At 45.6% G+C, this 115,343-nt stretch carries 103 protein-coding genes and 2 tRNA genes (2 of these 105 running past the window's edge); 55 read left to right on the top strand and 50 right to left on the bottom strand.

The genetic code is table 11. The annotated features are described in order from the left end of the window. Positions 1-91: the 5' portion of a protein translocase subunit SecDF gene (gene secDF / locus AAHN97_RS04880; protein ID WP_343306436.1), read on the bottom strand. The gene continues 3,074 nt to the left of window position 1, outside the view; only the first 91 of its 3,165 coding nucleotides appear in the window; the start codon lies at positions 89-91; the stop codon falls past the left edge of the window. Between the two features lie 226 nt (positions 92-317). Here secDF and AAHN97_RS04875 point away from each other — a divergent pair, with 226 nt between their 5' ends. The 3 genes from AAHN97_RS04875 to AAHN97_RS04865 all read left to right on the top strand — a co-directional run bounded on the left by AAHN97_RS04875 (position 318) and on the right by AAHN97_RS04865 (position 3,536). Further along, entirely contained in the window at positions 318-1,502 is a 1,185-nt protein-coding gene (locus tag AAHN97_RS04875) for a serine hydrolase (protein WP_343306435.1), read from the top strand. Between the two features lie 49 nt (positions 1,503-1,551). Then, on the top strand, positions 1,552-2,223 hold the full coding sequence (locus AAHN97_RS04870; RefSeq protein WP_343306434.1) for a DUF4397 domain-containing protein: 672 nt from the start codon (positions 1,552-1,554) through the stop codon (positions 2,221-2,223). Between the two features lie 122 nt (positions 2,224-2,345). Beyond that, positions 2,346-3,536 (top strand): pyridoxal phosphate-dependent aminotransferase, encoded by a 1,191-nt coding sequence (locus AAHN97_RS04865; RefSeq protein ID WP_343306433.1) that lies wholly within the window; start codon positions 2,346-2,348, stop codon positions 3,534-3,536. A 35-nt stretch (positions 3,537-3,571) separates the two neighbouring features. Here AAHN97_RS04865 and coaE read toward each other — a convergent pair whose 3' ends face one another. The 4 genes from coaE to nusB all read right to left on the bottom strand — a co-directional run bounded on the left by coaE (position 3,572) and on the right by nusB (position 5,990). Then, the gene (gene coaE / locus AAHN97_RS04860) at positions 3,572-4,156 is read right to left on the bottom strand and encodes a dephospho-CoA kinase (protein WP_343306432.1); all 585 of its coding nucleotides are present in this window, start codon (positions 4,154-4,156) and stop codon (positions 3,572-3,574) included. A 70-nt stretch (positions 4,157-4,226) separates the two neighbouring features. After that, positions 4,227-4,580: a preprotein translocase subunit YajC gene (gene yajC, locus AAHN97_RS04855; protein WP_343306431.1), complete on the bottom strand. Its 354-nt coding sequence runs from the start codon at positions 4,578-4,580 to the stop codon at positions 4,227-4,229. 36 nt (positions 4,581-4,616) lie between these two features. Continuing rightward, positions 4,617-5,057 (bottom strand): DUF1573 domain-containing protein, encoded by a 441-nt coding sequence (locus AAHN97_RS04850; RefSeq protein WP_343306430.1) that lies wholly within the window; start codon positions 5,055-5,057, stop codon positions 4,617-4,619. Between the two features lie 3 nt (positions 5,058-5,060). Further along, positions 5,061-5,990 (bottom strand): transcription antitermination factor NusB, encoded by a 930-nt coding sequence (gene nusB, locus AAHN97_RS04845; protein ID WP_343306429.1) that lies wholly within the window; start codon positions 5,988-5,990, stop codon positions 5,061-5,063. A 280-nt stretch (positions 5,991-6,270) separates the two neighbouring features. On the opposite strand from nusB, the gene AAHN97_RS04840 reads away from it, so the two are divergent. From AAHN97_RS04840 to AAHN97_RS04815, 6 genes are all read left to right on the top strand, one after another. Next, positions 6,271-6,552 carry a co-chaperone GroES gene (locus tag AAHN97_RS04840; protein ID WP_153659605.1) on the top strand — a complete coding sequence of 94 codons (282 nt, stop codon included), beginning with the start codon at positions 6,271-6,273 and terminating at the stop codon, positions 6,550-6,552. Positions 6,553-6,610: 58 nt separating this feature from the next. Beyond that, positions 6,611-8,245 (top strand): chaperonin GroEL, encoded by a 1,635-nt coding sequence (groL, locus tag AAHN97_RS04835; RefSeq protein WP_343306428.1) that lies wholly within the window; start codon positions 6,611-6,613, stop codon positions 8,243-8,245. A 127-nt stretch (positions 8,246-8,372) separates the two neighbouring features. Beyond that, complete coding sequence (locus AAHN97_RS04830) at positions 8,373-8,888, top strand: FKBP-type peptidyl-prolyl cis-trans isomerase (protein ID WP_343306427.1); 516 nt, start codon at positions 8,373-8,375, stop codon at positions 8,886-8,888. 28 nt (positions 8,889-8,916) lie between these two features. Further along, positions 8,917-9,414, top strand: a complete 498-nt coding sequence (locus AAHN97_RS04825; protein ID WP_343306426.1) for an FKBP-type peptidyl-prolyl cis-trans isomerase — start codon at positions 8,917-8,919, stop codon at positions 9,412-9,414. A gap of 96 nt (positions 9,415-9,510) precedes the next feature. Continuing rightward, on the top strand, positions 9,511-10,941 hold the full coding sequence (locus tag AAHN97_RS04820; protein ID WP_343306425.1) for an L-serine ammonia-lyase: 1,431 nt from the start codon (positions 9,511-9,513) through the stop codon (positions 10,939-10,941). A 115-nt stretch (positions 10,942-11,056) separates the two neighbouring features. Further along, complete coding sequence (locus AAHN97_RS04815) at positions 11,057-11,590, top strand: hypothetical protein (protein ID WP_343306424.1); 534 nt, start codon at positions 11,057-11,059, stop codon at positions 11,588-11,590. A gap of 22 nt (positions 11,591-11,612) precedes the next feature. Here AAHN97_RS04815 and AAHN97_RS04810 read toward each other — a convergent pair whose 3' ends face one another. Further along, the gene (locus AAHN97_RS04810) at positions 11,613-12,512 is read right to left on the bottom strand and encodes a M23 family metallopeptidase (RefSeq protein WP_343306423.1); all 900 of its coding nucleotides are present in this window, start codon (positions 12,510-12,512) and stop codon (positions 11,613-11,615) included. Positions 12,513-12,567: 55 nt separating this feature from the next. Here AAHN97_RS04810 and AAHN97_RS04805 point away from each other — a divergent pair, with 55 nt between their 5' ends. Both AAHN97_RS04805 and AAHN97_RS04800 read left to right on the top strand, forming a co-directional pair. Next, a complete protein-coding gene (locus AAHN97_RS04805; RefSeq protein WP_343306422.1) occupies positions 12,568-14,121 on the top strand; it encodes an acyl-CoA mutase large subunit family protein in 1,554 nt (517 codons plus the stop codon). Between the two features lie 38 nt (positions 14,122-14,159). Further along, complete coding sequence (locus AAHN97_RS04800) at positions 14,160-15,065, top strand: class I SAM-dependent methyltransferase (RefSeq protein ID WP_343306421.1); 906 nt, start codon at positions 14,160-14,162, stop codon at positions 15,063-15,065. A gap of 48 nt (positions 15,066-15,113) precedes the next feature. Here AAHN97_RS04800 and AAHN97_RS04795 read toward each other — a convergent pair whose 3' ends face one another. The 3 genes from AAHN97_RS04795 to AAHN97_RS04785 all read right to left on the bottom strand — a co-directional run bounded on the left by AAHN97_RS04795 (position 15,114) and on the right by AAHN97_RS04785 (position 19,121). Further along, positions 15,114-16,007, bottom strand: a complete 894-nt coding sequence (locus AAHN97_RS04795; protein ID WP_343306420.1) for a ThuA domain-containing protein — start codon at positions 16,005-16,007, stop codon at positions 15,114-15,116. A 2-nt stretch (positions 16,008-16,009) separates the two neighbouring features. After that, positions 16,010-18,208, bottom strand: coding sequence for a S46 family peptidase (locus AAHN97_RS04790; protein ID WP_343306419.1), 2,199 nt, complete (start codon positions 18,206-18,208; stop codon positions 16,010-16,012). An 82-nt stretch (positions 18,209-18,290) separates the two neighbouring features. Then, positions 18,291-19,121 (bottom strand): M57 family metalloprotease, encoded by an 831-nt coding sequence (locus AAHN97_RS04785; protein WP_343306418.1) that lies wholly within the window; start codon positions 19,119-19,121, stop codon positions 18,291-18,293. Between the two features lie 297 nt (positions 19,122-19,418). On the opposite strand from AAHN97_RS04785, the gene AAHN97_RS04780 reads away from it, so the two are divergent. Further along, entirely contained in the window at positions 19,419-22,085 is a 2,667-nt protein-coding gene (locus tag AAHN97_RS04780; RefSeq protein ID WP_343306417.1) for a S8 family peptidase, read from the top strand. A gap of 51 nt (positions 22,086-22,136) precedes the next feature. On the opposite strand, the gene lpdA is transcribed toward AAHN97_RS04780, so the two are convergent. From lpdA to AAHN97_RS04750, 6 genes are all read right to left on the bottom strand, one after another. Then, positions 22,137-23,543 (bottom strand): dihydrolipoyl dehydrogenase, encoded by a 1,407-nt coding sequence (gene lpdA, locus AAHN97_RS04775; protein ID WP_343306416.1) that lies wholly within the window; start codon positions 23,541-23,543, stop codon positions 22,137-22,139. Positions 23,544-23,701: 158 nt separating this feature from the next. Continuing rightward, on the bottom strand, positions 23,702-24,385 hold the full coding sequence (locus AAHN97_RS04770) for a LolA family protein (protein WP_343306415.1): 684 nt from the start codon (positions 24,383-24,385) through the stop codon (positions 23,702-23,704). 95 nt (positions 24,386-24,480) lie between these two features. Further along, a complete protein-coding gene (locus AAHN97_RS04765) occupies positions 24,481-27,060 on the bottom strand; it encodes an FtsK/SpoIIIE family DNA translocase (RefSeq protein ID WP_343306414.1) in 2,580 nt (859 codons plus the stop codon). 19 nt (positions 27,061-27,079) lie between these two features. After that, a complete protein-coding gene (locus tag AAHN97_RS04760) occupies positions 27,080-27,466 on the bottom strand; it encodes a DUF423 domain-containing protein (RefSeq protein WP_343306413.1) in 387 nt (128 codons plus the stop codon). Continuing rightward, positions 27,459-27,965 carry a shikimate kinase gene (locus tag AAHN97_RS04755; RefSeq protein WP_343306412.1) on the bottom strand — a complete coding sequence of 169 codons (507 nt, stop codon included), beginning with the start codon at positions 27,963-27,965 and terminating at the stop codon, positions 27,459-27,461. The genes AAHN97_RS04760 and AAHN97_RS04755 overlap by 8 nt, the downstream gene beginning before the upstream one ends. A 53-nt stretch (positions 27,966-28,018) precedes the next feature. Continuing rightward, a complete protein-coding gene (locus AAHN97_RS04750; RefSeq protein WP_343306411.1) occupies positions 28,019-28,648 on the bottom strand; it encodes a 4'-phosphopantetheinyl transferase family protein in 630 nt (209 codons plus the stop codon). Between the two features lie 72 nt (positions 28,649-28,720). Between AAHN97_RS04750 and dcd the strand changes: the two genes are divergently transcribed. From dcd to AAHN97_RS04695, 11 genes are all read left to right on the top strand, one after another. After that, the gene (gene dcd, locus AAHN97_RS04745) at positions 28,721-29,257 is read left to right on the top strand and encodes a dCTP deaminase (RefSeq protein WP_343306410.1); all 537 of its coding nucleotides are present in this window, start codon (positions 28,721-28,723) and stop codon (positions 29,255-29,257) included. 109 nt (positions 29,258-29,366) lie between these two features. After that, entirely contained in the window at positions 29,367-29,780 is a 414-nt protein-coding gene (locus AAHN97_RS04740) for a Dabb family protein (RefSeq protein ID WP_343306409.1), read from the top strand. Positions 29,781-29,782: 2 nt separating this feature from the next. Continuing rightward, positions 29,783-30,271 carry a DinB family protein gene (locus tag AAHN97_RS04735; protein WP_343306408.1) on the top strand — a complete coding sequence of 163 codons (489 nt, stop codon included), beginning with the start codon at positions 29,783-29,785 and terminating at the stop codon, positions 30,269-30,271. Continuing rightward, positions 30,268-31,077, top strand: a complete 810-nt coding sequence (locus AAHN97_RS04730; RefSeq protein ID WP_343306407.1) for an alpha/beta hydrolase — start codon at positions 30,268-30,270, stop codon at positions 31,075-31,077. Before AAHN97_RS04735 ends, AAHN97_RS04730 begins: the two co-directional genes overlap by 4 nt. A gap of 127 nt (positions 31,078-31,204) precedes the next feature. Further along, positions 31,205-31,645, top strand: coding sequence for a (2Fe-2S)-binding protein (locus AAHN97_RS04725; RefSeq protein ID WP_343306406.1), 441 nt, complete (start codon positions 31,205-31,207; stop codon positions 31,643-31,645). Positions 31,646-31,648: 3 nt separating this feature from the next. Next, positions 31,649-33,727 (top strand): xanthine dehydrogenase family protein molybdopterin-binding subunit, encoded by a 2,079-nt coding sequence (locus AAHN97_RS04720; protein WP_343306405.1) that lies wholly within the window; start codon positions 31,649-31,651, stop codon positions 33,725-33,727. A gap of 3 nt (positions 33,728-33,730) precedes the next feature. Continuing rightward, positions 33,731-34,186: a (2Fe-2S)-binding protein gene (locus AAHN97_RS04715; protein ID WP_343306404.1), complete on the top strand. Its 456-nt coding sequence runs from the start codon at positions 33,731-33,733 to the stop codon at positions 34,184-34,186. Positions 34,187-34,196: 10 nt separating this feature from the next. Then, on the top strand, positions 34,197-36,320 hold the full coding sequence (locus AAHN97_RS04710) for a xanthine dehydrogenase family protein molybdopterin-binding subunit (RefSeq protein ID WP_343306403.1): 2,124 nt from the start codon (positions 34,197-34,199) through the stop codon (positions 36,318-36,320). Beyond that, positions 36,317-37,447: a cysteine desulfurase family protein gene (locus AAHN97_RS04705; protein WP_343306402.1), complete on the top strand. Its 1,131-nt coding sequence runs from the start codon at positions 36,317-36,319 to the stop codon at positions 37,445-37,447. The genes AAHN97_RS04710 and AAHN97_RS04705 overlap by 4 nt, the downstream gene beginning before the upstream one ends. Continuing rightward, the gene (locus AAHN97_RS04700; protein ID WP_343306401.1) at positions 37,434-38,576 is read left to right on the top strand and encodes an XdhC family protein; all 1,143 of its coding nucleotides are present in this window, start codon (positions 37,434-37,436) and stop codon (positions 38,574-38,576) included. The genes AAHN97_RS04705 and AAHN97_RS04700 overlap by 14 nt, the downstream gene beginning before the upstream one ends. Before the next feature lie 4 nt (positions 38,577-38,580). Next, positions 38,581-39,195 carry a nucleotidyltransferase family protein gene (locus AAHN97_RS04695; protein WP_343306400.1) on the top strand — a complete coding sequence of 205 codons (615 nt, stop codon included), beginning with the start codon at positions 38,581-38,583 and terminating at the stop codon, positions 39,193-39,195. Here AAHN97_RS04695 and AAHN97_RS04690 read toward each other — a convergent pair. The 3 genes from AAHN97_RS04690 to AAHN97_RS04680 all read right to left on the bottom strand — a co-directional run bounded on the left by AAHN97_RS04690 (position 39,173) and on the right by AAHN97_RS04680 (position 42,859). Then, positions 39,173-40,438: a serine hydrolase domain-containing protein gene (locus AAHN97_RS04690; protein ID WP_343306399.1), complete on the bottom strand. Its 1,266-nt coding sequence runs from the start codon at positions 40,436-40,438 to the stop codon at positions 39,173-39,175. The two genes, AAHN97_RS04695 and AAHN97_RS04690, sit on opposite strands and share 23 nt — an antisense overlap. Positions 40,439-40,945: 507 nt before the next feature. After that, positions 40,946-42,175 carry a TlpA disulfide reductase family protein gene (locus tag AAHN97_RS04685; RefSeq protein WP_343306398.1) on the bottom strand — a complete coding sequence of 410 codons (1,230 nt, stop codon included), beginning with the start codon at positions 42,173-42,175 and terminating at the stop codon, positions 40,946-40,948. A 12-nt stretch (positions 42,176-42,187) separates the two neighbouring features. Then, on the bottom strand, positions 42,188-42,859 hold the full coding sequence (locus tag AAHN97_RS04680) for a YggS family pyridoxal phosphate-dependent enzyme (protein WP_343306397.1): 672 nt from the start codon (positions 42,857-42,859) through the stop codon (positions 42,188-42,190). A gap of 194 nt (positions 42,860-43,053) precedes the next feature. Between AAHN97_RS04680 and AAHN97_RS04675 the strand changes: the two genes are divergently transcribed. After that, on the top strand, positions 43,054-44,193 hold the full coding sequence (locus AAHN97_RS04675; protein ID WP_343306396.1) for an acyl-CoA dehydrogenase: 1,140 nt from the start codon (positions 43,054-43,056) through the stop codon (positions 44,191-44,193). Positions 44,194-44,224: 31 nt separating this feature from the next. After that, positions 44,225-45,172, top strand: a complete 948-nt coding sequence (locus AAHN97_RS04670; protein ID WP_343306395.1) for an arginase — start codon at positions 44,225-44,227, stop codon at positions 45,170-45,172. Here the strand turns inward: AAHN97_RS04670 and AAHN97_RS04665 are convergent. Continuing rightward, positions 45,169-46,239 (bottom strand): DUF3810 domain-containing protein, encoded by a 1,071-nt coding sequence (locus tag AAHN97_RS04665; RefSeq protein ID WP_343308265.1) that lies wholly within the window; start codon positions 46,237-46,239, stop codon positions 45,169-45,171. The two genes, AAHN97_RS04670 and AAHN97_RS04665, sit on opposite strands and share 4 nt — an antisense overlap. Before the next feature lie 16 nt (positions 46,240-46,255). Between AAHN97_RS04665 and AAHN97_RS04660 the strand changes: the two genes are divergently transcribed. Continuing rightward, on the top strand, positions 46,256-47,134 hold the full coding sequence (locus tag AAHN97_RS04660) for a fructosamine kinase family protein (RefSeq protein WP_343306394.1): 879 nt from the start codon (positions 46,256-46,258) through the stop codon (positions 47,132-47,134). A gap of 2 nt (positions 47,135-47,136) precedes the next feature. Here AAHN97_RS04660 and AAHN97_RS04655 read toward each other — a convergent pair whose 3' ends face one another. Next, complete coding sequence (locus AAHN97_RS04655; protein WP_343306393.1) at positions 47,137-49,602, bottom strand: PAS domain S-box protein; 2,466 nt, start codon at positions 49,600-49,602, stop codon at positions 47,137-47,139. Positions 49,603-49,796: 194 nt separating this feature from the next. Here AAHN97_RS04655 and AAHN97_RS04650 point away from each other — a divergent pair, with 194 nt between their 5' ends. From AAHN97_RS04650 to plsX, 3 genes are read left to right on the top strand one after another with little or no spacing between them, the layout of a single operon-like run. After that, positions 49,797-50,333: a YceD family protein gene (locus AAHN97_RS04650; RefSeq protein WP_343306392.1), complete on the top strand. Its 537-nt coding sequence runs from the start codon at positions 49,797-49,799 to the stop codon at positions 50,331-50,333. Positions 50,334-50,365: 32 nt separating this feature from the next. Next, positions 50,366-50,560 (top strand): 50S ribosomal protein L32, encoded by a 195-nt coding sequence (rpmF, locus tag AAHN97_RS04645; protein WP_074239520.1) that lies wholly within the window; start codon positions 50,366-50,368, stop codon positions 50,558-50,560. A gap of 48 nt (positions 50,561-50,608) precedes the next feature. After that, on the top strand, positions 50,609-51,565 hold the full coding sequence (gene plsX / locus AAHN97_RS04640) for a phosphate acyltransferase PlsX (protein WP_343306391.1): 957 nt from the start codon (positions 50,609-50,611) through the stop codon (positions 51,563-51,565). A 170-nt stretch (positions 51,566-51,735) separates the two neighbouring features. Here plsX and AAHN97_RS04635 read toward each other — a convergent pair whose 3' ends face one another. Together AAHN97_RS04635 and mazG are read right to left on the bottom strand one after the other, a co-directional pair. After that, the gene (locus AAHN97_RS04635; RefSeq protein ID WP_343306390.1) at positions 51,736-55,491 is read right to left on the bottom strand and encodes a sensor histidine kinase; all 3,756 of its coding nucleotides are present in this window, start codon (positions 55,489-55,491) and stop codon (positions 51,736-51,738) included. Positions 55,492-55,495: 4 nt separating this feature from the next. Then, positions 55,496-56,260 (bottom strand): nucleoside triphosphate pyrophosphohydrolase, encoded by a 765-nt coding sequence (gene mazG, locus AAHN97_RS04630; RefSeq protein WP_343306389.1) that lies wholly within the window; start codon positions 56,258-56,260, stop codon positions 55,496-55,498. Between the two features lie 167 nt (positions 56,261-56,427). On the opposite strand from mazG, the gene AAHN97_RS04625 reads away from it, so the two are divergent. Next, entirely contained in the window at positions 56,428-58,692 is a 2,265-nt protein-coding gene (locus AAHN97_RS04625; protein WP_343306388.1) for a Tex family protein, read from the top strand. An 85-nt stretch (positions 58,693-58,777) separates the two neighbouring features. Here AAHN97_RS04625 and AAHN97_RS04620 read toward each other — a convergent pair whose 3' ends face one another. Genes AAHN97_RS04620 through AAHN97_RS04605 form a run of 4 tightly spaced genes read right to left on the bottom strand, consistent with a single transcriptional unit; the run spans position 58,778 to position 61,716 of the window. Further along, positions 58,778-59,299, bottom strand: coding sequence for a hypothetical protein (locus AAHN97_RS04620; RefSeq protein WP_343306387.1), 522 nt, complete (start codon positions 59,297-59,299; stop codon positions 58,778-58,780). Beyond that, positions 59,283-59,912, bottom strand: coding sequence for a carbonic anhydrase (locus tag AAHN97_RS04615; RefSeq protein ID WP_343306386.1), 630 nt, complete (start codon positions 59,910-59,912; stop codon positions 59,283-59,285). Before AAHN97_RS04615 ends, AAHN97_RS04620 begins: the two co-directional genes overlap by 17 nt. A 12-nt stretch (positions 59,913-59,924) precedes the next feature. Beyond that, positions 59,925-60,698, bottom strand: a complete 774-nt coding sequence (locus AAHN97_RS04610; protein ID WP_343306385.1) for an enoyl-CoA hydratase-related protein — start codon at positions 60,696-60,698, stop codon at positions 59,925-59,927. A 1-nt stretch (position 60,699) separates the two neighbouring features. Next, positions 60,700-61,716: a DUF3667 domain-containing protein gene (locus tag AAHN97_RS04605; RefSeq protein WP_343306384.1), complete on the bottom strand. Its 1,017-nt coding sequence runs from the start codon at positions 61,714-61,716 to the stop codon at positions 60,700-60,702. Between the two features lie 112 nt (positions 61,717-61,828). Between AAHN97_RS04605 and AAHN97_RS04600 the strand changes: the two genes are divergently transcribed. The 3 genes from AAHN97_RS04600 (at position 61,829) to AAHN97_RS04590 (ending at position 62,986) form a co-directional block, all read left to right on the top strand. Then, positions 61,829-62,668 carry an RHS repeat domain-containing protein gene (locus tag AAHN97_RS04600; RefSeq protein WP_343306383.1) on the top strand — a complete coding sequence of 280 codons (840 nt, stop codon included), beginning with the start codon at positions 61,829-61,831 and terminating at the stop codon, positions 62,666-62,668. Between the two features lie 73 nt (positions 62,669-62,741). Continuing rightward, positions 62,742-62,817, top strand: a tRNA-Gly gene (locus tag AAHN97_RS04595). Positions 62,818-62,900: 83 nt separating this feature from the next. Beyond that, positions 62,901-62,986, top strand: a tRNA-Leu gene (locus tag AAHN97_RS04590). 121 nt (positions 62,987-63,107) lie between these two features. Here AAHN97_RS04590 and AAHN97_RS04585 read toward each other — a convergent pair. Continuing rightward, the gene (locus AAHN97_RS04585) at positions 63,108-64,100 is read right to left on the bottom strand and encodes a GlxA family transcriptional regulator (protein ID WP_343306382.1); all 993 of its coding nucleotides are present in this window, start codon (positions 64,098-64,100) and stop codon (positions 63,108-63,110) included. A gap of 139 nt (positions 64,101-64,239) precedes the next feature. Here AAHN97_RS04585 and AAHN97_RS04580 point away from each other — a divergent pair, with 139 nt between their 5' ends. The 3 genes from AAHN97_RS04580 to AAHN97_RS04570 are packed head-to-tail and all read left to right on the top strand — an operon-like array spanning position 64,240 to position 65,778. Next, positions 64,240-64,857: an SRPBCC domain-containing protein gene (locus AAHN97_RS04580; protein WP_343306381.1), complete on the top strand. Its 618-nt coding sequence runs from the start codon at positions 64,240-64,242 to the stop codon at positions 64,855-64,857. Positions 64,858-64,873: 16 nt separating this feature from the next. Further along, the gene (locus tag AAHN97_RS04575) at positions 64,874-65,320 is read left to right on the top strand and encodes an SRPBCC family protein (RefSeq protein ID WP_343306380.1); all 447 of its coding nucleotides are present in this window, start codon (positions 64,874-64,876) and stop codon (positions 65,318-65,320) included. Positions 65,321-65,334: 14 nt separating this feature from the next. After that, positions 65,335-65,778 (top strand): SRPBCC domain-containing protein, encoded by a 444-nt coding sequence (locus tag AAHN97_RS04570; protein ID WP_343306379.1) that lies wholly within the window; start codon positions 65,335-65,337, stop codon positions 65,776-65,778. Between the two features lie 102 nt (positions 65,779-65,880). Here the strand turns inward: AAHN97_RS04570 and AAHN97_RS04565 are convergent, their stop codons facing one another. Continuing rightward, positions 65,881-66,786, bottom strand: a complete 906-nt coding sequence (locus tag AAHN97_RS04565; protein WP_343306378.1) for a winged helix-turn-helix domain-containing protein — start codon at positions 66,784-66,786, stop codon at positions 65,881-65,883. Positions 66,787-66,940: 154 nt separating this feature from the next. Between AAHN97_RS04565 and AAHN97_RS04560 the strand changes: the two genes are divergently transcribed. The 3 genes from AAHN97_RS04560 (at position 66,941) to AAHN97_RS04550 (ending at position 70,134) form a co-directional block, all read left to right on the top strand. Beyond that, the gene (locus AAHN97_RS04560; protein WP_343306377.1) at positions 66,941-68,566 is read left to right on the top strand and encodes a two-component regulator propeller domain-containing protein; all 1,626 of its coding nucleotides are present in this window, start codon (positions 66,941-66,943) and stop codon (positions 68,564-68,566) included. Between the two features lie 50 nt (positions 68,567-68,616). Next, the gene (locus AAHN97_RS04555; protein WP_343306376.1) at positions 68,617-68,871 is read left to right on the top strand and encodes a hypothetical protein; all 255 of its coding nucleotides are present in this window, start codon (positions 68,617-68,619) and stop codon (positions 68,869-68,871) included. Positions 68,872-69,204: 333 nt separating this feature from the next. Further along, the gene (locus AAHN97_RS04550; RefSeq protein WP_343306375.1) at positions 69,205-70,134 is read left to right on the top strand and encodes a hypothetical protein; all 930 of its coding nucleotides are present in this window, start codon (positions 69,205-69,207) and stop codon (positions 70,132-70,134) included. A gap of 137 nt (positions 70,135-70,271) precedes the next feature. Here AAHN97_RS04550 and AAHN97_RS04545 read toward each other — a convergent pair whose 3' ends face one another. From AAHN97_RS04545 to AAHN97_RS04490, 12 genes are all read right to left on the bottom strand, one after another. Further along, on the bottom strand, positions 70,272-71,018 hold the full coding sequence (locus AAHN97_RS04545) for a hypothetical protein (protein WP_343306374.1): 747 nt from the start codon (positions 71,016-71,018) through the stop codon (positions 70,272-70,274). A 14-nt stretch (positions 71,019-71,032) separates the two neighbouring features. Continuing rightward, positions 71,033-71,806 (bottom strand): hypothetical protein, encoded by a 774-nt coding sequence (locus AAHN97_RS04540; protein WP_343306373.1) that lies wholly within the window; start codon positions 71,804-71,806, stop codon positions 71,033-71,035. A 19-nt stretch (positions 71,807-71,825) separates the two neighbouring features. Then, positions 71,826-75,266, bottom strand: a complete 3,441-nt coding sequence (locus tag AAHN97_RS04535; protein WP_343306372.1) for a TonB-dependent receptor — start codon at positions 75,264-75,266, stop codon at positions 71,826-71,828. A gap of 99 nt (positions 75,267-75,365) precedes the next feature. After that, positions 75,366-76,319: a FecR family protein gene (locus AAHN97_RS04530; RefSeq protein ID WP_343306371.1), complete on the bottom strand. Its 954-nt coding sequence runs from the start codon at positions 76,317-76,319 to the stop codon at positions 75,366-75,368. Between the two features lie 94 nt (positions 76,320-76,413). After that, the gene (locus tag AAHN97_RS04525) at positions 76,414-76,992 is read right to left on the bottom strand and encodes an RNA polymerase sigma factor (protein WP_343306370.1); all 579 of its coding nucleotides are present in this window, start codon (positions 76,990-76,992) and stop codon (positions 76,414-76,416) included. A gap of 163 nt (positions 76,993-77,155) precedes the next feature. Then, the gene (locus tag AAHN97_RS04520; RefSeq protein ID WP_343306369.1) at positions 77,156-77,713 is read right to left on the bottom strand and encodes a dihydrofolate reductase family protein; all 558 of its coding nucleotides are present in this window, start codon (positions 77,711-77,713) and stop codon (positions 77,156-77,158) included. Positions 77,714-77,793: 80 nt separating this feature from the next. Then, entirely contained in the window at positions 77,794-78,789 is a 996-nt protein-coding gene (locus tag AAHN97_RS04515; protein ID WP_343306368.1) for a CPBP family intramembrane glutamic endopeptidase, read from the bottom strand. Then, the gene (locus tag AAHN97_RS04510; RefSeq protein ID WP_343306367.1) at positions 78,755-79,864 is read right to left on the bottom strand and encodes an acyltransferase family protein; all 1,110 of its coding nucleotides are present in this window, start codon (positions 79,862-79,864) and stop codon (positions 78,755-78,757) included. Before AAHN97_RS04510 ends, AAHN97_RS04515 begins: the two co-directional genes overlap by 35 nt. An 8-nt stretch (positions 79,865-79,872) precedes the next feature. After that, a complete protein-coding gene (locus AAHN97_RS04505) occupies positions 79,873-80,304 on the bottom strand; it encodes a hypothetical protein (RefSeq protein WP_343306366.1) in 432 nt (143 codons plus the stop codon). Between the two features lie 35 nt (positions 80,305-80,339). Beyond that, the gene (locus AAHN97_RS04500; RefSeq protein WP_343306365.1) at positions 80,340-81,473 is read right to left on the bottom strand and encodes a glycoside hydrolase family 130 protein; all 1,134 of its coding nucleotides are present in this window, start codon (positions 81,471-81,473) and stop codon (positions 80,340-80,342) included. Positions 81,474-81,478: 5 nt separating this feature from the next. Continuing rightward, complete coding sequence (locus AAHN97_RS04495) at positions 81,479-81,934, bottom strand: MaoC family dehydratase (protein WP_343306364.1); 456 nt, start codon at positions 81,932-81,934, stop codon at positions 81,479-81,481. A 192-nt stretch (positions 81,935-82,126) separates the two neighbouring features. Beyond that, positions 82,127-83,041: an alpha/beta hydrolase gene (locus AAHN97_RS04490; protein WP_343306363.1), complete on the bottom strand. Its 915-nt coding sequence runs from the start codon at positions 83,039-83,041 to the stop codon at positions 82,127-82,129. 101 nt (positions 83,042-83,142) lie between these two features. On the opposite strand from AAHN97_RS04490, the gene AAHN97_RS04485 reads away from it, so the two are divergent. The 4 genes from AAHN97_RS04485 to AAHN97_RS04470 all read left to right on the top strand — a co-directional run bounded on the left by AAHN97_RS04485 (position 83,143) and on the right by AAHN97_RS04470 (position 86,761). After that, the gene (locus AAHN97_RS04485) at positions 83,143-84,984 is read left to right on the top strand and encodes a tetratricopeptide repeat-containing sensor histidine kinase (protein ID WP_343306362.1); all 1,842 of its coding nucleotides are present in this window, start codon (positions 83,143-83,145) and stop codon (positions 84,982-84,984) included. After that, positions 84,974-85,615, top strand: coding sequence for a response regulator transcription factor (locus AAHN97_RS04480; RefSeq protein WP_343306361.1), 642 nt, complete (start codon positions 84,974-84,976; stop codon positions 85,613-85,615). The genes AAHN97_RS04485 and AAHN97_RS04480 overlap by 11 nt, the downstream gene beginning before the upstream one ends. Positions 85,616-85,709: 94 nt before the next feature. Then, the gene (locus tag AAHN97_RS04475) at positions 85,710-86,135 is read left to right on the top strand and encodes a hypothetical protein (protein WP_343306360.1); all 426 of its coding nucleotides are present in this window, start codon (positions 85,710-85,712) and stop codon (positions 86,133-86,135) included. Positions 86,136-86,146: 11 nt separating this feature from the next. Continuing rightward, positions 86,147-86,761, top strand: coding sequence for an SIMPL domain-containing protein (locus AAHN97_RS04470; RefSeq protein WP_343306359.1), 615 nt, complete (start codon positions 86,147-86,149; stop codon positions 86,759-86,761). Positions 86,762-86,963: 202 nt separating this feature from the next. Here AAHN97_RS04470 and AAHN97_RS04465 read toward each other — a convergent pair whose 3' ends face one another. The 4 genes from AAHN97_RS04465 to AAHN97_RS04450 all read right to left on the bottom strand — a co-directional run bounded on the left by AAHN97_RS04465 (position 86,964) and on the right by AAHN97_RS04450 (position 92,004). After that, entirely contained in the window at positions 86,964-88,154 is a 1,191-nt protein-coding gene (locus tag AAHN97_RS04465; protein WP_343306358.1) for a TlpA family protein disulfide reductase, read from the bottom strand. A 123-nt stretch (positions 88,155-88,277) separates the two neighbouring features. After that, the gene (locus AAHN97_RS04460) at positions 88,278-89,036 is read right to left on the bottom strand and encodes a phytanoyl-CoA dioxygenase family protein (RefSeq protein WP_343306357.1); all 759 of its coding nucleotides are present in this window, start codon (positions 89,034-89,036) and stop codon (positions 88,278-88,280) included. Positions 89,037-89,128: 92 nt separating this feature from the next. Beyond that, positions 89,129-89,965 carry a helix-turn-helix domain-containing protein gene (locus AAHN97_RS04455; RefSeq protein WP_343306356.1) on the bottom strand — a complete coding sequence of 279 codons (837 nt, stop codon included), beginning with the start codon at positions 89,963-89,965 and terminating at the stop codon, positions 89,129-89,131. Between the two features lie 2 nt (positions 89,966-89,967). Next, on the bottom strand, positions 89,968-92,004 hold the full coding sequence (locus AAHN97_RS04450) for a hypothetical protein (protein WP_343306355.1): 2,037 nt from the start codon (positions 92,002-92,004) through the stop codon (positions 89,968-89,970). A gap of 193 nt (positions 92,005-92,197) precedes the next feature. Here AAHN97_RS04450 and AAHN97_RS04445 point away from each other — a divergent pair, with 193 nt between their 5' ends. Continuing rightward, positions 92,198-93,274 (top strand): glycoside hydrolase family 26 protein, encoded by a 1,077-nt coding sequence (locus AAHN97_RS04445; RefSeq protein ID WP_343306354.1) that lies wholly within the window; start codon positions 92,198-92,200, stop codon positions 93,272-93,274. 21 nt (positions 93,275-93,295) lie between these two features. Here the strand turns inward: AAHN97_RS04445 and AAHN97_RS04440 are convergent, their stop codons facing one another. Continuing rightward, a complete protein-coding gene (locus AAHN97_RS04440) occupies positions 93,296-94,120 on the bottom strand; it encodes a sugar phosphate isomerase/epimerase family protein (RefSeq protein WP_343306353.1) in 825 nt (274 codons plus the stop codon). A gap of 267 nt (positions 94,121-94,387) precedes the next feature. On the opposite strand from AAHN97_RS04440, the gene AAHN97_RS04435 reads away from it, so the two are divergent. From AAHN97_RS04435 to AAHN97_RS04410, 6 genes are all read left to right on the top strand, one after another. Continuing rightward, positions 94,388-97,678: a SusC/RagA family TonB-linked outer membrane protein gene (locus AAHN97_RS04435; protein WP_343306352.1), complete on the top strand. Its 3,291-nt coding sequence runs from the start codon at positions 94,388-94,390 to the stop codon at positions 97,676-97,678. A 12-nt stretch (positions 97,679-97,690) separates the two neighbouring features. Further along, positions 97,691-99,484, top strand: a complete 1,794-nt coding sequence (locus AAHN97_RS04430; protein ID WP_343306351.1) for a RagB/SusD family nutrient uptake outer membrane protein — start codon at positions 97,691-97,693, stop codon at positions 99,482-99,484. An 11-nt stretch (positions 99,485-99,495) separates the two neighbouring features. After that, positions 99,496-100,956 (top strand): glycoside hydrolase family 28 protein, encoded by a 1,461-nt coding sequence (locus AAHN97_RS04425; RefSeq protein ID WP_343306350.1) that lies wholly within the window; start codon positions 99,496-99,498, stop codon positions 100,954-100,956. Between the two features lie 182 nt (positions 100,957-101,138). After that, positions 101,139-101,975, top strand: coding sequence for a helix-turn-helix domain-containing protein (locus AAHN97_RS04420; protein WP_343306349.1), 837 nt, complete (start codon positions 101,139-101,141; stop codon positions 101,973-101,975). A gap of 62 nt (positions 101,976-102,037) precedes the next feature. Further along, positions 102,038-102,436 carry a DUF6223 family protein gene (locus AAHN97_RS04415; protein ID WP_343306348.1) on the top strand — a complete coding sequence of 133 codons (399 nt, stop codon included), beginning with the start codon at positions 102,038-102,040 and terminating at the stop codon, positions 102,434-102,436. A gap of 16 nt (positions 102,437-102,452) precedes the next feature. Beyond that, positions 102,453-102,845: a VOC family protein gene (locus tag AAHN97_RS04410; protein ID WP_343306347.1), complete on the top strand. Its 393-nt coding sequence runs from the start codon at positions 102,453-102,455 to the stop codon at positions 102,843-102,845. 10 nt (positions 102,846-102,855) lie between these two features. Here the strand turns inward: AAHN97_RS04410 and AAHN97_RS04405 are convergent, their stop codons facing one another. Together AAHN97_RS04405 and AAHN97_RS04400 are read right to left on the bottom strand one after the other, a co-directional pair. After that, on the bottom strand, positions 102,856-105,321 hold the full coding sequence (locus AAHN97_RS04405) for a TonB-dependent receptor domain-containing protein (protein ID WP_343306346.1): 2,466 nt from the start codon (positions 105,319-105,321) through the stop codon (positions 102,856-102,858). A gap of 80 nt (positions 105,322-105,401) precedes the next feature. Then, positions 105,402-106,211, bottom strand: coding sequence for an AraC family transcriptional regulator (locus tag AAHN97_RS04400; RefSeq protein WP_343306345.1), 810 nt, complete (start codon positions 106,209-106,211; stop codon positions 105,402-105,404). 76 nt (positions 106,212-106,287) lie between these two features. Between AAHN97_RS04400 and AAHN97_RS04395 the strand changes: the two genes are divergently transcribed. After that, positions 106,288-107,655: a sulfatase-like hydrolase/transferase gene (locus AAHN97_RS04395; protein ID WP_343306344.1), complete on the top strand. Its 1,368-nt coding sequence runs from the start codon at positions 106,288-106,290 to the stop codon at positions 107,653-107,655. A 29-nt stretch (positions 107,656-107,684) separates the two neighbouring features. Here the strand turns inward: AAHN97_RS04395 and xth are convergent, their stop codons facing one another. The 3 genes from xth to AAHN97_RS04380 are packed head-to-tail and all read right to left on the bottom strand — an operon-like array spanning position 107,685 to position 112,649. Next, the gene (gene xth / locus AAHN97_RS04390) at positions 107,685-108,458 is read right to left on the bottom strand and encodes an exodeoxyribonuclease III (RefSeq protein ID WP_343306343.1); all 774 of its coding nucleotides are present in this window, start codon (positions 108,456-108,458) and stop codon (positions 107,685-107,687) included. Between the two features lie 11 nt (positions 108,459-108,469). Then, positions 108,470-112,189: a chemotaxis protein CheB gene (locus tag AAHN97_RS04385; protein WP_343306342.1), complete on the bottom strand. Its 3,720-nt coding sequence runs from the start codon at positions 112,187-112,189 to the stop codon at positions 108,470-108,472. Beyond that, positions 112,170-112,649: a response regulator gene (locus AAHN97_RS04380; RefSeq protein ID WP_343306341.1), complete on the bottom strand. Its 480-nt coding sequence runs from the start codon at positions 112,647-112,649 to the stop codon at positions 112,170-112,172. The genes AAHN97_RS04385 and AAHN97_RS04380 overlap by 20 nt, the downstream gene beginning before the upstream one ends. 391 nt (positions 112,650-113,040) lie before the next feature. Here AAHN97_RS04380 and AAHN97_RS04375 point away from each other — a divergent pair, with 391 nt between their 5' ends. The 4 genes from AAHN97_RS04375 to AAHN97_RS04360 form a co-directional block, all read left to right on the top strand. Continuing rightward, a complete protein-coding gene (locus AAHN97_RS04375; RefSeq protein ID WP_343306340.1) occupies positions 113,041-113,514 on the top strand; it encodes a hypothetical protein in 474 nt (157 codons plus the stop codon). A gap of 88 nt (positions 113,515-113,602) precedes the next feature. Next, positions 113,603-114,181: a Crp/Fnr family transcriptional regulator gene (locus AAHN97_RS04370; RefSeq protein ID WP_343306339.1), complete on the top strand. Its 579-nt coding sequence runs from the start codon at positions 113,603-113,605 to the stop codon at positions 114,179-114,181. A gap of 72 nt (positions 114,182-114,253) precedes the next feature. Further along, positions 114,254-114,784, top strand: a complete 531-nt coding sequence (locus AAHN97_RS04365; protein WP_343306338.1) for a hypothetical protein — start codon at positions 114,254-114,256, stop codon at positions 114,782-114,784. Positions 114,785-115,014: 230 nt separating this feature from the next. Further along, positions 115,015-115,343, top strand: partial view of an alpha/beta hydrolase gene (locus AAHN97_RS04360; protein WP_343306337.1) — the start only. The gene runs 658 nt beyond the window's last position; only the first 329 of its 987 coding nucleotides appear in the window; its start codon is at positions 115,015-115,017; the stop codon falls past the right edge of the window.

Genomic DNA, 115,343 nt, shown 5'->3' with positions numbered 1-115,343 from the left:
AGTTCCGTACCACGAACGTGAAGGACAATTGATACAAAGAGATAAGGATCAGTGCGACAGCAAAAAATCTAACCAGTCCTTTTAGTTGCATTTTGTTTCGGATTATTAATATAAATTTTTCAAGAGTTGCAAAGATAGAATTTAAATTGATATATTAAAGCCCGGTTCAAAACTGTTAGCAATCCACTATCCGATTGGTTTTGAGCTAGATTTTGGCCTAAAAATTTCCTTCTATGATGCAACGCATTTTTACGGCAGGTGCAATATTGGTTTTTTTTACGAACTGCCAAACATCCCGGACAATTAATTCTGCCGCCATGCACAATTTAACATCAGCTTACCTGGATACCCTGCTGCAAGCCCGCAGTGCCAGGCTGGGCCCTGTTATGAACAACCCGGAGGAATACCGGCTACAGATAATTTATACGCAGATCAACCGTAAAGCCGGCAACCAGCCTGTGTTTACGGACTATTACTACCATGTTCGGCCAGACCAGTACTTCTACCCTGCCTCTACCGTTAAAATGCCCGCAGCCTTTCTGGCACTGGAAAAACTGAACCGCCTGAAAGTGGATAAATACACCCCCATGTATACAGATAGCCTGGCAGGCATCACTACGGCTGTTACGGAAGACACTTCTTCAGAGAACGCACAACCCTCTGTGGCTCATTATATTAAGAAGATATTCCTGGTGAGCGATAATGATGCTTTTAACCGGCTCTACGAGTTTATCGGGCAGGAAGAATTCAACCGGGCCCTCTGGGAAAAGGGCTATCCTGCCTCCCAGATCCGCCACCGGCTTGATATTGCCCTCCCCCAGGAAGCCAACCGCCATTCCAATGCCATCCGGTTTGAAAAGGACGGGCAGGTGCTGTACCGGCAAACAGACCAGGTCAGCAACCTTGCTTTTGCCCCCCGGCAGGATTCCGTGGGCAAGGCCCATTATAAAGGATCCACCCTGGTGAATGCCCCTTTCGACTTCTCCGTCAAGAACCGCCTGCTGCTGGCAGACCTCCATAATATGCTCAAAAGTGTAATTTTTCCGGAAAGTGTAACTTCTACGCAAGCTTTTCGTTTAACAGAGGACGACTACCGTTTTTTATACCGGTATATGTCGCAGTTGCCAACGGAAACACGCCACCCGGCTTATGATACAGCCGAATTCCATCATAACTACGTAAAATACCTGATGGGAGGCGCAAACGGAAACGTACAATTGCCCGCAGGCCTGCGGATTTTTAATAAACCGGGCTGGGCGTATGGCTTTTTGACAGACGTAGCATATTTTGTGGACTTTGACCATGGCGTGGAATTTCTCCTTTCCGCCACCATCTATGCCAATAAGGATGGCGTAATAGGAGATGATAAATATGACTTCGAAACAACGGGAAAACCATTCCTGAAAGCACTGGGTGAGATCATTTATGAGGAAGAATTAAAAAGGATCAAAAAATACAAACCAGATCTGAAGCGTTATAAAATAAACTACAATGGCATTTAACAACCGTAAAATAAATAGTAATCAACAAAAATTTGAGAGCATGGTAACAATGAAAAACCGATTCGTAGCACTGTTGGCAATGGTTGCAGTGATCACAGGCCTGTCTTCCTGTTTAAAGAATAATGTGACGCCGGAAGCACCCAGCACCGTAATTGCCTTCATCCAGGGATCGCCCGCTTTCGGTATGGACATCTTTTTCAATACCAAAAAAGCGAACACCACTCCTTTTGCATTTGGCGCCTGGGCCGCAGATAAATTTGCTCCCGGCAATATCAAGATCGATTTCACCAAAACAGGTTCAGACAGTTTGCTGACCAGTGTAACCGCCAACTTCGATACGCTGCAATATCATACTATCCTGCTCTGGGGTACTTCTCCGGTAGAATCATATAATATTAACGAAGACTTTTCCGATATCTCCCGCGATAAAGCAAACGTACGTTTCTTCAACTTCGTGGACGATGCCAACCCGGTTGATTTCTTCATCAATACCACCAAGGTTTCTTCCGGCCGCCAATACAGGGACTTCCTGGGCAATACAGACTTCCAGACTGTAGATCCTGCTACCGTAACCATTGTGGTGAAAGACCAGGCAGGTACAGAACTGGCTACTTTGCCTGACGTAACACTGTCTCCCTACAATGCTTACAGCATCTCTTTCATGGGTATAAAAGGACAAACCGGCGATAAAAAACCGGTGATCAAGATACTGCGTCAGTAGTTCCTGTTCTTACAACACAAATAATATTTAAAACGTCCCGGGCTAAACCCCGGGACGTTTCTTTTTATGCTCATCTTTTTGCAGTAGGTTTGCGGCGGTCAACCTAAAAAAAATAATTCAACATGCAATTAGCAGAAAGATTATCACGCATCTCCGTACCGCAAACCATCAGAATGGCTAAACTTAGCCGTGAACTGAAAGCACAGGGAATTGACATCGTAGATCTCAGCATCGGCGAACCGGATTTTGACACCCCTGTACATATACGCGAAGCTGCCAAAAAAGCAATTGACGAAGGATATACACACTATACGCCCGTGGCAGGTTATGCAGACCTCAAGCAGGCAGTTGCCTATAAACTGAAAAGAGATAATGGTCTTGATTACAGCCCGGAACAGATCGTTGTATCTACCGGTGCCAAACAAAGCATTGCCAACAGCGTACTCAGCCTGGTAAATCCGGGAGAGGAAGTGATCATCCCCACCCCTTACTGGGTCACTTATTCAGAACTGGTGAAACTCTGCCAGGGTGTGGTAAAATTTGTGCCCTGCCCTATTGAGCAGGATTACAAGATCACGCCGCAGCAGCTGGAAGCAGCTATTACCCCTAATACAAAGCTGTTCATGTTCTCTTCCCCCTGTAATCCTACAGGTTCTGTTTATTCAAGGAAAGAACTGGAAGGCCTGGCAGCAGTGTTCGAAAAACACCCGCAGATCTTCATCATTTCAGATGAGATCTATGAATATATCAATTATGTAGGTGAGCATGTAAGCATTGCCAGCTTTGGCAGCTTAAAAGAACGCACCATCATCATCAACGGCCTCAGTAAAGGATTTGCCATGACCGGCTGGCGCCTTGGCTACCTGGCAGCACCACTGGAAATTGCCAAAGCTGCAGACATGGTGCAAAGCCAGTTCACTTCCGCCACCAGCTCCATCACCCAACGTGCTGCTATCACTGCATTACGCGGAGAGCTGGACACTGCAAAAGAAATGGTAGCTGCCTTCCGCGAACGCAGGGCTTTTATCTTTAAAGCACTCAGGGATATCCCCGGGCTGGTTGTAAATGAGCCGGATGGCGCATTTTACATGTTCCCCAACGTGAGCAGTTTCTTCGGCAGATCTTATGAAGGCGAGCAGATCAATAATGCAGACGATCTGTGTATGTACCTCCTGCACAAAGCCAATGTAACAGTGGTATCGGGCCGCGCATTTGAGCAGCCGGAATGTATACGTATTTCTTACGCTACAGGTATGGACCGGATACAGGAAGGAATGAAACGGATGAAAGAGTGGCTGGGTAAGCTGAAATAATTTATGCAGGCCATGCAGGCGGGAAGTATGTTCACTCAGCCCTGCTGAAATAACTTATGCAAGGCCAGCACCTGCGGGATCACCATCTGTTGCTCATCATTATACACCACATGATCGGATAACTTCATTTTAATGCGGTCATCGATCTGCTTATGTATTCTGGCCAGCACCTCATTGCGGCTCACGCCGTCCCTTTTCATCACACGCAGGATGCGCAGGGATTCTGGTGCATAAACGCCAATCACTTTATCTACATGATGGAAAGATTCTGATTCAAACATCAGCGCCGCCTCTTTGATCACGTAAGGAGATTTCTGTTTACGTGCCCAGGCCTCAGAGTCCCGGATCGTGGCGGGGTGCACAATGGAATTGAGTTTTTCCAGTTGTGACTTATCATTGAACACAATATTGGCAATGTATTTCCGGTTAAGGCTGCCATCCGGCAGATAAGATTCCACACCAAAATGTGCCTTGATCTCCTCAATGAGCTGCAGATCTTTTACCATGATCTCCTTTGCAGCATCATCCGCCGAGTAAACGGGTATGCCGAGTAATGAGAAGATCCTGGCCACTGTACTTTTTCCTGATCCTATTCCGCCGGTAATGCCAATGATTTGCATAGTAGGGCCAAAATAAATAAAAAAAGGGAAAGAAGTTTACTTCTCTCCCTTTAAATGCCTTAAGGACAATTTACTTTGTTTCAGCAGCTTTATTCACTGCAGTAGTATATTCCATACTTACAGCGGAGCGTTCAACCGTCAGGAAAGTACCCGGGCTAACTTCTATCTGCAGTGTATTGGTTTCGCTGTTGATCTTTTTCACTTTGCCGTGAATACCTGCGATGGTAACAATTTTATCACCTTCTTTCAGGTTGTCGATGAATTGCTTTTGCAATTTGGCTTTCTTGGTCTGAGGGCGGATCATGAACAACCACATTACCAGGATCATACCACCAAAGAAGAGCAGAGAGCCCATTCCGCCAAAGCCACCGCTAGAACCACCAGCTGGTGGCGTCATTAAGAAAACATTTAATAAGTTGTACATCGTATGTTGTTTGTTGATTTGAAGCTGTTAAAGGTACTATTTCTTCTTTACGATCATGCATTGAATCCTTGGCCCGTTCATCATGGGAGGATTGGTATTGGCCTGGATATAGAGCTCCTTTTCCGTATGCCCTTCCGGCCTTCCCTTACTGTCGAACTTCACCTTCATGTACCCGCTTTCCCCTGGTTTAATGGGTTCTTTGGGCCATTCCGGCACGGTGCAGCCGCAACTGGCTTCCGCACTGTTGATCAGCAGGTCTTTTTCCCCGGTGTTGGTGAATTTGAATGAGTATTCCACCACTTCTCCTTCTGTTACATTCCCAAAATCGTGGACTTGCTTTTCAAAGGTAATTACGGGGTAATGGCCACCCGCAGTAGCAGTATCCAATACATGGCTCTTTTCTGACTTTGTGCCCTGGTTGTTACAGGCCGTAACGGCCAGCATGGCAGCAAAAAGAGTAAATAAAAGCGCTTTCATCCTTTATTTTTTATTACGGTCAGTTTTCTGGATCAGATTTTCCTGTACCAGGTCTTTCAGTATATTATCCAGTATTCCGTTCACAAACTGGCCGCTTTGCGGTGTGCTGTAAGCTTTAGCCAGGTCTATGTACTCGTTGATGGTTACTTTGGTAGGGATGGTGGGGAAGTAGAGGAATTCGCAGACTCCCATTTCCATCAGGAGCATATCCACGGCGGCAATACGTTCCGGGTCCCAGTTCTGTAATTTAGGTTTGATCAGCTCCAGCGTATATGCCTTCTTATCCAGTACGGTCAGCAGCAACTCCTTGGCATATTCCAGTTTTTCGCGGCTGATCAGTTGCAGGAAATTGAATAACTGTGGTTTGGAGAAGAAGTTCCCGACCAGGATGGTCATCATTTCTTCGTCATCGCCCCAGTGAATAAAGCTGTCTTCCATATGCTGGCGGAAGGCTTCACTCTTTTCGAGGATCTCTTTATAGATATACTCGATGATCTGTTTCTCCTTCACTTTATCCCTGCCGGGCTCTGCGATATAGGCTTTGTAGATGTCTGACTCCACCAGCTGGTTGTACAGCTTGCGGATCAGTTCCTGGTCCTCCAGCCTGCGCAGCTTCCAGCCGTCCAGGTTCACCTGGAACCCTTTATCTCCCAGTACCTGGAAAACAAAGTCATTCCCCGCTATTTTAGTGTTCACGGCCAGATCCTCTGCGCTGGGCAGGTGTTTGGAAGCCCTGGCCTGAGCATCCGTTTCCGCGTATTGTGCTATACGGGCCACGGAAAACAGCAAATACGTGAATATCTGGCTGGTCTGATCTAACTTTTCATTCAGCAAACTTGTTGCAGTGCCCGGTTTTACGGTTCCCTGCTCCATGGTGTCCATGGCATACAATGTTTGCATAACTTTTACCCGGATGTTTCTTCTACTGATCATACGTACGCTTAGGAAAATGGCCGCAAAGCTACTGTTTTACAGGGACTTTTTAAAATATTGTTCCGGGGAGCCGGCAGCCGCTTTCCGGGAAACAGGCTTGGGCACTGCCATCCGCCTTCCGGCTGACAGGTAAAAATGAAAAAATGGCATATCTTGACAGTCCCCCGGGAATATGTATCTTCGCATCCTGAAAATTTGACCCGAATACGCGGTTGGCATAATCTTCGTGCGGGTAGGTTCCACTAATTTTTCAACTCATCTCTTTAAAAATAGAATAACAATGGCTAAAAAATTAACTATTAAACCTCTGGCAGACAGGGTGATTGTAAAACCCGCAGCAGCAGAAGAAAAAACCTCTGGTGGCATCATCATCCCCGATACCGCTAAAGAAAAACCTCAGCGTGGAACTGTAGTAGCAGCTGGTCCCGGTAAAAAAGATGAGCCTGTTACTGTTAAAGTTGGCGATACTGTCCTCTACGGTAAATATTCCGGCCAGGAAATTCCATTTGAAGGAGAAGAATACCTGATCATGCGTGAATCTGATATTCTGGCTATTATCTAAGCCTTAATCTCATTACCATTTTTCCACAAAAACAACGTCCAAGAAAACAAATACTCATATGGCAAAGCAAATATTCTTTAATACAGACGCCCGCAACAAAATGAAGAAGGGCGTAGATACCCTGGCAGATGCGGTGAAGGTGACCCTCGGTCCTAAAGGCCGTAACGTGGTGATCGAAAAGAAATTCGGTGCACCCGGCGTTACTAAAGACGGTGTAACTGTAGCAAAAGAAATCGAACTGGAAGATCCTATCGAGAACATGGGTGCTCAGATGGTGAAAGAAGTAGCTTCCAAAACTGCTGACCTCGCCGGTGACGGTACAACCACTGCAACTGTTCTGGCTCAGGCTATCATCGGCGAAGGGCTGAAGAACGTAGCAGCAGGCGCTAACCCAATGGATCTGAAACGCGGTATCGACAAAGCTGTAAAAGCGATCGTTGAAAACCTGAAGAAACAATCAGAAAAAGTTGGTAACGACAATAAAAAGATCGAACAGGTAGCTTCCATCTCCGCTAATAACGATGCTGAGATCGGTAAACTGATCGCTCAGGCTATGAACAAAGTAACCAAAGACGGCGTTATCACCGTTGAAGAAGCGAAAGGCACTGAAACTACTGTAGAAGTAGTAGAAGGTATGCAATTCGATCGTGGTTACCTCTCCCCTTACTTCATCACTAACAGTGAGAAGATGCAGGCTGAACTGCAAAATCCTTACATCCTGATCTACGATAAGAAGATCAGCACCATGAAGGACATCCTCCACATCCTGGAAAAAGTAGCACAACAAGGCGCTCCCCTCGTGATCATCTCTGAAGATCTGGAAGGTGAAGCACTGGCTACCCTGGTAGTAAACAAACTGCGCGGTACCCTGAAAGTAGCTGCTGTGAAAGCTCCTGGCTTTGGCGACAGAAGGAAGGAAATGCTGCAGGATATCGCTACCCTCACTGCAGGTATCGTTATCAGCGAAGAACAAGGTTACAAACTGGAAAATGCAGACCTCACTTACCTGGGCCGCGCGGAATCCGTAACTATCGATAAAGACAACACAACCGTAGTAGGTGGTAAAGGCAAAAAAGCTGATATCCAGGCACGTATCGGTCAGATCAGGTCTCAGATCGAAGCAACTACTTCTGATTACGACCGTGAGAAACTGCAGGAGCGCCTCGCTAAACTGAGCGGTGGTGTGGCTGTACTGTACGTAGGTGCTGCTACTGAAGTGGAAATGAAAGAGAAGAAAGACCGTGTGGACGATGCTTTACACGCTACCCGCGCTGCCGTTGAAGAAGGTATCGTTGCTGGTGGTGGTGTTGCTTTCATCCGCGCTATCGAATCTCTCGAAAAACTGAAAGGTACTAACGAAGACGAACAAACCGGTATCCAGATCGTTCGCCGCGCTATTGAAGAGCCGCTGCGCCAGATCACTGCTAACGCAGGTATCGAAGGTTCTATCATCGTTCAGAAAGTAAAAGAAGGTAAAGGTGACTTTGGCTTCAATGCCCGTACAGAAGTATTTGAAAAATTACTGGCTGCCGGTGTAATTGACCCAACCAAAGTAACCCGCATCGCACTGGAAAACGCTGCATCCATCGCTGGTATGCTGCTGACCACTGAATGTGTGATCGCTGACAAACCAGAACCTAAGTCTGCTGCTCCGGCTCATAGCCATGGTGGTGGAATGGGTATGGACTACTAAGATTGTTCAGATCAACAACATACATCCCGCCCTGGTCTTTCCCGGGCGGGATTTTTTTATAATGTAACTTTCTGTCTGTTTAGCCCGTTTAACTATTGTATTTTTGACAAATATTTGGAGAACAGGCATGATAAATAAACAATCCTTTCACTTACACCTCCTGCTGGCCTGCTGCCTGGCCGTGCTGCTTGGTTCCTGTGCTAAAAGTCAGGACCTGTCTGCAGATGCAGTCTTTATGGACCTTCAGAAGGAAACGGAATTCATCCAGTTCCGCCTTAAGGTAAAGAACCAGGATTCCGGTGTTTTATACCACCCCAGCGGTATGGGTTACAAGATCATAGCACCGGGGAATGGCAGAGATACCATCAAAGCCGGCAGCATTCCATCTATTGTATATACCAGGTCACTCTTTGGGTATGATAAAGTAATTGAATCTTCCCAGAACCTCCCCACCTCATTCGATAACCGCCCTTTAAAGGATCACATTATCGGATGGCAGATAGGGCTCACACTCATCACCAAAGGAGGCAGGATCATTCTGTATATTCCTTCCTCACTTGCTTTTGGGCGAGTGGGCGTTCCACCCAATATCCCCCCTAATGCCATCCTTGAATGTGATATCACCCTGGTGGACTTTAAATAACCTGTAACTTATCATTTTAAATAGACGTATGAAGAGACACTATTTTTGGCTCCTGAGCCTGTTAGCGATCACTGCTTTTGCGGCATGTAACAAAAAAGATAACGATCCGCCATTTGACCCTGTTAAACAGGCAGCAACTGATGAAAAGCTGATCACCGACTTCATTGCCAACAATAATATCACCGGCACTGTAAAGGACGACACCACCGCTTTGCATTACAAGATCCTGGAACGCGGCACCACTCCCGGCGATACCATTGAGCTGAACGAAAGAATGAACATTACCTACGAAGGAAAATTACTGAACGGCACCACATTTGACTCCGGCACTAAAACCACATTGAACGATTACCGTTTACGGGAACTGATAGAAGGTTGGAAGATAGGGCTGCGGAAGATCTCCAAAGGAGACAAGATCCAGTTATTTGTACCTTCTGCCATGGGCTACAAGAACTTCCCTACCGGAAGCATTCCTGCTAATTCCGTACTGGTCTTTACCGTAACATTGCACGACTTCTACTTTTAAAGGAGAATTATCATCATACTATCATAAATAGATCCCGCCCCGCAACGGCGGGATTTATTTTTTCTACCTTAACTTTGAATACTAAACCTGATAGTTTTGCCACACGAGTGCATATCCGTATTTGATATTTTTAAGATCGGCGTAGGACCTTCCAGCTCACACACCTTAGGCCCATGGCGTGCAGCCATGCGCTTCATCGATGATCTGCAAGCCGCAGGCAAACTGCCACAGGTAAAACACCTGGCCGTGTTACTCTATGGCTCACTGGCCAAAACAGGCCATGGGCACGGAACAGATATCGCCGTGCAGTTAGGGCTTTGCGGAGATGACCCCGTTACTTTTGACGTGAACCAGATCGAATCTAAAATAGATGGCATCCGCCGCCACCGCAAACTACAACTGGCAGGCAGGTACGAAATAGACTTTGATCCCCTGAACGATATTGAATTTCTCTACGATGAATCCCTTCCCTTCCACCCTAATGCACTCACTTTCCTTGTAACATTGGAGAACGGAGATCAGACAGCAGCTACCTTTTATTCCATAGGTGGCGGTTTTGTGGTAAAAGAAGGAGAAGAAAAAGGAGCCGGTAACGGAGGCGTGGAATTGCCCTTCCCTATTGATACAGCCCGTCAGCTGCTGCAATTCTGCATCAAAACAGGTTTCTCCATTTCAGAAATAGTGATGGAAAACGAACAGGCATGGCGCAGCGAAGCGGAAACAAAAGCAGGTGTACTCAAAATATGGCAGGTAATGCAGGAATGTACTTACCGGGGCTGCCATACCACCGGAGAATTACCCGGAGGTCTGAAAGTGGGCAGAAGGGCTGCCGCACTGAATAAGAAATTACTGCAGGGCAGAACGTATACAGACTATAACTCCTGGATAGAGGCCATCCGCGCTGGCGGCAATCATTTCTCCTATACGCTGGACTGGGTAAGCTGTTTTGCCCTGGCCGTGAACGAAGAAAATGCTTCCTTTGGCAGAGTGGTTACCGCTCCCACCAATGGCGCGGCAGGAGTGATCCCCGCTGTATTACAATACTACATTGCTTTCTGTGATGGATTACATCCTGAAAAGATCATCCAGTTCATGCTCACCGCTTCTGAAGTAGGCAGCATCTTTAAAAAGCGCGCTACCATTTCAGCAGCCATGGGAGGCTGCCAGGCAGAAATAGGCGTATCTTCTGCCATGGCTGCCGCAGCCCTCACAGAATGTTTGGGTGGTTCTCAAAGGCAGGTACTGATGGCCGCTGAAATAGCCATGGAACACCATCTTGGCCTTACCTGCGACCCAATTGGCGGCCTGGTACAGATCCCCTGTATTGAAAGGAACACCATGGGCGCCATCAAAGCCATCACGGCTTCCCAGCTGGCCCTGCAAAGCAACCCTGAACTGGCCAAAGTATCCCTGGATGCAGTGGTCAAAACCATGTGGGATACCGCGCTGGACATGAATTCCAAGTACAAAGAAACCTCCGATGGCGGCCTGGCCGTTAATATCCCGCTCAGTTTACCGGAGTGCTGACATAGCCAATAAATCATTGTATAATAGCGTTTCGTACCTGACGGAACGCTATTTTAATTAATAGTTACAAATAATAAATAACTATTATATTTGTAACTATAAAATCTATTCATTTATGCCTACTACCCAGGAATTGCTGTTTATATTTATCATTGCCGGCGCCGTGGTATTGGTGATCTGGACGCTGAAGGACCTGAAAAAGCCCGGAAAGTCAGACAGCAAACCCAAGTCATCCAGCCCCTCCTCCAATGACCAGCAGTCTGTAATACTGCCTTTACAATTACAGGCATATGAAAGGATCGTATTGTTCGTGGAGCGCATTTCCCCCCAAAGCCTGATCAGCCGCATCAATCAGCCTGGTTTTTCCGTGCTGGACATGCAGATAGGGATGGTATCAAGCATTAAGTCTGAATATGATCACAATGTATCCCAGCAGATCTATGTAACGGCAGCAGCCTGGGAAGCGGTTAAAACGGTAAAAGAACAGACTATTTCCATCATTAACCAGGTGGCACTGAAACTGCCGCCGGATGCAAATGCCATTGAGCTGAACAAACAGTTGCTGGAGTTGTTCATGGCACAGAAAGAATCTCCTGCGGAGATTGCAGCGGAGATCATCAATGCGGAAGCTAAAAAGTTAATGCAATAATAAAAGGGGCTCAAAAGGCCCCTTATAAATTCTTCTCCCTGATCACCTCATTGAGCAGGTATCCTTTTCCGTTAAAGTGAATATAAAGCGGTGTGGAAGCATACCAGGCCCTTTGTTGTTTTGCATGTACCTGGATGTGCAGGTGTGGCTCCGTACTGAATCCTGAATTTCCTACCCTTCCCAGCGGTTGCCCCGTAACCACTGTATCTCCTTCTTCCACAAACACACCATCTTTTTTCAGATGCCCCATAAACACATAAAAGGAATCTGTTTCTATCAGCACCATATTCGTATTCCTTGGCCCTCTTTGCATATTGGGCGGAATGTTATCCGGATTGCCGCCATAGGCACGGATCACTTTTCCTGAACAGGGGCTGTAGATGGTATCTCCGTAAATAGCATAGTCCTCCAGATTTTTTGAAAAGATGTAATTACCCCGTGTGCCATTCTTGTTGAGTTTAATAATATCCATGGCATAGATGGCGCCACGCAAACTAAAATGGAAGATATTGGTCGGTAATCCCTTTCCGCCCTGTAAAACAAAGTAACGCCCCTTTTTAAGCGGAAAGTCGAGCTCAACCGTTTGCGGTGTGCCTGTTGTGCCGGTAAAGTATAAAATGCTGGCAGTGCCCAGTAGTATGGTGAAAACGGCTTTATACCACACAGCGCCTGCGCGGAACTTTACCTCCCGTTTCCATAAGAACAGCAGGGCCAGTACCAGGTAAGTGATCCCAAAAGCAAACTTGCAATAAATGCTCAGGAATACCCAGGTACCGAAGAGGTAAATGAACAACGCCATGGAAACAGACAGTGCCGCTGTAAAAACAGCGTCCTTTAAAGGTTGCCGGGTAGCCCTGTAAAAAAGGAAAATACTCAGCATTGCCAATCCTACGGTAAAAGCCAATAACGAATAAGTGATCATAGCCAGAGCAACAAATTTTATCGCAATTTATCGTTTTTAAAGTAACATTGTAAATATGGAAAAGAAGATCAGTACCGATTCAGGCATAGTTATTCAGCCACTCTATACCAATCCCGTACCGATGGAGGAAATGCCCGGCAGTTTTCCTTTTACAAGAGGCATCCACGCTTCCATGTACCGGGATAAACTCTGGACCATGCGGCAATATGCTGGCTTCAGCACTGCGGAAGAATCCAATAAACGTTACCATTACCTGCTCAGCCAGGGTGTAATGGGCCTTAGCGTAGCTTTTGACCTGCCTACCCAGATAGGATATGATTCTGACCATGCCATGGCAGAAGGAGAAGTAGGAAAGGTAGGCGTGGCCATTGATTCCATTGAAGATATGGAAATACTGTTCTCCGGGATAGACCTGGAAAAAGTATCCACCTCCATGACCATCAACGCTACAGGTTATATCCTGCTTGCCTTTTATATCGCACTCGCCAAAAAACAGGGGGCCGATCTGAAACAGATCTCCGGTACTATTCAGAATGATATATTGAAGGAATATGCTGCACGCGGCACCTTCATTTATCCGCCGCAGCCATCTATGCGGCTGATCACAGACATCTTTGATTATTGCAGCCGCGAAGTACCTAAATGGAATACCATTTCCATCAGCGGTTACCACATCCGGGAAGCAGGTGCCAATGCTGTACAGGAACTGGCTTTCACCTTATCCAACGGAAAAGCCTACCTGAAAGCCGCATTGGAAAAAGGGCTGAACATCAACGTGTTTGCAAAACGTTTGAGTTTCTTTTTCAATGCCCATAATCATCTCTTTGAAGAAGTGGCAAAATTCCGTGCCGCAAGGAATATGTGGGCACATATCACAAAAGAACTGGGCGCCACTGATCCTAAAGCACAGATGCTCCGTTTCCACACACAAACAGGTGGCAGTACTTTAACAGCGCAGCAACCACATAATAATATCGTAAGGGTAGCTGTACAAACCCTTGCTGCCACATTAGGCGGCACACAATCCCTCCATACCAACGGATACGATGAAGCCATTTCTTTACCTACAGAAGCTGCTGCCCGCATTGCATTGCGTACGCAACAGATCATAGGATATGAAAGTGGCATTGCTGATACGGTTGACCCGCTTGCCGGTTCTTTTTATGTGGAAAGCCTTACCAAAGAAGTGGAAACAAAAGCATGGCAGCTCATAGAAAAGATCGATGCAATGGGCGGTTCCGTAAGTGCCATTGAACAGGGATTTATCCAGGATGAAATTGCCCGCAGCGCTTATCAATACCAGAAAGAAATTGAGAATGGTGAAAAGGTGATCGTAGGAGTAAATAAATTTGTAGTGCAGGAAGAACCGGATGGAGATGTATTCCGTGTTGATGACAGCATCCGCAAGGTGCAGTCAGAAAAACTGGCTTCCCTGCGCGCCCGGAGAGATAACGAAAAAGCGCATGCCCTTCTCGCAGCGCTGGAAGCACGCGCGCTCACTACAGAAAACCTGATGCCACTGGTGGTGGAAGCCGTGGAAAATTTCTGTACCCTGGGAGAAATTGCAGATTCTCTGCGTAAAGTATGGGGAGAGTACAGGGGGATATAATTTGATTATCTTGCAGCAGCTTTAGCTTAACCATTACCATGAGTCTAATTCATTACCAACAGTGTCCTATTTGCGGATCGGAAAAGATCAGCAACAAAATAACAGCCAGGGACTATACCGTATCTAAGAAAAGTTTCGAGATCTGGGAATGTGCCGTATGCACAGGCCGCTTCACCCAGGACGTTCCTGATATCCACAACATTGGTCAATACTACCAGTCATCTGAATATATTTCCCATTCTGAAACGCGCGAAGGCTTGATCAACCGCCTCTATCATAGTGTACGTAAGATCACCATGCGCTCCAAACAGAACTGGGTAAAATCCGCATCCGGCGTAAAGCAGGGCAGCCTGCTGGATATCGGCAGCGGTACCGGCGCTTTCCTCCATTATATGAAACAGCTGGGCTGGGAAGTAACAGGACTGGAACCGGATGCAGGCGCCAGGAAAAATGCAAAAGAGATCTACAATGTGGAATCCGGCTCCGTGGAAGAACTCTTCACCTTAGCACCTGCCCAGTTTGATTGCATTACCATGTGGCATGTACTGGAACATGTACACAACCTGCATGGTTATATTGAACAGATCCGTAAACTCCTAAAACCAGGCGGTGCTTTACTCATCGCCGTACCTAACTATAAATCTACCGATGCCCGCATCTATGGGCAGGATTGGGCTGCATATGATGTACCCAGGCACCTTTATCACTTCTCTCCGCAGTCCATGGATATGTTGTTACACGAGCATAAGATCCGCATTGATCAAAAACATCCGATGGTGTTTGATGCTTTTTATGTGAGCCTGCTGAGTGAAAAAAATAAACATGGCGGGAGTGGTATGATCAAAGGAGGATGGAACGGATTACGTTCTTACTGGAAAGCCTGGAGGCACGTGGAAAAGTGCAGTTCTATTGTGTATGAATGTAAAGCGGAAGAAGAAAAATAAAATTATTAAAACAGGCCGGTAATAAGTTCTATTACCGGCCTTGTGATTTTAATGCAAAGCAGGATAATCTTCTTTATCTCTCAGGCTGATCTCATCCGCCGTGGGAAAATTCGCCGGTACCGGATAACTTACTTTACCTGTAGCCAGCCATTCCGTTACCCGGATCATGGTTGTCTGAAAACCAATGCAGCGATAACTCAGGGGATAGGTCTCCCCTTTCCAGAGATGGCCCATGCTTGAACTGTATACATGCCCCTTTCCATATTTCACGATCCATTCAACCGGCCACATTTTATGTGTTGCAGAACTATCGTAAGCAAAGGATAACACCGTCAGGTTTTCAGCAGGTCCGCGGGGATAGTTATACACTTCCGTAGAAGCCGTTTTCCACTGAGCAGGATAACCTTTATTGACCGGATGCAGGTTCAGGATCTGCACAACTGCGTTGAACCTGCTGCCATGCCCCGTTCCCTCTCCTGCTCCGGGAGGTATCCGTACAATATGTTTATTACTGTCAACCTGGATAGCATAACCTGTAGTTCTGGAACGCCAGCCGATACCGATCATCTTATTGTATTCTTCCCAATGCGGGAAGGCATTATTACCTGAATGTAATACATATAGGGAACCGCCTTTCCGCACATAGTCTTCCAGCTCCTGCTCTACTTTCCGTGGCCAGCGTATGGCCAGGTTGAAAATATTGTTCGTATTCTGGATCACCACGGCATATTGCTTAAAGGCAGGTGGCTGCCATGTGCTATCATCCGGAGGGATCGTAAAAATAGCTACTTTAAAGCGCCCGCTTTCCTCCAGTATCCGTTTTGTGAGCTCGCTGGTTTGCTTCCAGTCGTGATTACTAAACCCATCTATGATCAGCACAGGGATAGGTTCCTTCTTTTGGAAGGAAAACATTACAAAGAAAATACAGGCCAGGTATTGCATGCTTAAGAGGCTTTTTTCAAGGGTACACTTCCCTTCTTCGGATGCACCAGTTTCAATTCTTCAATAAGATGTTTAGCACCTGCAAATTTATCCACGATGAATAATACATACCGGATATCCACCATAATGTTCCGGCAGATGGTGGCATCATAGTTAATATCGCTCATGGTACCTTCCCAGGTACGATCGAAATTAAGACCGATGAGATTGCCATATGCATCCAATGCAGGACTGCCGGAATTACCGCCGGTAGTATGATTGGAGGCAATAAAACATACCGGCATTTTACCGTTTGCTCCGTATTGCCCGTAATCTTTCTTTGCGTATAAGTCCCGCAGTTTTTCCGGTACATCAAATTCATAATCACCGGGTTTGTATTTCTCCATCACGCCATCCAGTGTGGTGGCAATATCATAGGTCACAGCATCGCGGGGATCATATCCGTTCACTTTTCCGTAAGTGATACGGAGTGTGCTATTGGCATCCGGGTAAAAACGTTTGTCTTTCAGCACCTCCATCTGTGCCTGCATGTATTGGCGTTGCAAACGGTTTATTTCAGGCTGCAGGGCATCATAAGGTTTGTTGATGAAATCGATATATCCATTCCTTAAACCTATCAGCAGGCGGGTAGCAGGATCTTTCCACACCTCTTCGGAAACATTCTTGAAAGGTTTATTCAGGAAGGTTTCCAGCTTATTATAAGCGGTTAAGGCGGATTGATCATATATTTTGTTGGCCGTGGTCCTCCCGTCTTTGTTTGTTTCCATCCATATCTGGTAGGCTTCTCCTCCTATTTTATTGGAAGGCACTTCCTTGAAATAGATATCCAGCAATGCTACCGCCACTTCACGGTCCACATTATTATTATAGTTCTGGTATTGCGGTTTTACTTTATCCAGGAATTGCTGCCGGAGTTGTGCATAGTTCTCTTCGCCTTTCAGCCTGGTTTCCTGTAACAGGGAGATCACGCCATTGGCGAAACCCAGCAGCTCAGTACTACGCAACAGTTCCGTGTAGTAATCACGTGCGATAGTAGCAGGTGCTCCTTCTTTATAGAGATTATTGAGGGAATCCAGCAATCCGCCATAGGTTGCGCGGAAAGCAGGATTGGCCTGCACCAGTTGCTGAAAGCGGGCTTCCTGTTGCAGTTTACGTTGAATGCCACCAGTCTGGCGTACACCCTGCATCTCTCCTATCCATTTTTTCCAGGCATTGGCTGTGCTGGCATATTTTGCGGCGTATTGAATTTTGATCTGTTCATCCTTCCGCATAAAACCATCTATCACTTTCAATGCTGCATCGCGCATTTGTACGCGTGCAGGGTCCTGACCTTCCACCGTGAGCTTCATGGCTTCTGAGGGCAGGTATTCATTTGTACGGCCGGGGAAACCAAATACCATGGTGAAATCGTTGGAAGCAATACCGTCCAGCGAAATAGGCAGGAAGTGTTTGGGTTTCAGGGGTACATTATCTTTTGCATATGCTGCGGGCAGATTGTCTTTACCGGCATAGATCCTGAAGATCGAGAAATCTCCTGTATGGCGTGGCCACACCCAGTTATCCGTATCCGCGCCGAACTTACCGATGGAAGAAGGCGGTGCACCTACCAGGCGTACATCTTTATAGGTTTCTGTTACAAAAAGGAAATATTGGTTGCCATCAAAGAAAGGTTTGATCACCAGGTCCTGGTAACTTTCCTTTTTTGCATTTGTGCGGATGGTGTTGAGGTTTTTGTCTATCGCAGATTGTCTTTCCCTTTCGCTCAGTTTTCCGGTTACGCCCTGCAAAGCCTGCTGCGTAATATCTTCTATCCTTACAATAAAAGTAGCGGTTAACCCGGGATTAGGCAGTTCTTCCTGTTTATTACGTGCCCAGAAACCATTGTCCAGGTAATTATTCTGCAGGGTAGTATGTTTTTGGATGGCATCATAACCACAGTGGTGGTTAGTTAAAAGGAGGCCCTGGGAAGAAATGATCTCACCGGTACAAAAACCACCGAAACTTACGATGGCATCTTTCAGGCTGCCTTTGTTCAGGCTGTATATATCAGCTGCGCTGATCTTCATGCCCATTCCCTTCATCTCCTTTTCATTCAGCCTGTTAAGCAGTTGGGGTAACCACATACCTTCCGTGGCATGTGCAGAAAGATGTGTAAAGAACAATACCGGTAACAACAGGTACTTCCCTATAAGTTGCCTCATATGATTGTGTTTGGTGAATCAAAGCGGCAATTTAGGGAAAAAAGAGGATGTAAGGCCCAACACCTTACATCCCTTTCTTTCATTAATAGAGGTAATTCAGCGCCACCTTGTCGTTTGTGTTGAAGGTACGGTTGCCGCCATTGGAGCAGGCCAGCATCCAGGAGCCTGCATCAGGGCCGGTTGGTGTTCCGGGAATGTGTACAGCCCCAATGCTGCCGGCACCTTCATTACCGGCACCACTGCTGCCGCAGCTATAAGCGCGGTTCATGTAGTCTGTATGGCGGAAGCCGATACAATGCCCCAGTTCATGCTGGATCACCGAACCAACATAATCCACATTTGGATTAGCGCCATAAGCCTGCGGGTGCGTGTTCATGCTAATACTGTTGTAGGGGTTTCCTCCACTGGTGGGAAAACCTGCGTACCCCAGTGTAATAAATCCTCCACTGGGACCTTCATAAAATCCCCTGATAGTAATGTTAGCGCTGCCGCTGGTAACGCGTTGGAAAGTGAGGGATAATCCCAATGCATTGTAACGCGAAATAGCCAGATCAGTACCCTGGATAAAGGCATTACCCAGGTTCACTACTTTAATTTTGATCACGCGGGGCAGATTCCTCACCAGGTTATTGGTGCGGTACTGTTCAACTTCTGCAATGCGCAGGTTAGGTGTGGACGTTTCAGCAGCGAGGGTTTCCGCATCCAGGAAGATGTCTCCTTCAATAAGATAACCGCCGTTGTAATTGCGTACATTCTCTGTACTGAAACCTCTTGATTTGATAAGGTCCTGCACCTGCTGGGGAATTTCAGATGGTGGGGGTTCTGCTTTGGTGGCTTCTTTCTGACAAGAAGAAATAACGATACCTGTCATCATGAACAGGCATAACAGGATAGATCTTGTTTGCTTTTTCATAGCACTCAGATTTTGGGTTTTGGTTTGTGAATAAAAAATGCTCATGCCGTGCTGTAGGTAAGCACAGAAAAAAAAGATTTACCAGATGGCAAAAAAAAAATAACTGGCGCTGATTAAGCGTCTACGGGTTAATGCATATGTTTAGATTTTGAATTCTGTTTGCCCTTGACGATGTTTAGATATGCTGCTCTCTGTCTGATGATTTTGGAAACGGTCTTTCTATTTTCAATAATACTATTTTTTTTACTGATAAAAAAAATTTGATAGCTTTAGTTCATGTATTGCCGTAGACCCTATTTGTGTTTTTTATTAACCCTCTGCATATGGGCTGCCATCGCTCCGTCTGCCACCATCGCTCAATCCCGGCGGTTTGTTATTCCTTCTGAAGATACCTCTTACCAACGCGGAGCCAGTTCATTTTATGTTGTAAAATTTTCTGCATTTCCCGGCGAAGCACTTTTGCATCGATTGCAATTAATTCGTTCTATCAATGCACTGGAGCATATTGTAAAACAACTGCCTGCAGATACTACGGTTAAAGTATGGCGGGCTAACAATAACTGGAAAGCATCTGATGCTTTGTTAAATAAACTGGAAACCCTGCGTGAAAAAGATAGTATCTCGTTAATTGTGCAACCTTATACATCTGTTACAATAGCGAAGAAAGACTGGGAAACATTCATCGCGCAACCCTCTGTCAGATATGCAGACATTCCGCGTTCGCCCAGAACGGAGATCATGATCAATACGGCCAATGCAACATTAAACACCATCGCTACCCTGCAGCAACGCATACCTGCTTTACAGGGAGAAGGCATGCGGCTATCGCTTAAAGAAACATTATACGATACACTGGATATAGATCTGTTGCAACGTTACGTGCCCACTTCCTTAGCCGCCACTGCTACAGCCCCACATGCAACGATCATGGCCACACTCATTGCCGGTGCAGGGAATTCTGCCCCTTCAGGCACAGGTGTTGCAAAGAAAGCGCATATCGCCTCTTCGGATTTCAAAAATCTCTTCCCGGATGCAGTCTCTTATTTTTCACAATACAATATCTCGCTGCAGAATCATTCCTATGGTGTGGGCATTGAAAATAACTATGGCCTGGAAGCAGCAGCCTATGATGAACAGATCTACGATACTGATACCTTACTGCATGTTTTCTCTTCCGGCAACATTGGTGTACAAACATCCAACGCAGGGCTTTACAATGGCATAGCAGGTTTTGCGAACCTCTCCGGCACTTTCAAACAGGCCAAAAACCTTTTGGTAACAGGTGGTACGGATGGAGATAACAATGTACCGGCCGCCAGTTCCAAAGGGCCTGCTTTTGATGGAAGGGTGAAACCAGAACTGGTAGCTTATGGAGAAGATGGAACGTCTGGTGCTGCAGCACTTGTTTCCGGCGTTAGTCTTTTGTTGCAGGAACAGTACAAACATACTTTCCAACACATGCCGCCTGCATCATTATTAAAAGCCATACTGATCAACAGTGCCGATGATATTGACCACCCCGGCGTGGATCATAACAGCGGATTCGGCGCGCTGAATGCCTGGCAGGCCGTAAACACCATCACACAACAAAGATTTACAGCAGCCCGGGTTACTAACGGCACAGAATACACGCAAACACTGAATATATCCGAAGCAACGCATGCCCTGAAGGTCACCATGTGTTATACAGACCCTCCTGCCGCTGTGAATAGCGCGCGGGCTTTGATCAATGATCTGGACCTCTGGGTAACAGATGCTGCAGGAAACCGTTATGAACCCTGGATACTGAGTACAGCCCCTCACCTGGATTCCCTGCGTAAAAATGCACGTACAGGAAGGGATAGTTTGAACAATGTGGAACAGGTATCTGTACCTTTACCCGCTGCCGGTATTTACACGATCCATGTTAAAGGATACAATATCACAACCGCCACCCAAAAATTCCACCTCGCCTGGCAACTGACACCACTGTTATCCTTCGATTGGGAGCCGCCTGTATCAGAACGGCTCCAATGGAAAACAAACATCACCGGAAAAGGAAATATCTCTTATAGCCTGAACAACGGTATCAGCTGGCAACCAGTAGCAACAGATGCTATTGTGGAAAGCGGGCGTTTCAACTGGGTAGCGCCTGACATCTTCGGTACCGTTTTATTTAAAATGGAAACGACCTCACAAACATTCATCAGTGATCCCTTCCTGCTTGCTCCTCCCCTTACTTTACAGGCGGGTTTCGATTGCACGGATTCTGCGCTTATATACTGGAATAAGATTCCCGGCGCAGCTACTTACAGGGTATATGCATTGAACGGGCCGTATATGACCTTATATCGCGAAACAAGCGATACTTTGATAGTGCTCTCCAAAGCTGCTATCAGTGCCCATCATTTTGCAGTAAGTGCCGTGAATGGAACAGAAGGTCCCCGTAGTGCCGCCATAGATTATACCAGGCAGGCCCTGCAATGTTACATCCTTTCATTTACGGCAGACCTTACGGATGACAAACGCGTACAGTTACAATTGCAATTGGGTAGTACCTACAAACTTAAGCGCATCACCTGGGAAAGGGGAAATGATGGCATCGCTGAAAGTATCATCACCAACAGCAAAAGCTATACACAAATAGATGCATCCCCCATACAAGGCATTGTGTATTACCGGGCAAAACTGGAAACCACAGATGGCCGGCTGATGTATTCTGATGTGGTGCCGGTGCAGGTGCTGACAAACAGCAGGTACCTGTTATTCCCTAACCCTGCAACGAATGCAGTGAATATACTCAGTCGTGACCTGGGGCAGCGAACGCTCAGCATTATTGATCTTAATGGCCGGATAGTGAAACAAACGGTACTGGTGAACTTATTGCAGGATGTTCCGCTGAGGGAGCTTTCCGCAGGGAATTACTGGTGTGTGATCCATGAGGCAGGAAAGAAAGTGTTCAGTGCAAAGTTCATTAAGCTATAACAAAAAGGGCGCTCCATGCAGAGCGCCCTTTTTTATTCCAATAATATTCAATTACAGGTGAATTGCTTCGCCATAAGCCACTTCAATGGCATCCTTCACAGATTCGCTCATGGTTGGGTGCGGGTGAATACTATTCAGTACTTCCTGCCAGGTAGTTTCCAGCGTACGTGCTGTTACAGTTTGTTCGATCGCTTCTGTTACGTTAGCGCCAATCATATGTGTACCCAACCATTCGCCGTATTTAGCATCAAAGATCACTTTTACGAAACCTTCTGTTGCGCCTGCGCCTACTGCTTTACCTGAAGCCGTGAATGGGAACTTACCCACTTTCACTTCATAACCGGCTTCTTTAGCCTGTTTTTCAGTGTAACCTACAGATGCGATCTCAGGTGCACAGAAAGTACAACCCGGTACGTTATTGTAATTGATCGGAGTAGGTTTATGTGCGTATTTCTTTTCGTTGTAAGCGATGGCTTCCACGCAAACGATACCTTCTTTGGAGGCAACGTGTGCAAGTGCCTGGCCGGGAACCATGTCTCCAAATGCATAAATGCCCGGAACATTGGTTTGGTAGTAAGCATCCACCACTACTTTGCCTTTATCTGTTTTTACGCCTAAAGCTTCCAGGCCAAGGTTTTCAATATTAGCGGTGATACCGATAGCACTCAGTACTACATCTGCTTCCAGGAAAACTTCGCCGGTGGCGGTCTTTACTTTCGCTTTCACGCCATCGCCTTTCTTTTCCACTGCTTCTACGCTAGCGTTGGTCATGATCTCAATACCTTTCTTCTTGTAGATCTTTTCCAGTTCTTTGGAGATATCTTCATCTTCTACCGGTACAATACGCGGCATGAACTCAACGATGGTCACTTTTGTGCCCAGGGAATGATAGAAGTAAGCAAATTCAACGCCGATAGCGCCTGAACCTACTACGATCATGCTCTTGGGTTGTTTTGGCAGGTTCATGGCTTCACGGTATCCGATAACGGTTTTACCATCGATCTTCAGGTTCGGCAGTTCGCGGGAACGTGCGCCGGTTGCCAGCAGCACATGTTTTGCTTCATGTACAGCTACTTTTCCGTCTTTATCAGTCACTTCTACCTGGCCTTTTGCTTTCAGTTTGCCATTGCCCATGAGCACGTCAATCTTGTTCTTCTTCATGAGGAACTGAACGCCTTTGCTCATTTTATCAGCTGCACCGCGGCTGCGTTTGATCACCGCGCCAAAATCTACTGAAGAATCTCCCACAGTGATACCGTAATCCTTGGAATGCTGGATATACTCTGCTACCTGTGCGGACTTCAACAATGCCTTAGTAGGGATACAACCCCAGTTTAAACAGATCCCGCCTAAACTCTCTCTCTCTACCACGGCTGTTTTCAATCCCAGTTGAGATGCCCGGATAGCTGCCACGTATCCACCGGGGCCACTACCAATTACGATTACGTCGTATGCCATATTGCTAGATTTTTATAATAAAACTTGGCAAATGTAGCAAAAAAAAGTAAAGTTTAGATAGTTCATACAGATACATGACAGTTGCCGGAGATAGCTGTCTGCAAATGAAAACGGCTCCCCTAGCGGGAGCCGTTCTTCTATCGGGAAAAGTATTGATACTATCGGAGGTCTACTACTTCCACGCCAGGGTACTTTTTGGCATCGAAAGTGAACAGATCATCGCTCACTGCGCCATTGGGCTGGAAGCTGCTGATCTCGTAGGTGTATTTATTGCCATTTTTCTCAAATACCTTCATACGGGCCAGGGTAGAGTTCTTTTTATCTACATCCACCAGCACTTTAAAGAAGGTTTTAGACTTATCTGTAGGTGTGAGTTCAATATTCTGCAACACCTTGCCTTTCTCTGTGCTTTCGCCGGTGAGGCGGTACAGGAAATCCTTATCGTAGAAATTGGTGAAGATCTTGGCAGGCGTCATACTGGTATTGCTTTGATCCACATTGTTAATGGTCACTTCATTCACATCTTTGGCATACGTCCAGGAGGTTTTATTGTCGCTGATGATCTCCTGTTCTCCCATGATCACTTTATATTTAGGCCCTTTTACGTATACAGCACCCTTCTTGGAGTCTGTTACGCTGTTATTGGCACCTTCTACTTTCAGGATAAAATTGGCGATAACTGATTTCAGCGATTTGAATTTCTTGCTCACATTATCCAGTACTGCTTTAGCCTTTGGATCATTCTGACCCAGGGAGCCTACAGGAGTTTTGGTTTGCGCCATGGTGCTGAATGCCATTCCGAACATGACCATGCCCATCAATACCGTTTTCTTCTTCATCATAATTTTTAAGTGTTACAGTTATAGGCTATTAAGACAAATGTTGTGCCGCATCGTTTAACGGCTGCTGTTAAAGAAATGCAAAACTCGTTATTTTATCACATACTGCCGAGGATCTCCTCCAGATCGGCCTCCGTTTTAACATTCACCTCACGCGCTTTACTTCCCAGGTTAGGCCCTACGATCCCTGCTGCTTCCAGCTGGTCCATCAGCCTTCCGGCACGGTTGTAGCCCAGTTTCATCCTTCTTTGCAGCAATGAAGTGGATCCCTGCTGGTTCTGAACAATCACACGGGCAGCCTCATCAAACAGCGGATCGCGGTCTGCCAGGCTGAAATCCTTCCCTTCCATTTCCTTTTCATCCACATATTCCGGCAACATGAAAGCTTCCGGATATCCTCTCTGCTCCCCGATAAATTCCACTACGCGTTCTACTTCCGGTGTATCCACAAAAGCACACTGCAGGCGCACCAGCTCTCCGTTGAAAGAGATCAGCATGTCCCCCTGCCCTATCAGCTGTTCGGAACCGCCAATATCGAGGATGGTACGGGAGTCTATCTTAGACGACACTTTAAAGGCAATCCGTGCGGGGAAGTTGGCTTTAATTGTACCGGTAATGATATTAACAGAAGGACGCTGCGTGGCAATGATCAGGTGAATACCAATGGCCCGTGCCAGCTGTGCCAGCCGCGCAATGGGCATTTCCACTTCTTTACCGGCCGTCATGATCAGGTCCGCAAATTCATCTATCACCAATACAATGAATGGCAGGAAACGGTGCCCCTTTAATGGGTTCAGGCGGCGTTCCGTGAACTTCTTGTTGTATTCGCGGATATTACGGGTGCCTGCTTCTTTCAGCAGATCGTAGCGCAGGTCCATTTCAATACACAGGGCATTGAGGGTATGCACCACTTTCTTAGTGTCTGTGATAATGGCATCCTCTTCTCCCGGCAGTTTGGCCAGGAAGTGTTTTTCAATGAGCTTGTACAGCGAGAGTTCCACTTTCTTGGGATCTATCAACACAAACTTCAGTTGGGAAGGATGTTTCTTGAACAACAGTGATACAAGTAGGGTATTAATACCTACAGATTTACCCTGACCGGTAGCTCCCGCCATCAAAAGGTGGGGCATCTTGGCCAGGTCCGCTATAAAGTTCTCGTTATCGATCTTTTTACCAATAGCAATGGGAAGGTCCATCTGGCTATGCAGGAATTTATCGGAGGCCAGCATGTTTCGCAGGGAAACGATGGTTTTTTTCACATTCGGCACCTCAATACCGATAGTACCTCTTCCCGGAATAGGCGCAATGATCCGGATACCCAATGCAGAGAGACTGAGTGCAATATCATCCTCCAGGTTTTTGATCCGGGAGATCCGCACACCTGCAGCAGGTACTATTTCGTAAAGCGTAACGGTAGGCCCAACGGTAGCACTGATCTTCTGGATGGAAATATCGTAGTTCTTGAGGGTATCGATGATCTGGTTCTTGTTCAGCTCCAGTTCGGAAGCATCCTGTACGATCTTATCAGAGCCGTGGTTATCCAGCAGGTCCAGCGTGGGATATTTATAATCCCGGAGGTCCAGCGTAGGTTCATAAGGATCAGCCAGCACAGGCTCTCTTACAGGTTCCAGCTCTTCAATCGTTTCTTCATCAGGATCCTCAAAAACAGGTTTTATCTCAAAGGCAACTTCTGCCGTGTCGTTCTTTTTACGGGCGGGTGGTGGTGTAACAGGTAATTCTTCCTGTATAAAGATCTTTGCTTCCTGCTCCGGTACTTCCGGTACTACGGCAGCAGGAGGTTCAGGTACAACAACCGGCGGTGGCATATAAGCAGCATTCGGATCTTCTTTTTCTATCAATTGCAATTCCTGCTCAAACTCTTCTTCTTCCTCCACCGGCACCAGTGTTACCAGGCTTTCGCCTCCTTTATAGGTATTCTTCTTCTTTTCTTCAACGGCCTTTACGGGCAGCAGTTCTTCCTCTTCCTCCGGTTCCCCGAATCCTGCAAAAGCTTCTTTTACAGGTTTAGGTTTGCGTTCCGGCCATTTGAAATCCACATTGAACTTCCAGATCACCCAGCTCAGACCCGCCAGTACCAGTAATAATCCGGCCCCGGTTTTACCCAGGAACCCGCTGGTCCATTTATTCAGGCTATCTCCCAAAGCACCTCCCCAGGGGAAAGCGGCGTTGCCGGATAGGAAAGCCATGGTCATACTGATGAACAGCAATCCGAACAGGATATATTTTACATTGCGCCAGATGCGGAAAACGCGGCGGCCTACAATGAAATTGATACCAATAATGAAAAAGAAATAACAGAACAGGTAAGAGGCAATACCAAAACCTTTGAAAAAGAACCAATGGGAGGTAAAAGCGCCTAAACGGCCCAGGAGGTTATCCACCTCTATCTCATGCATGAAAAGCACCTGGGAGGAGTAACGAAAAACCTTATCCTGGTCTTCTTCCCAGGTAAATAAATAAGAAGTGAACGCAATAAAGCAATAGAGGGCTAACAAAAGAAATACAGCGCCAAGCACTTTATGGGTGCGCTCGTCCTTCACCAGTTCCTTCACTTTTACTTCCGGCTCCTTATCGGGCTTCAGTACATCAGGATTTGGTGGCTGCTCTTTCTTCTTTTTAGGTTCTTTCTTTTCTGATTTCAGTGTGTTTCCTGCCATAATCGAAATCAAAATTAACTTATTTCCTGAGCACGCCCAATAACAATGCTACCCATCCGGCAATAAAAAACAGGCCGCCTAAAGGGGTGATGGCTCCAATACCTCTGAGCCCTACTGTTTCCGTTGCTTTCAGCAGGGTCAGTGCATACAGGGAACCGCTGAAAAGCAGGATGCCTGTCAGGAAGAACCTGCCGGCCCAAACAAGTTGGGGGGAGGGAATATGTGCATATAAAATACCCACAGCCAGGAGGGCAAACACATGATAAAATTGGTAGGTTACACCGGTTTGGAAAGTGCTCACGGTTTCCATGGGAACAAGTTCCTTCAGCTTATGTGCGCCAAATGCGCCCAGTATCACTGCAAGGCCTCCTAACAGTGCTGCCCAAACGAGAAATGATTTATGCATTGTTGATCAGTTTATCAAATGTCTCCAAAGTTATTTCATCTTCACTGATGATAATCTGACTTTGCTCATAAAAGGGCTGGCGTTCTGCTAACTTCTTTTCGGTGAAAGACGTCAGCTCTTCCGTTCCAAGGTCCTGTATAAGTGGGCGTTTGTATTGTTTCCTTTGCAGGCGCTCCACCATTACTTCAAGAGAAGGGTTCAGCCAGATAGTAGTGCCGGCCTCATTCATAAAGTCCATGGTGTCTGAAAAACAGGGTGTACCGCCACCGCAGGAGATCAGAAAGGCATCATTGTCTGCGGCCAGTTCCCGCAATACTTTGCCTTCCACTTTGCGGAAGTAGTCTTCGCCTTTTTGATTAAAGATGTCGGCAACAGACATACCTTCCCTTTCTACGATCACTTCATCCAGGTCGAAATACGGCAGGTTCCAGTGTATGGCCAATTGTTTGCCCCAATAGGATTTTCCGGCTCCCATGAAACCCAATAGAAATAGTTTCAAAGCTGATAGTTTTACGGCGCAGAAAGTAAAAAATCTTTTTTACTTCTGCACGATTACTTTTTATTCTCTCCTGACACCCAGGCCAGGCAAAGGTCTTTATCCATCAAATACTGAAGGTCCAGCGTGGCGATCCGGTCTCCTTTCAGGAAATCACAGGTAATGAATCCTGTTTGTCCGAAAGCAAAAACCTGGAGTTGCATATTGGCCCTGAAATCCAGCCCGCCCATTCCATACCATTTATATACCGCTTCCTTGGCAGACCAGCAAACGGTTTGATGGGCCAGTTTGTTTTCGGAAGATAAAAATTCAGCTTCTCTCGGCGCCAGGAATTTATGGGCAACCCGCGCTACCTTGGGTTGTACTTTTTCTATGTCAATGCCCACATGTTCCCTCCTGCTCACGATGGCGGCTGCAAAATCTTCACAATGGGAAATGGAAAAATGGTAAGGATTACCCGGGATATAGGGCTTTCTACTGTCCATGATCCTGATCTCATTTACGGGCAGGTCCGGGAAAAGTTCCACTAAAAGATACCTCCCGGCAAAGTGCTGCAGGCGTTTGTGCGGGTGATGCACTTCGGGCTCAATGGTTACCGCTGTTCTGAAGAATGCTTCTTCTTCACCAATTTTCCACACTCCCAGCTTCGTATCCTGATCTATTTGTATCGTTCGTATTAATGGCATAAATTCGCCGCATTAAATGCGAATTTAATGGGAAATACCCAACTGGCCTAACCTACTAAACAAATCACATTCATGATCTTGTCTGACAAAAGGATTTTAGAGGAAATTGAAAAGGGCACTATCGTGATCAGCCCTTATGATCGCAAATTCCTGGGTACCAACTCCTACGATGTACATCTGGGAAAGTACCTGGCCACTTATAAGGACAGGGTATTGGATGCCCGCAGGCACAATGAGATCGTACATTTCGAGATCCCGGAAGAAGGTTTTATCCTTCAGCCGAATACGCTCTACCTGGGTGTTACACTTGAATACACGGAAACGCATGCACACGTTCCTTTCCTGGAAGGTAAGTCCAGCACGGGCCGCCTGGGTATCGACATCCATGCCACCGCCGGAAAAGGAGATGTTGGTTTTTGCAACACCTGGACGCTGGAGATCTCCTGCGCACAGCCCGTACGCATTTATGCAGGGATGCCTATCGGGCAGTTGATCTACTTTGCAGTAGAAGGAGATGTGGAAACGTTGTATAATAAGAAAGGAGATGCAAAATACAACGGGCGGACTATACGGCCGGTGGAAAGCATGATGTGGAAGAACGTATTTTAATACTGATATTCAACTGATTATACTGAGAGGCCCGGAATTCCGGGCCTTTTTTGTGCCATTATAATTTCTAACATTTATACACTACTTTCATCCCATTAACAAAACCAATATGAGCACGTCCAAGTCTAACAGAAGAAAATTCCTGGGCACTGCCGCTGCCCTCGCCGCCGGTACTGCCGCAGTAGCCATGCCTTTGTCCAATCAGCCACCGAAATACCCTGTTGTTCACCATGTATTCTTCTGGCTGAAGAACCCGGATTCCAAAGAAGACCGCGCCAAACTGATAGCAGGGGTAAAATCTTTATCCAAAATACCTACTGTAAAGGAACTGCGCGTAGGTGTAGTGGCCAGCACAGAAAAAAGAGAAGTGGTAGATAACAGCTGGGCTGTTTCCGAACTGATGTTCTTTGCAGACCTCGCAGGTCAGGAAGCTTACCAGACCCATCCCATCCACCTGGAATTCATTAAGAATTGCAGCCCTCTCTGGGATAAAGTGATTGTATACGATGCAGTAGAAGCATAATTATGGCTACCGAATACTGGATGAGCGGGCCGGTAGAAAACATACCGGCATTATTGCAGCCTGTTGCACATGCATTGTTACAGGCCAACAGGGAAGTCAATACCATGATGCAGGGATTCCCGGAAGAAAAACTATGGGAAGCCCCTCAGGGTGTTGCCTCTCCCGGATTCCACCTGCAACACATGAGCGGTGTGATAGACAGATTGTTCACCTATGCCCGCGCAGCATTGCTGAGCCAGGAACAATATGATCAGTTAGCGGAAGAAGGGAAACCGGTGGCTACATCAACCGCTTTGCTCCAACGTTTTGATGAACAGGTGAAAAAAGCCCTGCTCCAGTTATCTCAGACGGATCCCAATACACTTACCGACTTCCGCGGTGTTGGCAGGAAACAACTGCCCTCTACCGTGATGGGTTTATTATTCCACGCTGCAGAACATACCATGCGCCACACCGGCCAGCTATTAGTTACTGTTAATGTCTTAAAATGAAAAAACTCCTCGTTATAGTTTTCCTGCTGGCCTGCGGCGTTGCGCAGGCGGCGAAAGTAGATACTGTTGATACTTACAGCAACGCCATGAAAAAAAATATCAAAGCCGTAGTGATCAGGCCGGATAATTATGCAGATAAAGCAGAATGGCCGGTTGTGTATCTTCTGCACGGCCATGGTGGCAGCTACAACAACTGGGTAAAGAATGTGAAATACGTACAGGAGGCAGCAGACCAGTTGCAGATGATGATCGTTTGTCCGGATGGCGGCGTGAGCAGCTGGTACTGGGATAGCCCGGAAGATGCTTCCTGGAAATATGAAACCTATGTGGCCGGAGAACTGGTGAAATGGGTAGATGCAAATTACAAAACAAGGAAAGACGCAAAAGGCAGAGGCATCACCGGCCTGAGCATGGGTGGCCATGGAGCACTTTACCTTGCTTTTAAACACCAGGATATTTTTGGCACTGCCGGCAGCATGAGTGGTGGCGTGGATATCCGCCCTTATCCCAACAACTGGAACATGGCCAAACGTTTGGGCACCCAGGCGGAACAACCGGAACGCTGGGAAAAATATACCGTGATCAATATGCTGCATCTCCTCAGCCCCAACTCACTGGCCCTGATCATTGATTGCGGAACAGAGGATTTCTTCTATAAAGTGAACGAGAACCTGCACAAGGAACTGCTGTACCGCGGTATTCCGCACGATTATCAAACCAGGCCCGGCGCGCATAACTGGGATTATTGGAACAATGCCGTGCAGTACCAGTTGCTGTTCATGCATAACTTCTTTGATCGTAAATAAAACGTACTTATAAAAAAAGGGGCCGTCTCAGGGAAAGAGACGGCTTTTTATATTCCTGACCGCTGATCATTAAAGGTTGCGGAAGTATTCCATTATTGTTATATTTGAAACAGGTCAATATGCGTCTATGAAAATCAATGTCAATTCCACTGATTACACACTTGACGTACCAGATAACACCACTCTACTAGATGCTTTACGAATCCATTTAAACCTAACGGGCAGCAAATACGGCTGCGGCGAAGGGGCATGTGGTGCCTGTAAAGTATTGGTAGATGGCCGTGCGATGCCTGCGTGCATCACACCTGTTGCGAGTGTACAGAACAAAGCCATCCTTACGATAGAAGGATTGGAAAAGGATGGAAAACTGCATCCCATGCAACAGGCCTTCCTGGATGCGGATGCATTTCAGTGTGCCTATTGTTCTTCGGGTATGATCATGGCCGCCATTGCATTGAAGATGAAAAATCCGAAACCCAGCCGGCAGGAGATCATAGACGCCATGCAGGGTAATATCTGCAGGTGCTGTGTGTACCCGCGCATTATTAATGCCATCAGCAAAGCCTAACCCATGGATCATCAAAACATCGCTTCACCTGCACATACTGTCACCCGGCGGAATTTCTTTAAACTGCTGGGCGGAGGCGTGGCCATTATCCTCACCTGGTCCGACCTGTTTGCATCAAAAGAAGCAGCCATTGCGGATGAAAACAGCATTGCCGCCTGGATCCATATACAGGAAAACGGAAAGATCGCCGTATTTACCGGAAAGGTAGAAGTAGGGCAAAATATCCGTACCTCACTGACACAGGTAGTAGCAGAAGAACTCTCCGTACCGGTGGATGCCATTGAAATGACCATGGGAGATACTTTACTGACACCTTATGACCGCGGCACATATGGCAGCCTCACTACGCCCACCATGGCTCCCAAACTGCGTAAAGCAGCTGCTTCGCTCAGAGAAGCGCTGGCAGATATGGCAGCAGCAGAATGGAAAACGGATAAACAATCCGTGAAAGTGAAAGATGGCAAAGCAGTGCATACCAGCTCCGGCAAAACACTGAGTTATGCAGCGCTGGCCAAAGGCAAAAAACTGGAACTTCCCCTCAATGATAAAGCAGCCCTGACACCTGCGGAACAATGGACGGTAGCAGGAACTGCGGTGCCCAAGATCGATGGGAAATTATTCGTTTCCGGCAAACACAAATATGTATCTGACATGGCAGTGCCGGGCATGGTGTACGGAAAGATCCTGAGAGCACCCTCCTACGGCGCAACGCTGGTTTCCGCAGATGTGGAAAAAGCACGTATATCCCCTGCCGTTACCATAGTAAAAGAAAAGGATTATGTAGGGGTGGTCGCTCCTGATCCGCAAACCGCCGCCAATGCATTGGCCAGGATAGATGCACATTGGAATACCACACCGCAACCTTCCAAAGCCAACATCTTCGCTTACCTGAAAGAGAACGCCAGGGACAAAGGAAACACCAAAGAAGAAGTGGAAAAAGCATTCGCGGCTTCCAACATCAATATTAAGCAGCATTTTGAAATACAATACATCGCGCATGTTCCCCTGGAACCGCGTGCAGCCATCGCCATCTGGGAAGGTGAAAAACTTACTGTATGGACGGGTACACAACGCCCTTTTGGGGTACAGGAAGAACTGGCGGCTGAATTCTCCATCTCCAAAGAAAAGATCCGTGTGATCATGCCGGATACCGGGTCTGCCTATGGTGGAAAACACAGCGGAGAAGCAGCTGTTGAAGCTGCAAAGCTGGCTAAGGTAACCGGTAAACCGGTTAAAGTAGTATGGACGCGTGAAGAAGAATTCAAGTGGGCGTACTTAAGACCAGGCGGCCTCATTGAAGCAGCAGCAAGTGTAAATAAAGAAGGGCTCATCACCTCCTGGGAATTTCATAATTATAATTCCGGCAACGCAGGAATTGATACACCATACGATACCGCTAACGAACAGATTCAATTCCATCCCTCCAAAACACCTTTAAAACAAGGCTCCTACCGCGGCCTGGCAGCCACGGCAAATGTGTTTGCCATTGAAAGCATCATGGATGACCTTGCCCGGAAATTAAAACGCGATCCGCTGGATTTCAGGTTAAGTAATTTGAAGGATGAACGGCTAAAAAATGTATTGCAAACCGCCGCTACAAAGTTTGGCTGGAAAAAAGAAAAGAAAGCCGGTCATGGTTACGGCATCGCATGCGGGTTTGTAAAGAATTCCTACATCGCCACCTGTGTGGAAGTAGCACATGATACCTCTTCAGAAGAGCTCAAAGTATTACGCATAGTAGCAGCTTATGATTGTGGTACGATCGTGAATCCCATGCACCTGGAAAACCAGGTGATGGGCTGTATCCTGCAAGGCCTTGGAGGTGCGCTGTTTGAGGAGATCGACTTTGAGGACGGAAAGATCTTAAACCCTTCCCTCTCCAGCTACCGTGTTCCCCGGTTTACGGACATTCCACCATTAGACATCGTACTGATCAACAGGAAAGATATACCATCGGCCGGCGCCGGTGAAACACCCATTGTTGGTATTGCCCCGGCTATACGCAATGCCATCCTGGATGCAACGGGTATCAAATTGTATAACCTGCCTTTGATTCCACAAGGGCTCAAGACCAATTCATAAATTATGGCAACATTCAATTTAACGATCAACGGAAAAAAACACACAGTGGATGTTAGTCCCCAAATGCCTTTGCTATGGGTATTGCGGGATGTGATTGGCCTCACCGGAACAAAGTTTGGTTGCGGTATAGCACAATGCGGCGCCTGCACAGTACATATCGGAAACGCAGCCGTAAGGTCCTGCGTATATCCTGTAAGCAGTGTAGGTACGGAAAAGGTCATCACCATTGAAGGACTATCTGCAAACGGCGATCATCCTGTACAAAAAGCATGGGAAGAAATAGATGTTCCGCAATGCGGATATTGCCAGAGCGGGCAGATCATGGCAGCTGCAGCATTACTGAAAAGCAACCCTCATCCAACAGATGAAGAGATCAATGAGGCCATGACGAATATCTGCCGTTGTGCAACGTATACCCGTATCAAAAAAGCCATCAAACAGGTGGGCGCAAAAGTTTAAAAACTGACACATGAAAGAACTGGATAATAAATTAAGCAGAAGGAATTTCATCCGCATCAGTGCATTAACGGGCGGAGGGTTGATCCTAGGGTTCAGCACCCTTGCTGCTGATGCTCCGGGACAGGAACAATCCTTTGACCTCAATGCTTTCATCAAGATCGATACACAGGGCCGCATCACACTCATGAGCCCCAATCCGGAAATAGGTCAGGGTGTTAAAACATCCCTGCCTATGCTCATCGCAGAAGAGCTGGATGTGGACTGGAAAAATATACAGGTGCAACAAGCCGGACTGGATACCACAAAATACAAGCGGCAGGTTGCCGGAGGTAGCGGATCTGTTCGTGCAAGCTGGGAATCTTTCAGGCAAACAGGCGCCACTGCAAGGCAAATGCTGATCAATGCAGCAGCTGCAGCATGGACGGTGCCGGCAGAGGAATGTACTACTGAGAATGGCAGTGTACTGCACAAAGGAAGCAACAAAAAAATGAGCTATGGTGAACTGGCAGAAAAAGCCGGCAAACTGGAAGTTCCCAAAGATGTAAAAGTAAAACCAAAAGAAACCTATAAGCTGCTCGGGCAGCGCATCAGGAATGTGGACAATCACGCCATCGTTACCGGCAAATACAAATACGGTATTGATACCAAACGGGAAGGCATGTTATATGCCACCATTATCAGGCCACCTGCATTTGGTATGTCGCTGGTGTCTTTTGATGATGCAGAAGCAAAGAAAGCACCGGGAGTAAAACAGGTACTCCGTTTTGAAAACAAGATCGCCATACTGGGCCGCTCTACCTGGGAAGTGATGCAGGGCGCTAAAAAAGTGAAAGCGCAATGGAAAGAAGATGGCCCGCTGGAAAGCACGGATGATTATGTTAAAAATCTGCATGCCCTGCTGGCTAAAGATCCGCAGGATAAACCCAGGAGAAAGGATGGAGATATAACCGCCGCTTTTTCCAATGCAGCCAAAGTAATAGAAGTAGCATTTGATGCGCCGTTCCTGGCCCACAATACCATGGAGCCCATGAACTTCTTCGCACATGTGAAAGCAGACAGCGCTGAATTGTATGGTCCCATACAAACACCGGAACGAGCAAGACAACGGGTAGCCGAAATGCTGAAACTGCCGGAAGATAAAGTATCTGTGATGATGACGCGTATGGGTGGTGGTTTCGGAAGAAGGCTGATGACGGATTTTGTAGAAGAGGCGGCCGTTGTATCCAAACTCGCCGGCAATCTTCCGGTGAATGTGATCTGGTCAAGAGAACATGATATGGGTGGTGGTTATTACCGCCCCATGTACAGCTATAAATACAGGGCGGCAGTTGACAAAGATAACAAGCTGGTGGCCTGGCATCACTATTCTGCAGGAGTGGGCGGTGCTGCGAGCCCGGATAGTTTCCCGGCGGGAGCAGTAGCGAATTTACAGGTGGATACGCATGTATATAAATCGCCTGTTACAACAGCTCCCTGGAGAGGACCAACCCATAATTTCATTGCCTTCTCTGAACAATCTTTCCTGGATGAGATTGCGCATAAAATAGGTAAAGACCCGGTAACACTCCGCCTGGAACTTTTGGAACAGGCAAAGAGCAGCCCTACAGGCAGAGTGAATTATGAGCCGGACCGTTTTGCGGCGGTTATCAAAAAAGCTGCTGAGATAGGCGGATGGGGGAAATCCAAAGGAGCCAATACCTTCCTTGGTTTTGCCGCGCATTTCTCTTTTGAGAGTTATGTAGCGCAGGTGGCAGAAGTAGAAAAACAGGCAGACGGCAAGGTGAAACTGAAGAAGGTGTATTGCGTGGTGGATTGCGGAACAGTGGTGAATTTAAGTGGTGCGGAAACACAGGTGGAAGGCAGTATCATTGATGGTATAGGCCACTCCATGTTCGCAGAGATCACACTTACAAAAGGTAAACCGGACCAGACCAATTTCTCTGCTTACCGGATGATCCGCTTAAGCGAAATCCCTGAAATAGAAATTCATTTTATAAAAAGCAATGTAGCACCAACAGGACTTGGCGAACCCGCCTTACCCCCTGCCGGCGCGGCATTGGCAAATGCCGTTTTTGCGGCAACAGGTGTAAGGCTCACCAGCCAGCCCTTTATTAAAAGTGATCTGTTCGCATGATAACAGCGCCGTTATATTTTGATTATTGCGCTACCACCCCCTGCGATCCGCGGGTGGTGGAAGAAATGTTGCCTTACTTCACCCAACACTATGGAAACACTGCCAGCAGGGACCATGGTTTTGGCTGGCTGGCCAAAGAGGCAACAGAACAGGCCAGGGAACAGGTAGCACATTTAATTCAGGCCAATCCTAAACAGATTGTTTTCACCTCTGGCGCAACAGAAGCCATCAACTTAGCGCTGAAAGGGCTCGCGGAAGCAAACGCTTCCAAAGGCCAACATATCATTACAGCTAAAACAGAACATACCGCTGTACTGGATACCTGCGCTTACCTGGAAGAAAAGGGATTTTCAGTTACTTATCTGCACACAGATCAACAAGGCATGATCTCCCTGGATGAACTGGAACAATCCATCCGGAAAGAAACGATTTGCATTGCATTGATGTACGCCAACAACGAAACCGGCGTGATCCATCCTGTTAAAGCAATAGGTGCTATCGCCAGGAAGTATGGTGTATGTTTTATGTGTGATGCAACACAGGCGGTCGGCAAGATACCGGTAAACGTAGAAGACATTGATCTGATGCCTTTTTCCGCGCACAAGTTATATGGGCCGAAGGGCGTAGGCGCTTTGTATGTACGGAACAATAAAACCATCCTGCAGCAATTACATGGCGGCGCACATGAAAGAGGCAATCGCAGCGGCACCCTGAATACACCCGGTATTGTGGGCTTTGGGAAAGCGGCTGAGATCTGTAGCATGGAGAGTTCAACACTGAGAGATAAAATGGAACATGAACTGCTGGAGTTATTACCCGGTTCATTCGTAAATGGGGGCAACAACAGATTGCCCCATGTCAGCAATATCCTGTTCCCCGGCATAGATAGTGAGCAATTACTGCTTACCGTGTCCAAACACCTGGCCCTTAGCCGCGGAAGCGCCTGCAGCGGGATTGTACAACAACCTTCACATGTACTGCTGGCCATGGGCCTAACGCGGGAGAATGCACGCAATTCTATCCGTATCAGCCTGGGCCGTTTTACCAAAGAAGAAGAGGTGAATTTTGCAGTGGGCCTGTTAACGGAAACTGTGCGGAAATTACAATTAGTATATGAAAGAGATTAAGCAGATCATACATGCATATGAGCTGGCCTGTAAAAAGCAGCAAAAGGCTGCACTGGCCACAGTGGTGCACGTTGCAGGTTCTTCCTACAGAGCACCTGGCGCGCGGATGCTGATCACGGAAGATGGTATGCTTACCGGTGCTATCAGCGGAGGATGCCTGGAAGGAGATGCCCTGCGGAAAGCATTAATGGTAATGATGCAGGGAAAACCCCTGCTCACCACTTATGATACTTCTGATGAAGAAGATGCAGTAATAGGTATAGGGCTGGGTTGTAACGGAATCATCCAGGTGCTCATAGAACCTATCATACCGGAAGACGTTACAAATCCCATCGTGCTGTTGCAGCATATCGTACAAAAAAGACAAGCAGTTGTGCTGGTTACTTTTTTTTCCCTTCAGAACAAATGGAGTGAACAACAAGGCACACGGTTACTGCTAAAAGCGGATAAAAACTTTCTCCGCTCCAATGCTCTGTTACCCTCAGCCATAAAGGATGCTGAAAATATACTGGAACAGAAAGAATCCATTTTCATAGAGTATCCTAATGATGGTCAACCCATCTCTGCATTCTATGAATACCTCCCTCCTCCTGTTTCTATTATAGTAGCAGGTGCCGGCAATGATGTATTCCCTTTGGTACAGATCGGTGAAGTATTAGGATGGGATATCACTTTGGTGGATGGGCGCCCCGCTTATGCCAATACCCAACGTTTCCCCGCCTGCCGGCTGATTGTTGCTGATCCGGAAAGTGCATTCCGGGAACTGGTGATAGATGATCAGACAGCCGTGGTGCTGATGACCCATAACTACAATTACGATAAAGCTCTGCTGAAAGCCCTGATAGCTATGCCTGTAAATTACATCGGCATGCTGGGCCCGAGGAAAAAACTCAGCAGGATGCTCACGGAGTATGAAGAAGAAGGAACAAAGGTCACCGAAGAACAACTATCCCGTGTTTACAGCCCTGTAGGGCTGGATATCGGCGCTGAAACAGCAGAAGAGATCGCACTGGCGGTTCTCACTGAAATAAAGGCGGTGTTTGCCGGCAGATCAGGTGTTTACCTGCGCAGCTTCACAGGCAAAATGCATGAAAGGAAAACAGAGATCATCTCTTCTAACACCAATTAAGTTTATGCGAAACCTTCGTTATTATGGCATTGGTATCGTTATCCTCGCTGCCGGCAGATCCATCAGGTTAGGTACACCTAAACAGCTGCTCATGTATAAAGGAGATACACTGCTGAACAATGCCATTAAAACGGCCTGCGAAATAAATGAGGATTCAACGGTAGTGGTATTGGCGGCCGGCAGGCAGGCAAAACTCCTGGAAAAAGACATCAACGTACGCACTCAATATAACTTTCAATATAAAGATGGGATAGCATCCAGCATCCGCTGCGGTGTTAAATATTTGAAATACGACAGGCGGCCGATCCAGTATATCATGCTCATGACCTGCGATCAGCCACATGTAGATGCAGCACATCTGTCTGCTTTAATAGCCAAACAGGAAGAAACAGGCGCTAAGATCGTGGCCAGCTTATATGAAGGCAGAAAAGGTATTCCGGCCTTATTTCACCGAAAGCTCTTCCCTGAACTGTTATCCCTCACGGGCGATACCGGCGCAAAACACATCATTGAAAAATACGATGCTGATACTGCCGTGGTCCCTTTCCCGCTGGGCGCCATCGATATTGATACGGAAGAGGCGTACCAGGCATTAATTACTGCAACGCCTGGTAAGTAAGCACCCGGAACTTCCGCACAAAATCTCCATAATATGCATAAGGAGATACATTCGTAAACACCAGTAAGATCAGCTTCTCTGTTGGATCAATGGTATGCTCCGAACAATAGGCACCACCCCAGGTCAATGAACCCGGAGATGCCTGATCACCATATCTTGTACTGTCTGTAATGATCTGGAATCCAAGGCCGAACTTATCATTCCTGTCCCATACATGGCTTCCGCCTATCTGGTTACGCCCCATCATATCTACCGTTTTACGGGAAAGCAATCTTACATTGTTGAACGTACCGCCATTCAGAATGAATTGGCAAACTTTTGCGTAGTCAGTTGCAGTACTTACCAGCCCCGCGCCTCCCAGGTGCAGCGTTTGTTTACCGGCAATGGGGAATGTTCTGTTAGAGATATTGGAATGAAGTGTCAGCGGGCTTTCCAGTTTTTGTTTGGAATAAAGCTCCACCAGGCGACTGGCTTTTGAAGCCGGCAGGTAGAAATAAGTATCGTTCATGCCCAGGGGCTTAAAAATCCTTTCCATGAAGAAGTCACTCAGGCTTTTTCCAGATACTACTTCCACGATCCTTCCTGCAACATCTGTATTGTAACCATAGGTGAACTGTGTACCGGGATCATGCACTAAGGGACGTTGTGCTACCTTCTTCACCAGTTCTTCTGTTGTAACGGCATCCAGTGAGCTGAGGCCCAACATCGTTCTGCCATTTAACAGGCTGTCCATCGGATGTTCATAAGGTATCCCGGCTGAATGAGAAAGCAGGTGCCGGATAGTGGGCATTGGCCTGGGCCAGCGGGTTTCTGCCTTACCCGTTTCTTTGTCATACTTCACCAACACTTTTGTATCCCTGAATTCCGGCAGGTATTTGTAAATAGGATCATCCAGCAGCAAACGTCCTTCTTCATACAACATCAGCACAGCAATGGTAGTGATCAGCTTTGTCTGCGAGGCGATCCGGAAGATGTCCGTTGTGTGTGCCGGCGTATGTTTTTCCAGGTTACTGAAACCATACGCTTTATTATGCACGATCTGGCCATTGCGGGCAATGAAAGTAACGGCATTGGGTGCAAGCCCCTCTTTGATAATGGCATTGAAAAAACTGTCTATACGGGCCAGCCTTTCTGCGCTGAAACCGGCGGCCGCTGCATTGGCTGCCTGCTTGAACTGTTGCTGCTGTGCAAAAGCAGATGATACGATGCAAAGGAACAGGAATAACGTGGAGAACTTTTTCATATCAGAAAAGTACTAAAAAAGATGTAATTTTAATAAAGAAGCCCGGAGCTGCAATCTCCAGGCTTCGAACCTTAGTGAAAAAGATCAAAAAGGTTCTTCATCTTTGTAAGCAAGCTTACAATCTTTGTGAGGCCATCCAGGATTTTTTTAAACCTGGATGGCTTTTCGTTGAGAGGTTTTTTCATCTTAAAAAATGAACTGTTTTACCAGCCCAAAAACGTACATGTCTATCCTCCTGATCAAATATAACGAAAGGATCAGAACCACAAAAAAAAGCACTGACTGCCTTATTATCATATTGAGAGACAGCATATCATATTCCCAGCATACAGGCCATGGAACTACGTTTACGATTCTTTGAATAAATTATTCCAAATGAAAAAATCTTCAATACAAGCAATGAATACTTACCAAAAAAAGCAATGAATATTCTCATCGCCCTTAATGAATAAAAAAAGGAGAAACAAGGTCAGCCCTGTTTCTCCTTTTTGTTTATCAACAAGAATATTACTTCAATAGCTCATCCATCAGCGCGTTAAACTCCTTCTTATATTCCTCATAATGTTCTCCTGTACCCGGTCCGTTAAACCCGGTATGCACTTCTTTCACCTTGCCGCTTTTGTCTATATAGATCGTAGTAGGGAAACCCTTGATGCCTGTCAGCTGTGGCAGTGTTTTCTCCGCTTTCTGCGGATCAGCAGGCGTAACGCCTGTCAACAATACAGGATAGGTCACATCAAAACGTTTGGCAAAACCGGCCGCTGCCTTCCTTGACTTTTCAAAATCAGTAGTGCGCTCATAGCAAAGCATGATGATCGCTACTCCACGATCTTTATTCTGCTTATACCAATCACTCAGGTAAGCCGTTTCATCCATGCAGTTAGGGCACCAGGATCCGGAGAGCTGCACAATCACTGCTTTATTTTTGAATTGCTCATCTTTGATAGATACCTTCTTCCCGTTCAGATCCGGAAAACTGAAATCCAGTACTGCCCCTGCTTCTTTTACAGTGGCCAGCGTGGTGGCATCCTGCAGTTTAGCGCTGCTGTCTTTGCGCGCAGAGAATGTTTCTTTATTAGTGATACCCTGGTAAAACACACCATTGCTGATCGTAGAATCATTTGTAATGAGCGCATTGAACTGGTAGGCATGAGAACCATCAAAGGTGGAAAGTTTGAGGGAATCGCCATCTACCACACCCTGCAGGTAACGGTAATCGCCAGTGGTGGTGAGAAAGGTACCATGTACAACACTTCCGTTCTGGGTAAACTCACCAATGGCAAAACTGCTGTCCTTCCCGTTGGGGGAACTGAAGTAAGTAGGCCAGCGGCCGCTGATATTGAATTTGGGAGCTTGTGTACTGGCAAACCTTTCTGAGATACCCGGTTTTGCTTTAAAGGTAATGCTGGCATCCTTATTTGCCAGATGGCGGATCCATAATCCCTGCAAACTGCCGTCTGCCTGCAGTGCTGCACGGAATTCATTATCAAAGAAAGGCATGCGGATGAAAACAGAATCTCCTTCCTGCCGCACATCATCCACCAGCATACGTTCGCCTGCATTGATGATATGAATGGTCTTCTTTCCTGCACTATCCAGCAGATCGAAATTAAATACAATGTCTCCGCCGTCTTCCCGCAACAAATGAGCCTGCCAGGCACCTGTGGCCAGTTGGGCTTTTTGTTGCGTACCACACGCAGCCAATGCCGCGAAGGTTATGAACAATAATCTTTTCATCCTGAAATATATTTAAGCATAGTTTCTTGCACCAAAAAGTAAACTGCCGATCCTTACGAGCGTACTGCCTTCTGCAAGGGCCAGTTTATAGTCTCCGCTCATGCCGGTGGACAGTTCTTTAAAATCATCTGTACCAGGGAAGTACTTTTCCTTCAGCCTGGCCTGCAGCGCAGCGAGTCCTTTAAACTCCCGGCTGATCTGTGCCTCATCATCCGTATTACTGGCCATACCCATTAAACCGGCTATCCGCACATTCTGCAAACCTGCTGCCTGCGCAAGCAGTTCATCCAGCTCTGTTTCGTTCAACCCGAACTTTGTTTCTTCCTGCGCAATAAATACCTGCAACAGGCAATCGATCACCCGGTTGTTCTTAGCAGCCTGTTTATTGATCTCCTGTAATAACTTCAGGCTGTCCACCCCATGGATCATACTTACAAAGGGCGCAATATATTTGACCTTATTGCTTTGCAGATGCCCGATAAAGTGCCATTGAATGTCTTCCGGCAATTGGGTTTGCTTATCCGCCAGCTCCTGCACATAGTTCTCTCCGAAGATCCGCTGGCCGGCTTCATATAATGCAAGGATATCCGATACAGGTTTGATTTTTGATACGGCTACCAGGCGGGCATTAAAGGATCTTAACTCATTAATTACCTGCTGATAGGCTGCTATATTCACTGCCATATTCCTACAAAAATAATAGACTTTTACCAATCTGAGCAAAAGGTTATTGTGAAAAGCCTAAATTAAGCGGCTACATTCCTGCAAAATATTCAACAATACCCTATAATTGCTTGATTCCATAAAATTCTATGAGCCGATTTTTTTACATCCTCATTTTAAAATAGGTTTGTAAACACCACTAAAACAATTTACGTATGCATTTTCAGTTAACGGAAGAGCACCTGATGATTCAAAAAGCAGCCAGAGATTTTGCAGTGAATGAATTGCTGCCGGGTGTTATAGAGCGGGATGAGTTACAAAAGTTTCCGGCCGAACAGGTTAAAAAAATGGGAGAATTAGGTTTCCTCGGAATGATGGTTGACCCTAAATACGGCGGTGCCGGCCTGGATACCATTTCCTATGTATTAGCTATGGAGGAGATCTCCAAAATAGACGCCTCTGCATCTGTAGTGATGAGCGTAAACAATTCCCTGGTATGCTGGGGTCTTGAAACATATGGTACGGAAGAACAAAAACAAAAATACCTGGTGCCCCTGGCCAGTGGTCAGATAATCGGCGCCTTCCTGTTAAGTGAGCCGGAAGCCGGTTCTGACGCTACTTCCCAAAGAACGATCGGGGAAGATAAAGGGGACCATTACCTCGTGAACGGTACCAAAAACTGGATCACCAACGGCAATTCTGCCAGCGTATACCTGGTGATGGTACAAACCCATCCTGAACTGGGCAGCAAAGGCATCAACACCCTTATCATAGAAAAGAATTCTCCTGGTGTTACCATCGGCGCCAAAGAAAATAAACTGGGCATCCGTGGCAGTGATACGCACAGTATCATGTTCCAGGATGTGAAAGTGCCGAAAGAGAACCGCATCGGCGATGATGGCTTTGGGTTCAAATTTGCCATGAAAACCTTAGGCGGCGGCCGTATAGGTATTGCTTCCCAGGCTTTGGGCATTGCCAGCGGTGCTTATGAACTGGCCCTTAAATACTCTAAAACCCGGAAGGCTTTCGGTAAAGAGATCAGCCAGCACCAGGCCATCCAGTTCAAACTGGCAGACATGGCCACAAGGGTGGAAGCAGCCCGTTTATTGTGCCTGCGCGCAGCATGGGAAAAAGACAATAAAATGGATTATACCCTCAGCGGCTCCATGGCAAAAGTATTTGCTTCAGAAACCGCCATGTGGGTAGCTACAGAAGCAGTGCAGGTGCACGGCGGTTACGGTTATGTAAAAGAATACCACGTAGAGCGCCTTATGCGCGATGCAAAGATCACACAGATATATGAAGGCACATCCGAAGTACAGCGGATCGTGATCAGCCGAAGCATCCTGGGGTAACAGGGATGCCGGCCTTACACCAAAATAATTTATGAAAAACATTAAGATCATTGAGGTTAAATCCGAAATAGGCGCAGGAACAAGAGGCGCCAGTTTGGGGGTGGATGCTATCAAAATAGCTGCGTTGGACTTTATGAGCAGTTTCTTCGTTCATTTCCCTACCGAAGAGATCGAAACAGAAAATAAACTCCTGTTTGAACCTATTGAATCCCCTTTTGCCAAACGTATCAAAGGCACCTATACTTTATACGAAAGGATCAGCAAAAGCGTAAGTGAGGCCATTAAAGCCAACTGGTTCCCTGTGATCCTCTCCGGAGACCACAGTACCGCGGGCGCTACCATTGCAGGCCTCAAAATGGCAAGGCCCAAAGCTAAACTGGGCGTGATCTGGATTGACGCACATGCAGATCTTCACACGCCTTACACCACACCTTCCGGCAATATGCATGGCATGCCGCTGGCGGCTTCCATTGCAGAGGATAATGAAGAACATAAGGTACACGAGCTGGATGAAAACACCGCCAGGATGTGGAACCAGTTGAAGAATATAGGGAAGATAGCCCCCAAGGTACTTCCCGAAGACATTGTTTTCATTTCCCTGCGGGATTATGAAAAGGAAGAGGAATATCTTATTAAGAAATACGGCATGAAGGTGATCACTACAAACGAAGTACGCCGCAAAGGGGCAGAGAATGTTGCCCGCTCTGTATTCCGTTACTTAAGTGATTGCGAGCACATTTATATCTCTTTTGATGTGGACAGTCTGGATGCTTCTATTTCCCGTGGTACCGGAACACCTGTAAGCAATGGCCTGCGGGAACGGGAAGCGGAAGACCTTATTTCCAAATTCATGCAGCACCGCAAGATCTGCTGTTTTGAGATAACGGAAGTGAACCCTACGCTGGACAAGGAAAACCTGATGGCAGAGATTGCTTTCAACATCCTTCAAAGGAGCGTGAATGTGCTGATGATGAACTAGATCCGGTAGTAAGCCATCAGCCATCCCACCACTTCACTATAACTCCTGATCCCTTTTGCCTGTTGGTTTGCCTTCAGGTACTGATCATATAATACAGCGGAATAATCGTCAATTGGCCCTTCGTACTCGCGGTAGAAGAGGATCATTTTACGTACATCCTCCCTTACACCGGGAGATGTTTTGTCCCACATAAGCCTTGCCAGGTAACCATTCCTGCGCCCCAACTGCCGTACACTGTACAGCAGCATTTCAAAATTGGCAGCATAACGGAAACGGCTATCGGTAGTTCTGCTGGCAGCTAAGTAGCCAATGAAATTAGCATCCTCTTCCGGCGCATATCCCAACTGATGTGCGATCTCATGGCAGGTAGTGAAGGGCTGCAGGAAAGCAGGTACCGAAGTATTTACCTGTGCCTCATTGGTAAAGGGGTTCAGGTAACCTGTAACGCCAACGTAATTAAGATATTTGCCGTATAAAGAAGATTTAACGGAAGGATAATTATAACGAAGTCCCGGCCATATCTTCGACAACTGGCGGTAACTATCCGCAGCTGTTTTAAAAGTGGCCTTAGCACTGGTATCCGGCGAAAGTGCATCCAGCACTGCTTTATCATGGTTGGTGAGCTTCACCAGCGTATCTGTGAGCAGGTAAAGATCCGCAGTGGTGTAGCGCTTCACTTCAAAACCAAGGTCCGCTGCGAGGGAATTGCGGCGGTAATGCCCACCCCAGAATAAAAGGAAAATAAAATACAGCCATAGTATAGACCTCAACCCTTTTAAAACCCTGTACAATAAGTCCTTCCACTGGCCACGGATAAGGCTCCACAGCGTTCTTAACAAAAAAATTATCCCAACTATTATCCAGACGATGTATATTACATCGCCTATACTAAAGGGCACGAAGCCAAGAACTTTTCTAAGAAGTGTACTAATGAAAACGTACCACCTATGGAAATAAAGCGCTGACAGCCACCCTTCTGCTGCGAGAACCCAGTTTAATACAAGGATAGCTACAATGCTTACGGCGATTGAAATTAATTGTCTTTTAACCAGGTCGTTCGTTTCCATTTTAACTTGAAGGAACATGATAGATGAAATTATTAAACGGGAATTAGCCAGCGCCCTGTCCCACAAATTATCTGTGAAAATACAGATAAATCAGGCAGAGAGAGTACATGGCGGAGATATAAATGAAACATATCGTTTAATGACCAATGAGGGAGACTGGTTCCTGAAATTGAATGATGCCAGGCGTTTTCCGGATATGTTCCTCCGTGAGCACGATGGCCTTGAAGAGCTTCGCCAGGCAAATGTGATTGCCGTTCCCAAACCTGTAGCACATGGCATAGCCGGTAACCGCGCCTTCCTGGTTACCCAGTTCCTTGAAAAGGGAACAGCAGCTCCTGATTTCTGGGAGAGCTTCGCAGCCGCAGTGGCCCGTATGCATCAAACCACCCAAAGTTATTTCGGACTCAGCGGTTCCAACTATATCGGTTCCATTAAACAATACAACACGCCTTATGTGAGCTGGCCGGTTTTCTATGCGTTCAACCGCCTGATGCCCCTGGCAAAAATGGCATACGACAAACACCGGATGGATAAAACCATGCTCGGTCAGCTGGAAGCTATCTGCAAACGGCTGCCTGAACTCTTTCCTGAAGAGCCCCCTGCCCTTTTGCATGGTGACCTGTGGAGTGGAAATTTTCTGGTAGGTACGGATGGAAAAGCCTGCATATTTGATCCCGCTGTTTACTTCGGTCATCGGGAAATGGAACTGGCCATGACGAGGTTGTTTGGCGGATTTGATACCCGCTTCTATTATACCTATCAGGCCATCCGCCCGCTTGCACCGGGATGGCAGAAAAGGATCGGTTTATGCCAGTTATACCCTTTAATGGTACACCTGAACCTCTTCGGCGGAAATTACTACAATGATGTAAAGGAAGTGCTGAACGGCATCTGATCTTATCTTTCCTGCATTTTCACAAACTCATACATTTTCTGTAATTCCTGTTCAATGATCGGGAACAGCCCTTTCAGTTCATCTGTGATCTCCCGCAGCATAACAGGGATCGTTTCCAGTGAAACAGCTTTGTTGAGGTAATTCTCCAGCGTTTCCATTTTAGTGGTGATCCATGTAAGGCCCACCATGGAAAAGTTAGGTTTGATCTTGTGTACCTGGAACTTGAGTCCGTCCCAATCTTTATTATCTGCCAGGGCTTGCAGTTTGCCCACTTCTTCCTTGTTCGTCATCACAAAGATCTCGAACAGGTCGATGGCGTATCCGATGTTACTTTCGTATAGGGTATTAAGGTAGCGAACATCCAGACTGGGGTGGAATTCGTAACCGCTTAAATTTTGCACTTCCATAATGATTTCGGTTTCATCCTCATTTAGATATTTATTGAGCACCTGGAGTAACTGGTCAGGTGTGTATGGCTTTGTTAGTATGTCTGTGATCCCGATATTCCTTGCCAGCGCAATTGTGCTGGGCATAGCTGCTGCTGTGGTGGCTATTACCGGCGTTGCTACGTTGGGCCTGGTTTCATCTTCCCGTATCTTTTTGGCCAGTTCAAAACCGTCCATTCCCGGGATCCGGATATCCATCAGTACCAGGTCGTATTGCCTGGATTCCAGGAAGTACAGCGCATCAGGGCCATTGGTGGCCAGCTGATAATTGATCCTGTATTTCTCCAGCAGGCTGAGTATATATTTAAGGTTCATGGCGTTATCTTCTACCACCAGTACCTTTGCATTGCCAAAGTCGATCTTCGAATACTTATTTTCCAGCTCCCCGTCTGCCACATGTACGGAACGTTTGCGCGTATCCATAAAGGGCAGGTTAAAACTGAAAGATGTTTTGTACACAGGGCCTTCCTCCACACTGATCTGCCCGCCCTGTAATTCCACCAGCTGTTTAGCGATGGCCAGGCCAAGACCTGTGCCGCCGTAACGCTCCCTGATATCTTTTTCTGCTTGTTTATAGTTGTGGAAGATCAGTTCCAGTTTATCTTTCTGAATGCCGATCCCCGTATCGCAGATCATGAATTTGATCCAGAGTGCATTTCCCTGGATATCATCCAGGGATACTTTAATGGCAATTTCGCCTTCTTTTGTGAATTTCTCTGCATTTCCCAGTAAATTCATCAAAATCTGGTTCAGGATCATATCATCCCCTATCAGCAGGGTATCGATCCGTTTATCGAAGTCCACCGTCACTTTCACCGGTCTTTGACCCAATTTCAGCTGGAAGGTGTTCTTCATGCTTTGGATCAGTTCCTTCAGGTCAAACTCCCGGGCATTTATTTCCTGTTTGCCCGCTTCGATCTTCGAAATATCCAGGATATCCGTGATCAGGCCATGCAGGATGCCGGAAGAGTGCTTTAATATTTTGATGTATTCCTTCTGTTCTTCGCTTAATGTTGTTTCATCCAGCAGGTGGGCCATACCAATGATGGCATTCAGGGGCGTACGGATCTCATGGCTCATATTGGCCAGGAACTCCTTCTGGGTACGCTGGGCTTCTTCGGCAGCCTGTTTAGCGGCCTCCAGCTCCATTTGCAGGATCTTCTGGGGGGTAATATCCATATGGATGCCTACCCCGCCTACCGCATTCCCGTCCCGGTCGTAAATATTGCCGGAGCTGGCCAGCACCCATTTACGGGAACCGTCTTTCAGCACAATCTCCATATCATAGAGCAGGGCTACCTTTTTCTCTACCCGGTACCGGCGGAGATTGCGGGCATATTCCCTGTTTTCCTCCGGAACAAAGATATCCGTGATGTTACGGCCTATCAGTTCGTCCTCCGTATAACCGGAAAGGCGGCAGAAGCTTTCATATACTTTAACAATAACGCCATCCAGATCAGTTTCACAGAGGGCGGCATTGAGATTATCCAGGATCACCCGGTATTTTTCGTCTGTACGGATCAGTTCCTCCTGCCACTGGCGGTGGCGGGTAACATCCACGATCTGCCAGATGCTGCCGGCAAAACGGCCGTTGTCAAATACAGGTATATAGCTGATTTCACGGATGTGACCAGTTTTGAAAACGAGTTCCCAGCCAAAGAAAGGTTTCTTTCTGCGCTTTAACTCTTTCATTTTCAACTCAAAAGCTATAGGATCGGTAAGATGTTCGGCACAATAATCGATGAAGGGGCGGAAAGCCTTGTCGATCATGTTACCTTTGTAGGGGCCGGTGTTGAAATACTCCATGAACACATTATTACCCCAGACGAAACGGTGACGTTCGTCTGACACTAAAACACCTGCATTTGTATTTTGGAGGTAAACAGCGATGGGAAGGGCAAAAATATCCGGTAAGCCCTCCGTAGAGGTGGGCTTCGACTTCAAGGAACGAGATGTATTGCGGCCTATTCTTCCTTTGGGAGTCATATCGTTTGCGGAATAGGGGGCATTATAGGATTTCATAAGGCATTCATTCGGAATTTATTCATGCGGATATGAAGTTACAAAATTAACACAAGTGCTTATCAGTAAATATCTGACATTTTTATAAATTTTTATATATAATTATCGGTTGACTATCAGCAAAAGTAGGAAATTTTTGCTTTTGGAAATATTTTATTACCTTTGCATCCCTCTAAAAGTGAGGTTTATTTGATATGAAGCATCTCCGCGAATTCGACATAGCTTTTGTAGGTCTGACGCCCGGAGTGCACACATTCCAATACCAGATCACTGACAGTTTCTTTGAAAACTATGGTCAACAGGATTTCTCGAATTGTAACGCTACCGTAAAGTTACAATTTGATAAGAAAAGTAACTTCTTTTTGCTGAAATTCGAAGTTGGCGGTACAGCAACTGTTGTTTGCGATCGTTGCGGGCAACCATTCGAACTGCAGTTGTGGGACGATTTCAACCAGGTTGTAAAACTGGTGGAAAATCCGGAGGAGATGAATGGGGATGAAGATCCGGATGTTACATACATCCCAAGGACGGAATCACACCTGAACGTAGCGGATTTTGTGTACGAATTCATCAACCTGAGCTTCCCGATGCAGCGCATCCATCCGGATGATGCAAACGGCAAAAGCGGTTGTGATCCGAAGGTTCTTGAAATGCTGGACAAGATGAAAGAACAGGGCGAAGACAAAACAAACCCGATCTGGAAAGGATTGGAAAAATTCAGAGACAATTAATTTTAAAAACGGACAATTAAAATTCAAATAAAATGCCGAATCCTAAACGTAGACATTCGCAGCAAAGATCAGCTAAGAGAAGAACGCATTACAAGGCTTTCGCTGAAACTTTAAGTACAGACAGCGTAACCGGTGAAGCGCATCTGAGACATCGCGCACATTGGGTAGAAAACAAACTGTTCTACAAAGGAAAAGTTGTTTTGGAAAAACAAGCTGCTGCTAAATAATAATTTTTACTAATTTTACACCCGAGCTAACTAGACAAAATAAAGTTCATGAGAATCGGGCTAGATATGATGGGTGGCGACTATGCACCCGCAGAAGCAGTAAAAGGAGTAAGATTATTTTTAGACAACGCTGCACCGGAAGTGCATCTTGTATTGATAGGTGATGAGCAGGCCTTAGCACCGTTAATTTCGGATGCCCGGTTAGACCAGTCAAGATATACAGTTGTTCATTCGTCCCAGGTGATCGGGATGAATGAACATCCTACCAAAGCACTGAAAGAAAAGCCGCAATCTTCTATCTCCATCGGCTTTCACCTCCTGCAAAGTAAAAAAGTAGATGCATTCATCAGCGCGGGCAATACCGGCGCTATGATGGTGGGTGCCATATACTCCATCAAACTCATTCCGGGCGTTCAACGCCCCACTATTTCCACCATCTTACCAAGGGAAGACGGCTCAAATGGCCTGTTACTGGACGTAGGGATCAATGCGGATTGCAAACCGGAAAACCTGGTGCAGTTCGCCATTCTTGGTTCCCTCTACTCCCAGTACATCATGGGCACTGCCACGCCAAGGGTTGGATTGCTGAACATTGGTGAGGAAGAAGGAAAAGGTAACCTCCTGGCACAAGCCACCTACCCCCTGCTGAAAGAGAACACTTTACTGAACTTCATCGGCAACGTAGAAGGAAGGGATATCTTCAAAGAAACCGTGGATGTGATCGTTTGTGAAGGTTTTACCGGCAATGTGGTACTAAAAATGGCAGAGTCCTTCCATGATGTGGCGGTAAGACGCAATATCAAGGATGAATACATGGACCGTTTCGATCATGAGCAATATGGCGGTACCCCTGTTCTGGGTGTGGCTGAGCCAGTGATCATTGGTCACGGTATTGCCAGATCGGAAGCTTTCAAAAACATGATCAAAACAGCCCAGCAGATGATAGAAAGCAAACTGATGGATAAGATCAGGGAGAGCTTTGTAGAAGTAGCAAAAGAGAATTAAGCTTAAGAAATGATGATATTTGTAAAGATGGTGGTCGGGAGATCACCATCTTTTTTTATATATAAAGATTGCATTCCCAATGCTGCTCCGAAGATAACACAGAGATGGCCCGGGGATGCTCCGGGGATGGCCCATGGATGGCCCATGGTTGAGCCATAGATACCCCCCAATCAACTAACTAAAGGTAACTTCACAAAGAAGGTAGTACCAACTCCCGGAGTAGTTCTGAACCAGATCTCTCCCCTCGCCTGCTCCACAATATTCCTGCACATGGCCAGCCCCAATCCAGTACCGGATGATTTTGTTGTAAAGTTGGGCACAAAGATCTTGGGTTGCACTTCCACAGGTATACCATGTCCATTATCTATCACTTCCACAATCACCGCGTTCTCCCCTTCGTCTTTCACACTGATCACCACATGCCCCTCCCGGCCTTCCGGAATAGCCTGAACAGCATTCTGCACCAGGTTGGTGAATAAACGGTTGATCTGTGTTTTATCCGCATCTACCAGGTAGGGTTTCTCCTGCCTTTCAAAATAGATATTGATCTCCGGGTTGCTCATATACAAACCTGTAACTGATTGCAGCACCTCACTCAGGGAGAATTTCTCATTATTACCTTTACCGATCTGGGCAAATGCCGCAAAGTCCGAAGCGATGTTGGCTAAGTGATCTATCTGTTCCACCAATGTACCGGCCACATTTTTAGAGAGTGCCTTTACATCAGGAGAATCATTGGCAATAGCCCGCTGCAGATATTGAATGCTTAGCTTCATAGGCGTAAGCGGATTCTTGATCTCATGCGCCACCTGCCGTGCCATTTCCCGCCAGGCTCCTTCCCGCTCGCTTTTAGCCAGCATGGCCGCACTCACTTCCAGCTTCTGCACCATCTTATTGTATTCCTTCACCAGCATGCCTATTTCATCTTCTTTATTCCATTCTATCACGTCATTATGCTGCCCCAGGTTCACGTTCCGGATCTTTTCCGTGATCAGCGAGAAAGATTTGGTGATGGTATTGGAGATTAATAACACCAGCAATCCTGCTATCAGGAAAATGAAAGCGTTGATATTGATCAGGGCCACCAGGAAGGTGGAGATCTGCTGGTTCAATTCCGTTTGCGTGGCAAAATAGGGAGCATTCAGGTAAGCAAACACCCCTCCTTTATCCCGCAGCGGAATGTAACCACTGATATACTTCATAGTACCGATCTGCTCCTCCTGGATGAACTGGATCTTATTCAGTTTGGACAACTGGTAGAAAGCCACAGGGTTCATGGACTCGGAAAGCAGCCCCTTTTCCACCATCAGCGGCTGCGCTGAAAGTTGCAGCCTGCCTGCGTTATCATAGATATTCAGATCAACATTATGTTCTGTTGCAATTTCACTGATACGGCCGGATAAACTTTTTAAGAAGATGGAATCATAGATCATATCCATCTCATCAAACATCCGCTGTTCATAGAACACATCTTCTATATCCTTGGCAATGCCATTCACCGTATTGCTCAGTTTTTCCGCATTCTCCGCCCTGTAGCGGCTGATAAAGAAAAGGATGGTAGCTATCCCCAGTGACAGGAAAGAGAACACTACTGCAAAGATGATCGTGCTCTGCACTTTGGTACGGATGCTCAGCTTCATCGTAGCGGTAAGGTTGGAGATCCGCAACCGCGCTTTGATCAGCAGATCGAGCAGGCTGTAAATACCAATGATCAGCAGGAAGAGACAGAACATGTAGGCAAAGAGCGTGATGAATTCCAGGAAGTTCCTGGTAGGCTTCACCACTACCACCAGCTTATCTCTCGAGGCTTTGAAGTAGAGCAGGGAATATCCGTTCTCCTCCCGGAAAACGATGTCCGCCGCAGGCATTTCTGATGGCGATAATTTTACTTTGAATGGATAGTTGTTGTGATTGCTTACCAGGTTCCCTTTATCGTATACCGCATAGGAATACAGTTCCACGTATTGCTGGTCGGGGGTCTGTAACCCGCTCTCTATCAGCAGTTCAGGATACAACCTGTCCGGCCGCTGCGTTTCCGGTTGTGATCTTACTTCGTAAAAAAGATAACCTGAAACCGTATCACCAAACCGGGTGAATTCTTTCTTGCCGATATAACTGTAGTCATTAAAACTTCTTTCATCATAGTAAAGATCTGTACCCATTACATGCGGCAGCCTGCTATCCACCATGATGCGTTTGTTCAATTCATCCAGCGTGGTGGAATCATGGTTATACAGGGATTGCCCTTCTTCATCAAACGTATAAAAGGATACATCATAACGGCTGAGATAACGGGAGAAATATTTATCCTCCAGTGTTCTTTCCAGCATCATTTTATAATCCTGGGTGCGTTCCAGGAAAAACTGCCGGACAAAGGGATCCTTTGTAAGCCGCTCCCCGGCATCATTCAGCAGGGTTTCCATATAAGGGTCCCGCTGCCGCGAGATGTTTTTGGCTACCCGTTCCCGCTGCTCCAGTTCCTTCTGGTTATTATAGTAAATAAGCACTGCGGAAGTAGTGATGGTCATCGTCAGCATCCACACAATAAAGGGCAAAGTAGAGGAACCCTCGCTGAAACGGCGCTCCAGGAGGTCCAGCAGCAATACATATCCTAACAGCCAGAACATGAACACAATGGAAGTACTCAGGTCAGGCTTGTTAAAACGGAAAGCCAGCCATACCAGTCCTACTACAGCCAGGGAAATATATTTACTGCGGTATTGAAAATCCGTAAGCTGGTTCAGCAGGTAGTTCACGATCTGCGAGAAGAATAAAAAGCTGATAGCGATGAAACCAAGGCTCATGCTGCCTATCACACTGTATTCATTCAGACTGAAAAAGTTGGTTACATCATAGGAGATGTTGGAGTCTATAACCAGACTGCGGATCAGATCCAGCAGGAACTGGCCTGCAATGAACATCATCAGTCCCGCAATACCAATGATCAGCCAGCGCTGCCATCTTTCCCTTAATACCGGGGGATGGATGGTGCGCACATGCTGGCGGAAAAAGAGGATGAGCCAGAAAGCCAGGAGCACGTTCAGCAAAAGGTCTCCCAAAGACCGGAACACTTCGTCCTTTGCATAGATGATGGACTTGAAGAGATTAAGTGTGCTGAGGTCCATCGGGAAATTGTACACGTAACTGAGGAACCGGAACAGCAGCACAATGCCCAGGAGAAAGAGGAATCCCCAGAGCGGCGTAAGGCTTTTTGCCAGCAGTGTGGCAAAGAGGTTAATAAAAATGAGTACGAAGATGCAGCCTACCACCAGCAGCAATACACTTACCAGGCTGGGGGCCGGGTCTGATTTGGCAGGATCGTAATGCAGGTAAAAAAGGATACGCTCATTCAGGTCCAGCACCGGCAAACCGGGCGGGCGTACATTGATGGCATACTCCTCCCCTATGGCAGAACGCCCGTAGAACTGGCTGCCCAGGTAATCGTTGTTGATGGCATACTCCTGCTTTACGGGAATGAGGCCTATTAAATATTTACCCTGCTCCAAAGGATGGCAGAGCATTACATAATAACCATTGGGTAGTTTGCGGAAGGTAACGCCCGCATGTAAACCTTCAAAAACGGGCGGCTGTACAGTATTTGTGCTCCAGAACACCATCCGGTAACCAATGGCTACAGAATCGTACCCGAAAACAAAATAGTTCTCGTCATAAATGGATTTCAGTGTTTCTTCCGAATAGGTGCCATCCATGAGCTTTTTAACGAGGGCCGTATCTGCGGACAGTTCGTTAAAGGCTTTCTGGCGGCTGCGGATATCACTTTCCAGGCTGCGCTGCACACCGTGGGGGGAAGAGTAGTAACTCCAGTAATTATTGAACAGGAAGGCAAACGTGAACAGCCATGCTGCTATGATCAGCAGGTAACCGTTACGGAGGATGAACAGCCTTATTTCCTTGATATCGAGCATAATGTTATTCCTCTTCCTTTACTTTATTCCATAAGCCATCCATTTCAGTGAGGCTCATTTCATCCAGCCGTTTTCCTTCATCTGCTGCCATTACTTCCATCCGGGAGAACCGGCGGATGAATTTCTTATTTGTGCGTTCCAGGGCGTTTTCCGCGTCTATTTTCAGGAAGCGGCTATAGTTCACCAAAGCAAAGAGCAGATCCCCGAATTCGGCCTCCATTTCGTCTTTATCGTCCAATTCCACTGCTTCTGTCAACTCCTTTGTTTCTTCTTCTACTTTATCCCATACCTGCTCCCGGGTGTCCCACTCAAAACCAACCTGTTTGGCCTTTTCCTGGAGGCGCATAGATTTCACCAATGCGGGCAGGGAAACAGGTACACCGCTGAGCACGGATTTCTTTCCTTCCTTAAGTTTTAATCTTTCCCAGTTGCGTTTTACATCTTCTTCATTTTCCACTTTCACATCCCCGTAAATATGCGGATGGCGGGCTACCAGCTTATCGCAGATGCCCGTGATCACGTCTGTAATGGTAAACTGTTGCTGTTCAGTACCTATTTTGGCATAGAAAACAATATGCAGCAGCAGGTCGCCCAGTTCTTCCCGGATGCCTTTAAAATCTTCGTTGGTGATAGCATCTGTCAATTCATACAATTCCTCGATTGTTTGCTGGCGGAGCGATTGGAGGGTCTGTTTTTTATCCCAGGGGCATTTTTCCCGTAAATCGTCCATGATCTGCAATAATCGGCTAAAGGCTTGTTCCGGCTGCATAACATTAAATATTAAGGATCCTGTGCTAAGAAACGGAAAAATAATGCAAATTCAGGAATCCTCCTTTCCGCAAATTTCCGGCCGGATCAGTGTTAATTTCTTTTTCTTGGCAGAAAAGCCAATTTAATTAGCTTTGCGGCCTTAGTAAAATCACAAAAGAAACGAATATGAATCCGAAACACGTGGCGCTCATTTCTGCTGAGCTGGCAATATCGATGAAGCAGGCTGAGAGTACCATGAGCCTGCTGGCTGAAGGCTCTACCGTACCCTTTATCAGTCGTTACCGGAAAGAACAGACCGGTAGCCTGGATGAGGTACAGATAGGCAAGGTAGAGGATCTGAAGAAACGCTTTGAAGAAGTGGACGACCGCCGGGCTTTCATCATCAAAACCATCACAGAACAGGAAAAAATGACGCCTGAACTGCTGGAAAAGCTGGAAAACAGCTGGGTGATCGCAGAACTGGAGGATATGTACCTCCCCTACAAGCCTAAACGCAAAACCCGCGCTACCGTTGCTATTGAAAAAGGACTGGAACCGCTGGCCAAACTGATCTTTGATCAGCAGGACGGCAGCCTGGATGAAACAGCCAAAACTTTCATCAACGAACAGGTGGCAACTTCCGAAGAAGCCCTCAAAGGCGCCCGGGATATTATTGCAGAATGGATCAATGAAAATGCCGAGTTGCGTGATAAGCTGCGTAAACTCTTTACCAATACTGCCGTATTCACTTCAAAAGTAATTGAAGGAAAAGAAGCAGAAGGTGTGAAATACAAGGATTACTTCGACTTTTCCGAAGAACTCCACTCCATCCCCTCACACCGGGTGCTGGCCATTTTACGCGCCGAAGCAGAAGGCATCCTCTTTGGTAACATTACGCCTGCTGAAGAAGAGGCAACAGAGATCATCAACAAACAATTTGTTACCGGTAATAATGCTGCCAGCGAGCAGGTGAGCAAAGCCGCTGCAGATGCCTATAAACGTTTGCTGCGTCCTTCCCTGGAAAACGAATTCCGCGCTACGGCAAAAGAAAAAGCAGATACCGAAGCCATTGAAGTGTTTGCGGAAAACCTCCGCCAATTACTGCTGGCAGCGCCATTAGGCCCCAAGGCAGTGATCGCCGTTGACCCCGGTTACCGTACCGGTTGTAAAACAGTAGCGCTGGACGAACAGGGCAACATGGTGGACAATGATGTGATCTATCCACTGGAAAAGAATTACAAAAGCCAGGATGCAGAGAACCTGCTGCGCAACTGGGTGAATAAATATGATATTGCTGCCATAGCCGTAGGGAATGGTACGGCAGGCCGTGAAACAGAAGAGTTCATCAAAAAGATCGACTTCGGCCGTAAGGTGAATGTGTTTATGGTGAATGAAAGTGGTGCCTCTGTGTACTCCGCTTCTGAAGTAGCCCGTGAAGAATTCCCTGATCATGATGTGACCGTGCGTGGTTCCGTATCTATCGGCAGGCGCCTGATAGATCCACTGGCGGAACTGGTGAAGATAGATCCTAAATCCATCGGTGTAGGGCAATACCAGCACGATGTGAACCAGAGCCACCTGAAACAGAGCCTTGACCGTATTGTGGTAAGCTGTGTGAACATGGTGGGTGTTAACCTTAACACCGCCTCCAAACACCTGCTGGCATATATTTCAGGTCTTGGTCCTTCCCTCGCAGAGAACATCGTTAAATACCGTAAAGAGAATGGCGCTTTCAAAAACCGTAAGGAATTGAAGAAAGTGACCCGCCTCGGTGAAAAAGCATTTGAACAATGCGCGGGTTTCCTCCGTATTGAGCATGGCGATAACCCGCTGGATAACTCTGCAGTTCACCCTGAACGTTACGCCGTGGTAGAAGCCATCGCTGCCGGTCAGAAATGTACCGTGGAAGAACTGATGGGCCGTGAAGACCTCCGCAAGGTGATCAATGTAAAAGATTACATCAGCGAAGAAGTAGGCCAGCTTACACTGGAAGATATCCTGAAAGAATTGGCTAAACCCAGCCGCGACCCACGTGATGAAATAGCCATCTTTGAATATGCAGAAGGCATCAAATCCATGGAAGATGTGAAACCAGGCATGACCTTACCCGGCGTGGTAACGAACATCACAGCTTTTGGTGCGTTCGTGGATATCGGGGTTAAACAGGATGGACTGGTGCACATCTCTCACCTTTCCAACAAATTCATCAGCAATCCGAATGAAGCGGTGAAGCTGAACCAGAAAGTAACGGTAACGGTACTGGAAATAGATATCGCCCGTAAAAGGATCTCTTTATCCATGAAAGATAATGAGCCTGCTCCTAAACGTGAACCACGTGAACGCAGCAACACAGGAAAACCAGCACAGGGTGGCGGTAAAGAAAAGAAAGAAGCACCATTGAATGATTTTCAGGCTAAGCTCTTAGCCCTGAAATCCAAGTTCAAGGACTAATAGTTATAATGGTTGCGGCTTGCTTTCAAAGTCTTTCACAACTAATATTAAAAAGGCCCGATGGAATCCATCGGGCCTTTTTGTTTTATTTTCCTTCTTCAAATTTCATCATCCATTGCAGTAGCTTTTCCGGATAAGCAGAGTCTCCCCGCTCCCCGAATAACTTCACTGCTTTGTTCCGTGCAATACCCACATAGATCACATCCTTCCGCATATCAATAGCAATAGCTGCTTCTTCTACGGTACAATCATGCGGTTTACAGCCTTCATTGAACAGGATGCCGGATTCCACTTCAATGGGCGGCGTTACTTTATAACGCAGCATAAACTCTTTCTCCTCCTCTCCCAGGATAGCTTTCAGGCGGTTCTTCAGGGGATGCTGCTGCAGGAGTTTTACATCCAGTGCATACTTGCCGTTAAACGCCTCGTAGGTTTTCCAGGATTCTACGAGTGAGGGAATGATAGAGGTATCCGTTGTCTGGATCATGGTATCCGTGGGGATCATGGTCACAGAGTCCGGTGCTTTCTTATTCCTGCTGCTTTCAGAAGGACTGCCACAGGCGGCCAACAATATGCAAAGGATAGCGGGTTTATACATTGAATTCATAAATAGGATCAATATGTGTACCGGGTTCCATATCAAATAAAGGATTGATCAGGCCGTCTTTAATACCGTAAACCCAACCGTGCAAAGTGGGCCGTTGTTCTTTGGCCCATGCTTCCTGGATGGTGATGGTCTTGGCCAGGTTCATTACCTGTTCCTGTACGTTCAGTTCTATGAGGCGGTCTACCCGTTTATCTTCAGAATCCAGCGCATCAATTTCATCCCTGTGGAAGCGGTATACATCTTTGATGTGTTTCAGCCAGGGATTGATAATGCCGAAGTTCTGGTTGGTGAGGGCAGCTTTCACCCCTCCGCAACCATAGTGGCCTACTACCAGTACATGCTCCACCTTTAATACTTTCACGGCATATTCCAGCACGGTGAGCAGGTTCATGTCCGTAGCCACCACCATATTGGCTACATTCCGATGCACGAATATTTCCCCGGGTTCTGTATTGGTGATCTCGTTGGCCGGCACGCGGCTATCTGAGCAACCGATCCAGAGGAATTTAGGCGACTGCTGGTTTTGCAGGCGTTTGAAAAAATCCTTATCAGCTGCTACTTTATTTGCAGCCCATACTTTGTTGTTCGCCAGTAATTGTTCAAATACATCCATCTGTTTAATCTTTTATTTGCCGGTAAATACGGGTGCTCTTTTCTCCATAAAAGCCTGCATACCTTCCTTCTGATCTTCTGAAGCAAAAAGGAGGTAAAAGTTCTTACGTTCAAAATGCAACCCTTCTTCCAATGTACTGTCAAAAGCCCTGAGTACAGACTCTTTAGCCATCTTCACGGCCAGGGGGCTTAACTGGGCAATTTCGGCAGCCAGCCGGAATGCTTCTGTTAAATATAACTCAACAGGAACAATTTTGTTGATCAAACCTGCCTGTAAAGCTTCTTCAGCCGTAATAAATTTTCCGGTGAGCACCATTTCCATGGCCAGTGCTTTGCCTACGGCCCTGGTTAAACGCTGCGTACCGCCGGCGCCGGGCATTACCCCTATCCTGATCTCCGGTTGCCCGAAACGGGCGGATTCGCTGGCAACGATCATATCGCAGAGCATAGCCAGTTCGCAGCCCCCACCCAATGCAAAACCGCTGACGGCTGCTATGATGGGTTTCTTTATTTTCTTAATCGTATCCCAGGTGCTGAACTGGTCTACATTATACATGTCTATGGCAGTTTTACCCGCCATCTGCTTAATGTCCGCTCCTGCGGCAAAAGCTTTATCGTTTCCGCTGATAATGATCACACGTACCTGATCATCTTCGTCCAAGGCCTTTAAGGTATCCCTTAATTCCTGCATCAGCTGGAGGTTGAGGGCATTCAGTTCCTTGGGGCGGTTTAGCTGGATATGCGCAATAAAAGGCTGCGCCTGTTGGTGTATGATGATGAATTCCATATTACAATGCAATTGCGGCTATAGTTATAACGTAAGCCAAAAGTATGATAATCGCCCCGGTTCCGTAACATGCTAAGATTAAAATTGATTTTAACAGCGCTTTACCCAGAGAGCCACCATAGAACCGCTTCAATGCAATAATGAAATAAATATAGACGATCAGTGTCATCCAGCCATACAGGCCGTCATAATGCCATAGCTGATAGATCAGCAATGCAATGAGGGATAAAATGAAGATCAGCGTATGGATGTGAATGGTGAAAATGGCATGCTCCGTGTAATACATCTTTCTTCGGAAATAGGCCATTTTTAATAGCAGCGCAAAGAAAGGCAGCAGAATGAACATGAGCTTCGGTAAATTATGCTTCATAGTTTCACTTACTGTTTTCTGTGCATCACCACCTCCATACTGTACTTTTAAACTGCGGTGCATGATGGCGCGCATGACAAACCCATCCTTTTCATCCTCCGGCAATGTCTGCTGAAGGGAATCATACCTGGCAATTGCCTCTTTTACAGTGGTACCGGAGCCTTGCGTAAAAACAGTACCCGTATTAATGGCGTTCACTTTTTCTCTCAGCTCAGCGGAATCCCCTGCACCTCTTGCAATGGAATCCAGCAATAATGACCTCCTTTTTTCCAGTTTCTTTGTTGTTTTCTCCAGCCTGGTATTCATTTTATCCAGGTCCTTTTCGTCTGAAGAATGACTGAAAAAGCTCAGCACCAGGAAGAAAACGAAAGAAGTGAAAATATACAGGCGGATAGGATTTACATAATCCATCCGGCGCCCGTCCACATATTGCTTTGTGAGCAATCCGGGTTTGGTAAAGAGGTATTTGAAAGTGAGCAGGAACTTGGAATCATAGTGAGTGATATCCTGGAAAAAATGGCTTACCAGATGGCTGAAAGGTTCCTTGGTTTCTATGTTCTCCTGGCCGCAATGGGAACAGAAGCGGTCTGTAACTTCAGTACCGCAGTTAAGGCATGTTGGGTCGCTTCTTAAATGTTGTGTTTTCACGATCTAGATTTGGCAAGTTAGGATGGCTAAAGATAGCGGAATTATAAATTATATTCCCGGGATATACGTTTTGTTTATTTTTGTGCGTTCCTAAACGGAGCATTCTCAATCTATGGGCATATTAAGAACATTCATATCCGCCGCCGGCCTGTTGCTGGTTATTTCCAGCGCCAATGCGCAGTACTATTACCAGGACGTATACATTACGCAGCAAACAGCGGCTACAATGGCCTTATTCAAGAGCAATAAGGTAAGCTTCCAGCATGTTAAAACACTGGACGCCAACCAGGAAGAGGACCGTAATTTTATCTGCATCCGCGGCATGAACCCTACTTACCGGCAGATGCGCACCCTTACCCAAAGCAGCGTGAGCGGGCGTTCTGTAGTTGTTTCCACCTTTAACAATGCCGGCAGACTCACCAAATCAGTAGACAGCGTGGAGAACAGCATCAGCACCATGCAATACCAATATACCCCGGATGGCCGCCTGGAGGAGATCCAGACAGGTTCTCGCGGAAGGGAAGATAAGTTCAGAATGACGGAGAACCGCCGGTACGTGTATGATACTTCAGGCCGCCTGCAGCAGATGATCCTGAAAAAAGGCGGGCTGGATTCCACCGTGGTGAAATTCACAACAGATCCTGAAGGCAGGGTGACCGAGGAGGCACAGCCCGGCCGCCAGCGCGTATATTACAACTACGACAGCAAAGGCCGTTTAACCGATGTACTCCGCTTCCACCCTACCCGGAAAAGGCTGCTGCCGGACTATAGTTTTGAGTATGACGCGAATGGAAAAGTAACACAGATGACGGTAGTGAATATTGAGAGCGGTGACTACCTGATCTGGAAATACAGTTATGATGATAAAGGATTACCTCAGGCTGAAGAGTGCTCTGGTAAGGAGAAAACGACCTTAGGCATGGTGCGTTATACGTATGAATATTTTCAATAAGTAAAAAAATACTTGGCAGATTTAAAACAATTCCTATCTTTGCAATCCCAACAAAAAAAGTTCTTATTCATACGCGGAAGTAGCTCATTTGGTAGAGCACGACCTTGCCAAGGTCGGGGTGGCCGGTTCGAGCCCGGTCTTCCGCTCCATACAAGCATTCCAAACTGCCTACAGTTTGGAATTTTTGTTTAAAGTTCTTTGTGAATGTTTATTTACATTTACAAGGCAGGATACCCTGGTGGTGGAATTGGTAGACACGCCGGACTTAAAATCCTGTGAGCTGCAAGGCTCGTACGGGTTCGACTCCCGTCTGGGGTACAAGAGGGGATTTGAAACACCTTCTTTTGAGGGCTAACAATCAAATTGTTAGCCCTTTTTTATTTTTACTGGCAAATACCTTCTGTATTAAGTCATTCCGAACCCGAATAGCGCATTTAGCTTACCTGGTTAACGCTTCTTTATTGTACCTGTTCCTATAAACAAGGGGCGATAGTCCGGTAAACCTCCTGAACAATTCACGAAACGCTTTGAGGTCAGAATAACCTACCTCATACATTACTTCATTTATCGTTTTCCGGGTGGTCTCAAATGATTTTTTCGCACTTTCAATTTTTACGCGCTGAGCATATTCGATCGGCGTATTCCCTGTAGCTTTTATAAACCTCCTGTCGAAATTCCTTCTTCCAGTCGCAAATTGAGCAGATAAGCTTTCCACAGAGATCTTGCTTGTTAACTGGCTTTCAATATAAGCCTGAGCTTCCCTGACCATTGTATCCCCGTGCTGCTTCTGACCTTTGAATATGATAAAGGAAGACTGGCTTTGCCTGTCGAGTTCAATCTGAAAAACCTTTGAACAATATATTGCAGTCTGTCTGTTGTAATATTTCTCAACGATATATAGTACAAGATTCAAAAAGGAATAAGCTCCTCCATTGGTATAAATACCGTTTTCGTCAGTGATCAATTCATCGGCCTGAAGATGCACTTTTGGAAACATGGCCCTGAACTTATCAGCATGGTTCCAGTGGGTCGAACAGTTTTTCCCATCCAACAGGCCGGTTGAGGCCAGCAGAAAGGCACCGCTGCACATGGTAGCTATTTCAGCACCTTTTTTGTACTGCCGGGTGATCCATTCCAGCAACTTTATATTGCTTTTCTGGACTTTTTCAAAGTTACTGTCCAGGGAAGGAATGATGATCAGGTTTGTCTTTGCTATTGCGGAAACAGGCTTATGGGACCTGACCGAGAATAGCCCCTGCGCTAAATCTGTTTCAGATCTGATACCGGCCATCTCGATTTTAAACAAACTTCTGCCACCGTTATCCCTGAAATATTCATCGGCCATACTCAGAATCTCATAAGCACCGGCAATACAGGCCACCGTGCTGAGATTTGTCTGACCGTCAGGAGTTATTATAGTAATGTGCTTCATGCTTTTTTTACCGGTAAAGATAAGAAGGTTTCTATGTCCAAATCACCCCCCTATATTGTCTATTTAGACCTACTTGGAGAATTTCAACCTGAGGTAGTTTTGTTGGTATATATAATCTCAAAATGCAAGCTTAATCAAAATGAAAAAACAACGCTTATTATTCGCCTTAGCCGCTATACTATTATCAGCCTACAGCGGCATCGCGCAGGAAATTGCCAGTCAAAAGAAAAGCATTAATGAAAACTCAATTAAATCAAAGACCATGGAAACACAAAGTTATACAGCAACTATCACAGTAGATAAAAGTCAGAAGACTGCCTTTAACGCGGTTAAAAACTTTCGCGGCTGGTGGTCTGAGGAGATCGAAGGGCCTACAGATAAACTGAATGAAGTCTTTGTATATCACTACAAAGATGTTCACATATGCAAAATGAAGCTCATTGAATACATTCCTGATAAAAAACTGGTTTACCAGGTTCTTGATAACCAGTTTAGTTTTATCAATGACAAAAGTGAATGGATCGGCACAAAGTTGGTTTTTGATATTTCGAACGATGGTGGTAAAACCAAAGTTAAATTTACTCATGTGGGTCTGGTGCCGGAATATGAATGTTATAAGGTATGCTTTGATGCCTGGGGAAACTACATAAATAACAGCTTGCACAGCCTTATTGCTACCGGTGAGGGCAAACCGAATCCCAAAGGTAAAGACGGTTTTAATGCGGAATTGGCTGACAAATGGAAGATTAAACATTAATTACAATTATAGAACTATGCAAACAGCAAATTTCACTACCACCTTAGTGGTTGATAAAAGTCCGATGGAGGTATTTAATGCGATTTGCCAACCACAAAACTGGTGGTCAGGCGAGGTCGAAGGCCATGCTTTAAAAATGCATGACGAGTTTACCTATAAATTCAAAGACTTCCATTTTTCAAGGCAGCGGGTCACAACGTTGATCCCCGGGGAAAAAGTGGTCTGGGATGTAATAGAAAGCATTATCAACTACGCTGAAGACAAAGAAGAATGGACAGGAACGCAGATCATCTTTGAGGTTTTTGAAAAGGATGCTCAAACTAACCTTCGTTTCACTCACTCGGGATTAGTTCCTGAAGTAGAATGTTTTGATAGCTGTTCAAACTCATGGACACAGTTGGTGCACCACAGTCTGTTTTCGTTAATAACAGCCGGAAAAGGCCTGCAACTTAATCTGGCATAAATTATTCCTGGTGAATGGAAAATAATGACTTAAGTACAAGTATTACTGTTGGGAGATCCGCTCAGGAGGTCTACTTAGCCATCAACAATGTACGTGGCTGGTGGTCTGCCGGTGTCAATGGCAAAACCAGTAATCTGCATGATGAGTTTTTGATTGATTTCAAACAACATTGGTGGACCTTCAAAATTATCGAAACTATACCAGGACAAAAGGTGGTGTGGAAATGCACCGGAAGCTATATGCCCTGGAATGAAGATCAATATGAATGGAGTGGCACAACGGTTCAGTTTGACATTTTTGAAAATGGTAGCAACACAGTGATGAAATTTACCCATAAAGGATTGGTGCCAACATGCGCGTGTTTTGAAGGTTGCTTAAAAGGCTGGACAGGATATATTCAAATTAGTTTGGGCAATCTTCTAAATGGTGGCATTGGCACTCCCGATACTGCCTATTAATTTTTGCAGGCAATACGCCTATGAAAGGTGTTTTAGATCTCCGTTCTCCTTCCCCTCCCCTTTTTACGTAAGTAAAGAGGGGTTTTTAGTTTAAAAAAACTGCTAATTAATTTCAAGCTTATATCCTTTTCCCCGTATAACAGCAATCCTGATGTTCGGATCAGATTCCAGTTTTTTTCTGAGTTTTGATATGAACATATCCAGGCTGCGCCCCACAATAACACCTTCATCTTCCCATATCTCTTTTTGCAGCCGGCTTCTCTCGATGGTCTCATTGGGAGACAATGCAAAAATGTGCAATACACGTGTTTCCGTTCCGGTCAGCTCTATTGTCTCTCCATTTATCAGGAGGTTCCGGTTCTTCGGATCGAACAAAACTGAGCCCAAAGTGATCATGCCCATATTCTGACCATCCTCAGGTAAAGCTCTTTCAGGTAAAACTCCCCGCGGCTTAACAGATCTCAGAAAAACAAAACCAACAAATGCTAAAAATGGCAGGCCACCCAGGAGATATACATTCTTTGCAGTACTTATCCCTGTCGGTTTGAATTTAATGTTGATCATGTAGCCTGCTCTGGGTTGCACCCTTCTTTTACATGCTACAATATCATCCTTTTTATTGTTGGATATAGCGTATCCATAGGCTACACTAGAGTCTCCACTGTTCAGAACGTTAACAATATAATCACTTGCGAGGGGGTCTTTGGCTAACAAACGCCGGGTAGTATTCACCAGGGACTCCGGGTGAAAAGTAAGATCCTTCTCAAACCTGATCAGGTATTCATTTTCAGCAATCTTTTTTACCGGAAGTACCCGTGATGTACTGTCCCCCGACTGCAGGAGTAATTCATCTCCGATCTTGCGGAGCAAAACTTCCCTTCTGGCGGTAAAAAAGTCGCCACTGCCGGTCATACTGAAAGCCGCGCAGATTACAGCACTAAACGAGAGTAATATCAATCCTACCAGGTACTTGCGTTTCCCGGAGAGGAGATTTCGGCTATAAGACATACTATTTACCATTTATTTACAAAGTTTACATTTCTATTTACAATCCAAATGCCCGCCCCTGAAAGATATCAAAGTAATTTCGTTGTATCAGCTTTTATATGATTGACGGTTAATTGAACCGTGCAGCTATTACCAATACTAAAATAAATAAATTATGAAACACGTACGCGTATATGCTTTATTCTTAATGTCTATTTTTCTCACTTCCTGTGGACAAAGCCAAACAAACGTACCTAAAGATAATATCAGGTCCGAAATTAAAGACATAGGGCCTAACATGATGGTTCGTAATATAAAAAAAGGCAAAAATAACACCATTTTGATCGCTGGCCCGAACAACTCATCATTTGGTGATGTTTTTCGATACGATGGAAAATCTTTTACTAATCTCACAAGTAAAATAGGTCAGCATAGATTCTGGGACGCCCTGGAAGATCGCAATGGAAATCTTTGGTTCGCTACTACTGATTCAGGTGTTTTTTTATTCAACGCCCATGTGTCTGATGGACAGGCAGCGCTAAGACATTTCACTACCAGGGATGGACTTGCAGATAACCGGGTTATGTCTGTTTATGAAGATAAAGCAGGTATTATTTGGTTCGGCACCGGAAATGGCCTGAGCCGTTACGATGGGAAGTCTTTTCAAAATTTTAAAAACCCGAACGCCCCGCTTTTTTATAAAGAAGGGAATTTGAATAATGATATTAATACAATCATTGAAGATAAAACAGGGAAATTGTGGGTTGGTACACGGGGCGATGCCTTTGTTTATGACGGAGAAAAAATTACCACTTTAACCCATGGAGGCGAACCCTTTCTCGACGTTTGGGGTATAGCGGAAGATAGAGAAGGCAATATCTGGCTCAGCGGTTTCAATGGCTGGAAAGTAAGCCAGACCGGTGGCCTTTGGCGCTATGACGGCAGTACCTTTACTAAGGTATCGCAGAGAGGTGCTTATACTATAATCGAAGATAAAAAAGGAAACATCTGGACTACTGGTTCAGTAAACCCTGCTAATTGGGCTATCCAGGCACTTTCCCGTTATGATGCAAAGTCCTTGTATAATAATAAGCCCGCTGTAACCGAAATTATGTCAGGAAATGCTTTTATGGGGCTTTTGGAAGCTAATGATGGAAGTATCTGGTTTGGATCTGCGACCGGCGTGTATCGTTATGATGGAACCACTATCACGGACTTTTATAATAAAGAAGGTCAGAAAAAATATATCATAGATACGAAGCAAAGTGCTGTAATATGGAAAAGTTCTATGCTACTTGGTGCATGGGAAGGTTCTACGTTACTTGGTGATGGTTCCAGTACAGGGGACGTTGATATATTAAAAGGAGAATTGCTGATCGAAAACAGTCATCTGGTGGGCGGTACTGTTGAAGTGGACATGAATACAATTGAGCAAAAATTTGATGATCAGGGTCCACACAATAAATTACCTGCACTTTTTGATGTCAAAAAATTCCCTGTTTCTACATTCGCAATTACGAAGGTTGAAACATGGAATAATAGAGATAAAAAAGTTACAGGGGATTATATAAAAGTTACAGGGAACCTGACCATTGAAGGTATCACGAAGGCAGTTACTTTTCCAGCCACAATGGATTTTAAGGACCGAATGGACGGAACTGTCGTGGTGAATGGCGCGCTAATCATTGATCGAACAGATTGGGGTATCAATTATGGATCAGAAAAGTTCTTCGATAAGTCTGGTGATGGAACTATTTCGGACGAGGTTAAACTCTTTATAAAAATCGTAGCAAAAAAATAAATATCTGAATCCACCTTGCACCGCTTTTTCCAACTTAATTAAAAATTCACATGAAATATTCAGCCGTTTTAAGCATTCTCGTCCTGTTTGCCTGCGGATGCAATCGTACTGAAGCGAGGACAAAACTTTTGAACGAACAGGAAATCCTAAAAGATAGCGCTAATAATATAAGAGAAAGGATAGGTGGCTGCATGCAAAAAGGCGTTTACGACAGCGCAGAGGCTAAAAAGGAGCAACTTGGAGCCGTTCATGCCCGGTTAATAGCTATTCAATCGTCAATTGATAGTCTTGAGAAAATGAAATAATAGCCGCAGAAATTTCAAACTGAGACACTACCTGATGGCACCTTGCGAACGGGTAACCTAAAGGGGAAAAATCTATTTTATAGAATTAACGATCAAGAAATTCGCTGTGGAAATATTAATATAACTGATGGCCTGACGCTATAACGGCAGGGCATCTGTTGCCTTGCCATTATAATTTTTACTAATATAGTACAAATAATTATCAATAGTTTCATCAATGTAGACATTCTGTAGACGCTCTGTCGCCTTGTGTATACATCTTGTAGTCAGCTTAAGCTTGGAAATAAATGCTGATATCCGGAATTTTATTTCTGAAACCAGGTAAGAAAAAAAATGAAACAAAGCGATTTATTGGCATTACTGGGTTCTCCGGTAACGGACCCAGGCCTGACCCTTTTCTTTGAAGAACGGAGATTGTCACCTCCTCAATCCATCCCGGTGATGAAACCTAATAGCACAACACCGCTGTCCATAAAAAACAGCGTAGGAATTCATGACAAAGAGTGGGGATTTTCTTATTACTTCAGATCAGAACTGCTAAATGAAAATTTCCCGGTAATCAAAGCAGGCAAAAACTACATCCCATACTTTAGCCAGATTATTTTTGATGGCAAATTGTATCAAAAACGGGAAAGGAAAGAACCTCCCGGCTTTTGGGACGCATCCCCATCACCGGAAGGTGATATGGAGACTATCACAAACTATTTTGGCAAATTTGATACAAACAGGAAATACCCGCAACAACGCACTTCCTATAACAGCCAGGTAGAAATCATTGTTACGCTATTATCTGAAGAAAGCAGGATCAACGGCTATTTTGCTCAAATAAAGGAAACTGATGAGCTTTTGCACCAGAGCGAATTTGACCTTAAAAAAAGCAACCAGGTGCATCTTTATGCGATGCTGATTAAATGGCTGTTTGATAACAGGTACCTCAAAGTCAGTAATCAGTCCTCTTCCGTTGAATTGGGTTATAATACCCCTGAAGTATTACAATTCATTCAGGGATCCTTAAATGGCCATTTATGGGAAGATCAACTGGTTGCAGATCCTCAACTGCATAAATTTATGCTTGACAGTATTAATGGCAAAGCTGATTTTGAAATGAAGTTTTACGAATTATGGGGTAAATTGGATCACTATGAAAGCCTGGATTGGGAAGCACAAAAACAATGGACAGCAGCTATTTCTTTCAATGAAGAAACTTATGCTATCTTCTATGCGGCCCTGAACAGAAGTTTCGAAGAATATAAAAAGTCGTAATCCATACAGCTAGTTAAAAAGCTTGTTTTTTTACGGAGAAAATCGTGACCGCAGTCAGGAGAATTACGGGTGATTAGATAATACCAGGCAAAAAAGAAAGTGTGCGGCACCATCACCGCACACTCAGGCAATTGCTATTATGCTTTCGGCCTTTTGAATAAACGCATCACTTCGAGCTGAAGCGTAGCAGGCGTAACAAAGTAGGTACGTACCAATCCTTTTTCTTCGCCTTTAGGGATAAGCAAACCAGACTCGCCTGCCTTACTTATCATCTCACTGTCTTCAAAATACCAGCTATCCGTAGTGCCGGTTTTGGTGAAGCAAAGGTCATAGGATTTACTTTTATCTTTGAATCCTTCCTGCGGCAGATAACTGGCATATATCCAGGCGCCGGGTTTTACATTTTGAGCGATGTACGCTATTTGCCCGGCTTCATTCCTTAGAAAAATATCAAGCGCCTCTTCACTTTGCGGGTAATGGATATAAAAGCCCATTTTGTTGGTAGCAGGGTCCGCAACAGGCAGTTCTATTTTCAGTGCATTCCCGTTAATGCATACAAAAGGAAAGAACAGTTCCAGCTCGCTGCCGCCAAGGTTTAACTTTTGCTGAAACACCTCTTTGCCGGATGTTTTATCTTTTATTTTTAATAATGCCTCTTTTTTAGCGAAAGGAAAGGTATATACTTTACTAAAAACAACCGGCTTATCGGGCAGCGTGGCAAAATTGCGGTAAATGGTGGTGTCTATTGACGCTTCCAGTTCAGCATTGCCAACATTATAACCCCAAACTTCAACACCGATCGCTCTTGTCTCTTCTTCCTCTTTATTACAGGAGATAAACACATTCAAAAGGACCAGCAGTCCCAGTAATCTTATATTCAACATGATCAGTTTTATTTTTAATAATCTAAACGGGTTAAAAATCGCATGACCGTTCCTGCCGGAGCCTCTGAGAAGATGTAGAGCTTGGAAGCAGCCACAGACGCCGTTGGTTTGGGTGCAGTAGAGGAAAGGTCGTTCCAGGTGTACGCCGTACCGTCCGTATAAATTGTATTGGTACCTGTTTTACAGATCTTTACCTGGAAAAGAACTGAGGTCATTACGCCATTGTAGTCCTGCCTGGCCGTGGAGAAGGTTGAAATTGTCGCCGGCTTACTAAATTCATTCGGCTTCACGTTTTTGATCCGGGCAACTTCCTCAAATACCTTTGGCGTTACGAAATATTTACCGATCACAAAATCCACCGGTTCGCTATATTTGGTAACATCGGGAACGAACATATAAACAAGGCTGATCTTTTCATTGACTACAGCCGGCTTCTCCGGCATATCGCTTGCCTTGCCATCCATGTACAGGAAATTTAAGTTAACCGCACTGTCCCCTTTTTTCAATTCCTTTTCCAGCACCAGCTTTCCGGTGTTTTTTGTACTGATGTTCAACTTCACCGACTGCTGGTTGCCTTTGAAGATGAAACCTTCTGTTAGTGCAAATGATCCTGCCAGGATTGTCTGACGTGCATTGAACGTATCCACTTTCACCGTCAGGTCTTCTGTGGTAGCGTTATATCCTTTGATGGTAATGGGTAATACCTGCTCGTTATAGAGAAAATTATCATTGCCTTTATTACAGGCGGCCAGCAAAAATGCGACCATGCTGAGTTTAATTATTTTCATCACTCCTGTTTTTGTTGTGTTAGAAATTATATGATACGGCGAAACTGAAGGAAGCGCCCACCTTGCGGATAAAAGTATCCGTATCGCCAATGCGGACCTTTCCTTTTCCGTTGGGCTCATCTACATAATACCCTTCTTCATACTTCTGAGAAAAGCCATACTTCCATTCATATACATCAGACCATTCCGTCATGGTCATGCTATTTGCGCCCGGTTTTATCTGATAGGTATTCTTTCCATTAATGAAGAACCGATAGGGGCTATTAGTAAGGTTGCTCATGTTCACCCTTACCTGCAATTTTTTATCCTTCAGGAACCTGTAGCTCAATTGGGCATCCACCTGGTCGCGCGGCCGCTCCATTTCTGAATAATGAGGCTGCATGCCTACCGTAAAGGTTTTATAGCCTGAGTGGTTGAAGGCAATGTTGGCGCCCAGTCGTTCACCTGCATATTGCAACCCTATATTGTACAACACAGGTACCTGTCCGTACAAAGGACGTTTTTCCCGGAGGTATGTTTTTGTGCGGTAAGCATAAGATATACCATTGTTGTCCTGGCCACCTGCCATGGTTTCGTAACGGAAAGCACTGGCCTGTACTTCAGAGTTTTGTATGGTGAGGTTGCCACTGAAATACAGGTCGTTTAAAAACTTCGCTTTTTTATAAATAAACCCAAGGCTTTTGCGCAGGTCCAGTTCCCAGCCTGTTACATCCGCATAATCAGAGTTGGCAGTAAGCAGGTCAATTGCGCCACTGGTGTTGGTAATATCCAGGTACATTTCTACCGGGTTTTTGAAATGCTTTTTAAAGTAACCTGCAGAGATCACTTCTCCCGGTGCAGGGTACCATTCCAGGCGCAGATCGTAATGTTTGATTATGGTAGAGATCACACCTGTATTGCGCTGTATGCGGCCATAGAGATAGTTGAAACGGGAAAAGCTGGAATTCTCTATCAATGCCGGACGGATAGCTGATTCCGCGTAGGAAGCCCTGATGTTGAAGTTGGAAAACGGCGTAATGGTGAGGTTACCGGAGGGCAGGTACAGCCACTTTTTATCTTCGGCGCTGGCATCGAGGGTCCGGTGAACCACCTTACCGGTTGCGGGATCTACATAGCGCTGCTTATTCGCATTATCCAGGTCTGCCTGCGAGACCTTATCCGCGGCCTCATCTTTTATCTTCTCATATTCATAGTACTCTGCCCTGATGCCCCATACCAAACGGAGCCAGCTGGTAAAACGGTTATCCATCATGGCATACAAGGCCTGGTTATTGTTTCTGCCAGTATAGCTATTGTTGTTGAAGGCTGCCGGGAAATAATACATGTCTCCCAGGGGATCGGCAAAATCAATACTCCATTGATGTATCGGCTTATAGCCATCGTTAAAGCCTTTGGCTACCCCGATGGGCAGAACATTCCAGTCGTAGTGTCCCTTTTTATTCATGTACTGGTAACCGGCCTTGAACACCTGGGCCTGTTTTCCGGTATTGAACCGGTAGCTCAATGCTGCATCGGCCAACCAGTTGGTTTCAACATACCTGTAGGAAGAGCGGCTCAGTGTACCCGGATTGTTACTGGGGCCAGCCTGAGGCGCATAATTGTAACCAGTGCCATTCAAGGTTGAAACAGCCCCCAGGTAGGCATCTACTGCATCCTGTTCATGGTTGGTCACCTCATTGCGGGCCGCGCTCCAGTCAAACTTAAAACGGCCGAAGCGATGCTCTCCGTTTATCCTGTTCTGCAACAGGTCTATAAACTTGGGCCTGTCGTATTCATTGATAGCAGGATTATTTTGAGTAGATATATCTTCACCCCAGCCTCTTATGCGGAAAAACTGGTTAGCAAATACCCTCGAATAGAAATTGCGGGAAGTGATCTGATGGTTCCTGCCATGCCATCCTGCATTCAGCAATGCCCCCCAGCTGGTGGTGAAATTGTATTGCCGGGCTTTTGATTCATTAATCTCCGCCCCTGTTTTCGGATCATACAAATTGTTGCCCGCCATGCTGAAGGAGCCGCGTTCAAAATGCAGGATATCATCTATGGCCTGCTCGTTGCGATAGCTCAGCGAACCCACTAAACCGATACGGCTGCTCTTCAGGATATAACTACGCCCCAGGCTAAACTGATAGTTCTGCCCTGGTGCAGCTTTATGATTACGGGTGCCCAATCTTTCCAGGCCGCCAATCCTTTTATTCTGCGCCGTGATCATTTCCGGGGTGATCTTTTCCCCACCGGCAGGCGGGATATGGTTGTAAGGATTTGAGGGGTCGTAATTACCGGGTGTGAACGTCATGATTTCTTTGGGAAAATGATCCCTGCCTCCATCATCAAATCCCAGGTAATCATTTTTACCACGCTGATAGCCCAGGAATTCTTTACCTGTGCTGCCACTGATGTATTTGCTGCCAAAGCTGATGGTGGTAAAATTGTTTTCCGGCACGGCCATGGTATTGATCTGTACCATTCCTCCGCCAAAACCGAAACCCATATCGGGTGTAGCTGTTTTAGATACGATCACGTTATCTACCAGGTTACTGGGAACTATGTCAAATTCAAAGTCGCGCACCTGCACATCGGTACTTGGCAGCGCAGCGCCGTCCATCATGGCTATGTTATACCGCTCAGCTATACCACGTACTACTACCCGCCTGTTATCCGTTGTGCTTACTCCCGAAATACGTTTCAATGTTTCCCCGATATTCTTATCGGGCAATACTGCCATCTGCTCACGACTGATCCCGTTGGAGATACCGGCTTCGTTTTTTTGACGGCTGTACAGGGAGGCTGTGGATTCCTTTTTGGCAGAGGATTTCACCACCACCATCGCCAGGTTTCCTTTCTTTCTTTTAAGGGTGGCGTTTAAGGTAAACGTTTCGTTTTCATTTATTGTAATGCCACTAATCTCCTTGATGCCATACCCCATTGAACTGATCATCACCGTATAACTTCCTTTGGACAGCGGTAATGAAAAACTACCTGCATCATCTGTAACCGATCCCACATCACCAATACGGATGGTAGCTCCGATCACCGGCTCACCGTTCTCTTCATCGATGACCTTACCTGTAATACGTCCCGGATCTTTTTTAGCAGGGGCAGGAACTGCTTTCTCTTTTTCAAATAATACAATTCCGCCGGCCACTTCTTTAAACCCCACATTTGCTTTCTGTAGTAAATAGTGCAGGATTTCGGATAAGTCAGCCTGTTTAAATTCTTTCGGGGAGATACTCCACTGTGCAAGCCGTAATTTCCCGGCATCGTACGCTATATTTACCGGGCTGGCTTCCTTCACTTGCCGCATAGCCACATCCAATGTAACATTCGCAAATCTGATAGATAACTTTACCGTTTCAGGAGATTGCGCTTTTAACCCGGATGCTGCCAGCATCAGGCAATACAACATCAACATAAGTCTTAGCCTGGGTGGGACCAGCGTCCCCTTTGCTTTTTTTTCCATACCTTTATGATTGCTTTTTTTAGATGGTAATGTTGCTTTCGTCAAAAAATGGCATTACCAAAATGTTTGGCAGATCCCGCTGATAACGGGATTTGCTTTTTAATACAATGTGATTGTTTTTCCGTGTAACCTGTACCGTATTCCATGCACCTCTGCAAGGGTGGTAATAATGTCGTTCACTGAAGTTGTATGTATAAAGAATTTGGCATCATAATGCAGATCGCGGATATCAGCATTTGATGTTGTCAGCTCTACCCCATATATTTCCTTTAACTCAAAAGCCAGTTCTGAAAATGTAGCGGACTCCAGTAACAAAATGCCCTGCTGCCAGGCCAGCGCCTGTTTCCAGTTCAGGCTATCAACACGGGATTGGCCGTCAGCCCGGTCCCATTGGAATCTTTTTCCTTTTGAAAGCTCCGTTAATACCTGTAAACTGTCGCTCACCTGTACCCGCCCGGTTTGTACCCATACCTGTATGGACGGCCGGTTGCTGTATGCCTGTATGTTGAAGGCTGTGCCCAGCACTTTAGTTTCCAGCTTCCCTGACTTCACAATAAATGGTCTTGAAACATCTTTTTGCACCTCAAAAAATGCTTCCCCTTCCACCAGTTCAAGCCGCCTGTTCTGCCTTCCGTATTGGGAACTGTATCGCAGCGTAGTGCCGGATTTCAGCCATACCAGTGTACTGTCCGGCAAAACCAGTTGTTTGATCTCACCGAAAGGTGCTGTTATTGTAAAATATGTTGTGGGATGGCGGTTAGCCAGGAAAAACCAGGAAGCACTGATCAGCAGCGCCACAATACAGGCTGCAGCCAGCAGCCGGCTACCCATAGGCACAACCTTCCTGCCGGCCGGATGATTATTTATCCGTTCCAGGATCTGTAATTGGATCATCCCCTTGATGGCACTTCTTTTCCCCTCTTCTTCCCAAAGTTCTATCGGCTTTGAATCATCCACCGAATGATACCAGTCGTCTACAAGCCTGCGCTGATCTTCATTTGCCTTCCCTAATAAATAATGCCGAAGTAGTTTTAACCGGTTGTGTAGTTTCATATAACAGTCCTCCTGCTATATACATACCGGTTTGGGCATGTGGTACTATAACTTCAATGTTACCGAATTGTGAATTCCCAAAACGGGTCCCGGGTTACAGGATAAAAGGAAGGAAAAACGCCTGGCCCTGCAAGCGGTAGCGAAGCCGCTTAAGGGCATTGTGTAATTGATTTTTAACTGTTTGTTCTGAAATAGACAGGCGGAGCGCTATTTCCCTGATGGAAAGCTCCTTTTCATAACTAAGCGTAAAGACCTCCCGCATTTTATCGGGCATACCGGCAATTTCCGATTGGACCTTTTCCCTTAATCTGTCAAATTCGTAATGGTCCTGCTTTTTTTGCTCCGCTTCATCAGGCAGGCTGTATACAGATAAGGGCAGATCTGTGGTGCCTTGTTTGGCCACCCGGTAAATATGGCGGATAAGACTATATTTTAAAGCAGTAAATAAATAGGGGCTTAACTTATCCTCAACGGTGATCCGATGCCGGTTTTCCCAGGCATGAATAAAGATATTCTGTACATAATCTTTAGCCGTAGCTTCATCAGCAAGTCTGCGGTAAGCCATCGAAAACATCTCATCCCAATACCGCTCAAACAAACACGTAAACGATACTGCATCACCCCGCTTTACCTGTTGCCATAATGCGGCATCATCCAAAGTGTTTTTATCCATTACAAATTATCTTGCGGACGCAAAGATATAGTTACATTTTTATCAAAATGTTATTCCGGGGGTTTGAAGCGCCTGATGAACGGCAATTTATGCGCTGCATGTAATGCGGTATACAGGCTAAAGACCTGAAAATATGGAAATTATCTTATTATTAATTTATCCTTCACTGTTTCAAATAATGAAGTGCCGTACATCCGTTTTTGAAATGTATGGTATTGACCAGCTTTAGATCAAGTTTCTCCTGAAGGCTCCCGGGAGGTAGCAATAGTCTTCCCTTTCCCATGATCACCGGATGAACAATCAGGTTAAATTCATCAATAAGGCCTGCTCCGATCAGCTCCGGAAGCATACTTACACTATCCACCGAAATCTTTCCACCGGGCTGCTGTTTCAGTTTCAGGAGCTCTGCCGCAGGGTTGCTACGCACAATCTGCGTTTTTACGTCATCGCTGTCCAGCTCCAATGATCGTGAAACAACAACGCGATCAATAGCGCTAAACCTTTGGGCAAATCTATTCTCTTCTGCTGTGCCGGATTGATCTTTCGCAACATCGCCCCAATAAGGAAACATGAGCTGGTACATGACACGGCCGAAAAAGAGCAGATCCACATCGTCCATCGTTCCTGTAAAATAATCCATGAGCTCTCCACCCGGACTAGCCATGGTATGGTCGCAATAGCCATCTAAGCTAATGTTCATAGTAAATGATACAGTTCTCATTTTATAGCATTTAAGCCAAAATTAAGCGAGGCATTAAACATTTTGGGGGTATTATGTGCCAAAAAAGGGGGCTTTAAGGCCTATATTTCAAGCCGGCTTCCAAAATAATCATCTATATCGAACTTCGTTCTATTATACCCTAAATTGCCCTTGGTGATCACTATTAACAGCAAAGCCAAAAAAGCATACGATAGAACATAGCTCCAACCTTGATGAAACGGCTTATTCTGCAGCGTTTCCCCGGAAATGAACCTTGAGAAGAAAGCATATTGAGCATCAAAACATGCATGGAAAAGGATTACAACAAGTAAGTTTCCGGCAGATCTGAAGAAAAGCCATGCGTGAATGATAGCAAGACTAAATGACAATATCAGCCAGGGCCATAATGGCTCGTTCTTCCAACCTGAAAGCAATGCCGGAAAGTGCCACAGACTTAATATCAAAAATAGCAGGATAGTTGCTTTCAGAGGAGATAGGGTCCTCAATAACTGAGGCAGTAAAAAACCACGCCATCCATATTCCTCGGCAAGACCGGCAGATATAATAAAACCTCCAATTGTCAATAAATACAATTGCCAGTTATCGGATAAAGTATTATAAAGAACACCCAAACTGACACCTGCAAAGGAGTAGGACAAAACAATCATAGCTAAAGGCAATAGTACACTTACCATTAACCATACCATTTGATCCCCGTTCAGCCTGCTGAACCTGAGCGTTGATCTTAATCCCTTAAATCCGTACAGCTTTACTACCAAGAATATAGCAGCTAATGTGGGCCCATATTGTGCTATGAGGCTTGCATGATTTAATTGCGCTATTGGGAAAGAGAAGGAAAAACCGGGAAACAGAATGTGTAACCCTTCTACTATTATGGGATTTAAAACATGCGTAATAAAAAAGGTCAGTACAATAAAAGTTCCAATCGGATATTTCCTGATAAAACGCTTATTTTCATTAGAAGGCCTTAATGATGTCATACGATAATCAGCTTGATGAAAGTGGTATATGGGAAAATTGATTTTTGGCGGTTTCTTTTTTTCACAATACAGCTTTTTGCCTGGCAAGCCTTTCATTCCGTTTATCATTCAAATATTTCCTTACAGGAATATCAAAAACCACCATCACCAAATAAGCAAATCCAACCAGCAGGATTATCCCGCCTATGATTACGAAAGTCAGCTCTGTACCGCCGGGCTTATGATTGGTGTAATAATTACCAAACATCCATAAAGCAGCATAATGCGTCATGTATAATGGGTAAGAGATCTTCCCGGAAAACACACAAACCTTCTTTAATCCGGGTTTTAATGCAGCCCCTGCTCCTAAAGCTATGAGCAAGGGAAAGTAAAACAGTACCACCAAAGCTTCAGACAACCAATTCCAGTTTGAGAACGGCATTATAAAGGCCAGGGATAATAATATGGCCAAACCAATGAAACCCAGCTTGTTTTTGATGATCCGGTTGGAACGGTAAATTAGCAGTCCTGCTAAGAAAGAATAGGATATCCGGGCGCACCCCTCCCAAAAGGTGGGGCCACTCCAGCCGCCCAATAAATTGCCGGAACGGTAACATACAAAACAGATCGCCACCGCGGAAATGATGGTTAACAGTATCAGGTAAACGCGTTTGATCTTATAAAGTACAAACGCGTAAACGATATTGGCCACATATTCCCAAAACAAAGACCATGAAGGTGCATTGAGACCGAACAGGTTAAATCCACGATCTCCCATTACAGGAAAGGGAATAAGCAGTGCCGAGCATACAAACAGCAGGATGATCTTACCGGTACTAAACAATCCGGGATCCCCGCCAAACGGATCAAACAAAAATGCCAGCAAGCCCAACACCGATCCTGCTATCACCAGCGGGTGTAACCTGATAACCCTCGATTTAAAAAACTCCAGGATACCCATTTTGGCTATACGATCGTCATAGGCATATGCTATCACAAATCCCGAAAGGCAGAAGAAGAAATCCACCGCTAAAAAACCGTGCCCGATAAAGTTCCTGCTTGCATCGGGATAAACCCATTCCATAAAATGAAATACTACTACGGCAAGGGAGGCTACGCCCCTTAATCCATCGAGGATTTCGAAATGTTGTTTGGTTTGCAGGATTGTGGCGGAGTTTTTATGCGTATCCATTTATAACTTCAGAATATTTCAAGGATAACCGTTTCTTTCTTATTAAAAAGAAAACTATCTCCGGCTTTTTTATGTAACAATAACTTCGCAACCGGAGCGTATGGTGAAAGGAAAAATATCAGCTGATCATCTACCTGCTGCTTACCCAGGCCAACTCCAATAAAAAAAGAATGATCAGAACATCTCACGTAAGCACCCGTCTGGGCATGGGTATAAATAATATCTGTATTTACTTTCTGCAACAGGTCAAGTTCTTTCATATTTTCTGCCTGCTGCCTTGCGTACATATCTTTCTCCAGGTGCCCCATCGCTCTCCCGGTTTCGTATTTATCACCCGCTGAACTTTTCCCTTCATTATTAGCGGCCTCCTGCGCGTTGTCAATAGCCAATTTTGTTGTTGCTATTCGTTCTCTGATAAGGAGCTCAGCTTGTTTTTTCAAGCTGGCTTTAAAGCTGATCATTTCCACGTTTGTCATCATATCGGGTCCGCATCCACTGGTTTGGCCGGATCATATATTGCCACACCAACTCTTGAATCAGCACAGCCGTAATAGAGGAACCATTTCCCCTTAAACCATGCCATACCTTCTATAAATACAGTGCCGTTCTGATATTGCCCGCTTTTTTCAAACGGTTCCATCGGTTTGAAAAAAGGAACGTCAAGGCGGGCCAGCAATTTGGTAGGATCAGTTTTATCAAACAACATTTGACCTGCGCAATATGCACCTCCGTTATATCGTTTGTCCCCTCTCTCGCCAGGATTGTTCCTGCCATTATAGAGCAAAACAATTCCTTCTTTGGTCATAACAGCAGGCGGGCCGCATTCCGTCATATCGCTATCGAAAAAACCATTTCGTGGCGATGCCAGTTTCAGCAATGCTCCCTGAGCATCCACTAATGGCGTCCAATCAAGCAGGTTTGTTGACGTTGCGCCATATACATGTCTTTCACCCCAGTACATGAAGTATTTGCCATTGAGCTTAACAATAACCTGTTTATCCTTTTTAACCTGCGTTAAAATGGAGGCGGACTTTGTAGCCATATTAAGGAATTTCCCTTCATAAGCATCCTGAAATATCGGCCCATGTTTTGTCCAGTGTTCCAGGTCCTTTGATGTAGCAACTCCCAGCCTCGGTACTTTTCGGTTCCATTGCGTATATAACATCACATAAGTTCCATCCTCTGTTACGGCTATGCGGGGATCTTCACATCCTCCCGGCCATTCATACTCTTTCTGGTCATCGTCAGCAGGGTAAAGAACAGGTTCCGTTTTGCGGGTAAAATGCTGCCCGTCCGCACTTATGGCATAACCCAGCCTTGAAGTACGGCGGCCAATTTTTATCCCGCTCTTGTCTTCTGAACGATAGAGAACAACAATCTTACCGTCCCTGACAGCAGCTCCCGGGTTAAAGGTATCATTGGTCTCCCACTGAACCGGTGCATTGGTCATTGGATCCGGAAATGTTGTGGTTGAATCTGCTGAGATAACAGGATTTACACCGGCGGGCCTGACGAAGCCGCCAAGCGCCCAACCGGGAAGTACATTTTTATTTTGTGCTGATGTATTTAAACTGAATACAAAGCTGAATAGGAGAAAATACTTGGTCATACTTTTTAAAAATGATACAGGAATACCACATCACCCGTGTAAGCCGGTTTCGCTTTGCCTTTAATACTGAGCGTGGCGCCGATGATCACTTTCGTAACACCTCTCAGATCAACAATAGAATTGAGTTTCGCTTTCAATTGAACTTCATCGTTCACAAGCACCGGCTGGCCAAATTTAAATTGCTCTATACCGTAGTTGATTTCCATTTTAACATTACGGATGTCTGCAATCTGCTTCCATAAATAAGGAATTAACGCTAACGTCAGGTAACCGTGGGCAATGGTAGATCCGAAAGGCCCTTCATTTTTGGCTCTTTCCTCATCGGTATGGATCCATTGATGATCAAGCGTTGCATCCGCAAACTTATTGATCTGCGCCTGATCTATTGTATGCCATTCAGAACTACCTATTTCTTTACCCTCGAATGCCTGATATTCTGCGAAACTATTGACAATTACCATAACTCTTTTTGTTTATTATTATTACCTGGTGATATAATGTATGCCGCCAAGATACATGAATTTTATAACTACTACTATTTCTCCGCCCCTATCAGTTTTTTTAACTGCATATGCAGATCCGGTAAACAGGCAGGCTGCCAGCATCCAACAGATAAAAAATCTCATAACGGTAAAAATAGCACGATAATATCTTTACTGCAAGCGGGCATTAAAGAAAGCAGCTGTTTCACCAATAACCAACTCCCATTTGCCTGCCTGCGAAAACCCATGATCGGCACCTGCAACCTCTACCCATTTATTCGGTACACCTTTATCATTCAGGATATTGGTAAACTGCTGATATTCTGCCTTGCTGCCATCCGGAAGATCGCCTACTGCATTGGATTCCGGCCTGATATTGATGGTTGCTTTGCCACGCCCCTGGTAAGCCACCCACAAGGGGCTTGCCGCCATATACGCCAGCACATTAGCCTGCACGGGGTCAGCTCCCACAGCCCTATAGATCACTTCACGGATCCTTGGGTCCAGCGCCTGTACCTCCGCCTCATTCTGAAATGCAAAATTGGTTGCACCCGCCCAGTTACCTGCAACTTTAACACGGTTGCCTGAATTCTTATCGCCATAAGCATAAAGCAGGGCTAAGGTACCACCGGCACTATGTCCGGCAATGGCCCATTTATCGGCACTTATACCCCATTCACCGGATCTGGATGCTGCCAGGTTAATAGCAGCCTGAATGTCATTCAGCTGGTCGGCTATCTTTACCGGGCTGGGTTTATGTACAATAGGGTTATTTAGTACGCCGTCCACACTCACCAGGCGATAGTTTACATTAAGTACAGCAAATCCCTTAGCCGAAAATTGCTCCGCACGTGCAGAAAATTCTGATTTATCGCCGGCCACAAATCCCCCGCCATGTAGCATTACCACCACAGGCGTTTGTCCATTTCTACCTTCAGGAAGGTATATATCCATTTTTTGTTTCGCGTCATCACCAAAACTAACATCCGTGATAACCTTCGCTGCAGCAGCGCTTTCTTTATCCTTCTTACAGGAAAAAAGCAGGAAGCAGGAACTGATAAAGAGGTAAGCAACAAAATGTTTCATTTGATGTTTTTAAGAATGAAACAAAAACTGTTCCCGTTTGCCGATGTCATCCGGAATTGTTTTATTTATTACCTTCCATATATTTTAACCCAACTGAGCGAATGAATAAAAGGGCATTGTTTATTACATGGATGCTGATGATCACCATTTCCGGCCTGGCACAAAACCCGGGGACCTTTGTTGGCTACGGAACACTTCCCGTTAAAACACCTGATTCGTTATTGCGGCGATTGAAACATGCCGGCGATATAAAAGAGAAAATACTGGCAGCACAACCCCTGTTGGCATTTCACGCCTCCCATGGCACAACAGATTCTGTCATCTTTTACGCACAGCAACTGATCGCCCAGGTAAGTGAAAGTCCTGATAAGGCCATGCTCTACAATACCCTGGCGAAGGCCTACCAGGAAAAGGGATTGTTTGAAGAAGCATTGCGCTTTTACCTGGAAGGTATCAAATTAACAGAAACGCTGGGTGATAGTGCAGCCGTAAACGACAATAAACTGGGCATGGCCAATGTATATTTTGCCCGTAATGAATATAACAAAGCTATTACCGCATACAACGAATTACTGGCCACCACCGGGGATGAACAAATCAAACATATTGTATACAGGCAATTGAGCCAAATTCACTTAGAACAAAAGGAACTAACAAAAGCACAAGCTTACGCTGAAAAGGCACTCTCCTTCTTCCGGCAGTCCGGCCAGTTAAAAAACGAACTCCAGGCCAAACTAACCCTGGGCATCATTGCAGAACTCAACCAGCATACCGATACGGCGTTTTCCATTTATAACGAAGTAATAAACACCGCCCAGCAAAGCCAGTTCTTTGATATCTATATCAATGCAGGCCAAAGATTAGGTGACCTCCTTATAGCAAAGCAGGATTACGAAAATGCCAGAGGCATGCTTACCATGGTATATGCTAATGCCATGCAATGGAACGACATGAAGGCGCAGCTGAAAGTGCTGAACAGCCTGCGCAACCTGCATGCGGCTATAGGTGATTATAAAAACGCCTATGCACTCATGACGCAATTAATGGGTATTTCCAGGGAGGTACAGGACAAACAAAATAAAAGAGAGATCAATGAACTGGAAATAAAATACCAAACCGCGCAGAAAGAAAAAGAGATCCTGAATAAGGAAAACGAACTGAGCCAGCAAAAAACAATAAAATACAGCCTGTTGATCGGGTTCCTGGCCATCCTGTTACCCGTGATCGGCTTACTGTACATGTACTACCAAAAGCTGCAGGCGCAAAGCAAGCTGAATGCAACAATGGAGGAAATGAACCAGCAAAAGATCACCACACTGCTAAAAGATAAAGAACTGGAATTGCTGAAGGCCTCCGTAAACGGGCAGGAAAAAGAGCGGAAACGGATCGCAGGAGAATTACATGACAGTATTGGAGGTAACCTTGCCGCCATCAAACTTCAGCTTTCTAACCTTGGAATAAAAGAACTAACCAAACAGGTAGACGAAACTTACCACCAGGTACGGGATCTTTCACATGATCTCGTTCCACAGAAATTCAGCAACACAGGATTTACCGAACTGATAGCGGGCTATCTCAGGCAATTCAACCTTCCGGGAAACGCTAAAATATCATTTCAGGCTTATCCCCCGGAAGAAATAGATCTCATCGAAACAACGCTGAAGGTAGAGATCTATAAAATAATGCAGGAACTGATCACCAATGCACAAAAGCATAGCCAGGCATCAAAAGTTGAAATACAACTCACACAGTTTGATGGCATGCTGAAGCTGCTGTTTGAAGACAATGGTAAAGGCTTTTCCACAGAAACCACCCGGCATGGTATAGGGTTACAAAATATCAGGGAACGGTTAAAGTTATTCGATGGCGTACTTTCCATTGATTCATTCCCATCAAAAGGCACCGTAATAGACATTGAAATACCATTGAAATATGAAGCATAATATTATCCTGGCAGACGATCATAAATTGTTCCTGGAAGGACTGATAAAACTAATAGAGAAGGAAGCGGACCTTCATGTGCTGTATTATGCCCATAATGGCAAACTCGTCATGAATTACCTGGACCAGCATCCCGATCAGCAGGTTGATCTTGTGATTACAGACATCAGTATGCCCGATGTGAACGGTATTGTGCTGAATAACCATATCAAGGAAACAAGGCCGGAGATCAGCACCCTGGTGGTAAGTATGCATACCGACAATAACATGATCGATGCACTCATTCAGCAGAACGTAGACGGTTATATATCAAAGAACGCAGATTCAGATGAGTTACTTGCCGCGATCAAAGCCATCCTGAAAGGTGGGAAATACTTTTCAGAAGCCATCAAAAAGGATTACATGAACAGTGTTTTCAATAAGGAAAAAGAAACACTGGAAATGCTCACCTCCCGCGAAAAGGATGTACTGAAATTAATTGCGGAGGAGTACACAACGCAGGAAATTGCCGATAAGCTCTTTTTAAGCAAACATACTATTGAAAGCTACCGTAAAACCCTCATACTAAAGTTAAAGGTACGCAACCTGGCAGGCCTCACCAGGTATGCCGTAAAGTTAGGACTGCTCAGCTAACCCCCTGAAAACAGGGTATTGATTTTCACTGGAAACGATGTTGTTGCCCCCATCGTGCCAGGATACCTTTGTTGCATAACAAAAACCTAATATTATGATCTACGGAATCACCTTAATCCTGCTCAGCATCATTGCTGTACCTTCTCTTATCTTGTCTAAAAAACCCAACGCAAAGGAACTCCTGGAAAAAGTGGAGCCATACCAGGGATGGATCGGTATCATTTTCTGCTTCTGGGGAATATGGGGCATTGTGTCTGCTGTATTAAACATAGGCTGGCTTACCTCCGCTCCTATCTGGTGGGGAACATTGATGGCAGGCAGCGTGGTAGAAGCCTGCCTTGGATTTTTGCTGGGTTTCCCGCTCATCAACAAACTGTTCCTCTCCAAAAACGAAAAAGCTCGTGAAAAAGCCGCAGGCATCAGGGCGAAAGTTGCACCCAGACAAGGCCAGCTTGGCATACTGGGCATCATCGTAGGTGTATGGATGATCGTTGCTTCCTTCTTATTTACAATTGCTTAAAAAGTAATCAAATGAAAAAATTAATACTCGCTGCCATCGTATCGATGGCAGCATTGAACAGCCATGCCCAGGAGGCAAAGGAAACCACCATAGAAGTCAGAGGTGAGGCCAAAATAACCCGCGAGGTTGAATCCTACCTAATCGATTTTGCCATAGCGGTGGATTATGGTGAAATGGAAGGCAGAAAGTCTTTCGAGGACCTGAAAAGCGCCTTTTTTGCCAAAGCAAAAGCCGCCGGTTTTGAAGAAAGCCGGTTTAAAGAAGATAAAATGGGATACCAGGCCCTGCAGCTATACAGGGAAGGGAGTCTATTCACATTTGAAACCCGTAATAAGGAAGAACTGCTGAAAGCAGCTAAACTGGCAAATGGCGGCGGCGTTATCACGATCACGAGTACACGGTTAAAGTTCGGGCCATTGAAGGACGAAGAAAAGCTCTTCGATGCCGCCTTCCGCAACGGTAAAGAAAGAGCTGCAGGTATTGCAAAGGCCTTTAACAAAAAACTGGGAGCTGTACTTACGGTCACGGAGTATGCCCCGCTGGATGCAGGTGCTGAAGATAATTTCTTTTATAAGCAACCTGTAGGTCAGGACTACTACCTGACTATAAAATTTGCTGTTGAATAGCCGGCCCGTCATTCATTTTTTAACCCAAATTTTAATGCAACGTGAAACAGATCCTCTTATTTTTATTCCCAGGGAAAGCAATTACATCACACATTTCAAATTGAAATGGTACCATGATACCAGAATAAAAAGTTGAAGCATCCACTGCCGTACAAGTGTACAACGCAGCGGATGCTTCATATAGCTGGTACTGCTGAGTTCCCTACTTATATCCAAAATGGTAAACCTTCTGCATTTGTTTGCCGAATGTAGCCGTAATACCCATTGGTGCCAGGGATTCCTGTAATTTAGAAAGGTCTTTAGTAAAGATAGTGAGGTTGAATTTCCGGTTGCTGAACGGCTCGCCATTTTTGATAACGACTATGCCCGGAAATGGCCCCTGTAATGGTATGATCATGGCCGAGAGGTTGTGGTTTTCCATTGAAACAACACCATCCGCATCGCTGACCTTACTGAGCTTTGCTTTCGGATCTGCAAGGTTCGCCAGCAGCTTAGTGGTGTCCGTTACCTCCAGTGTAAGTACTTCCAGCAGGCTATCGCGCGTTTCCCACTTTAATTCAAAGTTGTTCATCAGCGTGTCCAGCACATTCGCTGCTTCCGTTTTTGTTTCGCTTTTATAACAATAGGAAATAAACGAACTGGTCATAGCAGGTGGTAATATCACTTGTATATTGCTTACATTCAGTAATTGTGCAAAGGCATATTGCGTATTAATGCCCACCCTGGTTTCATTATACAACTTACCGGGACGGGTGGTAAGAAAACTTGAGCCCTTAGGTACACTCTCCAATGGACCAACGCTGAAGTACTCTTTGATGTCCCTGTTATCCTGTACAGCGTTGAAAGCAATTTTTAAAGAATCATAAATGGGCGTGGTACGAACAGCCAGATCTGCGGACGGAGGGGCAATTACCTTTTTGCGCGCAAGAAAATCGTTTACCATGCCTTCTGTGAGCTCATAAGCTGCACCCGCCCATTGCACCTGCATACGGTCATCTATAAGTGCGCAGAAAGGGATAGAATTGATCTTAAAATTTTCAAACGTTTTGCCCGTAGTATCAGCTACTACTGCGGTGGTAAATGCTACTTTGGCGAGCAGTTTTTTCACTTTTGCTTCGTTTTCATCTGTGAGCGAAAGAAAACGCAGCCGTTTATCCTGCTTGTAGCGATCTGATATGGAATTGAAGTGTGGCACTCCGGCAATGCAGGGCGCACACCAGGTTGCCCAGAAATCAATAACCAGGAACTTACCCTGGAGTTTCTTATCTGCCGGTACATTACTGATCCAGTGTGTAATGTTGAGCGGAAGCGCTGTTTCTCCGCTTTTGATCTGCGGAAATGCTTGAAAGTAACAGGTTAAACCGAACAGAAGAAGGATGAATTTACGCCACATGGTAAATATTTAGAATCATAATCTACGGAAAATTCGTAGAATATCAAAGATGGCGTAGCTAAACAAGAAAACCGTCTCAAGAGTCCTCTTAAGACGGTTTTTACACATTACACGATCTAAAAACTACAGGAAGATCAGCGGATTATTTCCCCTGTTCTCCCCACGGCAATGATATACTTTATGATGCAGATTATCCGGATGTTGCTGGTTCATCACAAGGTCCGTATTGAAATACCGCATAGTATAACCCGTCCTTCTTTTATCACTTGTATTGGGATTGGCACCATGAATAATACGGCAATCATGCAGGGAATAATGATTTTGCTTTAACTCAAACCATACCACCTGGTTTTCATCTACAGCAGACTTTTTAATCTCAATATTAAAGATGCTGTGATCTGTATCCATTTTTTCGTATTCAGAAAACCCATTATGGTGCGATCCGGGAATTACACCCATGCAACCATTCTCTTTTACAGATTCATCTATGGCCAGCCAGAGCGTAACAATATTATCAAAACGGTTGAAGCGGCCATTCCAATAGGCACTGTCCTCATGCCAGGGGGTTTTCTTCCCTGTTCGGGGTTCTTTGCAGATGAAGTGGCTGCTCCACAATCCTATATCCGGCCCTATTAGTCCCTCCACAATATCCAGTATTTCGGGAGCCATTAAAAATTCAAACAAACGTGCGTCCTTCATGTGCGGCACATCCAGCTCATCCGGCCTCAGGTTTCCCCGGTTATTCAGGTGTTCTTCAAAAATATCGAACAACCGCTTGAATTTTTTTTCACTGAATAACGGCCTGTCTGTAAGCAGATATCCATTGTTTTTGTAAAAGGAAATTTCTTCCAGGGAGAGCCGTGTGTTTTCTGCTGTTCTCATACCCGATTTTTTGGTATAAATGTAGCGAGCACAGGCATTGGAATGTGGCTTATCTTTTATTCCTGAGCAGCTGTTTTTTACGCTGTAACGACTTACACAATAGTCTGGCTGCTTTTCCTGTATGCTGAAGGGGTTTGCTGGTATACCTGCTTAAAGGTTTTGTAAAAATGTCCGAGGTTGGTAAACCCGCAATCGTTGCAGATTGTTTTGATAGGTGTGTTGGTGATGGAGAGTTGTTTGGAAGCAAAATTCATACGCAGTTCAGTTACCAGGTCCGTCAATGTTTTATGCAGGATCCTTTGCACTGTTCTGTTCACATGATCTATATTCCTTTCCGCCAGGTCGGCAAAACCGCGTACACCCTGTTTAAACAATACCGGGGTGGAATAACCCCTGATGGCATGATTCAGCCAGGCAGGTATTTTCTGATCGGCAGACAGGTTATCGTTATCCAGCAATAAACGGAAAATGAACAACAGCAAATGATCCAGGTAAAAACTGGATTTACGGTTCTGCAGCACCTCTTCTGCCCGCTGAGAAATTCTGCGGATGGACGAAACCGCCAGCAGTGTCTGATAGGGAACAATATCCCGGGTCCAGAAAAATGAATCAACACCGGCAAAATAGCGGTTCCTTAAATGGTGTAAAGTTTCCATTGGAAAAGCGAGGTTCATGAGCGTAACGCCTCCTCTGACCGCATTGAACGTATGCTGGTCATTAGGGCGGATCATCACCAGGTGGCCGGGTTCCAGCATGATCTTACAGCCATTGACCAAATGGGTACCGCTTCCGCTCTCCACCCAGAAGATCTCGGCAAAATCATGCCTGTGCAGCGACAGGTCGTGACGGGAATGAATGGTAACCCTTGCCAGGTGAAACACTTCATCGCCTCTTATAAAATTCTTTAACAGAAATTTCTTGACGCCCATGATCAGAATATCTTTATAACTCCGGGTTTCCCCTGGTACTTCACTTTACCGTCCAGGGTGATCTTACAAAAGGAAGCAGAGAACTCCACATCTATCACATGCTTCCGGTGAACAAAACCTTTTATTGCAACCGTATCTTTGATGGTGGGTCTTGGATGGATCCATAGGCTGCCGTCCAAACGTGGCTCCAGGCCTGCCATACCGTACAGGATAGCAGCGGCGCCCATTAATCCGGCAACAACATTGGCTCTTTTAAAAGAAGGAGAACCGGGGCGGTCACAATAATGTTCCTGCGGAAAATAAGGAAGTTGCGAGCCCATCCAGAACTGGCGTTGCAATACATCCCAGGCTTTACCCGGAAGGTTCTCGTGGTAAAGGTCCAATGCCAGTTGAGGAAGATCTCCTGAATAAGCGCCTCCTCCTCCCCAATCGGTATCCGTTACTTCATAATGAATGGAATCTGCTTTGGATACACTGCTAACGCCGTAAGGAAAAAGGAATTTGCCTTCTTCCAGTTGTTCCAGCATTCTTTTCTTCATAGCAGGAGTACATACACCAGTCCTCAGCATATCGAACACCTGGATGGAATATACCATTTCCTTATGCCCGTCCGGATACTTGCAGGAGAACCATCCAGCCGGTTCATCCCAAAGCTCCTGCCTGATATCGGCTGCAATAACATCGGCTTTTTTTCGCCATTGCGCAATGGCCGTTTTATCATAACCGGTCTTTTCTCCCATATCCGCTAATCTCCTCAAACACCATACCCGTTCTGCATTTGGACTTGGCACCATATGTTCCCAGCCCATGCCCCGCATCTCCAGTAAATTATGCTGGCCGCCATAATCGATCACACCATTTGTCATGGGTCTTTTTTCATCGCTCAACACCAGCTTTTTCACCTGTTCTAACAGATCAGGATAAACGCTGTCCTGGCAGGCCATGGCATATACGAGAGAAGTAAAGGCAGCGGTACTGTATGCGTATCTTACACCCAAGCCGGTTCCATCCTGCGCAAAAGCATAATATTGTTCCAGGTCTATGGCCGTCATGGTGCGTGCAATATCCAGCAGCTTATCTCCCATCATCAGGGAAACAAGCCCCGGCGCATATCCGGCAACATCCCATAGATAGGTGTTCATACCACCTCCATCTAATCCGCTGGTAACAATAGCCGGCCGCAGTTTAAATTCCGGTTTTTCCCAGATGCAGACCAATCCGGAAGCAACAGATCTTTTATAATAGTTTTCGAGTGCTGCATTATTAGTTGTAAGAACGGGGATATTTTTCAAGGCCCAGCCCAGGCGGGTTTCCCATATTGCAGCGGTTTGTTTTTCCCAGGCAGCCAAACCTTCAGGAGCTGGTACAGCATCTTTGCTGAACACTACAGCTATATATGCTGTACGGCTTTGCTGCGGGGCTATGCTCAGGCGCTGCCCTTCCTGCAATACATTTACTTTCACCGTATCATTGTTCATTGGATCAGCAGGCGGCATAAAGCCCCACTCCTTTAGCGGATATACTGCGGGCCTGCCGTTAGTGATCAGCGGGATCATATCCAGTTTCAAAGCAACGGCTGTTCTGTTCTTTACCTCATAACGTATTAAAAAGCCCGGTCTGTCTGCCAATGGAATAAGATGGGAATTGATCTCAAAAGATATAAGCCCCTGTTCGTGCATCCGGTGATAAGTGCCCCTGCGTATAATCCTGTCCGGCTGCCATTGCCCGCCGGTATAAAGGATATTCCTCACCTTGCTGCCCCATACAAAATGATCCCTGATGGTATCACCATTCGCTATAAACCTGGCTTCAAACCTGAACCCTCGGCCTGAAACAGGCGGCGACATTACATCCCCCACACCTAACACTGAATTTAAAACCGGGTTTACACTGGTAAAACCACTCCCTACCCAGAGATGGCCGGGAGGCGTAACCAGGCTGTTCAGGTCCACCGCAAAATCCGCCAGCTTCCATTTGGACTGGGCAAAGATCTGAGAGCAATAACAGGTAAGCAGGAATATGAGAAAGCGTATTTTCATCTGGTGGAAATTAATTCATTATTCTGTAAAAATAGTCCCTGATCTCAAGGAGGAATACCTCTTCTTTTATCTTAAAATAACTGTTTGCTACGCTAAAACGACGCCGGCCAATATTCCCATGCAGATGTGTTTACCTTACAATAACAAGGCAACGCTTGTGGATATGCTTTTGTCAACCTAAAAATTAAACGTTATGAAAATAACTATCCTGAAACTATTTGCATTGGTGCTGCTTAATTCAAGCTGTGCGAAACAGGAAAATAAAATTACGCGGGAACCCGCTTCGCGCGCCAATATGCTCATGGGCGCCAATCCTAAACTGAACAAAAGTACCGACTCCCTGCTCAGGTTCATCCAGAACCTGAAGAATCAACCGGGTAAACGGATACTGGCCGGACAGAACAGCAATATCTCCCATAAAACACAGTATAAACTGGGAGATGATCAGATCATTCATCCTTTTGCGCAGGCCACCGGAAAATATCCGGCTATTGTGGGCTCTGATTTTAATGATATAGATAACTGGAATTATCATTCCCCTTTTTTAAAAGACCTCAACAAGCTGCATGATTGCATCATTGAGATCTGCGGCGGGCTTAATAATCCCGGTGTTTCCAGCGGAAGCGACCTGAGTGCATTACTGCCAGGCGGCTCCCTGAGAACTCAGTGGGTAGCCAACATGGATGCTATGGCGGCGAAACTGGCTTACTTTCAGACAAACGGCGTGAGCATATTATACCGGCCTTTCCACGAAATGAATGGCAGCTGGTGCTGGTATTACACGACTAACCATGCAAACTTCAGAGCATTGTGGGCGGATCTTTTCAACTACTTCACCACCACCAAACAACTGAATAACCTTATCTGGATCTATGCACCCAACAACAATGTAGTGGGAGACGGCGCCTATACCAATTATTACCCTGGTACCGGTTACGTGGATATTGTGGGCGCTGATGTATATGCCGATAATATGGTGATCAATGACTACAGCGTGATAAGGACCCTGGCAAAACCTATTATGCTCACGGAATTTGGTACAGGCCACGGCGTAAGAGGAAACAGCGATCCAAACCTGAACGGCACTTTCGACTATAACCTGCTGGCAGAAAAGATCAGGACCACTTATCCAAATGTGATAGGCTGGCTCTGCTGGCATGACTGGAACACTACACAGCTGGGATGGATCTACAAATCCATGTACAAGAATAATTACAGCAACCTCATCAATCACAGCTGGGTAGCATGGGCCAGTGATATCAACTATTAAATATCAAACAAGCGTTGCCTTTTACTGATATCGTTTCCGCAGCAATTGCATCATATGCACATTAATAGCCCATTGATCAGACAAAGGATCCCGTGTGTACGGAAGCGTAGGCATATAATCGGGCGGGCCAAATTCAGTCAGTATGGTAAGATTTTTACCCGCTTTCTTTTTTGCTTCCACCACTTTATCCCACCAGCTGAGATGCGCGTTCAGTGCCGGTTCCCATTCCGGAGCCCTGGGATCATTTACCTGTGGGCCTTCCGGATGGCCGATGCGTGCATGAATATGATCCACACGTGCCAATGCAAGATCAACAGTTTCCTGCTGATCCTCCAGCAAAGTTTCACTTACATTACACCAGTGCGATACATCGAAAGTAATACGCAGCCCGGGAATGGTATCTATATAATGCCTCGCCGTCGGTGCGGAATACAGTATCCTTGCACGATGTGTTTCATGACAGATATCAATGCCCGTTTGCCTGGATAACTGTATGGTATGATCAATGAAAGCTTTGTTCTGCTCATAGCTGAAAAAATCCCTTCCGGAATGGCAATTAATATACAGCGGCCGCTGGATGGTTTGAGTAGCCGCTTCATCCATCATCATTATAAACTGTTCAAGATGCCTGGGAAAATGGCTGTCGAAACCTGCGCACAGTATGCCTACTTCCAGCTGATGTTTCTTCAGTGCAGTAAATAATGCTTCCTGTGCTTCCTTTTCGGAGGACCACAGGACTTCAATTCCATCATATCCTTCCTTTTTTGCTTTATGGCAAAATTCATCGATGGTACCAGGGAAGCCCCAATTGGTAGCCATGATCCTGAGCTCAAAATTGTTGTTCATAGTAGAAATGTGTTTATGCGCAATAAGGTCCAACAAGGTAATTATAGTGTTCCGCAAGCCTCTGTCTTGCTTTCGTAAAGTAAATACATCTGCAGGGGAATGTTGCCAAAAGTCGCTTTAGCGTAAAAAACAGCTATTTTAAGATAAAAGAACGCGCTCCCGCCCTTGAAAGGAGTCACTATTTTTACAGAGTACTCTTTTATGTTGATTTCCACGTATTACTAATTTCTAAAACCAACTCCTCATCACTATAAACAGGTTTCCGTTATGTTAAAATTCTTACCTATGTTCTGGCGGGTTTTGTGTGTTTCCGCAGGAATACAATATCTCTTCATCACAGCATCTGCTCAACAGCCAGCCAGTCCTCCACCGGCTGCTAATGTCGTCAGCGGGCATGTTACCAACGAAAAAGGTGAGCCAATGGCGGGAATCACAGTCACGGAAAAAGGTACGGCCAATTTTTCACAGACAGACATCCGTGGCGATTTCCGCATCCGCATCTCGAAAACGCCGGCTACGCTGGTGTTTTCGGCCATCAACTTAGCTACTAAAGAAGTGCAGGTAACTGCCGGCCAGGTACTGAATATATCCCTGGCAGACCAGGCAAAGGAACTGAACGATGTGGTAGTGATAGGTTATGCTACCCAGCGGCGGCGTGACCTCACAGGTTCTGTATCATCCGTCAGCGCCTCGCAGATAAAAGACATTCCGCTCAGCTCTGCCATGCAGGCATTGCAGGGCAGGCTCGCCGGCGTTAATATTTCAACAACGGAAGGAGGCCCGGGCGCAGCCGTTACCATCAAAGTAAGAGGTGGTGGCTCTATCACGCAGGATAATACCCCATTGTATGTAGTAGATGGTATCCAGGTAGAAGACGCACTTTCAAAAATAGCCCCGCAGGATATTGAATCTGTGGATGTATTGAAGGATGCCGCCGCCACTTCCATCTACGGGGCCAGGGGAGCTAACGGGGTTGTTATTATCACCACCAAAGGCGGCAAACCCATGAAAACAGTGGTGGCCTATAACTATTTCTATGGAGTTAATAAGCTGGCGAAAAAATTTGATGTGATGAACCCGAAAGAGTTCATCGAATACAACTGGGAAAAAACAAGGAATACCCTGGCTGACAGCAGTGCCTTTACTTCCCAATATGGCAACAGCTGGGTAGGACTGGATTCCATCAGGAATGCACAGCATATAGACTGGCAGGACCTTACCTTCGGAAAGAATGCTCCTCTTCAAACCCATAATGTGAGCATCACCGGAGGAGATAAGTTCACCACTTTCAACATCAGCTACACCAATAACAATGAGAAAAGTGTAATGATCAATTCCAGCTATTTAAGGAATCTCCTGAACCTGCGCCTTGATCACACCGTTTCGGATAAATTCAAAGTAGGGCTGAACGTGGTTTATAACGACCAGGAGATCAATGGCCCCGGAACAAGCGCATCCGGCAATGTAACCAACAACCGTCTGCGCAATTCCATTAAATACAGGCCCTTCCTGGTTAATTCAGAAGATCCCAACGCTTCAAACGATGCAGCTTATTTTGCACAGACAAATGCCACAGGCTATTACCTCATCAACCCCATCGAATTTTCGAATGCATCTTACCGGCGCAACCGTGCTGTGAATACCACCATCAGTTCCTATCTGCAATACGCACTCACTAAATACCTGTCGTTACGCATCACCGGTGGCATCAACAAAACGGAAGGAAAGCTGAACACGTTCGATGATTACATAACCTGGAATGCGATCACCAACAGCGCAGGAAAGCCTATCATCAATATCGTGAACAGCAGTATGATGTCTGTTAACGAGAATGCCGTATTGAGCTTTAACAACAGCGCATTCAAGTCTGATTTTCATAAGAACAATGCTATCAATGCACTGATAGGTCAGGAGATCTACCAGCTTTCTTCCAATTCACAGACTGACCAGGTAAGATATTTCCCTGTAGGTATTACACCGCAAAAAGCATTTTCCCAACTAAGCCTCGGTACCTCCACTCCCCTGTACCCTGCTTCCACAGATGCCAAAAGCAGGATCGTTTCCTTCTTTACCAGGATAGGGTATACGCATAAGAATAAATACCTGGCCACATTCAACCTGCGGGCAGATGGCTCTTCAAAGTTTGCTCCGGGCAAACAATGGGGATATTTCCCATCAGCATCTGTTGCCTGGCGCATTTCCAACGAAGATTTCTTTAACAAAAACAACTTTGCCTCAGATGTTAAACTCCGTGTGAGCTATGGCCTGGCAGGTAACAACCGGATCGGTGATTTCCTGTACGCTTCCCTGTTCAGGTCCAACGCCACTCCCTACAGCCTGAACAATACCCTGATCCCGGGTTATGCCATTGCTAACCTGGCGAATCCTAACCTCAAATGGGAAACTACTTTATCGCGCAATATAGGATTGGACGTGAGCCTCTTTAATAACCTTTTCCAGGTAAGCCTGGACGCTTATCTGAATGATGTGCGGGACCTGCTGATCAATGTGCCCATTGCTGCCAACTCGGGATTCAGCACACAATTGCAGAATGTAGGCAGCGTGCGGAACCGCGGACTGGAATTACAATTGAGCACAACGCCCATTTCAAATAATGATTTTAAGTGGAACATCAATTTCAATATCTCCACTAACCGGAATGAGATCATCAAATTATCCAATGTTTCCAACCAATACTTTGCCAGCTCCGGCTGGGGGCCGGGTAATGAATACCTGGTAAAGGTAGGGCAGCCCGTAGGTACTATTTTTGGCTATGAGTCTGATGGTATGTACACCCTGAATGATTTTGATTACAATCCCGCCAATGGCGCGTATGTATTGAAGAAAGGTGTGGCAGACAATACAGCCTCCGTAGGGATCCCTGCTCCGGGAACAAAGAAACTAAAGGACCGGACCGGTGATGGCATCGTAAATGCAGATGACCGCACTATCCTTGGCAGTGCACAACCAAAATTCACCGGCGGCTTGAATAACCAGCTTACCTACAAAAGATTTGATCTGAGTGTATTCGTCAACTTTGTGTATGGAAATAAAATACTGAATGGCGATAAGGTGGAATTCAGTAATGCCTATGCAGGCAGTTTTTCCAACCTTACCGGTATCATGAACGATCGGTGGAAGACCATAGATGCAAATGGCAATGCTGTTCAATGGGTAGTAAATGTAGCTGGCAAAACATTACCTGCCGGTGCATCTCCGGAAGTACTGGGTGCCATCAACAAGGACGCAAAGATCTGGCAGCCTATCAAAGGAGGCAATTACCTGTTGCTCGATTCCTGGGCTGTTGAAGACGGCTCTTTCCTCCGCTTCAGTAATATAACACTTGGATACAACTTACCGGTGGAATCCCTGCTAAAGAAAAAGATCAGCAGCCTGCGGGTGTATGCTACGGTAAACAATGCCGGTATTATCACAAAATACACTGGTCTTGATCCTGAGGTGAGCACCAAAAATTCCAATTATGTAACGCCTGGTGTAGACTCTTCTCCTTACCCACGCAGCAGAACATTCATTGCCGGTATTAATGTTAAATTCTAGATCATTCAGCATATGAACAATATTCATTCAAAAAAACTGGCGGCTCTTATAGGATTATTCGTCCTGGCCATTTCACTTAATTCGTGCAAGAAATTCTTAACACTGAGCCCTGATTCCGCTTTTGATGACACTTATGTTTTTGGCAGTGTGAATGATGCTTATGGCGCCGTATTAGGCACCTATGCAACGCTCGCCGGCGACAGGGGATATGGCGGAAGGATCCAGTACTACTTTTCCAACGATTGTGATGAATCCTACTGTAATGCCAGTAATACTGTAGCCATTGGCGGTGATAACGGAGCGAAGGCACTTTGCCGGTATAATGCACTGGCCACTAATACAGAGCTGGACGCGGAATGGAATATCTATTACGCAGGGATCGACCGTGCCAATCAATGTATCAAGAACATTCCAAAGATGCATTTATACACCAGTGGCTCAGATAACGATAAAGCAAGCCTGAGAAGGCTGCATGGCGAAGCACTGACGCTAAGGGCACAATTCTTCTTCGACATTATTAAATTCTGGGGAGATGTGCCGGCTCCTTATATTCCTTCCATAGACGCACCCGATCTCAACCTGCCGGCAACAAACAGGGATTCCATCTACGATCATATCCTGAATGATCTGGCGATGGCCGCCACGCTTTTACCATGGCGCGGCGATCCGGGCGTTACTATAGATGAGCGGATCACCAAAGGAGCAGCAAAAGCACTCAGGGCAAGGATTGCGCTGTTCAGAGCAGGATATTCACTGCGGGCTGCATCTAAGAAAATGGAGCGGCCTTCCGATTACATTAAATATTACCAGATAGCCCGGGATGAATGCAATGATATTATGCTTTCCGGCAAACATAAGCTGAACCCCAGCTTCATGGCAGTGTTCAAGGATAATTTCAACGCGCACAAGATAGAACCTAATGGAGAAGTATTGTTCCAGGTAGGACTGTCTGGCGGAAACGGTGTTTCAGACGGCAGGGTGGGCTTTATCGATGGTACCCGCGTAAACGGCAATGGCAGTGGTTCCAGCTGGGCGCTACCTACTTATTTTTATAAGTTCGACAGCCTGGATATAAGAAGAGATGTTACTATCGCCAGCTATGCCATCAACGGATCAGGGCAGTATGTTGGTATCGCCACTGTTTACGGGCCTTTTGTGATGGCAAAGTTCAGGAGGGACTGGCATTCCAATCCCGCTACACCAGCCAACAGCAACTTTGCTTATACAGGCATCAGCTGGCCGATGATCCGTTATTCGGATGTGCTATTGATGTTTGCGGAAGCAGAGAATGAACTCAACCAGGCACCTACAGCAGCAGCTATTACCGCCTTTAAGCAGGTGCGCGTAAGAGGGTTCAATGGTGACGAAAGTAAAATGGGCACTATTCCTGCTGACTATGCCGGTTTTTTCAAAGCCATTACCGATGAACGGATGTTTGAATTAGGTGGTGAAGGATTAAGGAAGTGGGACCTCATCCGCTGGAACCTGATCAGCACCGTATTTGCTGACACCCGTGATAAGCTGGAGAAATTCAGGCTGCGGCAGGCTCCTTTCACCAATATGCCTGCCAGGATGTATTTCCTCAATAATTCAACCACCGGCATTGTGTATTCTGCCAGCTATTACCAACCTTCTGCTGCTAATCCGCCTGCAGGTTATTCAAGTGTGAACTGGGCATCAGCATATGGAAATACTTTCGCGAGCGACTGGGCTGGAAGCTTTGTGGCCAATCAGAGAGAGATCCTCCCTTATGGTCCTCAAACACTTAGCAGCAATCCCAGCCTTCGCCAGGGATATGGATATTAAACGATAGAAGAATGAAATTCAGAAATGTATTATTGTTATTGCTCTTTACCTCGTTCTCATTCCATGCAGCAGGAAAAGATTTTAACATCCTCGATTTTGGTGCAACAAAGGATACCGGTAAACTGAGCACAGTGGCCATTAATAAAGCAGTCGCCGCCTGTTTTAAAGCCGGAGGTGGAAGGGTGATCATTCCTGCCGGTCATTTTAAAAGCGGCACTATTACTTTATTGAACAACGTAGAGCTCTTCCTGGAACGGGGTGCAGTGTTGTATGCGAGTACTAATCATCACGATTTTCCGCGTCAGCAGCAACCCAAATACCGGTCTCAAAAAGATCCCGGCGGCTGGTACGCCCTGATCTATGCTGAAGGTGCCAGCAACATTGGCATAAGCGGTTTTGGAACCATAGACGGCCAGGGCGCCAGGCAGGTACCACGGCCCGGCCCCAAAGGAGCTGTTCATGAAGACCGGGATGGAAGGCCCAGGAATATCCTGTTCATATCCTGCCGGAAAATTTCTGTGCAGGACATTACCATGCAAAACTCCGGCATCTGGAACCAGCATTACCTGGATTGTGAAAATGTTGTGGTTCATAATATCCGTGTTTACAATCACAGCAACAGGAATAATGATGCGATAGATATAGACGGATGCAGGCAGGTGGTGATATCCGATTGCATCATGGATACAGATGATGATGGTATCACCCTCAAAAGCACAGGAGCAGCGCCCTGCGAAGATGTTGCTGTCACCAATTGCATCGTGAGCAGCTTTTGCGCCGCCATCAAATGCGGCACGGAGTCCACAGGAGGTTTTAAAAACATCCTGATCAGCAATTGTATTATAAAACCCTCAGCATGCCCTACGGAACCTATATTCAGAACACCACGTATAGGACAGGTAGGCATTGCACTCGAAATTGTTGATGGAGGAATAATGGATGGCATAACCGTGAGTAATATTGTTATAGAGGGAACGGAATGCCCCATTTATGTGAGGCTGGGCAACAGGGCCCGCAAGCATACAGAAGAAGCGCCGGAGCCAGGCCGCGGCACCATGCGTAATGTTTCCTTATCGGATATTAATGTATATAACGCCGGTAATTATTGCTCTTCCATTACCGGCATTCCCGGTTCACCTATTGAGAATATAACGTTGAACAATATCCGTATCATCAACAGGGGCGGCCTCCGGCAAGGAGAATATACCAGTGATCCGTTAAAGGTACCGGAGCTGGAAAAAGAGTATCCGGCGCCGGACAGATGGCGTAACCTGCCCAGCTCAGGCTTTTTTATCCGACATGTGAAGCACATCAGCCTGAATGATGTTACGCTCGGGTCACTGGCTGCTGATCCCCGGATACCTGTGATTGCCGATGACGTGGAGGAGCTGAAAATTTCAGATCTGCAAACCGATAGACCGGATACAGCAGTTTTACAACAGTTAAATGTCAGGAACTTTAAGCAGCGATAGACAACCTCATTCTGATTCAAAAAAGCCCATCTGATGATGGGCTTTTTTATGTAAATATAGTAACCAAAAAGAAGTATATTACAGTACCAGCGTACATATCAGGCTAAACAGCACCTGAACTGCAGTAAATAGGCCTGTGTATTTCCAATCTAATTTGCGGACTGAATTTTGCAAAAAAAAATATGAACTATCAAACAATTGCTCCTCCAAAAGATCTCGCAAACTTTGTGCAGTTCTTTTGGGCATTGGAAGGATCGGCTACAGCCGAAAACCCTTTCTTTCACCGGGTACTGGCTGAGAGTTCTCCCGAATGGGTGTTTTATTGCAAAGGACAATTCCAATTATACACAACTATTCCGGGACAGCGTACCACGATGCTTTCAGGTGTATCAGGACAAATGCAGCATTTCAAAAAACTTTTTTCCCTGAACGATTTCCGCCTGTTTGGTGTTTATCTTTTCCCCTATGCTATTCCACTCGTTTTTGGAATACCCGCCAATGCGCTCAGCGATGAAGCAGTAGATACCCCAACCCTGCTTGGCAGAGAAGGACAGTTGCTGGAACAAAAGATATATGAAGCTGCCGATCACCAACTGCGTGCAAAAATAATGTCCCAATTTATTCGTCAGCGGCTGGCAAAGAACCGCGAGTTAACAGATCCTGTTTTTACACCTATCAGGCAGATACTTTTTTCTTCCACTGCATTGTCTATTCCCTCACTGGCAGATGATTGTTATTTGTCACGCAGGCAGTTTGAAAGAAAATTCCTTCAATATGCCGGGTACAGCCCTAAACAATTCCAGCGGATTGCCCGGTTCAACACAGTTATAAAAAAATTTGAAGAACGGCCAATGCTACTGACAGAAATGGCGTATGATTGCGGTTATTACGATCAGTCTCATTTCATTCATGACTTCCGGTTATTCTCCGGATACAATCCAAAAGCTTTTTTCAAAAACCAAAAAGCGGCAACTGATTACAGGGCTTTTGAGGAATTCAGTCCCTGGTCTGAAGAGTGAAAAATGTCGCAATAATACAATTTTTGCTATCCCCTATCTCATAGCTTTGTTAAAAAAGTTTTATGAGCCTACGATGCATGCTATCGGCGTGTTTAATTATTGGATTAGCATTTGCAACAACGGAAAATGCATTTTCACAAACGCCTTCCGATGAAACATCATCAACCGTTACCGGCATTACAGCTGGGCGGGCGAGATCTATTATTACCGCAGTGGCAGGGCTTATCAGCCTTATCATTGGCTGGCGTGCCAAGACCCGCCCCGCCGGCACCGGACGGTCAGCAGCCATAACAGCCCTGGTGCTTGGAGTGCTCTGCGTTATATTCAGTATAGTGCAATTGAGCACCACTACCGGTGGTTTCGGTACCGGCGGAGGAAAAGCCGGAGCTATCGTTGCCTTTGCGCTCGGAATGACAGGTATTATACTCTCAGGAATGGCACTTCGTACTAAAAAAGAATAAACCAAATTTGCATTTTATGGAAAGGAAAAATGTAAGCTTTTACGGAGTTCGCTATATCGTAAACGACATAGATGCGGCCATGTCCTTCTATAAAGATCTGCTGGGATTTACAGTTGACATGAAAGCCCCGGAGGGTTTTGCGAAGCTCTCAAAAGGTGATCTCCATTTGTACCTCAATAAACCAGGATTCGGAGGCGCGGGACAGCCCATGCCTGATGGCACCCTGCCAGCACCAGGCGGATGGAACAGGATACAACTGGAAGTAAATAACCTGGAAGCGTTTATTGAAACGTTAAAAACAGGAAAGGCACAGTTTCGCAATGAGCTGGTGACCGGAGTTGGTGGTAAACAGATCTTATTACAGGACCCTTCAGGCAACCTGGTTGAATTGTTTGAACCAAATGAATAAAAACAGCATTCTAAAACTCTTTATCCCCAAATTCACTATTAGGAAGTTTTGATTTTCCGCTCAGCCTGTTCAGGTTATAACTCAGGCTGATCAGGAATACATCTGTTTCGTAAATGTAATTGGTGGTAGTATAAAAATCCCGGCCGCTGGTAGTGATCCGCTGGCGCTGCGTCTGCTTCATTCCAAGGTCCATGTTCTGCCATTGCAGGGTAGCGGATAAACGCCCGTCCATGAATGTTTTTTTCAAAGAAGTATTAGGTACAAGGAACCTGGAATCCTCGCCCTGTGCAGTAGGCCTTGCTGAAAGGTAGTTCACATTCGCCTGCAAACTCCATGTCGCACCCAGTTTGAAATTGGTATTCGCATTAATGGAATATACCCAGTTCTTATTGTTGACCGTAGAATTTACACCCAGTATGTTGAGATTGCCCTTGATCCTGTAATTATAGATATTACCACCAAGATACAAGCTCCACCATTTTGCAGGTTCGAGACTGGCTCCGGCCTCCAGGCCAAATGTACGTGCTGCTTCAGCATTGGTGAACACCCGGTTTAAAATGGTATCGGCATACACACTGTTTACCCGCTGGATCGGATTTTTGATATGCTGATAATACAGGGTAGCGAAAAATGAACCCTTTTTAAAATTGTGGATCGAACCCAGTTCCACCAGGTCAATGAATGAAGGTAACAGATCCGGGTCACCCTGTTCCAGGGTTTCGGAATGCTCCCGCTCAGGTATTGGGTTTAACTCAAAATTATTCGTACGCTGAATCCTTTTACTGTATCCCGCTTTCACCTTCCACGCTTTGCTGATGGTATACAGCAGGTTTGCTGATGGGAACAGGTTGGATAAATTGAGTTTGTGCAGTGCCGGATCATAGGAAAGATCTACGGTCCTTAAGGCATATTCATATCGCAGACCCGCCACATATTCCAGTTTTCGCTGATTACCCGAATACTGGGTATAAACTGAATTGATCTGGTTGCTGGTGTTTGCAGATCCCCGGAACCGGTCCGCATCCGGTTGAGAAGTAGCCGGTGTTACAAAGTAGTCGAATTTGCCATTCTGCCTGTCGTGCCTGAACTGGTAACCGCTTTCCAGCTTCCCTTTGCCGATATTGACAGCATAATCCAGCTTAAGCCTGTATCCATCTATCGGGTTCTCATAAGGATTATAAACCTCCTGTAATATCAGTGAGGTTTCCGGGAAGCCCAGGTTTTTGTTCCTGGTATTGCCAAAAAGCCGGGCGCTTTCAAACAAAGCGGAAGCCGTAAGGGAAGATCTGTTGCTGAACCTATGTGTATAATCAACATTGCCCAGGTAAAAATTCCCTTGTTTGGTTTGCAGGTTGGAATTAAAATAAGTGGTACTGCTGATCAGTTCACCGCTGGCCATCCGTGTAGCCGTATTATTGTAAAGGATATCCGCTAAACGGGCCTGGTACCTTTTGCCGGCAAAGAACCCTGCGGAAAATGTATTATTCGTATCCGGTGAGAAAGTTACAGATGCCCTGCCTGCATAATTGTATTTATCAAAGCTCCTTTCTCCATTTGAGGGAAACCGTGTAATGATATCAGTGGAAAAATTCTTTGTATAAACATCTCCTTCCCGGTAACCGGCATTATCATTCCGGGTATAATTACCACCAACGGAAACATCCCATTTATTCTTTTTGAAGTTGACGGTCACATCTCCTCCGAAACGTTTCGGTTTTTCCTTATTGCCATGATCGTTAGTGCTTGGCAGCCCTCCCAGTAAATTGACAGCAATTGTCAGCCCGTCTGCAGCTCCTTTTTTGGTAATGATATTGATGATGCCGCCTTTACCATCGGGATCATATTTTGCGGATGGCGCGGTAACAAGTTCTATATTCTCTATGGCATTTGCCGGAAGCTGGCTCAGGACAGTCCGGGCATCCGTAATCACGGGTTTTCCGTTGATCATTACCTGGAAACCTGATGAACCACGAACGCTGATCCCACCTTCGCCGTCCAGCGATACGGAAGGAAGGTTCTTCAGCACATCGATTGCATTCCCTCCTTTTGCGGCCTCGAATTGCCCTGCGCGAAATGTTTGTTTATCGATCTTGTTAGATGCATTCGACTGTGTTCCGGTAACATTTACCTGGTTCAACATCGCACTTCCCGGAGTGAGCACATTTTTCCCGAGGTCCAATCGCTCGCCTGCAGCTAAAGTAACGCCACCAATGTACCTGGTTTCATATCCCATGTATAAGATCCTGAGATAGTAGTTTCCGGGAGTCAGTTTTTCCAGAACAAAGCTGCCATTCGTTTGGGTCAGGGTTCCGGCAACAAGGGAGGAGTCCGCCTTGCTGAACACCGCAACACTGGCATATTCCAATGGCTGACCATCTTTTTTGTCATTAACAGAACCGCGGATAGAAGCTTTTTGCCCAATAGCAGTCTGTGCGAGTATCAATAAAACCGGAAGGATAAGAAATCTGTAATTCATGCTGATGTTTATAAAACCACCGCAAAGATACTTGTCAGGTTTAAATGGCAATTGTAATATTCCGGGCAATTATTGTAGGATTATTTCTTCGAAAGTGCCAGTTCCCGGTACTGTCCGGGAGTCAGGTTCGTATTTAGCCTGAAAAAATTAACGAAATGAGGAGCATCGGAGAACTTAAGATTTGCTGCGATTTCCTTAACCGACAATGCTGTAGCCGAAAGCAGCATTTTTGCCTCCAGTAAAACACGCTCATTGATGATGGAAGAGGCTGTTTTACCAGACGATCTCTTGCACGCCTCGTTCAATGTTCCAATGGTGGTATTCAATTTTCCGGCATAAAATTTCAACTGCCTTTTATCGGGAAAATGATCGTTAATTAACCGCTTGTATTGCTGAAAAAGCCCGTCTGCAAAGGTAACTACGTTATTATTTATCCCGGAGATCCCTTTAAGTTTCGCCACCAATAAATGAAGATATGCGCTGTATACCGGATAACCTGTTCCGGCCTCCTGGTATTCCTCATAAAGTCCTGATAATAAATGAAACAACCGGGACTGGTCACCGAGGGAAATTAATGCAGGCAACCCAAATAATATGTCCATATCTTCTTTTAGCAGCAGATCTTCCCTGAACAGCAATACATAACCTCCGGGAAGCGCTGAAAAGTTCCAGCAATGAGTTTGACCAGGCCTGATGTAAAAAGCCACGGGCGGGGTGACCTCAAAGCTCATATCATCAATTTCATGAAACCCTGAACCTTCGTCCAGGAAGATCAGTTCGTGATAATCGGCATGGCGGTGAGGCCGGGTAGGCTTAATGACCGTCTTCATTCTGCTGATCTTAAATAAGCTTTCCTCCGCAATTTTGGATTTAACCGGTATCTCGTTCATCTTTTAGCAATTATCGTCAAGATAAGCATCCCCGCAATTAATTTTATACTTTTATCATCGTAAAAAGCGGAAACATATGCTAAAGCTTGCAGTATCCATTGCATTATTGGCACTAACAATAACCACCTGGGGCCAGACTCATGCACCAAAGAGCACTCAGCCCAATATCATTTACATCCTCACAGATGATATGGGCTACAGTGATATCAGCTGTTTCGGCGGACAATTTGTTCCCACGCCCAACATAGACCGTATCGCAAAGAACGGCCGTAAATTCACACACTACTACAGCGCTGCGCCTATTTGCTCTCCCTCAAGAGCAGGGCTCCTTACCGGCATGTATCCCGGCAGATGGAATTTCTCCACCTACCTCGATAATAAAAAACATAACAGGGATGCACAACAGGCGGATTTCCTGGACCCTGGAGCTCCATCCATCGCCCACTTCTTTAAAAAGGCGGGATATGCAACAGGCCATTTCGGCAAGTGGCATCTTGGTGGAGGAAGAGATGTGAAGAATGCGCCCGGCTTTGAACAATATGGTTTTGATGAACATGCCAGCACCTATGAAAGCCCGGACCCTGATCCCTTGCTCACTGCAACAAACTGGATCTGGTCAGATAAGGACAGCATCAAAAGGTGGGACCGCACAAAGTATTTTGTAGATAAAACACTTGATTTTCTGAGCAGGCATAAAGGACAGCCCTGCTTTATCAATCTATGGCCGGATGAAATGCATACACCATGGGTTCCCAGGAAAGACTCCATGAACAGGGAAGGCCAGGCTGCCTTTAAACTGGTGTTGAAAGAATATGATGTACAGATCGGCAGGTTACTGGATGGCTTAAAAAAGCTGGGCATCGAAAAAAACACCATCGTCATTTTTACCAGTGATAATGGTCCGCTACCAACCTTCCAGGGCAGCAGGGCATTGGGGCTGAGAGGATCCAAATTATCTTTATACGAAGGAGGAATCAGAATGCCTTTCATCATATCCTGGCCGGGGCAAATTCCCGCAGGAACAATTGACAGTTCCTCCGCTGTTAGTGCAATAGACATCATTCCTTCGCTGGCCAAACTGAGCAAGATTGCCCTTCCCAAAGATTACCCGGGTGATGGAATTGACAGAAGCACTGTATTACTGGGAAAGCCTGCAGCTAGGAACAAAGAAATATTCTGGGAATACGGCCGTAATGATATCGCATTCGCCTATCCGAAGGGCAATAACATTAATAATAGAAGTCCAAATCTGGCCGTACTTTCCGGGGAGTGGAAACTATTAATGAATAGTAACAGTACGGATATCCAGCTATATAATATAAAGAAGGACAAAGCCGAAACAAACAATCTTAAAGACAGTGAACCTGCGATAGTAGCGCAACTCAAAGATAAATTACTGCAATGGTGGAGCTCACTTCCGAAATTAACACAACCAGGGAGTTAACAGATCAAAAAATGTGCCCTCAAAACCAGCTATTTCAACTCAATCCACACCGGTGCATGATCACTGGTTTTCTCCCAGCCCCGTACATGTTTATCAACACCACCACGGGAAAGCCGGCCCATGAGATGTGAGCTTATTAAAAAGTGATCGATCCTAAGCCCGGCGTTCCGCTCCCAGGCACGGCGGAAGTAATCCCAGAATGTATAAATAGTTTCTCCGGGATAAAGGTGCCGGATAGCATCTGTCCATCCCTGCTTTAGCAGGCCTTCAAAGGCAGCTCTTACCTCTGTGCGGAAAAGCGCATCATTCACGTACTTCTCAGGTTTATAAACATCCAGTGTTGTTGGCATAACGTTATAGTCCCCTATCAGTATCACGGGCACATCATGGGCAAGCAGCTTTTTGGCATGCGCGGTCAATCGTTTATACCATTTGAGTTTATAGTCGAACTTCTCACCCGGGTATGGATTACCGTTAGGGCAATAAAGACAAACGATCACTATCTGTCCAACAACTGCTTCAAGGTAACGGCTCTGGATATCGTTATTGTCTCCGGGAAGCGAACGCCCCACCTCCTGGATCGGCAGAGACCGCGAAAGGATCGCAACACCATTCCAGCTTTTCTGGCCATGCCATACAGCCTGGTAACCTGCTGCCTGGATCTCCGCTAAAGGGAAGCGTTCATTGGGTGCTTTCAGTTCCTGCAAACAAACTATATCCGGTTGAGCTTCCTGCAACCATTGAAGCAATACAGGCAACCGGGCATTAATTCCATTGATATTGTAACTGGCAATTTTCAGCATATTTCTTAAACTTATACCTGCTTAATATTACGTTTTAAATGCAACACAGGGATATAGATATCAAATTTCACGCCTTCATTTAATGCGCCGGAGGCAGTGATAAGCCCCTCATGATTCTCAACAATCTTTTTAACGATAGAAAGGCCAATGCCGGTACCCGGAAATTCATCTTTTCCATGCAAGCGTTGAAAAAGTTCAAATACTTTTGTATTAAAGGCTGGTTCGAATCCTATCCCGTTATCTTCATAGGTAACATGGCAGTATTTCTTATATTTTAGTAATAATTCGCTTTTCAGTTTGCTTCCTTCAACAATTTCACTCCTGATCTCAATTTTTAAAAGCCTTTCCGGCTTTCTGAATTTAATGGAGTTACTGATCAGGTTGGAAAACAGCTGTTCAAACTGAAAGGGTATAATATCTGCGCTGCAGAGTACACCCAAATTTATATCAACGTGTTGTTCATCTATGTGTTCTTTCATTTGTACGATCACGTTTTCCACAATATGCCCCAGTTCTGTTTTTTTCACTTTTTCACCAACAGTTTTTGCCCGGGAATAAGAAAGCAGGTCCGATATCAGGGTTTGCATCCTGCTTGCTGCATTCGTTATCCTTTGGAAGTAGTCCCTCCCGGTTTCCGATAAATTGCCAGTTTCTTTTCCTGACAACAGGCTGATGAAAGTTTGTATTTTTCGGAGCGGCTCCTGCAGATCATGACTTGACACATAATTAAACGATTCCTGTTCTTTATTCATCCTTGATAAAGAAATATTTTTTTCAAGCAGCTCCTCATTTACGCCCTGCAGTTCTTCCGTTCTGTATTTTACTGTTTTTTCAAGCTCCTCATTTTGTTCTTTCTGGAGCTGAACTTCCGTACTGGATACCAGCCATGTGCGTAAGCCTGTAGTTACATTATCAATGGCTACCGCACGGCTCAAATGCCACAGGTATTGGCCCTTATCATTTAAAAACCGGTGCTCGAATTCAAACCGGTCGCCTGTTTTGATGGAATGATACCATTTGCGCTTATTCTCTTTCCAGTCATCAGGGTGAACAACTTCCTTCCAGCCCCATCCCGTCAGATCTGAAGAAGCCAGCCCCGTAAAGTTCAACCAGTTTTCATTTACATAGTTTACCCTGCCCTCTGCATCGGCAGTCCAGATCTTCTGTGGCATCAGATCTGCCATCATTCTGAATTGTTCTTCGCTTTTTTGCAGGATAAGTTCGGCTTTCCTGTGTTCTGTAATGTCTTCGATAGACAATAGGATCAGGTGGTCGCCGGCAATTTCCCGTGCATTTAAAAGCATTGTACGCTCCCCGATAGACGGAAAATTGAACGTAATAAGAAAGTCAGAAAATATTTTCTTTTTCGTCAAAATTTCAGAAAGCACCTTCCGGAGCTCCGGATTATCCCATTGCCTGTTACCAAGCTCATAAATTAATTTCCCCTCCGTCTCACTCTCTTTTACCTTGAAATACTCATAGAAACTCCTGTTTGCTGACTTAACCCGCAGATTACTGTCCAGCATCAGCAGCGACTCCCTGATGGTACTAATGATCGCCTGGGAATAGTCTCTTTCCGAACGCAGTTGTTCGTTGAGGCTGAGCATTTCGTTATTCACTACAGTAAGTTCTTCTACTGTACTTTGCAGCTCTTCTTTACTGGTTTCCAGTTCTTCATTCAGGCTTTGCAATTCTTCGCTGCTGCTGAGGAGTTCTTCGTTGGCGCTTTGCAGCTCTTCATTAGTGGCTTCCTGTTGTTCTGTTATGCTTGCCATATCTGTCCGCGCCTGTTCAAGGTCTTTTTCCAGCTGCTGAACAAGAAGATTGTTATCTTCCTTTTTTGTTTTCCGGGATGACTTAGCAGCAGGATGCCGGGAACTCTCATGAAAGAGGACCAGGTAATGCGGTTCAACCATGTTTGGTAAAGGAATTACCTCAATATTTATAATATGCTGGAGGCCATTCACCTGAACAGCAACGTTCTCTTTCAAGGTTTGCACCTTATCTTTCCTGACCTTGTGCATCAGGTTACGAAGCTCAAATCCTAAACCCTGACGCGCCATTTTGATCAGGTTATGACTTGGTTTTCCGGGCGTCTGTTCAAGATAAGCGCCGGTTGCTCCGCGAAAATGGAGGATGTCCAGCGCATCATTGACTACAACACCGGCTGGTGAGTACCTGGAAAGCATGATTTCATCTGCGATCTTTTGAAAATCAGTGAATCTTCTTTCGGCATTCGGATCGGGATTCTTATTCTGCATAACTTCATTGCTTCGATGAGGGGCAAGCTGTATTATTTTTCCGGGAACATCTTTCTTTTTAAATAATCTTTCGTTCTTGACCAGTGCAGCAAACAGGTTAGGAACGCTGCTACTGGTCTCAGACTTCCCAAGTAACAAATATCCCATCGGGTTAAGTGCATAATGGAAGACAGTGAGCGCTTTTCTCTGAAGATATGGCTCCATATAGATAAGCACATTCCTGCAGCTGATGAGGTCCATTTTGCTGAAAGGGGGATCGTTCAGTAAATTATGGCGGGAAAATACACAAAGTTCCCGGATCTGCTTGTTTACCTGGTACCCGGCGGGAACTTTGGTGAAAAATTCCCCTATACGCCCGGAGCTCATCCCCTCCAATTGTTTTTTTGAATAAATACCGGCCCGGGCCTTATGTATGGCCCGTTCACTGATATCTGTTGCAAAGATCTGCACGAGCCCCTTGCATTCCCCGAAGAATTCCTTAAAACAAATTGCAAACGAATAAGCTTCCTCCCCGGTGCTACATCCTGCTACCCATATTCTCGTAGGATTACTGAGCCCTTTGTTTTTGGCAATAACAGGGAAAACAGCTCTGCAAATGTATTCAAACACCTGTGGGTCCCTGAAAAAGTCTGTAACAGGAATTAAAAGGTCCTGGTAAAGATTATCCTGTTCCTGGTTATTTTCTTTGAGATGACCGAGGTAATCTCCGGGATATTTATAATTGTTCAGTGCCATCCGACGGTGTATCCTGCGGCGGATAGTGGTTTGTTTATAATAAGTAAAATCTACACCTTTCCTTAGTTTGAGCAGTATCAATATCTCCCGGAAAACTTCCTCATTCCCGGGTGCCTCCCCTGTTACGATCCTTTGCGTTAAGGCATGAATTTTTCCCGGTATGCTGTCTGGCGGCAATATATGATCTGTTACTCCGGCGGCAATAGCACTTTCCGGCATTCCTTTATAAGCAGCGGTTTGGGGGTCCTGGACGAAAGTAATTCCCCCGTTCTCCTTTATAGCAGCAAGCCCGATAGTACCGTCAGAAGCACTTCCCGACAAAACAACCCCAATAGCGTTTGTCTTGTAAACCTTTGCCAGCGAGTTGAGAAAAATATCTATCGGTAAATGGGGCTGTTTTTCGGATTTCGGTGGCCGCCTGATGAGCTTTAGCACCTTACCTGTGGCCACTAAGATTTTATTGCTGGGGAGTATATAAATATGACCGGGCTGCACTTCGATATTCGCTGTAATTTCAACCACAGGTAATTTTGTAACCTTACTTAGAAGGGCTGGCAGCAGGCTTTCATGGTTAGGGTCCAGGTGCTGGACCAATACATATGCTAGTTCGGAGTTTTCAGGTATCGCGTGCAAAAATTTCCTGAAAGCATCAAGCCCTCCGGCAGATGCTCCTATTCCTACCACCTTAAGTGTACGATCTATTGGTATCTCTGTCTTAGATTTTCTTATCCTCATATTCAGACGGGAATAATACGAATTGATCTGCGGTTGGTTTAGCTGACCTTTCTTTTAAAATGATGTTGATGGCCAGAAGTAAAACCTGTGTCAGGCTGTAAAAGCCGGACGGCTTCTGTATATAATGATTAGCGCCGATATTATATAACCTTTCGACAAGGCTGGGTTCAAACGATGTGGAGAAAATAACCACCGGAATATGACTGATCAAATTGTTTCCCTTTATTTCAATGAGGCAATCCACACCATTTTTTCTTGGCATATTTATGTCAAGAAATATCATTTCAGGTAAAGCATCCTGACGATCCTTCAGTAATTTCATTAGCCTATCGCCATCGTTAACTATTGTCAGAGAGAATGATCCCTGTAATTCATTCAATGCTTCCTGAAAAAGAAGGCAGTCGTCCAGGTCATCATCGGCAAGCACTATCGATAGGCCAGGAGAGTTTTGAATGGGCATCATTTTGGTTTTGGAAATGAAATCGGAATTAAGCCATCATCCAAGGGAAATAACATTAATTTAGGCCATTATTCATATGTATGACATCATCTTGAGTAAAACTATGCCAATTAATCCAACTATACGGGAAATAGATAGATTAATTAACAGCCGTAGACAATGAAGGGATCAACCATCCGGCTGCACCCCCAGTTTGAGTGAATAACGTATAGCTCTTTCAACACCCTTAATTCAGCAAACATTGCAAATCAATCGCTTACCAACAGGACAACTTTACCTTACTTTATGTAAAGTTTATTTTACATTATGAAATATATGCTTTACTTTTACAGTAGTTTAAATTCGCCGGCATTTAAACGAAAAAACTACATCACCTTAAACTTCTAAAAAAATGAAACTTAAAAATCCAATACCAGGGATGCAGCTATTGCTTCCCCGAACAGCCATGTTCATACTGGTCGCCCTGTTCCTTTTTGCCTGTAATAAGAACAATGATACGGATCCCGGTACCGGAAATGAAAACCTGGCGGCTGTTGCAAAGGCCGTTACCGGCAACCTGACGCAGGGGAAAGTAAGTACATTATCTGATCCGGAAGGTATGCTGCTGCTCATCGGTGATCTCGCCATTATTGCGCAGCAATTGCCCGGCAAAAAGCTTTTTGAACTGCCTGAAATGTTCTCTGCAGCAGTCATCACTTCAGAACATGGAGTGATCCTGAAAGACCTGACCAGCGGCAACGCTTATTTTCTTGTAAACAACGATGAAGAAAGCATCAGAAAATTCAATTCCGTTGCTTCCCTTTTCCCCTCCATCGTGAATACCAACAAAATATTCGGTACAACGATCGTACGATTCAACGGTTAAACATAACGCATCTTTAACTAAAACCCGGTCCTGTTCAGGATCGGGTTTTAGATTGCTTCATGCAGGGATTAATCTTTAATTTGCATGCATGGAATTATTTTTCCTCCATATCATTCAACAGTTTACCCAGGTGGGTGAGCAAGATAAAGCTATCTACCGCGAACGCTTCCAGGTGAAGCATTACAAGAAAGGAGAACTCTTTCTCCGGGAAGGCCAGGTTTGTAAATACATCGGTATTACCGAATCAGGATTGATGCGCCATTACATTAATCAGAACGGCCAGGAAAGAACCTACTATTTTGCACAGGAGCATCGGTTCCTTTGTAACTATGAGAGTTTTATTTCACAGACTCCTTCTTCCACAAATGTACAGGCACTTGAAGACACCATTGTACATGTTGTTTCCATGGAAGACCTTGAATACTTCTACGCCAACACAGAATCCGGGAACAGGATAGGACGGCTGGTGCTCGGAAAGGTTTTGATAAAACTGGAGAAAGATCTGGCTTCCTTTTATACAGACACACCCGAGCAACGCTATCAGAAATTTATCGATGAGTATCCTGGTCTGGAACAACGTATCTCCCAATATCATATCGCCTCTTTCGTAGGTGTAAAACCTCCATCCCTCAGCCGCATCCGGAAAAGAATGCTGAAGAACCCCTGATTTATTAACCTGGGTGAATGGAATTACCTTGTTCCTGACAGAACTTTGTTTTTCTAAAAAGGTGGCTCGGCGATGAATACAGTAGCGCAGGCCTTGCAGAACTTTTACCACCAGCATCAGTATGGTGAAGAAGGTGGTATCCATAAAAGATTTGCATGGATAAAATTCGGCTTTATTTTCATTCCTTTTCCGAATGTGGCTGGCAGACGTAATAACGTTTATCTGCACGATATCCATCACATTGTTACCGGTTATGACGTCAGCTGGAAAGGTGAGAGTGCAGTTTCTGCATGGGAAATAGCTTCCGGTGGATGGGGCCATGTATACGTCATCTGGATAATGGCATTATGGGCCATGGGATTGGGCGTTATGTTATATCCCCGCCATGTTCTTCACGCATTTAAAAGGGGATTAACCATGAAAAATGCATTAACCTGCGGCCTTACCAAAGAAGAGATGTATAAACTGCCGGTGGAGGATCTCCGCGAAAAGTTAAGTCATCATCCTTCCAATAACAAACATCCCCTTGTATGGATGGCAATTAGTGTACTTGTATTTATATTTCCTTTTATACCCACTCTTGTAATCTTCTGTTGGCTTTAAAGCACAACCCTCTCCCTTCATCATGCTTGCCCAACGATATACAGGGCATCAAATCGCTAATTGACGAAATAAAGTCATAAAAACCGTTGTACATCCTACAACTGCCTATGATTATCAATTTATTGCAACAATGGCGCGCCACTTGCAATTACTGACACGTACTTACAAACTATTATATGAAAGCATATCTGGCCTTTATATTCTTATTTATTCAACTAAACACAACTATTATGGCACAATCCAAAAAGCCGGCAAAAGCAGAAAACGATGAACAGATCTTTTTGCAGGTGAGGAGTTTTTTAAAACAACTGAATGCCGGAGATGGTAAGCCTATCGAAAAGCTAAGCCCTAAAGACGCAAGGGATGTATTATCAAACGCCCAAAGCTCAGTTACTTTTGATTATTCAGACATCCAGGAATCAGAAAAGATCATCACGCAGGATGGTGAATTTGTGAAACTCCACATTGTAAAACCTATACATGCTAAACCGGATGCTCCTGTGTTCATATATATACATGGTGGCGGATGGGTATTGGGCGATTATCCCACACACCGCAG

Origin of the sequence: Chitinophaga niabensis (assembly GCF_039545795.1) — a bacterium.
Taxonomy (GTDB): domain Bacteria; phylum Bacteroidota; class Bacteroidia; order Chitinophagales; family Chitinophagaceae; genus Chitinophaga; species Chitinophaga niabensis_B.
Note: the sequence above shows the minus strand (reverse complement) of the source record. Positions and strands in the feature narration are given on the sequence as shown.

Excerpts from the sequence above, each read along its gene's own strand:
- AAHN97_RS04565 (WP_343306378.1), bottom strand. The coding sequence starts at position 66,786 with ATGTCTTATAGCCGAAATCTCCTCTCCGGGAAACGCAAGTACCTGGTA.
- AAHN97_RS04600 (WP_343306383.1), top strand. The coding sequence starts at position 61,829 with ATGGGCATATTAAGAACATTCATATCCGCCGCCGGCCTGTTGCTGGTT.
- AAHN97_RS04465 (WP_343306358.1), bottom strand. The coding sequence starts at position 88,154 with ATGTGGCGTAAATTCATCCTTCTTCTGTTCGGTTTAACCTGTTACTTT.
- AAHN97_RS04740 (WP_343306409.1), top strand. The coding sequence starts at position 29,367 with ATGAGCACGTCCAAGTCTAACAGAAGAAAATTCCTGGGCACTGCCGCT.
- AAHN97_RS04615 (WP_343306386.1), bottom strand. The coding sequence starts at position 59,912 with ATGGATGTATTTGAACAATTACTGGCGAACAACAAAGTATGGGCTGCA.
- mazG (WP_343306389.1), bottom strand. The coding sequence starts at position 56,260 with ATGCAGCCGGAACAAGCCTTTAGCCGATTATTGCAGATCATGGACGAT.
- AAHN97_RS04515 (WP_343306368.1), bottom strand. The coding sequence starts at position 78,789 with ATGAAAGGCTTGCCAGGCAAAAAGCTGTATTGTGAAAAAAAGAAACCG.
- lpdA (WP_343306416.1), bottom strand. The coding sequence starts at position 23,543 with ATGGCATACGACGTAATCGTAATTGGTAGTGGCCCCGGTGGATACGTG.
- AAHN97_RS04485 (WP_343306362.1), top strand. The coding sequence starts at position 83,143 with ATGAATAAAAGGGCATTGTTTATTACATGGATGCTGATGATCACCATT.
- AAHN97_RS04665 (WP_343308265.1), bottom strand. The coding sequence starts at position 46,239 with ATGGAAACGAACGACCTGGTTAAAAGACAATTAATTTCAATCGCCGTA.
- AAHN97_RS04655 (WP_343306393.1), bottom strand. The coding sequence starts at position 49,602 with ATGAAATCCTATAATGCCCCCTATTCCGCAAACGATATGACTCCCAAA.
- AAHN97_RS04495 (WP_343306364.1), bottom strand. The coding sequence starts at position 81,934 with ATGGTAATTGTCAATAGTTTCGCAGAATATCAGGCATTCGAGGGTAAA.
- AAHN97_RS04375 (WP_343306340.1), top strand. The coding sequence starts at position 113,041 with ATGAAACTTAAAAATCCAATACCAGGGATGCAGCTATTGCTTCCCCGA.
- AAHN97_RS04810 (WP_343306423.1), bottom strand. The coding sequence starts at position 12,512 with ATGATCACTTATTCGTTATTGGCTTTTACCGTAGGATTGGCAATGCTG.
- AAHN97_RS04620 (WP_343306387.1), bottom strand. The coding sequence starts at position 59,299 with ATGAATTCAATGTATAAACCCGCTATCCTTTGCATATTGTTGGCCGCC.
- AAHN97_RS04650 (WP_343306392.1), top strand. The coding sequence starts at position 49,797 with ATGAAGCATCTCCGCGAATTCGACATAGCTTTTGTAGGTCTGACGCCC.
- AAHN97_RS04730 (WP_343306407.1), top strand. The coding sequence starts at position 30,268 with ATGAAAAAACTCCTCGTTATAGTTTTCCTGCTGGCCTGCGGCGTTGCG.
- AAHN97_RS04805 (WP_343306422.1), top strand. The coding sequence starts at position 12,568 with ATGGAAAAGAAGATCAGTACCGATTCAGGCATAGTTATTCAGCCACTC.
- AAHN97_RS04480 (WP_343306361.1), top strand. The coding sequence starts at position 84,974 with ATGAAGCATAATATTATCCTGGCAGACGATCATAAATTGTTCCTGGAA.
- AAHN97_RS04685 (WP_343306398.1), bottom strand. The coding sequence starts at position 42,175 with ATGAAAAGATTATTGTTCATAACCTTCGCGGCATTGGCTGCGTGTGGT.
- AAHN97_RS04460 (WP_343306357.1), bottom strand. The coding sequence starts at position 89,036 with ATGAGAACAGCAGAAAACACACGGCTCTCCCTGGAAGAAATTTCCTTT.
- AAHN97_RS04785 (WP_343306418.1), bottom strand. The coding sequence starts at position 19,121 with ATGAAAAAGCAAACAAGATCTATCCTGTTATGCCTGTTCATGATGACA.
- AAHN97_RS04555 (WP_343306376.1), top strand. The coding sequence starts at position 68,617 with ATGAAATATTCAGCCGTTTTAAGCATTCTCGTCCTGTTTGCCTGCGGA.
- AAHN97_RS04815 (WP_343306424.1), top strand. The coding sequence starts at position 11,057 with ATGCCTACTACCCAGGAATTGCTGTTTATATTTATCATTGCCGGCGCC.
- AAHN97_RS04400 (WP_343306345.1), bottom strand. The coding sequence starts at position 106,211 with ATGAACGAGATACCGGTTAAATCCAAAATTGCGGAGGAAAGCTTATTT.
- plsX (WP_343306391.1), top strand. The coding sequence starts at position 50,609 with ATGAGAATCGGGCTAGATATGATGGGTGGCGACTATGCACCCGCAGAA.
- xth (WP_343306343.1), bottom strand. The coding sequence starts at position 108,458 with ATGCTGAAAATTGCCAGTTACAATATCAATGGAATTAATGCCCGGTTG.
- AAHN97_RS04410 (WP_343306347.1), top strand. The coding sequence starts at position 102,453 with ATGGAAAGGAAAAATGTAAGCTTTTACGGAGTTCGCTATATCGTAAAC.
- AAHN97_RS04535 (WP_343306372.1), bottom strand. The coding sequence starts at position 75,266 with ATGGAAAAAAAAGCAAAGGGGACGCTGGTCCCACCCAGGCTAAGACTT.
- AAHN97_RS04840 (WP_153659605.1), top strand. The coding sequence starts at position 6,271 with ATGGCTAAAAAATTAACTATTAAACCTCTGGCAGACAGGGTGATTGTA.
- AAHN97_RS04365 (WP_343306338.1), top strand. The coding sequence starts at position 114,254 with ATGAATACAGTAGCGCAGGCCTTGCAGAACTTTTACCACCAGCATCAG.
- AAHN97_RS04475 (WP_343306360.1), top strand. The coding sequence starts at position 85,710 with ATGATCTACGGAATCACCTTAATCCTGCTCAGCATCATTGCTGTACCT.
- AAHN97_RS04705 (WP_343306402.1), top strand. The coding sequence starts at position 36,317 with ATGATAACAGCGCCGTTATATTTTGATTATTGCGCTACCACCCCCTGC.
- AAHN97_RS04675 (WP_343306396.1), top strand. The coding sequence starts at position 43,054 with ATGCATTTTCAGTTAACGGAAGAGCACCTGATGATTCAAAAAGCAGCC.
- AAHN97_RS04520 (WP_343306369.1), bottom strand. The coding sequence starts at position 77,713 with ATGAGAACTGTATCATTTACTATGAACATTAGCTTAGATGGCTATTGC.
- AAHN97_RS04725 (WP_343306406.1), top strand. The coding sequence starts at position 31,205 with ATGAAAATCAATGTCAATTCCACTGATTACACACTTGACGTACCAGAT.
- rpmF (WP_074239520.1), top strand. The coding sequence starts at position 50,366 with ATGCCGAATCCTAAACGTAGACATTCGCAGCAAAGATCAGCTAAGAGA.
- AAHN97_RS04795 (WP_343306420.1), bottom strand. The coding sequence starts at position 16,007 with ATGCAATACCTGGCCTGTATTTTCTTTGTAATGTTTTCCTTCCAAAAG.
- AAHN97_RS04680 (WP_343306397.1), bottom strand. The coding sequence starts at position 42,859 with ATGGCAGTGAATATAGCAGCCTATCAGCAGGTAATTAATGAGTTAAGA.
- AAHN97_RS04825 (WP_343306426.1), top strand. The coding sequence starts at position 8,917 with ATGAAGAGACACTATTTTTGGCTCCTGAGCCTGTTAGCGATCACTGCT.
- AAHN97_RS04490 (WP_343306363.1), bottom strand. The coding sequence starts at position 83,041 with ATGAAACATTTTGTTGCTTACCTCTTTATCAGTTCCTGCTTCCTGCTT.
- AAHN97_RS04525 (WP_343306370.1), bottom strand. The coding sequence starts at position 76,992 with ATGGATAAAAACACTTTGGATGATGCCGCATTATGGCAACAGGTAAAG.
- coaE (WP_343306432.1), bottom strand. The coding sequence starts at position 4,156 with ATGCAAATCATTGGCATTACCGGCGGAATAGGATCAGGAAAAAGTACA.
- AAHN97_RS04800 (WP_343306421.1), top strand. The coding sequence starts at position 14,160 with ATGAGTCTAATTCATTACCAACAGTGTCCTATTTGCGGATCGGAAAAG.
- AAHN97_RS04370 (WP_343306339.1), top strand. The coding sequence starts at position 113,603 with ATGGAATTATTTTTCCTCCATATCATTCAACAGTTTACCCAGGTGGGT.
- AAHN97_RS04530 (WP_343306371.1), bottom strand. The coding sequence starts at position 76,319 with ATGAAACTACACAACCGGTTAAAACTACTTCGGCATTATTTATTAGGG.
- AAHN97_RS04850 (WP_343306430.1), bottom strand. The coding sequence starts at position 5,057 with ATGAAAGCGCTTTTATTTACTCTTTTTGCTGCCATGCTGGCCGTTACG.
- groL (WP_343306428.1), top strand. The coding sequence starts at position 6,611 with ATGGCAAAGCAAATATTCTTTAATACAGACGCCCGCAACAAAATGAAG.
- AAHN97_RS04670 (WP_343306395.1), top strand. The coding sequence starts at position 44,225 with ATGAAAAACATTAAGATCATTGAGGTTAAATCCGAAATAGGCGCAGGA.
- AAHN97_RS04635 (WP_343306390.1), bottom strand. The coding sequence starts at position 55,491 with ATGCTCGATATCAAGGAAATAAGGCTGTTCATCCTCCGTAACGGTTAC.
- AAHN97_RS04550 (WP_343306375.1), top strand. The coding sequence starts at position 69,205 with ATGAAACAAAGCGATTTATTGGCATTACTGGGTTCTCCGGTAACGGAC.
- AAHN97_RS04735 (WP_343306408.1), top strand. The coding sequence starts at position 29,783 with ATGGCTACCGAATACTGGATGAGCGGGCCGGTAGAAAACATACCGGCA.
- AAHN97_RS04560 (WP_343306377.1), top strand. The coding sequence starts at position 66,941 with ATGAAACACGTACGCGTATATGCTTTATTCTTAATGTCTATTTTTCTC.
- AAHN97_RS04500 (WP_343306365.1), bottom strand. The coding sequence starts at position 81,473 with ATGACCAAGTATTTTCTCCTATTCAGCTTTGTATTCAGTTTAAATACA.
- AAHN97_RS04865 (WP_343306433.1), top strand. The coding sequence starts at position 2,346 with ATGCAATTAGCAGAAAGATTATCACGCATCTCCGTACCGCAAACCATC.
- AAHN97_RS04720 (WP_343306405.1), top strand. The coding sequence starts at position 31,649 with ATGGATCATCAAAACATCGCTTCACCTGCACATACTGTCACCCGGCGG.
- AAHN97_RS04610 (WP_343306385.1), bottom strand. The coding sequence starts at position 60,698 with ATGGAATTCATCATCATACACCAACAGGCGCAGCCTTTTATTGCGCAT.
- AAHN97_RS04575 (WP_343306380.1), top strand. The coding sequence starts at position 64,874 with ATGCAAACAGCAAATTTCACTACCACCTTAGTGGTTGATAAAAGTCCG.
- AAHN97_RS04700 (WP_343306401.1), top strand. The coding sequence starts at position 37,434 with ATGAAAGAGATTAAGCAGATCATACATGCATATGAGCTGGCCTGTAAA.
- AAHN97_RS04450 (WP_343306355.1), bottom strand. The coding sequence starts at position 92,004 with ATGAAAATACGCTTTCTCATATTCCTGCTTACCTGTTATTGCTCTCAG.
- AAHN97_RS04455 (WP_343306356.1), bottom strand. The coding sequence starts at position 89,965 with ATGGGCGTCAAGAAATTTCTGTTAAAGAATTTTATAAGAGGCGATGAA.
- AAHN97_RS04585 (WP_343306382.1), bottom strand. The coding sequence starts at position 64,100 with ATGAAGCACATTACTATAATAACTCCTGACGGTCAGACAAATCTCAGC.
- AAHN97_RS04695 (WP_343306400.1), top strand. The coding sequence starts at position 38,581 with ATGCGAAACCTTCGTTATTATGGCATTGGTATCGTTATCCTCGCTGCC.
- AAHN97_RS04415 (WP_343306348.1), top strand. The coding sequence starts at position 102,038 with ATGAGCCTACGATGCATGCTATCGGCGTGTTTAATTATTGGATTAGCA.
- AAHN97_RS04660 (WP_343306394.1), top strand. The coding sequence starts at position 46,256 with ATGATAGATGAAATTATTAAACGGGAATTAGCCAGCGCCCTGTCCCAC.
- AAHN97_RS04570 (WP_343306379.1), top strand. The coding sequence starts at position 65,335 with ATGGAAAATAATGACTTAAGTACAAGTATTACTGTTGGGAGATCCGCT.
- AAHN97_RS04715 (WP_343306404.1), top strand. The coding sequence starts at position 33,731 with ATGGCAACATTCAATTTAACGATCAACGGAAAAAAACACACAGTGGAT.
- AAHN97_RS04790 (WP_343306419.1), bottom strand. The coding sequence starts at position 18,208 with ATGAGGCAACTTATAGGGAAGTACCTGTTGTTACCGGTATTGTTCTTT.
- AAHN97_RS04580 (WP_343306381.1), top strand. The coding sequence starts at position 64,240 with ATGAAAAAACAACGCTTATTATTCGCCTTAGCCGCTATACTATTATCA.
- AAHN97_RS04770 (WP_343306415.1), bottom strand. The coding sequence starts at position 24,385 with ATGATGAAGAAGAAAACGGTATTGATGGGCATGGTCATGTTCGGAATG.
- AAHN97_RS04830 (WP_343306427.1), top strand. The coding sequence starts at position 8,373 with ATGATAAATAAACAATCCTTTCACTTACACCTCCTGCTGGCCTGCTGC.
- AAHN97_RS04690 (WP_343306399.1), bottom strand. The coding sequence starts at position 40,438 with ATGAAAAAGTTCTCCACGTTATTCCTGTTCCTTTGCATCGTATCATCT.
- AAHN97_RS04710 (WP_343306403.1), top strand. The coding sequence starts at position 34,197 with ATGAAAGAACTGGATAATAAATTAAGCAGAAGGAATTTCATCCGCATC.
- AAHN97_RS04750 (WP_343306411.1), bottom strand. The coding sequence starts at position 28,648 with ATGCCATTAATACGAACGATACAAATAGATCAGGATACGAAGCTGGGA.
- AAHN97_RS04875 (WP_343306435.1), top strand. The coding sequence starts at position 318 with ATGCACAATTTAACATCAGCTTACCTGGATACCCTGCTGCAAGCCCGC.
- AAHN97_RS04760 (WP_343306413.1), bottom strand. The coding sequence starts at position 27,466 with ATGCATAAATCATTTCTCGTTTGGGCAGCACTGTTAGGAGGCCTTGCA.
- dcd (WP_343306410.1), top strand. The coding sequence starts at position 28,721 with ATGATCTTGTCTGACAAAAGGATTTTAGAGGAAATTGAAAAGGGCACT.
- AAHN97_RS04545 (WP_343306374.1), bottom strand. The coding sequence starts at position 71,018 with ATGTTGAATATAAGATTACTGGGACTGCTGGTCCTTTTGAATGTGTTT.
- AAHN97_RS04395 (WP_343306344.1), top strand. The coding sequence starts at position 106,288 with ATGCTAAAGCTTGCAGTATCCATTGCATTATTGGCACTAACAATAACC.
- AAHN97_RS04380 (WP_343306341.1), bottom strand. The coding sequence starts at position 112,649 with ATGCCCATTCAAAACTCTCCTGGCCTATCGATAGTGCTTGCCGATGAT.
- AAHN97_RS04430 (WP_343306351.1), top strand. The coding sequence starts at position 97,691 with ATGAACAATATTCATTCAAAAAAACTGGCGGCTCTTATAGGATTATTC.
- AAHN97_RS04435 (WP_343306352.1), top strand. The coding sequence starts at position 94,388 with ATGTTAAAATTCTTACCTATGTTCTGGCGGGTTTTGTGTGTTTCCGCA.
- AAHN97_RS04765 (WP_343306414.1), bottom strand. The coding sequence starts at position 27,060 with ATGGCAGGAAACACACTGAAATCAGAAAAGAAAGAACCTAAAAAGAAG.
- AAHN97_RS04445 (WP_343306354.1), top strand. The coding sequence starts at position 92,198 with ATGAAAATAACTATCCTGAAACTATTTGCATTGGTGCTGCTTAATTCA.
- AAHN97_RS04385 (WP_343306342.1), bottom strand. The coding sequence starts at position 112,189 with ATGAGGATAAGAAAATCTAAGACAGAGATACCAATAGATCGTACACTT.
- AAHN97_RS04510 (WP_343306367.1), bottom strand. The coding sequence starts at position 79,864 with ATGGATACGCATAAAAACTCCGCCACAATCCTGCAAACCAAACAACAT.
- yajC (WP_343306431.1), bottom strand. The coding sequence starts at position 4,580 with ATGTACAACTTATTAAATGTTTTCTTAATGACGCCACCAGCTGGTGGT.
- AAHN97_RS04405 (WP_343306346.1), bottom strand. The coding sequence starts at position 105,321 with ATGAATTACAGATTTCTTATCCTTCCGGTTTTATTGATACTCGCACAG.
- AAHN97_RS04870 (WP_343306434.1), top strand. The coding sequence starts at position 1,552 with ATGAAAAACCGATTCGTAGCACTGTTGGCAATGGTTGCAGTGATCACA.
- AAHN97_RS04420 (WP_343306349.1), top strand. The coding sequence starts at position 101,139 with ATGAACTATCAAACAATTGCTCCTCCAAAAGATCTCGCAAACTTTGTG.
- AAHN97_RS04440 (WP_343306353.1), bottom strand. The coding sequence starts at position 94,120 with ATGAACAACAATTTTGAGCTCAGGATCATGGCTACCAATTGGGGCTTC.
- AAHN97_RS04470 (WP_343306359.1), top strand. The coding sequence starts at position 86,147 with ATGAAAAAATTAATACTCGCTGCCATCGTATCGATGGCAGCATTGAAC.
- AAHN97_RS04425 (WP_343306350.1), top strand. The coding sequence starts at position 99,496 with ATGAAATTCAGAAATGTATTATTGTTATTGCTCTTTACCTCGTTCTCA.
- AAHN97_RS04625 (WP_343306388.1), top strand. The coding sequence starts at position 56,428 with ATGAATCCGAAACACGTGGCGCTCATTTCTGCTGAGCTGGCAATATCG.
- nusB (WP_343306429.1), bottom strand. The coding sequence starts at position 5,990 with ATGATCAGTAGAAGAAACATCCGGGTAAAAGTTATGCAAACATTGTAT.
- AAHN97_RS04540 (WP_343306373.1), bottom strand. The coding sequence starts at position 71,806 with ATGAAAATAATTAAACTCAGCATGGTCGCATTTTTGCTGGCCGCCTGT.